Annotated in this window: 100 protein-coding genes, 1 tRNA gene and 2 pseudogenes (1 of these 103 cut by a window edge); 49 read left to right on the top strand and 54 right to left on the bottom strand. The window is 65.4% G+C overall.

Annotation, left to right across the window (positions count from 1 at the left end):
• Positions 1-301: 301 nt before the first annotated feature.
• Positions 302-1195, bottom strand: a complete 894-nt coding sequence (gene blaPEN-bcc / locus PL79_RS08635) for a PEN family class A beta-lactamase, Bcc-type (RefSeq protein ID WP_044847904.1) — start codon at positions 1193-1195, stop codon at positions 302-304.
• Between the two features lie 116 nt (positions 1196-1311).
• Between blaPEN-bcc and penR the strand changes: the two genes are divergently transcribed.
• Complete coding sequence (gene penR, locus PL79_RS08640; protein WP_044847903.1) at positions 1312-2202, top strand: beta-lactamase transcriptional regulator PenR; 891 nt, start codon at positions 1312-1314, stop codon at positions 2200-2202.
• A gap of 494 nt (positions 2203-2696) precedes the next feature.
• Here penR and PL79_RS08645 read toward each other — a convergent pair whose 3' ends face one another.
• The 3 genes from PL79_RS08645 to PL79_RS08655 all read right to left on the bottom strand — a co-directional run bounded on the left by PL79_RS08645 (position 2697) and on the right by PL79_RS08655 (position 12534).
• A complete protein-coding gene (locus tag PL79_RS08645) occupies positions 2697-2951 on the bottom strand; it encodes a hypothetical protein (protein WP_044847902.1) in 255 nt (84 codons plus the stop codon).
• Between the two features lie 100 nt (positions 2952-3051).
• Complete coding sequence (locus PL79_RS08650) at positions 3052-5277, bottom strand: amylo-alpha-1,6-glucosidase (protein WP_044847901.1); 2226 nt, start codon at positions 5275-5277, stop codon at positions 3052-3054.
• Between the two features lie 156 nt (positions 5278-5433).
• The gene (locus PL79_RS08655) at positions 5434-12534 is read right to left on the bottom strand and encodes an autotransporter-associated beta strand repeat-containing protein (protein ID WP_044847900.1); all 7101 of its coding nucleotides are present in this window, start codon (positions 12532-12534) and stop codon (positions 5434-5436) included.
• Between PL79_RS08655 and PL79_RS08660 the strand changes: the two genes are divergently transcribed.
• The gene (locus tag PL79_RS08660; RefSeq protein ID WP_135801009.1) at positions 12527-12745 is read left to right on the top strand and encodes a hypothetical protein; all 219 of its coding nucleotides are present in this window, start codon (positions 12527-12529) and stop codon (positions 12743-12745) included. The genes PL79_RS08655 and PL79_RS08660 overlap by 8 nt on opposite strands.
• Before the next feature lie 644 nt (positions 12746-13389).
• Here the strand turns inward: PL79_RS08660 and PL79_RS08665 are convergent.
• Positions 13390-14424: a rod shape-determining protein gene (locus tag PL79_RS08665; RefSeq protein ID WP_044847899.1), complete on the bottom strand. Its 1035-nt coding sequence runs from the start codon at positions 14422-14424 to the stop codon at positions 13390-13392.
• A gap of 271 nt (positions 14425-14695) precedes the next feature.
• Here PL79_RS08665 and PL79_RS08670 point away from each other — a divergent pair, with 271 nt between their 5' ends.
• On the top strand, positions 14696-17107 hold the full coding sequence (locus PL79_RS08670; RefSeq protein WP_135801010.1) for a patatin-like phospholipase family protein: 2412 nt from the start codon (positions 14696-14698) through the stop codon (positions 17105-17107).
• 71 nt (positions 17108-17178) lie between these two features.
• Here PL79_RS08670 and PL79_RS08675 read toward each other — a convergent pair whose 3' ends face one another.
• Positions 17179-18309 (bottom strand): ATP-binding protein, encoded by a 1131-nt coding sequence (locus PL79_RS08675; RefSeq protein ID WP_044846904.1) that lies wholly within the window; start codon positions 18307-18309, stop codon positions 17179-17181.
• A 64-nt stretch (positions 18310-18373) separates the two neighbouring features.
• The gene (locus PL79_RS08680; RefSeq protein WP_044846903.1) at positions 18374-19084 is read right to left on the bottom strand and encodes a response regulator; all 711 of its coding nucleotides are present in this window, start codon (positions 19082-19084) and stop codon (positions 18374-18376) included.
• A gap of 221 nt (positions 19085-19305) precedes the next feature.
• On the opposite strand from PL79_RS08680, the gene PL79_RS08685 reads away from it, so the two are divergent.
• Positions 19306-20220, top strand: a complete 915-nt coding sequence (locus tag PL79_RS08685) for a glutaminase (protein WP_044846902.1) — start codon at positions 19306-19308, stop codon at positions 20218-20220.
• Positions 20221-20448: 228 nt separating this feature from the next.
• Here PL79_RS08685 and PL79_RS08690 read toward each other — a convergent pair whose 3' ends face one another.
• Together PL79_RS08690 and PL79_RS08695 are read right to left on the bottom strand one after the other, a co-directional pair.
• On the bottom strand, positions 20449-21240 hold the full coding sequence (locus tag PL79_RS08690; protein ID WP_044846901.1) for an SDR family NAD(P)-dependent oxidoreductase: 792 nt from the start codon (positions 21238-21240) through the stop codon (positions 20449-20451).
• Positions 21241-21315: 75 nt separating this feature from the next.
• On the bottom strand, positions 21316-22080 hold the full coding sequence (locus PL79_RS08695; RefSeq protein ID WP_044846900.1) for an SDR family oxidoreductase: 765 nt from the start codon (positions 22078-22080) through the stop codon (positions 21316-21318).
• A gap of 138 nt (positions 22081-22218) precedes the next feature.
• On the opposite strand from PL79_RS08695, the gene PL79_RS08700 reads away from it, so the two are divergent.
• Positions 22219-23124, top strand: a complete 906-nt coding sequence (locus tag PL79_RS08700) for a LysR family transcriptional regulator (RefSeq protein WP_044846899.1) — start codon at positions 22219-22221, stop codon at positions 23122-23124.
• 224 nt (positions 23125-23348) lie between these two features.
• Here PL79_RS08700 and PL79_RS08705 read toward each other — a convergent pair whose 3' ends face one another.
• On the bottom strand, positions 23349-23909 hold the full coding sequence (locus tag PL79_RS08705; protein WP_044846898.1) for a hypothetical protein: 561 nt from the start codon (positions 23907-23909) through the stop codon (positions 23349-23351).
• A 376-nt stretch (positions 23910-24285) separates the two neighbouring features.
• Here PL79_RS08705 and PL79_RS08710 point away from each other — a divergent pair, with 376 nt between their 5' ends.
• On the top strand, positions 24286-25035 hold the full coding sequence (locus tag PL79_RS08710; RefSeq protein ID WP_044846897.1) for a PGN_0703 family putative restriction endonuclease: 750 nt from the start codon (positions 24286-24288) through the stop codon (positions 25033-25035).
• A 77-nt stretch (positions 25036-25112) separates the two neighbouring features.
• Here PL79_RS08710 and PL79_RS08715 read toward each other — a convergent pair whose 3' ends face one another.
• Together PL79_RS08715 and PL79_RS08720 are read right to left on the bottom strand one after the other, a co-directional pair.
• Complete coding sequence (locus PL79_RS08715; RefSeq protein WP_044846896.1) at positions 25113-25496, bottom strand: hypothetical protein; 384 nt, start codon at positions 25494-25496, stop codon at positions 25113-25115.
• Positions 25497-25766: 270 nt separating this feature from the next.
• Positions 25767-26393, bottom strand: coding sequence for a class I SAM-dependent methyltransferase (locus tag PL79_RS08720; protein WP_193759823.1), 627 nt, complete (start codon positions 26391-26393; stop codon positions 25767-25769).
• 260 nt (positions 26394-26653) lie between these two features.
• Between PL79_RS08720 and PL79_RS08725 the strand changes: the two genes are divergently transcribed.
• Positions 26654-27289, top strand: coding sequence for an isochorismatase family cysteine hydrolase (locus PL79_RS08725; protein WP_044846894.1), 636 nt, complete (start codon positions 26654-26656; stop codon positions 27287-27289).
• Between the two features lie 79 nt (positions 27290-27368).
• On the opposite strand, the gene PL79_RS08730 is transcribed toward PL79_RS08725, so the two are convergent.
• On the bottom strand, positions 27369-28100 hold the full coding sequence (locus PL79_RS08730) for a ribonuclease T2 (RefSeq protein ID WP_044846893.1): 732 nt from the start codon (positions 28098-28100) through the stop codon (positions 27369-27371).
• A gap of 409 nt (positions 28101-28509) precedes the next feature.
• A complete protein-coding gene (locus PL79_RS08735) occupies positions 28510-29913 on the bottom strand; it encodes an HdeD family acid-resistance protein (RefSeq protein WP_044846892.1) in 1404 nt (467 codons plus the stop codon).
• Positions 29914-30458: 545 nt separating this feature from the next.
• Between PL79_RS08735 and PL79_RS08740 the strand changes: the two genes are divergently transcribed.
• Complete coding sequence (locus PL79_RS08740; RefSeq protein ID WP_044846911.1) at positions 30459-31016, top strand: helix-turn-helix domain-containing protein; 558 nt, start codon at positions 30459-30461, stop codon at positions 31014-31016.
• 108 nt (positions 31017-31124) lie between these two features.
• Positions 31125-31706, top strand: a complete 582-nt coding sequence (locus PL79_RS08745) for an HD domain-containing protein (RefSeq protein ID WP_044846891.1) — start codon at positions 31125-31127, stop codon at positions 31704-31706.
• A gap of 176 nt (positions 31707-31882) precedes the next feature.
• Here PL79_RS08745 and PL79_RS08750 read toward each other — a convergent pair whose 3' ends face one another.
• Positions 31883-33421: an MFS transporter gene (locus tag PL79_RS08750; protein WP_044846890.1), complete on the bottom strand. Its 1539-nt coding sequence runs from the start codon at positions 33419-33421 to the stop codon at positions 31883-31885.
• Between the two features lie 189 nt (positions 33422-33610).
• Between PL79_RS08750 and PL79_RS08755 the strand changes: the two genes are divergently transcribed.
• Entirely contained in the window at positions 33611-34546 is a 936-nt protein-coding gene (locus tag PL79_RS08755; protein WP_044846889.1) for a LysR family transcriptional regulator, read from the top strand.
• A gap of 42 nt (positions 34547-34588) precedes the next feature.
• Here PL79_RS08755 and PL79_RS08760 read toward each other — a convergent pair whose 3' ends face one another.
• The 6 genes from PL79_RS08760 to PL79_RS08785 form a co-directional block, all read right to left on the bottom strand.
• A complete protein-coding gene (locus PL79_RS08760) occupies positions 34589-35728 on the bottom strand; it encodes an enoyl-CoA hydratase/isomerase family protein (RefSeq protein ID WP_044846888.1) in 1140 nt (379 codons plus the stop codon).
• Positions 35725-36516 carry an enoyl-CoA hydratase gene (locus tag PL79_RS08765; RefSeq protein ID WP_044846887.1) on the bottom strand — a complete coding sequence of 264 codons (792 nt, stop codon included), beginning with the start codon at positions 36514-36516 and terminating at the stop codon, positions 35725-35727. Before PL79_RS08765 ends, PL79_RS08760 begins: the two co-directional genes overlap by 4 nt.
• The gene (mmsB, locus tag PL79_RS08770; protein ID WP_044846886.1) at positions 36513-37415 is read right to left on the bottom strand and encodes a 3-hydroxyisobutyrate dehydrogenase; all 903 of its coding nucleotides are present in this window, start codon (positions 37413-37415) and stop codon (positions 36513-36515) included. The genes PL79_RS08765 and mmsB overlap by 4 nt, the downstream gene beginning before the upstream one ends.
• Positions 37416-37433: 18 nt before the next feature.
• Positions 37434-38963, bottom strand: coding sequence for a CoA-acylating methylmalonate-semialdehyde dehydrogenase (locus tag PL79_RS08775; protein WP_044846885.1), 1530 nt, complete (start codon positions 38961-38963; stop codon positions 37434-37436).
• 115 nt (positions 38964-39078) lie between these two features.
• Complete coding sequence (locus PL79_RS08780; protein ID WP_044846884.1) at positions 39079-40785, bottom strand: AMP-binding protein; 1707 nt, start codon at positions 40783-40785, stop codon at positions 39079-39081.
• A 300-nt stretch (positions 40786-41085) separates the two neighbouring features.
• Complete coding sequence (locus PL79_RS08785; protein WP_044846910.1) at positions 41086-42219, bottom strand: acyl-CoA dehydrogenase family protein; 1134 nt, start codon at positions 42217-42219, stop codon at positions 41086-41088.
• 137 nt (positions 42220-42356) lie between these two features.
• On the opposite strand from PL79_RS08785, the gene PL79_RS08790 reads away from it, so the two are divergent.
• From PL79_RS08790 to PL79_RS08800, 3 genes and pseudogenes are all read left to right on the top strand, one after another.
• Complete coding sequence (locus tag PL79_RS08790; RefSeq protein WP_044846883.1) at positions 42357-43391, top strand: AraC family transcriptional regulator; 1035 nt, start codon at positions 42357-42359, stop codon at positions 43389-43391.
• 127 nt (positions 43392-43518) lie between these two features.
• Positions 43519-45063: pseudogene (locus tag PL79_RS08795) on the top strand (NfeD family protein).
• Positions 45060-45833 (top strand): slipin family protein, encoded by a 774-nt coding sequence (locus PL79_RS08800; protein ID WP_044846881.1) that lies wholly within the window; start codon positions 45060-45062, stop codon positions 45831-45833. Before PL79_RS08795 ends, PL79_RS08800 begins: the two are co-directional and overlap by 4 nt.
• Positions 45834-46057: 224 nt before the next feature.
• On the opposite strand, the gene PL79_RS08805 is transcribed toward PL79_RS08800, so the two are convergent.
• Positions 46058-47335, bottom strand: a complete 1278-nt coding sequence (locus tag PL79_RS08805) for a haloacid dehalogenase-like hydrolase (protein ID WP_044846880.1) — start codon at positions 47333-47335, stop codon at positions 46058-46060.
• A 498-nt stretch (positions 47336-47833) separates the two neighbouring features.
• On the opposite strand from PL79_RS08805, the gene PL79_RS08810 reads away from it, so the two are divergent.
• From PL79_RS08810 to PL79_RS08830, 5 genes are all read left to right on the top strand, one after another.
• Positions 47834-48733 (top strand): M24 family metallopeptidase, encoded by a 900-nt coding sequence (locus PL79_RS08810; RefSeq protein ID WP_044846879.1) that lies wholly within the window; start codon positions 47834-47836, stop codon positions 48731-48733.
• 49 nt (positions 48734-48782) lie between these two features.
• Positions 48783-50570: an SDR family oxidoreductase gene (locus PL79_RS08815; RefSeq protein ID WP_044846878.1), complete on the top strand. Its 1788-nt coding sequence runs from the start codon at positions 48783-48785 to the stop codon at positions 50568-50570.
• A 34-nt stretch (positions 50571-50604) separates the two neighbouring features.
• Positions 50605-51510 carry a metal-dependent hydrolase gene (locus tag PL79_RS08820; protein ID WP_044846877.1) on the top strand — a complete coding sequence of 302 codons (906 nt, stop codon included), beginning with the start codon at positions 50605-50607 and terminating at the stop codon, positions 51508-51510.
• 90 nt (positions 51511-51600) lie between these two features.
• Positions 51601-51888 (top strand): hypothetical protein, encoded by a 288-nt coding sequence (locus tag PL79_RS08825; RefSeq protein ID WP_044846876.1) that lies wholly within the window; start codon positions 51601-51603, stop codon positions 51886-51888.
• A gap of 252 nt (positions 51889-52140) precedes the next feature.
• Positions 52141-52515 (top strand): DUF2917 domain-containing protein, encoded by a 375-nt coding sequence (locus PL79_RS08830; protein ID WP_044846909.1) that lies wholly within the window; start codon positions 52141-52143, stop codon positions 52513-52515.
• A gap of 173 nt (positions 52516-52688) precedes the next feature.
• Here PL79_RS08830 and PL79_RS08835 read toward each other — a convergent pair whose 3' ends face one another.
• On the bottom strand, positions 52689-52967 hold the full coding sequence (locus tag PL79_RS08835; RefSeq protein ID WP_044846875.1) for a hypothetical protein: 279 nt from the start codon (positions 52965-52967) through the stop codon (positions 52689-52691).
• Between the two features lie 778 nt (positions 52968-53745).
• Here PL79_RS08835 and PL79_RS08845 point away from each other — a divergent pair.
• On the top strand, positions 53746-55047 hold the full coding sequence (locus PL79_RS08845; protein WP_044846874.1) for an NCS2 family permease: 1302 nt from the start codon (positions 53746-53748) through the stop codon (positions 55045-55047).
• Positions 55048-55221: 174 nt separating this feature from the next.
• On the opposite strand, the gene PL79_RS08850 is transcribed toward PL79_RS08845, so the two are convergent.
• A complete protein-coding gene (locus PL79_RS08850; protein ID WP_044846873.1) occupies positions 55222-56073 on the bottom strand; it encodes a LysR substrate-binding domain-containing protein in 852 nt (283 codons plus the stop codon).
• Between the two features lie 202 nt (positions 56074-56275).
• On the opposite strand from PL79_RS08850, the gene PL79_RS08855 reads away from it, so the two are divergent.
• The 3 genes from PL79_RS08855 to PL79_RS08865 are packed head-to-tail and all read left to right on the top strand — an operon-like array spanning position 56276 to position 58023.
• Positions 56276-56815 carry a hypothetical protein gene (locus tag PL79_RS08855; protein WP_044846872.1) on the top strand — a complete coding sequence of 180 codons (540 nt, stop codon included), beginning with the start codon at positions 56276-56278 and terminating at the stop codon, positions 56813-56815.
• A 49-nt stretch (positions 56816-56864) separates the two neighbouring features.
• Positions 56865-57155, top strand: coding sequence for a hypothetical protein (locus PL79_RS08860; protein ID WP_235879235.1), 291 nt, complete (start codon positions 56865-56867; stop codon positions 57153-57155).
• Between the two features lie 4 nt (positions 57156-57159).
• Complete coding sequence (locus tag PL79_RS08865) at positions 57160-58023, top strand: MBL fold metallo-hydrolase (protein ID WP_044846870.1); 864 nt, start codon at positions 57160-57162, stop codon at positions 58021-58023.
• Positions 58024-58194: 171 nt separating this feature from the next.
• Here PL79_RS08865 and PL79_RS08870 read toward each other — a convergent pair whose 3' ends face one another.
• Together PL79_RS08870 and PL79_RS08875 are read right to left on the bottom strand one after the other, a co-directional pair.
• The gene (locus PL79_RS08870; protein ID WP_014898618.1) at positions 58195-58482 is read right to left on the bottom strand and encodes a DUF1488 domain-containing protein; all 288 of its coding nucleotides are present in this window, start codon (positions 58480-58482) and stop codon (positions 58195-58197) included.
• Positions 58483-58725: 243 nt separating this feature from the next.
• Positions 58726-59001, bottom strand: a complete 276-nt coding sequence (locus tag PL79_RS08875) for a DUF2964 family protein (RefSeq protein WP_235879236.1) — start codon at positions 58999-59001, stop codon at positions 58726-58728.
• A 244-nt stretch (positions 59002-59245) separates the two neighbouring features.
• Between PL79_RS08875 and PL79_RS08880 the strand changes: the two genes are divergently transcribed.
• The 8 genes from PL79_RS08880 to PL79_RS08910 all read left to right on the top strand — a co-directional run bounded on the left by PL79_RS08880 (position 59246) and on the right by PL79_RS08910 (position 64612).
• A complete protein-coding gene (locus PL79_RS08880) occupies positions 59246-61135 on the top strand; it encodes a sigma-54-dependent Fis family transcriptional regulator (protein ID WP_044846869.1) in 1890 nt (629 codons plus the stop codon).
• Between the two features lie 134 nt (positions 61136-61269).
• Positions 61270-61572, top strand: a complete 303-nt coding sequence (locus PL79_RS08885) for a 2Fe-2S iron-sulfur cluster-binding protein (protein WP_044846868.1) — start codon at positions 61270-61272, stop codon at positions 61570-61572.
• Between the two features lie 56 nt (positions 61573-61628).
• The gene (locus PL79_RS08890; protein WP_044846907.1) at positions 61629-62123 is read left to right on the top strand and encodes an SRPBCC family protein; all 495 of its coding nucleotides are present in this window, start codon (positions 61629-61631) and stop codon (positions 62121-62123) included.
• A 103-nt stretch (positions 62124-62226) separates the two neighbouring features.
• On the top strand, positions 62227-62604 hold the full coding sequence (locus tag PL79_RS08895; protein ID WP_044846867.1) for a DUF2946 domain-containing protein: 378 nt from the start codon (positions 62227-62229) through the stop codon (positions 62602-62604).
• 229 nt (positions 62605-62833) lie between these two features.
• Positions 62834-63199, top strand: coding sequence for a copper homeostasis periplasmic binding protein CopC (gene copC, locus PL79_RS08900; RefSeq protein WP_044846865.1), 366 nt, complete (start codon positions 62834-62836; stop codon positions 63197-63199).
• A gap of 43 nt (positions 63200-63242) precedes the next feature.
• Positions 63243-63689, top strand: a complete 447-nt coding sequence (locus tag PL79_RS08905) for a copper chaperone PCu(A)C (RefSeq protein WP_044846864.1) — start codon at positions 63243-63245, stop codon at positions 63687-63689.
• Positions 63690-63721: 32 nt separating this feature from the next.
• Complete coding sequence (locus tag PL79_RS36095; protein WP_185733800.1) at positions 63722-63898, top strand: hypothetical protein; 177 nt, start codon at positions 63722-63724, stop codon at positions 63896-63898.
• 84 nt (positions 63899-63982) lie between these two features.
• Entirely contained in the window at positions 63983-64612 is a 630-nt protein-coding gene (locus PL79_RS08910; RefSeq protein WP_044846862.1) for a LysE family translocator, read from the top strand.
• A gap of 44 nt (positions 64613-64656) precedes the next feature.
• Here the strand turns inward: PL79_RS08910 and PL79_RS08915 are convergent, their stop codons facing one another.
• The gene (locus PL79_RS08915) at positions 64657-65982 is read right to left on the bottom strand and encodes a leucine-rich repeat-containing protein kinase family protein (RefSeq protein WP_044846861.1); all 1326 of its coding nucleotides are present in this window, start codon (positions 65980-65982) and stop codon (positions 64657-64659) included.
• 149 nt (positions 65983-66131) lie between these two features.
• Between PL79_RS08915 and PL79_RS08920 the strand changes: the two genes are divergently transcribed.
• Positions 66132-66216: transfer RNA gene (locus PL79_RS08920), tRNA-Leu, on the top strand.
• A 249-nt stretch (positions 66217-66465) separates the two neighbouring features.
• On the opposite strand, the gene PL79_RS08925 is transcribed toward PL79_RS08920, so the two are convergent.
• Positions 66466-67812, bottom strand: a complete 1347-nt coding sequence (locus PL79_RS08925; RefSeq protein ID WP_235879237.1) for an MFS transporter — start codon at positions 67810-67812, stop codon at positions 66466-66468.
• Between the two features lie 178 nt (positions 67813-67990).
• On the opposite strand from PL79_RS08925, the gene PL79_RS08930 reads away from it, so the two are divergent.
• From PL79_RS08930 to PL79_RS08940, 3 genes are all read left to right on the top strand, one after another.
• Positions 67991-68743: an ArsR/SmtB family transcription factor gene (locus PL79_RS08930; protein ID WP_044846859.1), complete on the top strand. Its 753-nt coding sequence runs from the start codon at positions 67991-67993 to the stop codon at positions 68741-68743.
• A gap of 283 nt (positions 68744-69026) precedes the next feature.
• Entirely contained in the window at positions 69027-69410 is a 384-nt protein-coding gene (locus tag PL79_RS08935) for a c-type cytochrome (protein WP_082088637.1), read from the top strand.
• 301 nt (positions 69411-69711) lie between these two features.
• Entirely contained in the window at positions 69712-70350 is a 639-nt protein-coding gene (locus tag PL79_RS08940; RefSeq protein WP_235879238.1) for an SGNH/GDSL hydrolase family protein, read from the top strand.
• Between the two features lie 320 nt (positions 70351-70670).
• Here the strand turns inward: PL79_RS08940 and PL79_RS08945 are convergent, their stop codons facing one another.
• Both PL79_RS08945 and PL79_RS08950 read right to left on the bottom strand, forming a co-directional pair.
• Complete coding sequence (locus PL79_RS08945) at positions 70671-71003, bottom strand: putative quinol monooxygenase (protein WP_082088635.1); 333 nt, start codon at positions 71001-71003, stop codon at positions 70671-70673.
• Positions 71004-71472: 469 nt separating this feature from the next.
• Positions 71473-71802 carry a hypothetical protein gene (locus tag PL79_RS08950; protein WP_135800999.1) on the bottom strand — a complete coding sequence of 110 codons (330 nt, stop codon included), beginning with the start codon at positions 71800-71802 and terminating at the stop codon, positions 71473-71475.
• A gap of 376 nt (positions 71803-72178) precedes the next feature.
• Between PL79_RS08950 and PL79_RS08955 the strand changes: the two genes are divergently transcribed.
• Both PL79_RS08955 and PL79_RS08960 read left to right on the top strand, forming a co-directional pair.
• Positions 72179-72760 (top strand): hypothetical protein, encoded by a 582-nt coding sequence (locus tag PL79_RS08955; RefSeq protein ID WP_135801012.1) that lies wholly within the window; start codon positions 72179-72181, stop codon positions 72758-72760.
• 385 nt (positions 72761-73145) lie between these two features.
• Positions 73146-73430, top strand: a complete 285-nt coding sequence (locus tag PL79_RS08960; protein WP_124891863.1) for a hypothetical protein — start codon at positions 73146-73148, stop codon at positions 73428-73430.
• Between the two features lie 242 nt (positions 73431-73672).
• Here PL79_RS08960 and PL79_RS08965 read toward each other — a convergent pair whose 3' ends face one another.
• Positions 73673-74557: a LysR family transcriptional regulator gene (locus PL79_RS08965; protein ID WP_193759824.1), complete on the bottom strand. Its 885-nt coding sequence runs from the start codon at positions 74555-74557 to the stop codon at positions 73673-73675.
• 77 nt (positions 74558-74634) lie between these two features.
• Between PL79_RS08965 and PL79_RS08970 the strand changes: the two genes are divergently transcribed.
• From PL79_RS08970 to PL79_RS08980, 3 genes are all read left to right on the top strand, one after another.
• Positions 74635-75936: an aspartate aminotransferase family protein gene (locus PL79_RS08970; RefSeq protein ID WP_044846855.1), complete on the top strand. Its 1302-nt coding sequence runs from the start codon at positions 74635-74637 to the stop codon at positions 75934-75936.
• A gap of 86 nt (positions 75937-76022) precedes the next feature.
• Positions 76023-76892, top strand: a complete 870-nt coding sequence (locus PL79_RS08975) for an AraC family transcriptional regulator (protein WP_044846854.1) — start codon at positions 76023-76025, stop codon at positions 76890-76892.
• 44 nt (positions 76893-76936) lie between these two features.
• Entirely contained in the window at positions 76937-77344 is a 408-nt protein-coding gene (locus tag PL79_RS08980) for a DUF2000 domain-containing protein (RefSeq protein ID WP_082088634.1), read from the top strand.
• Between the two features lie 136 nt (positions 77345-77480).
• On the opposite strand, the pseudogene PL79_RS08985 reads toward PL79_RS08980, so the two are convergent.
• The 3 genes and pseudogenes from PL79_RS08985 to PL79_RS08995 form a co-directional block, all read right to left on the bottom strand.
• Positions 77481-78284: pseudogene (locus PL79_RS08985) on the bottom strand (DMT family transporter); the annotation flags it as partial.
• Positions 78285-78298: 14 nt separating this feature from the next.
• On the bottom strand, positions 78299-79285 hold the full coding sequence (locus tag PL79_RS08990) for a 2OG-Fe(II) oxygenase (protein ID WP_044846852.1): 987 nt from the start codon (positions 79283-79285) through the stop codon (positions 78299-78301).
• Between the two features lie 35 nt (positions 79286-79320).
• Entirely contained in the window at positions 79321-80301 is a 981-nt protein-coding gene (locus tag PL79_RS08995) for a hypothetical protein (RefSeq protein WP_044846851.1), read from the bottom strand.
• A gap of 133 nt (positions 80302-80434) precedes the next feature.
• Between PL79_RS08995 and PL79_RS09000 the strand changes: the two genes are divergently transcribed.
• Entirely contained in the window at positions 80435-81286 is an 852-nt protein-coding gene (locus PL79_RS09000; RefSeq protein WP_044846850.1) for a LysR substrate-binding domain-containing protein, read from the top strand.
• 95 nt (positions 81287-81381) lie between these two features.
• Here PL79_RS09000 and PL79_RS09005 read toward each other — a convergent pair whose 3' ends face one another.
• The 5 genes from PL79_RS09005 to PL79_RS09025 all read right to left on the bottom strand — a co-directional run bounded on the left by PL79_RS09005 (position 81382) and on the right by PL79_RS09025 (position 86366).
• Complete coding sequence (locus PL79_RS09005) at positions 81382-82083, bottom strand: ABC transporter ATP-binding protein (RefSeq protein WP_044846849.1); 702 nt, start codon at positions 82081-82083, stop codon at positions 81382-81384.
• Complete coding sequence (gene livG, locus PL79_RS09010) at positions 82083-82856, bottom strand: high-affinity branched-chain amino acid ABC transporter ATP-binding protein LivG (RefSeq protein ID WP_044846848.1); 774 nt, start codon at positions 82854-82856, stop codon at positions 82083-82085. Before livG ends, PL79_RS09005 begins: the two co-directional genes overlap by 1 nt.
• Complete coding sequence (locus PL79_RS09015) at positions 82853-84124, bottom strand: high-affinity branched-chain amino acid ABC transporter permease LivM (protein WP_044846847.1); 1272 nt, start codon at positions 84122-84124, stop codon at positions 82853-82855. The genes livG and PL79_RS09015 overlap by 4 nt, the downstream gene beginning before the upstream one ends.
• Positions 84125-84135: 11 nt before the next feature.
• On the bottom strand, positions 84136-85062 hold the full coding sequence (gene livH, locus PL79_RS09020) for a high-affinity branched-chain amino acid ABC transporter permease LivH (RefSeq protein WP_044846846.1): 927 nt from the start codon (positions 85060-85062) through the stop codon (positions 84136-84138).
• Positions 85063-85247: 185 nt separating this feature from the next.
• Positions 85248-86366, bottom strand: coding sequence for a branched-chain amino acid ABC transporter substrate-binding protein (locus PL79_RS09025; protein WP_044846845.1), 1119 nt, complete (start codon positions 86364-86366; stop codon positions 85248-85250).
• Between the two features lie 813 nt (positions 86367-87179).
• Between PL79_RS09025 and PL79_RS09030 the strand changes: the two genes are divergently transcribed.
• The gene (locus PL79_RS09030) at positions 87180-87797 is read left to right on the top strand and encodes a hypothetical protein (RefSeq protein ID WP_235879240.1); all 618 of its coding nucleotides are present in this window, start codon (positions 87180-87182) and stop codon (positions 87795-87797) included.
• 90 nt (positions 87798-87887) lie between these two features.
• Here PL79_RS09030 and PL79_RS09035 read toward each other — a convergent pair whose 3' ends face one another.
• Together PL79_RS09035 and PL79_RS09040 are read right to left on the bottom strand one after the other, a co-directional pair.
• Positions 87888-88106 (bottom strand): hypothetical protein, encoded by a 219-nt coding sequence (locus PL79_RS09035; protein ID WP_044846844.1) that lies wholly within the window; start codon positions 88104-88106, stop codon positions 87888-87890.
• A gap of 722 nt (positions 88107-88828) precedes the next feature.
• A complete protein-coding gene (locus tag PL79_RS09040; protein WP_135801013.1) occupies positions 88829-89326 on the bottom strand; it encodes a hypothetical protein in 498 nt (165 codons plus the stop codon).
• A 315-nt stretch (positions 89327-89641) separates the two neighbouring features.
• Between PL79_RS09040 and PL79_RS09045 the strand changes: the two genes are divergently transcribed.
• Positions 89642-91483: a hypothetical protein gene (locus PL79_RS09045; protein WP_135801014.1), complete on the top strand. Its 1842-nt coding sequence runs from the start codon at positions 89642-89644 to the stop codon at positions 91481-91483.
• Positions 91484-92179: 696 nt separating this feature from the next.
• Positions 92180-93244 carry a DNA double-strand break repair nuclease NurA gene (locus PL79_RS09050; protein ID WP_135801015.1) on the top strand — a complete coding sequence of 355 codons (1065 nt, stop codon included), beginning with the start codon at positions 92180-92182 and terminating at the stop codon, positions 93242-93244.
• Positions 93245-93659: 415 nt separating this feature from the next.
• On the opposite strand, the gene PL79_RS09055 is transcribed toward PL79_RS09050, so the two are convergent.
• The 6 genes from PL79_RS09055 to PL79_RS09080 all read right to left on the bottom strand — a co-directional run bounded on the left by PL79_RS09055 (position 93660) and on the right by PL79_RS09080 (position 101005).
• Positions 93660-94901 (bottom strand): hypothetical protein, encoded by a 1242-nt coding sequence (locus tag PL79_RS09055; protein WP_135801016.1) that lies wholly within the window; start codon positions 94899-94901, stop codon positions 93660-93662.
• 924 nt (positions 94902-95825) lie between these two features.
• Entirely contained in the window at positions 95826-96932 is a 1107-nt protein-coding gene (locus tag PL79_RS09060) for an HNH endonuclease (RefSeq protein ID WP_193759825.1), read from the bottom strand.
• A 309-nt stretch (positions 96933-97241) separates the two neighbouring features.
• Complete coding sequence (locus PL79_RS09065) at positions 97242-97868, bottom strand: tyrosine-type recombinase/integrase (RefSeq protein ID WP_044847806.1); 627 nt, start codon at positions 97866-97868, stop codon at positions 97242-97244.
• Positions 97869-98117: 249 nt separating this feature from the next.
• Positions 98118-99152, bottom strand: coding sequence for a hypothetical protein (locus PL79_RS09070; RefSeq protein WP_135801017.1), 1035 nt, complete (start codon positions 99150-99152; stop codon positions 98118-98120).
• Positions 99153-99242: 90 nt separating this feature from the next.
• On the bottom strand, positions 99243-100010 hold the full coding sequence (locus PL79_RS09075; RefSeq protein WP_153227284.1) for a hypothetical protein: 768 nt from the start codon (positions 100008-100010) through the stop codon (positions 99243-99245).
• Positions 100011-100357: 347 nt separating this feature from the next.
• Positions 100358-101005 carry a hypothetical protein gene (locus PL79_RS09080; protein ID WP_135801019.1) on the bottom strand — a complete coding sequence of 216 codons (648 nt, stop codon included), beginning with the start codon at positions 101003-101005 and terminating at the stop codon, positions 100358-100360.
• Between the two features lie 393 nt (positions 101006-101398).
• On the opposite strand from PL79_RS09080, the gene PL79_RS09085 reads away from it, so the two are divergent.
• Positions 101399-102490, top strand: a complete 1092-nt coding sequence (locus PL79_RS09085) for a helix-turn-helix transcriptional regulator (protein WP_044847805.1) — start codon at positions 101399-101401, stop codon at positions 102488-102490.
• A gap of 7 nt (positions 102491-102497) precedes the next feature.
• Here PL79_RS09085 and PL79_RS09090 read toward each other — a convergent pair whose 3' ends face one another.
• The 3 genes from PL79_RS09090 to PL79_RS09100 form a co-directional block, all read right to left on the bottom strand.
• A complete protein-coding gene (locus PL79_RS09090; protein WP_044847820.1) occupies positions 102498-103007 on the bottom strand; it encodes an OmpA family protein in 510 nt (169 codons plus the stop codon).
• A gap of 88 nt (positions 103008-103095) precedes the next feature.
• Positions 103096-104364 (bottom strand): diguanylate cyclase domain-containing protein, encoded by a 1269-nt coding sequence (locus tag PL79_RS09095; protein WP_044847804.1) that lies wholly within the window; start codon positions 104362-104364, stop codon positions 103096-103098.
• Complete coding sequence (locus PL79_RS09100; RefSeq protein ID WP_044847803.1) at positions 104361-105068, bottom strand: YfiR family protein; 708 nt, start codon at positions 105066-105068, stop codon at positions 104361-104363. The genes PL79_RS09095 and PL79_RS09100 overlap by 4 nt, the downstream gene beginning before the upstream one ends.
• A gap of 469 nt (positions 105069-105537) precedes the next feature.
• On the opposite strand from PL79_RS09100, the gene PL79_RS09105 reads away from it, so the two are divergent.
• The 5 genes from PL79_RS09105 to PL79_RS09125 all read left to right on the top strand — a co-directional run bounded on the left by PL79_RS09105 (position 105538) and on the right by PL79_RS09125 (position 112163).
• Positions 105538-106425, top strand: coding sequence for a LysR family transcriptional regulator (locus PL79_RS09105; protein WP_044847802.1), 888 nt, complete (start codon positions 105538-105540; stop codon positions 106423-106425).
• A 158-nt stretch (positions 106426-106583) separates the two neighbouring features.
• On the top strand, positions 106584-108020 hold the full coding sequence (locus PL79_RS09110; RefSeq protein ID WP_044847801.1) for an N-acyl-D-amino-acid deacylase family protein: 1437 nt from the start codon (positions 106584-106586) through the stop codon (positions 108018-108020).
• 90 nt (positions 108021-108110) lie between these two features.
• Positions 108111-109451 (top strand): MFS transporter, encoded by a 1341-nt coding sequence (locus PL79_RS09115; protein ID WP_044847800.1) that lies wholly within the window; start codon positions 108111-108113, stop codon positions 109449-109451.
• 14 nt (positions 109452-109465) lie between these two features.
• On the top strand, positions 109466-110806 hold the full coding sequence (locus PL79_RS09120) for an amidase family protein (RefSeq protein WP_044847819.1): 1341 nt from the start codon (positions 109466-109468) through the stop codon (positions 110804-110806).
• A gap of 115 nt (positions 110807-110921) precedes the next feature.
• A complete protein-coding gene (locus tag PL79_RS09125; protein WP_044847799.1) occupies positions 110922-112163 on the top strand; it encodes an NAD(P)/FAD-dependent oxidoreductase in 1242 nt (413 codons plus the stop codon).
• 16 nt (positions 112164-112179) lie between these two features.
• Here the strand turns inward: PL79_RS09125 and PL79_RS09130 are convergent, their stop codons facing one another.
• The 4 genes from PL79_RS09130 to PL79_RS09145 all read right to left on the bottom strand — a co-directional run.
• Positions 112180-112941, bottom strand: coding sequence for a FadR/GntR family transcriptional regulator (locus PL79_RS09130; RefSeq protein WP_044847798.1), 762 nt, complete (start codon positions 112939-112941; stop codon positions 112180-112182).
• 77 nt (positions 112942-113018) lie between these two features.
• Positions 113019-113909 (bottom strand): amidohydrolase family protein, encoded by an 891-nt coding sequence (locus PL79_RS09135; protein WP_044847797.1) that lies wholly within the window; start codon positions 113907-113909, stop codon positions 113019-113021.
• 43 nt (positions 113910-113952) lie between these two features.
• Complete coding sequence (locus PL79_RS09140; RefSeq protein ID WP_044847796.1) at positions 113953-114894, bottom strand: ABC transporter substrate-binding protein; 942 nt, start codon at positions 114892-114894, stop codon at positions 113953-113955.
• Positions 114895-114998: 104 nt separating this feature from the next.
• On the bottom strand, positions 114999-115343 hold the 3' portion of the coding sequence (locus PL79_RS09145; RefSeq protein ID WP_044847795.1) for an ABC transporter permease. Its footprint extends 693 nt past the window's final position; only the last 345 of its 1038 coding nucleotides appear in the window; its start codon lies beyond the right edge, outside the window; it ends in the stop codon at positions 114999-115001.

The raw sequence follows: 115343 nt of genomic DNA on the forward strand, positions 1-115343 counted from the left end.
AGCCTGCGCATACCACGCACAAGCACTTGATCCGAAAGGTTTTGTCCGTGCCGCTTCGAACCGGGCAGGCAAGCCTCACGCACGCCGGCGCCGCGCCCGCTGCGCGAGGAACGCGGCCGCGCGCGGGCTTGTCCACAATTTTTGTTGGCAAGGATGTGGATATCCTGAGCATGCGTGACCTAAGTCGTTGATCGCACAACGTTTCGACATGCCGGTCACGACTGCGGCACCGCGTGCATTCATCGACACATCGCTTCATCGATCCGTGCGTTCATCGATGAACGCGCGCCGCGCCGCCCGCTCACGCGAACATCGCGACCGCGATGCGCGCGGCGGCCGCGATCACGTCGTCCTTCGCCTTCGCATCGGCACGCGCCTGCGTGTAATACACGGCGAGCACGATCGGCGCACGCGACGGCGGCCAGATCACGCCCGCGTCGTTCGTCGTCCCGTAGTCGCCGGTGCCGGTCTTGTCGGCCACCTGCCACCCGGCCGGCACGCCCGCGCGAATCCGCTTGTCGCCGACCTTGTTGCCGCGCAGCCACGCGACGAGCTGCGCACGCTGCGCGGGCGGCAGCGCGTCGCCGAGCATGAGTACGCGCAGGCTCGCGGCCATCGCGGCCGGCGTCGTCGTGTCGCGCGGGTCGCCCGGCAACGCGGTGTTCAGTTCGGTCTCCCAGCGATCGAGCCGGAACGTGTCGTCGCCGATCGAACGTGCAAACGCGGTCACCGCCGACGGCCCGCCGATCAGCTTCATCGCCAGGTTCGCGGCCGAGTTGTCGCTGTACTGGATCGCCGCCTCGCACAACTCGGCGACGGTCATCCCGGTGCCGACATGCTTGCCCGACACCGGCGAGTAGTTCACGAGATCGGACTGCGCAACGTCCACGCGCTGCTGCAGCAGCCCCGGGCGCTCGACGCTCTGCGCGAGCACCGCCGCACCCAGCATTGCCTTGAACGTGCTGCAGAACGGGAAGCGCTCGTCCGCGCGATGCTGCACGCGCCGGCCGCCCGCGGTGTCGATCGCGCACACGCCGAGACGGCCGCCCGCCGCGCGCTCGAGCGCGGCAAACGACGTCGCGGACGAAACGTCCTGCCCGGCAGCCGGCGGCGACGCGCACGCGCTGACGGTCAGGACGAGCGGCGCCGTCGCGGCAGCCAGCAGCAGGGTTCGACGTTGCGATGAGTAGGTCATGGGGTGTCTCTCGTGGTGGAATGGATGCAGAACGGCCGGCCGGCGAGACAGCACTATCGTGACTTTACGGTTGCCTGACAAGCAACGATAATTGAGCGCTGACAAAAGAAATTCTTATGACGAAGCTCCGCCCTCATCTTCCGCTCAATGCGTTGCGCGCGTTCGAATCGTCGGCGCGCCACCTGAACTTCACGCGCGCCGGCCTCGAGCTGAGCGTGACCCAGGCGGCCGTGAGCCAGCAGGTGCGCTCGCTCGAGGAGCGGCTCGGCTGTGCGCTGTTCACCCGGTTGCCGCGCGGCCTCGGGCTCACCGACGAAGGGCGCGCGCTGTTGCCGGTGCTCAGCGACGCATTCAGCCGGATCGAAACCGTGCTCAAGCAGTTCGACGGCGGGCGCTTCCACGAAGTGCTGACGCTCGGCGCGGTCGGCACCTTTGCCATAGGCTGGCTAATGCCACGGCTGAAGCGCTTCGGCGACACGCACCCGTTCGTCGAGCTGCGGCTGCGGACCCACAACAACGTCGTCGACCTCGCGGCCGAGGGTCTCGATTTCGCGATCCGCTTCGGGGAAGGCAACTGGCCGGCGACGCGCAACGAGCGGCTGCTCGACGCCCCGCTCACCGCGCTGTGCGCGCCGGAGATCGCGCGGCGCCTCGCGCGGCCGGCCGATCTCGCGAACGAAACGCTGCTGCGCTCGTACCGCACCGACGAATGGCTCGGCTGGTTCGATGCCGCGCCGCTCGAACCGTGGGCGGTGAACGGGCCCGTGTTCGATTCGTCGCGGCTGATGGTCGAGGCCGCGATGCAGGGCGCCGGCATCGCGCTCGCGCCAGCCTGCATGTTCGCGCGCGAACTGCAGCTCGGCCTGCTCGCGCGGCCGTTCGACATCGACGTGCGCGCGGGCGGCTACTGGCTCACGTCGCTGAAGTCGAAGCCGCTCTCGCCGGCGATGACGCTGTTTCGCGACTGGATCGTCGCGGAGGCGGCCGACACTGCGCCGGTCGAATGATGCGGCCCGGCTTGTCCACAGATTGTGTTGGCAAGGATGTGGATATCCTGGGTACCCGAGGCCTAACCCGTTGATCGCGCACGAATTATCGCGCCGATGCACGCAGCGGGCAGCCCGTGCGCAAAGGCTTCGACGCACCGACCGCCGCGCGCCGGATCGTCAACCATCAGGAAGCAATCACGTCAGACTTATCCACAGATTTTGTTGGCAAGCCTGTGGATATTCCACCAATGTGACGCGTAACATCCTGATACAAAAGGGGATTCAGTAGATCGGGCCAGACAGGTCAATGACGCGTCATCGTGTGCGGCCTCGCGGCGCCGCTTGCGCGGCCGGTCGGGGGCCGGCCGGTTCTCCACAGATTGTGTTGGCAAGCTTGTGGATATCCTGCGCACCGGCCGGCTAACTCATTGAGCGCACGGGATTTTGTGCGCGCCGTGCAGGATTGGGCAGCGCCGGCGCGGGCCACGCGGTCGACGCCGGCTGCCGCTTCGTCAATGCCGGTCGAGCCCGCGGCGCAATTCGCTCGCCTTGTCGCGCAGCGCCTCGTACCCGGAGCGCGCATGTTCGGGCAGGTCGGGATCGCCGATCAGCGCGCCGAGCGTTTCGATCAGGCTGAACAGGATGCCCTTCGCCGCGCCAGCCGCGATGCTCTGCGACTCGATCGACTTGTGCAGGTGGTCGACCGCCGCTTCCAGGTTCTCGAGCTTCTTCTGCTCGCCGTCGTCGGGCCGGTTGTCGGTCGTCATCGTAGGTGCCTCCGCCATCGTTCAAGGGTCATGTCACGATTCTATGCCGCTGCGTGCGGACGTGGCACGACATCGCGCAACGTCCGTGCAGCCGCATGCGCTACAGCACCGCGACCACCTTCACCCGCCCCGGCTGCTCCGCCGACGCGATCACCTGGCCGTCGACGCGCCGGAACGTCAGCGATACCGTTTCGTCGCCGACGCGCAGTTCGTCGATGCGCAGCCAGTCGACACCTTCGGGCAGCGCCGGGCGCTCGACCCGCACCTCGTGGCGCGCCGCGTCGACGCTCACGCCGAGACACGCCTGCAGCATCATGAACGGCGCACCGGCCGCCCACGCCTGCGGCAGGCACGCGACCGGATAGGCGGTCGGCGGCTCGCCGCGCCGGCGCGGGAACCCGCAGAACAGCTCCGGCAGCCGCATCTCGAAGCTGACCGCGGCTTCGAACAGCGCGCGCAGCAGGTTCACCGCGGCCGTCTTGTCGCCGTAGCGCGCGAGCCCGCGCGCGATCAGCGCATTGTCGTGCGGCCACACCGAGCCGTTGTGATAGGCCATCGGGTTGAAGCGCGGCTGGCCGGCCGCGAGCGTGCGCACGCCCCAGCCCGTCTGGAACAGCGTCGAGCCGAGCACGCCGGCGACCGCCGCGCCGCGCTCGGCGTCGGGCAGGCCGAACGCGAGCAGATGGCCCGCGTTCGACGCCAGCACGCGGCACAGGTCGCCGTGACCGTCGAGCGCGATCCCGTAGAACTGGCCTTCCGGCATCCAGAACAGCGTCTCGACCTGGTCGCGCAGCGCCTTCGCGCGCAGCGCATAGCGTGTCGCGTCGGCCGCGTGGCCGCGCCGGTGCGAGCACATCGACATCGCATCGAGCGCCGCGCACGCATACGCCTGCACTTCGACGAGCGCGATCGGGCCGTCGGGAAAACGGCCGTCCGCGTGGAACACCGAATCGTGGCTGTCCTTCCAGCCCTGGTTCGCGAGACCGCGCTCCGACGTGCGCTGGTAGTCGAGCAGACCGTACGGATTGCGGTCGCACTTGTCGATCACCCACTGCGCGGCGCGCTCGAGCGCGGGCCACAGCTCGTCGATCAGCGCATCGTCGCCGGTGTGTTCGACGTACGCGCCCGCGAGCACGATGAACAGCGGGGTCGTGTCGACGCCGCCGTAATAGAGCGCGAACGGCACCTCCCCCGTCGCGGCCATTTCGCTGCGGCGGAATTCGTGCATGATCTTGCCGGGCTCCGCATCGCGAAACGCGGACGTCTCGCGCGCCTGGTGCTCCGCGAGAAAGCGCAGCACGCCGCGCGCGAGCGACGGCTGCAGCCACAGCATCTGCAGCGACGTGATCACCGCGTCGCGGCCGAACGGCGTCGAGAACCACGGAATGCCCGCATACGGATACGGCCCGGTATCGAGCTGCGTCGTGAGCAGCCCGAGATCCGCGAGCGAGCGGTCGAGCCATGCATCGAACAGCGGATTGCCGGTGTGCACGCGCGCCATCGACTCGCGGCGCGAGCGCATCTCGCGATGCACGCCGACGAGCGCGGTGCGCAGCGCGACGCGCCCGCATCCCGGGCCTTCACCGTCGTGCGCGCGGCCGAGCGTCGCGTCGACGGTCAGGTAGATCGACACGCACGCCTGCGCGGCGATCGTCAGCGTGTAATCGGCACGATCGACCGACAACGCGTCGGGCGCCGGCGAGAAATGCACGGTCACGTTGCGTTCGACCTTGTCGAGGCCATCGTAGCGAAGCCGCACCGCACCGCCGTCGACGCGCGGCGCAACCACCGTGCCGCGCTTCGGGCGCGGCGTGCCGCGCACTTCGAACATGTCCTTGAAATCCGCCGCGAACGACAGCGACAGCGGCACCTCGGCCTCGCTCGCGCCGTAGTTGGTCAGCGTCAGCGCTTCGTACAGCACGTCGCCCGCGAGCACGCGCATCCGTTCGATGTGGATCACGCCCTCGGGCGTCTCGCGACCGCCGAGCGGCGGCAGCGGGCGGTTCGTCAGGTGCGCGGTGAACGACGCGTTGTCCGCGCTCGTCGCGCCCGACAGCAGCGACGGCGCGCGGCCGCCGAACGTCAGGCGCCAGGTCGACAGCACGCGCATGTCGTCGACGAACAGGCCGTCGTCGTGGCCGCCGACGTCGCCGAGCGCGTCGCTGACGACGAACGCGTCGCCGGATTTCAGCACGTACTGGTTGTTGCGTGCGAGCGCCTGCGGATCGGCTTCGGGCGCGATGAATGCGGGGCCTGTCGCCTGGGTCGGGGGGACGGGCGCGACTTGCGGCGCCTGCGTCGTGGTGGCTTCGGCGTGATTCGGCATCGATGCTCCTGTGTCGAGGCGCAACGCGCGGCGCGCGTCGCGTGTTTCGCACAGGATAGGCCAGAACGGGGGACGCGCGCAGCGCCGAAAAAGACGCGACCCCGATGCGGGCATCGCCGTCGCATCGGGATCGCGCACAGGCACCTCAGGCGCCGGTCAGAACTTCCACAGGATGTTGCCGAGCACCGCGTTGTCGCGCACGCCGCTGCCGTACTGGCCGCTGAACGTGAGACCGAGCGTCAGGCGCTTCGTGATGGTCGCGTCGATGCCAGCTTCGAGCACCGCGCTGTCGCGCGCGATCGGCACGCCCGACACCTGGAACGACGTGCCGCCGTTCGCGAACGTGAACGCCGACGACGGCCGCACGTTGCCGAACGCATGCCGCCAGCCTACCGTCCCGCGCGCGGTGAACGTGCCGCTCGCGAGCATGCCGAGTTGAGAGGCCGCGCGCACGCCGAGCGTCGAGAAACCGACGTGGGTCGTCTGGCCGCCGGCCTGCAGCGCGGCCGCGCCGCCGGTTTCCGTATAGCCGTCGGTATGCAGGTTCACGTAGGCAAGACCCGCGAACGGTTCGAGCGCGACCGGCCCGACCGGCAGCGCATAGCCGACTTCGCCGAACACCTGCTCGGAATGCGCGTTGTAGCCGGCCGAATCGTGATCGGAGAAGCCCGCGAAGCCCGGATTGCGGTCGCTGTTGATGCGGTACCACGTGTACGACGCGCCGCCGCGCACGCCGAGCGCACCGTACTGCGCGCCGCCGTACAGCGACACGTAGTAGCTGTTGACCGACGCCGACGCGCTCTGGTCGTTGTCGAGCGAGCTGTGCGTGACGCCCGCGGCGAGACCGGCACGCCACTGGTCGTTGAGCGCCATGTCGGCACCGGCGATGAAGCCCGTCATGCTGCGGTTGATCGTCGACGCGTTGCCGTCGCCCGCGAGCCGGCTGCGGCCGCCGAACGCCTGCCCCCAGACCACCGGCTGATACGGCGTGCCGCCGTAGCAACCTGCGCGCGAACCGATCCGGCGTTCCGGCGGCAGCGTCGGATCGGTCGCGCCGGCCGTGTTGTCTCCGCACAGCGCGGCACCGCCCGACGACAGCGCGGCGAGCGGCCCCGCTCCGGGCGCGAGGCCCTGGCGCACGCGATCGGTCACGGCTTCGCGCACGTAGCGGCTGTCGAGCAGCAGCATGCTCTTCAGGCTCGCCTGCAGTTCCCCGTCGAGCATCCCGTAGGCGCGCCGCGCGGTGGCCGCATCGGTCGTCAGCACCGTGTCGTACAGCGGGTTGCCCGCGCCGAGCCCACCGATCGCGGTCGCGACCGCGCGCTGGTTCGGCGTCACCGCGACATCGGGCAGCGCCGTGCCGTTCGCGACGAGCTGCAGGTACACGTGGTCCGGATCGTAGCTGAGCGTCGGCATCAGGAACGCGTAGTTCGAATTCACCTGGCTGAACGTGCCCTGCACGCCCGACGATGCGCTGAGGATCGTGTACTTCGTGGTCGGCTGGTAGCTGGCCTGGTTCGCGAGCACCTGCACGGTGCCGCCGTTCAGCGTGGCCGTGCCGCCCGCCGCGATGCTGCCGGCCTGCTGCGGCGTCACCGCGACCTGCAGCGTCGAGCCCGGCTGGAACGTGACGTTGCCGGCCACGTTCAGCGCCGCGCCCGGCTGCGACGCGGCCGCGAACGCGCCGCCCTGCACGACGAGGCCACCAACCGTGCCGGTGCCCGTCAGCGTCGCGCCGTTCTGCACGGTCACGGTCGACTGGCCGAGCGAACCGTCGACCGCGAGCGTACCCGCCGCGACGGTGGTCGGGCCGCTCAGCGTACTGGTACCGGTCAGCGTCAGTTGCCCGCTGCCGGCCTGGGTCAGCGAACCGGTGCCGGACAGCACGCTCGCGAGCGTCACGTTCGCGGACTGATTGAAGATCAGCGCGCCGTTGTCGACGATATTGCCGACCACGCTGCCCGACGTGCCGCCGTTGCCGAGCTGCAGCGTGCCGCCCGATGCGATCGTCGTGCCGCCCGTATAGGTGTTGCTGCCGGTCAGCGTCTGAATGCCGGTGCCCGCGACCGTCAGGCCGCCGGTGCCGCCGATCGTCCCGCCGAACGTGCTGGCGCCGCTGCCGCTCAGCGCCAGCGCATTCGCGCCGAGGTTCACGGTGCTGCCGGCCGCGCCCGACAGCGCGCCGATCGTCTGCGCACCCGCTGCGCCGCTCACGTCGAACGTCGCGCCCGCGCCGGCGAGGTTCACCGCGCCCGTCGACGCGAGGCTGCCGCCCGCGCCGAGCGCGAGCGTGCTGCCGCCGTTGATCGTCGTGCCGCCGGTATAGGTGTTCGCGCCCGTCAGCGTCTGCGTGCCGCTGCCCGCGAGCGTCACGCCGCCGCTGCCGCCGATCGTCCCGCCGAACGTGCTGGCGCCGCTACCGCTCAGCGCGAGGGCGTTCGCGCCGAGGTTTACGGTGCTGCCCGCCGCGCCCGACAGCGCGCCGATCGTCTGCGCGCCCGTTGCGCCGCTGAGATCGAACGTCGCACCCGCGCCGGCCAGATTCACCGCGCCGCTCGCCGCGAGGCTGCCGCCCGAACCAAGCGCGAGCGTGCTGCCGCCGTTGATCGTCGTGCCGCCGGTGTACGTGTTCGCCCCCGTCAGCGTCTGCGTGCCGGTGCCCGCGAGCGTCACGCCGCCGCTGCCGCCGATCGCGCCGCCGAACGTGCTGGCGCCGCTGCCGTTCAGCGTCAGCGCATTCGCGCCGAGGTTCACGTTCGTGCCCGCCGTGCCGGTCAGCGTGCCGAGCGTCTGCGCGCCTGCGGCGCCGCTCAGGTCGAACGTCGCGCCCGTGCCGGCCAGGTTCACCGTGCTGCCCGCGGCGAGGCTGCCGCCCGCGCCGAGCGCGAGCGTGCTGCCGCCGTTGATCGTCGTGCCGCCGGTGTACGTGTTCGCCCCCGTCAGCGTCTGCGTGCCGACGCCCGCGACCGTCACGCCGCCGCTGCCGCCGATCGTCCCGCCGAATGTGCCGGCGGTGCTGCCGTTCAGCGTCAGCGCGTTGCCGCCGAGGTTCACGCTCGTACCCGCCGCGCCGGTCAGCGTGCCGATCGTCTGCGCGCCCGTTGCGCCGCTCAGGTCGAACGTCGCGCCCGTGCCGGCCAGGTTCACCGCGCCGCTCGACGCAAGGCTGCCGCCCGCGCCCAGCGCCAGCGTGCCGGCGTTGATCGTCGTGCCGCCGGTGTACGTGTTCGCGCCCGTCAGCGTCTGCGTACCGGTGCCGGCCAGCGTCAGGCTGCCGGTGCCGCCGATCGCGCCGCCGAAGGTATTGCTGCCGTTGCCGCTCAGCGTCAGCGCAGTCGCGCCGAGATTCACGTTCGTGCCGGCCGCGCCGGTCAGCGCACCGATCGTCTGCGCACCGGACGCGCCGCCCAGGTCGAACGTCGCGCCCGCGCCGGCCAGATTCACCGTGCCGCTCGCCGCGAGGCTGCCGCCCGCGCCCAGCGCCAGCGTGCTGCCGCCGTTGATCGTCGTGCCGCCCGTATACGTGTTCGCGCCGGACAGCGTCTGCGTGCCGGTACCCGTGAGCGTCAGCCCGCCGGTGCCGCCGATCACGCCGCTGAACGTGCCGCTGGCCGTCCCGCCCAGTGTCAGCGCGTTGCCGCCGAGGCTCACGTTCGTGCCGGCCACGCCCGACAGCGCACCGAGCGTCTGCGCACCCGACGCATTGCTCAGGTCGAGCGTCGCGCCCGCGTTCGCGAGATTCATCGCGCCGGTCGATGCGAGGCTGCCGCCCGCGCCGATCGCCAGCGTGCCCGCGTTGATCGTCGTCCCGCCGGTGTAGGTGTTTGCGCCCGTCAGCGTGGTCGTCGCCGCGCCGTTCTTCACGAGCGCGCCCGTACCGGTAATCGCGCCGCCCAATCCGAGCGCGTTGCTGCCACCGAGCGTGAGCGTCGAGCCCGCGCCGAGACCGATTGCATTCGCCACCGTCAGGTTCGTGTTCGTATCGAGCGTCGCCGAACCGCCGACATTCAGCGCGCCGGTGCCGAGTGCCGCGGCGTTGCCGAGCACCAGTCCGCCACTGTTGAGGTTCGTGCCGCCCGAATAGGTGCTCGCGCCGTTCAGCGTCTGCGTGCCGGTGCCGGCCAGCGTCAGGCTGCCGGTGCCGCCGATCGCGCCGCTGTACGTGCCGCTGGCGGTTCCGCCGAGCGTCAGCGCGTTCGCGCCGAGATTCACGTTCGTGCCGGCCAGGCCCGACAGCGCACCGAGCGTTTGCGCACCCGACGCATTGCTCAGGTCGAGCGTCGCGCCCGCGTTCGCGAGATTCATCGCGCCGGTCGCCGCCAGGCTGCCGCCCGCGCCGATCGCGAGCGTGCCCGCGTTGATCGTCGTGCCGCCGGTGTAGGTGTTCGTGCCCGTCAGCGTTACCGTCGCCGCGCCGTTCTTCACGAGGGCGCCCGTACCGGTAATCGCACCGGCCAATCCAAGCGCGTTGCTGCCGCCAAGCGTGAGCGCCGCACCCGTGCCGAGATCGATCGCGTTGGCGACCGACAGGCTCGTATTCGTATCGAGCGTCGCCGCACCGCCGACGGTCAGCGCGCCGGTGCCGAGTGCCGCGGCGTTGCCGAGCACCAGTCCGCCACTATTGAGGTTCGTGCCGCCCGAATAAGTGCTCGCGCCGTTCAGCGTCTGCGTGCCGGTGCCATCCAGCGTCAGGCTGCCGGTGCCGCCGATTACGCCGCTGAACGTGCCGCTGGCCGTTCCGCCCAGCGTCAGCGCGTTCGCGCCGAGATTCACGTTCGTGCCCGCGACGCCCGACAGCGCGCCGAGCGTTTGCGCACCCGACGCATTGCTCAGGTCGAGCGCCGCGCCCGCGTTCGCGAGATTCATCGTGCCGGTCGCCGCAAGGCTGCCGCCCGCGCCGATCGCCAGCGTGCCGGCATTGATCGTCGTGCCGCCCGTGTAGGTGTTCGCGCCCGTCAGTGTCACCGTCGCCGCGCCGTTCTTCACGAGCGCGCCGGCGCCGGAAATCACGCCGCCCAGCGCGAGCGCATTGCTGCCGCCGAGCGTGAGTGCCGTGGCCGTGCCGAGATCGATCGCGTTGGCGACCGACAGGCTCGTATTCGCATCGAGCGTCGCGGCACCGCCGACGGTCAGCGTGCCGGTGCCCAGCGCCGCGGCGTTGCCGAGCACGAGGGTACCGGCGTTCAGCGTCGTGCCGCCCGTGTAATTGTTCGCGCCGCTCAGCGTCAGCGCCGCCGCGCCGTTCTTCACGAGCCCGCCGCCGCCGGAGATCGTGCCGCCGAGCCCGAGATCGGTGCTGCCGCCCACCGTCAGCGTCGTGCCGGTGGCGACGTTGATGCCGTTCGCGAGCGACACGTTGGTGGTCGCATCGAGCGTCGACGAGCCGTTGACGTTCACCGCGCCGGAGCCCAGCGCCGTGTTGCTGCCGACGACGAGGTTGCCGCCGTTCAGGTTCGTGCCGCCGGAGTAGACGTTCGTGCCGGTCAGCGATTGCGTCCCGGGGCCCGACAGCGTCACGCTGCCCGAGCCGCCGATCGTGCCCGCATAGGTCGCGTTGATGGTGCCGTTGAGCGTCAGCGAATTGCCGCCGAGGTCCACGTTCGTGCCGGCCGCTCCCGCCAGCGCTCCGATCGTCCGCGCGCCCGACGCGCCGCTCAGGTCGAACGTCGCGCCCGCGCCGGTCAGGTTCACCGTGCCGGTCGCCGCGAGGCTGCCGGCGCCGCTCAGTGCGAGCGTGCCGCTGTTGATCGTCGTGTCGCCCGTGTAGGTGTTCGCGGCCGTCAGCGTGGCCGTCGCGGCGCCGTTCTTCACGAGGCCGCCGTTTCCGCTGATCGTGCCGGACAGCCCGAGGCTGTTGCTGCCACCGAGCGTCAGCGTCGCGCTGTTGTCGAGATTGATCGCATTGTCGAGCGTGACGTTCGCGCTCGTGTCGAGCAACGCCGACGCATTGACGTTCACCGCGCCGGTGCCGAGCGCCCCGTTGTTGCCGACCACGAGGTTGCCGCCGTTCAGGTTCGTGCCGCCCGTATAGGTATTGGCACCCGACAGCGCCAGCGTGCCGCCGTCGTTCTTCGTCAGCGCGCCGCTGCCCGACACCGTGCCCGACAGCGTGAGCCCGGTCGCGCCCTGCACCGTCAGGCCGGTGCCGAGCGTCACGTTGTTCGACACGTTGAGCCCGGCCGTGCCCGCCTGCAGCGCGCCGCCGTTGGCCGTGATCGTGCCGGTGCCGAGCGACGCGTTGTCGTTGATGATCGCGACGCCGCCGCTCGACAGCGTCGCGTCCTGCACGGTCGACGCGCCGTTGATCGTCCAGTTGCCGCTCGCGACGTCGAGGTGATTGAAGTTGACGTAGTTGTTGATCGCGATCGTGCCGTTCGCGGAGGTGCCCTGCTGCAGGTTCAGCGTGTTGTTGCCGCCCGCGCCGCCGTCGACGATCCCCGTCGCCGCCACGTTGAGCGTGTTCGGGCCGACCGTGATGTTGAACGCGCCGCCGGTGCCGCCCGCCGCGTTGACCGACGAGCCCGTCACCGCGTTGAACGTGTTGGTGCTGTTCGCGCCCATCGACACGCTGCCGTTGATCGTGCCCGAGTTGGTGAACGTGTTGCCGCCCCCGGGCGTGCCGTTCGTGGCGAGCGACACGCGGCCGTTGATCGTGCCGCTGTTCGTCATGTTGACCGTGCCGCCGCCGTATGCGGCGACCACCGGCGCATCCGCGCCGGACAGCGTCGCGCCGACCAGCGGGTTCGAACCGATCGTGCCGGTGTTGTTGATGGTCGACGTGCCGCCGGTGCCGTTCTGGACCGACAGCGCCATGCCGGTCACGCCGCTGATCGCGACCCCGGTCGAGCCGAGCATCGTGCCGTTGTTGGTGACGGTGGTATTGCTCGCCGACGCATTGCCGAGCACCGCGCCGCTCGACAGCACGCCGAGCCCCGAGCCGAGCGCGGACGGGTCGATCGTGCCGTTGTTGGTCAGCGTGTTGTTGTTGCCGGTCAGCGACATCGCGGTGCCGCCGACGCCCAGCAGCACGCCGACGCTCGCGCCAGGATTGACGGTGACGTTCAGGTTGTTGGCGCTGTTTGCATAGCTCGGCGCCAGCGGATTCGCGACGCCCGTGCAGGTCACCGTGGTGCCTGCCGTGCTGCAGGTCGCGTACGCGGGGACGATGCCCGCGCCGGACAAGGCCAGGAAGACGCCCGTCGGCAACAGGAATTTCGGAAACGGCTCTCCGCTCTTCTTCGAATGCGCAATGTTCATGCTTCCCCTCGTGCTCGGCATGGCCGGTGAATCGATCCGGCGGCGGCGGAAAATCCGGGACGCAAGCGTGCCCTCCGGCGGTCGCGGAACGACGTCGGTCTATTCGTGGATGAACTGCGGGTTAATCGATTCTCGTTTGCGAGTGCAAACTCAACCGGACGACATGATCGTGGCCCCTTGTTCTTATGCAGCGACTTTCTGGTTGATTTGATTACCGCCCTGCTTTTTGTCAGACAAGGCTATATCAAATAAACAGGGTTTTCCAGTCGATGTTTGGTTATCGGAGCGAGGTCGATGGAATACGTATTTTTTACTCGTTAGATTGCGTGAAACGACCGGATTAAAAGGGTCTTTCGGTCATTCCGTCATGCCAGGAAAAGTTACCTGTACCACGAGATCAGTAAAAACACTGATAATTCATACTAATCGCCGGCCGGATTTTCGCGACTCAATTTAAATGATGACGGCGGCAGTCGGCGCAAATAATCCGAACCCATTTTATTTAAAGATTTGAAAGCATGGATTCTCAACACACTTGCAGAGTGCCTTCGCATTCGGCGCACATGATTCCGCCGCCTTGAAATGAAAAATGAAAGCCGCAAGGTCAATCGCCCCCCGGCCACGCGGCCCCGCTTGAAACGCAGGTTCAAAAGTGTCGGACTTCAGGAGAAGCGTGCCGCCGGCTTGCACGGCACGCGGCCCGGCATGCTGCCACGGCCGGCTCGCGCATGGCCAGGCACTGCGGTCGACACGGCGTGTCGAGCGTGTCCGGAGCAGCCGGACGATGTTCGGCATGCCGGAGCTTCGGGGTTCGAAGGATGTTCAACGAACGTCGACGGGCTTGCCCGGCCGGCGTCAATCCACCGGACACATCGCGAGCCGCCCCATCGCCTCCCCGGCGCCGCGCACCGCGCAGGTGGCCGGCTCGTCGGCGATCCGCGCGCTCAGCCCGGTCTCGTCGCGCAGCAGGCGTTCGAGATCCGCGAGCAGCGCGCCGCCGCCCGTCAGCACCACGCCGCGATGCGCGATGTCGGTCACGAGTTCGGCCGGCGCGTTTTCCAGCACCGACTTCACCGCGCCGATCACCTGCTTGAGCGGCGCGGCCAGCGCGTCCGCCACATCGTGGTTGGACAGCTCGATCGAACGCGGCAGGCCGTCCTTGACGCTGCGCCCGATCGCGCGCGTCGACGCGCGCGGCACGGCGCTGGTGGCCGAGCCGATCGTCTCCTTCACGCGCTCGGCAGTCTGCTCGCCGAGCAGCACGCCGTACAGGTTGCGCACGTGATTGACGATCGCCGCGTCGAACTGGTTGCCGCCGACGCGGATCGCCTCGCGATAGACGACACCGCCGAGCGCGATCACCGCGACTTCGGTCGTCCCGGCGCCGATGTCGACGACCATCGAGCCGACCGGCTCGGTCACCGGCAGGCCCGCGCCGAGCGCGGCGGCGAGCGCTTCCTCGATCAGTTCGACGTCCGATACACCGGCCGCGAACGCCGCCTCGCGCATCGCGCGGCGCTCGACCGCCGTCGCATCCGACGGCACGCACAGCGTGACCTCGACGCGGCGGCTGAAGCGCGAGCGCGTGCGCGACATGTCGATGAAGCGGCGGAACATCTGCTCGGCGGCGTGCGCATCGGCGATCACGCCGTGCCGCATGGGCCGCACGGCCTCGAGATGCCCCGGCTCGCGGCCGAGCAGCGCCTTCGCGAGTTCGCCGACCGCCTCGAGCGTCGGTCGCGCGTCGGACGCGCCGCCCTTGCGAAAGCACACGACCGACGGCTGATCCAGCACCACGCCGCGCTCGTGCGTATAAATCCGCGTACTCGCCGTTCCAGGGTCGATCGCAACGGGTTGCGCAAACAACTTTCCGAACAGCGGTGTCGACATGGTTACCCTTTTCTTGAACAAACCGGCCGAAGCGGCCAGGCCGCATCCCCGCGGCGCACCTTCGCCGCCCCATTGAAGTCTTAGCGGCAAATCGTGCCGATACTTTAAGCAATTCCAATGATTATTTCGCGACGAAATTGCCGAAACCGCGTTTCGGCAGGCCCGCGGCTACGCATCGGCCGCTCGCGTTGCGCTTGTAAAACACGGTAATCTCTCGGTCTTGCCTGCTCCCGGCAGGCGCCCGACGCCCGATCACGCCAGGTATTCCACCATGACAGCGACCGCCTCTCTCCGCTGGCTCGGGGTGCGCCGGCTCGGCGCCACGCTCGTTGCGCTGTGGTGGCTGCACCGTTGCCGCGCAGCCTTGCCGGCCGCCGACACGCCGCGCGCACCGCGCCGGCGGCCACTGCCGCCGCACCGGGCCCCTGCCACGGCGGCCGCCCCGCCGCCACGCCGCCTCGACCTGCAACGCCGACGGCGGCCGGCCGGCCGGCCGCCGGTCGGCCTCGTGCTGTCCGGCGGCGGCGCGCGCGGTTACGCGCACCTGGGCGTGCTGAAGGTGCTCGAGGAGAACCGCATCCCGATCGACTGCATCGCCGGCACGAGCATGGGCGCCGTGGTCGGCGGGCTGTATGCGAGCGGGATGGCCGCCGACGAGATGCAGAAGCAGCTGTCGGAGGTGAACCTGGCCGACATCGCGTTCGACGTGACCGACCGCGCCGACCTGCCGCAAACCAGCCGCGAGGACGAGCGCCTGTACATCAACAGCCTGACGCTGGGCTTCGGCAAGAAAGGCGTGAAGGCGCCGGTCGGCCTCGTGCAGGGCAACCGGCTGCAGGCGCTGCTCGCGAACTGGACCGCCGCCGTGCCGACCAACCAGCCGTTCGACCAGTTGCCGATCCCGTATCGCGCGGTCGCGACCGACCTGCAGACCGGCCAGATGGTCGTGCTGGACCGCGGCTCGCTGCCGCTCGCGATCCGCGCGAGCATGGCGATGCCCGGCCTGTTCGCGCCGGCCGAGATCAACGGCCGCGCGCTCGTCGACGGCGGGCTCGTCAGCAACCTGCCGGTCGACACCGCGCGGCAGATGGGTGCGAAGGTCGTGATCGCCGTCGACATCGGCTCGCAGCTGCGTCCGCTCGACGCGCTCGCATCGCCGGCCGACGTGATGCAGCAGATGGTCGGCATCCTGATCCGCCAGAACGTGACGTCGCAGCGCAAGCAGCTCGCCGCGCAGGACGTGCTGCTCACGCCCGACCTCGGCGCGCTCGCGTTCACCGATTTCCAGAACGCGAAGCAGGCGATCGCCGCCGGCGCGGCCGCCGCGACCGCGGCGCTGCCGCGGCTCAGGCACCTCGCGCTCACGCCGGAACAGTACGCGGCCTACCGGTCCGCGCATGCGCAGCCGCTGCCGCCGCCGATCCGCATCACGCGGGTCGAGATCAAGACGACCGGCGGCGTGCCCAAGCGTGTCGTCGCCGACGCGCTGCACGTGAAACCGGGCGACACCTACGATCCGGCGACCGTCAGCCAGGACCTGCTCGGACTGACGACCGGCGGCAATTTCGAGAGCGTGACGCAGCAGATCGTGAGCCACGGCGACGAGAACGTGCTCGAGATCGATGCGCGGGAGAAATACTGGGGGCCGAATTTCCTGCTGTTCGGCGTCGGGATGTCGAGCAGCTCGACCGACGAAGGCGGCTTCCGCCTGCACGTCGGCTACCGGCGGCCGTGGCTCACCGAATCGGGCCTTGAGTTCCGCGCGGACACGACGATCGGCAGCGACCTGCAGTCGGCGCGCGTCGAATTGCGCCAGCCGTTGCCGGCCGCATACGGCTTGTACATTTCGCCCTATGCGGAATATCAGCGTCGCTACGTGAACCTGTACGACAACAGCGGCGAGGTGAAGCTGAACCAGTACTTGATGCAGACGGCGCGCACCGGGCTCGACTTCGGCCTGCCGATCGCGCGGCTCGGCGACTTCCGGATGGGTATCGGCTATGCGACCGGGCACGGCTCGCCGAACTACAACCTGCCGTTCCCGTTCGATGACGGCAGCTCGACGCTGATCTGGCCGAGCTTCACGTCGCAGGCGCTGACCGCGCGTGCGCGGCTCGTCATCGATCAGCTCGACGATCCGATGTTCCCGCGCCGCGGCTACTACGGCGAATTCCGTGTCGAACGGTCGCTGTGGTCGCACAACAGCCAGTCCGCGGAGGACCTCGCCGATACATCCAACACGCCTTACACCGAGCTCTACGCCAAGGCGATGATCGCGCAGCAGTTCGGCCGGCACAGCGTCAGTGCAACGATCGAGGGCGGCAAGAGCATCGGCGGCACCAACCTGATCAATGCGTTCAACTTCACGCTCGGCGGGTTCCAGCATCTGGCCGCGTATGCGGCCGACCAGCTGACGGGCAACGAACTCGCGTACGGCAACGTGACCTACATGAACCAGCTGATGACGTTCAACGCGTCCCCGATCAAGGCGCTGTCGGTCGGCGCCAGCGCGGAACTCGGCAACGTGTGGTCGAGCGGCGTGAAGGTCGGCGGCGGCACGCTCAAGCAGAGCTATACGTTCTTCACGAGCCTGTCGACCTCATTCGGTCCGCTGTACATGGGTATCGCGCTCGCGCCGGGCGGCCGGCGCAACATCTACCTGCAGCTCGGCCGCACATACTGATGGGGGCGCGCGGATGGCGGCGGCGGGCATCCGCCGCGTCACCGCCCGCGCCTTGCGCGGCCGGACGCCGGCTAGATCGGCCAGCTGATCTCGAAGCGCGCGCCGCCGAGTTCGGCCGGATCGACGACCGCGATCCGGCCGTTGTGCGCGTGGAGCACCTGCCGCGTGATCGCGAGGCCTAGCCCGTAGCCGCCGGTGCGGCGGTCGAGCCGCACGAACGCGTCGAAGATCCGCTCGCGTTCGCTCTCCGGCACGCCCGGCCCGTCGTCCTCGACATAGATCGCGATGTTGCCGTGTTCGATCGCGATCCCGACGACGATCCGCGACGCCGCATATTTGCTCGCATTGCGCAGCAGGTTGCGCATCGCGTACGACATCAGCCGCCGGTCCATCTTCACGCGCAGGTCCGACGCGATCGCGATGCGCGACTCGATCGCGCGCTCCGGATACAGCAGCTGCGCGTCGCTGACCTGGTGCTCGAACCACGCGACCGGCGCGGTCAGCTCGAGGTTCGACTGCAGCGAGCTGTATTCGAGCCGCGCGTACGTGAGGCTCATGTCGATCAGTTCCTCGAGTTCCGTCACGTCCTGCGCGATGCTCTCCAGCGCACCGTGGTATTCGGCGGCCGAGCCCGGCTCGCGCAGCATCTCGAGCGCGAAGCGCACGCGCGCGAGCGGCGTGCGCAGCTCGTGCGAGATCCCGTTCGTCAGGTCGCGCTGCGCGGCGATCAGCCGCTCCATGCGCATCGCGAGCGCATTCAGCGTGCGCGCGAGCGGGCCGATGATCACGCTGTGCGACTCGCGTGCGCGCGTGTTGAAGCGCCCGCCGGTGAAATCGATCGCGCGCTCGCGCACCATCACGAGATCCGACCAGACCGGCCGCATCCACCGATACGCGGCGAGTGCGGGCGCGGTGAACACGAACGCGAGCACGATCCAGATATCGCCCGGCAGCGCGTCGAACGCATGCCACACGACTTCCGGCGACAACACCACGCACAGCGCGAGCGCCGGCACCAGCGCGGTCAGCAGCACGAGGCCGAGCAGGTGCAGGTAGGTGCGCACGTACAGGCGCGACCAGCTCGGAATGCGGTCGGCGCGCGTGTCGGTCCACGCGCGGCGGAAATGCAGCCAGCGCCATTTGACATAGCGCAGCGCGGAAAGCGGCGCTGCGTCGGGGTGCGAACGGGTGCGTCGGATCATCGCGGCTTCCGGCTATCGTGCGATGCGGGGACGCGGCGGCCGACGGCGTCGCGCCAGGGTGGCGTCATTCCCACGCATGCTTGCTGAACTGGTAACCCTTGCTGCGGATCGTCTTGATCCGCTGCGGGTTGCCTGCATCGTCGTGCAGCTTGCGGCGCAGCTTCGAGATGCGCCCGTCGATCGTGCGGTCGAGGCCGTCGAATTCGACCCCGCGCAGCTGCAGCATCAGGTCGTCGCGGCTGACGACCTCCCCCGCACGGCACACCAGCACCCACAGCAGGTCGAACTCGGCCGACGTGAGGTCGGGCGAGCCGCCGCCGGGCAGCACGACCGAGCGGTCGGTGCGGTCGATCGAGAACTGGCCGAACGTGTAGCGCTCCGGCTGCGGCGCGGCGCCCTCGGCCGCGCGCGCGGGCACGCGGCGCAGCTGCGCCTTGATCCGCGCGAGCAGGATGCGCGGCTCGACCGGCTTGTGCACGTAGTCGTCGGCGCCGAATTCGAGGCCGAGCAGTTCGTCGAACGGCTCGTCGCGCGCCGTCACCATGATGATCACGCCGTCGTATTGCTTGCGTGCCTCGCGGCAGATCTCGAACCCGTCCTTGCCCGGCAGGTTCACGTCGAGAATGACGAGATCCGGGCGCGTGGACAGGATCGCCGGCACGGCGGCGTCACCATGCAGCACAGTGTCGACTTCATAGTCGTTCTTGCGCAGGTAGCCGGCGATCAGCGTGGACAGGCGGGTGTCGTCTTCGACGAGCAGGATGCGAAAGGGCATGGGCAACGGTCGGATCGTACGGGGAGACCGCGGCGGCGGCAGGCTTGCACCGGCTGCCGGCCATCGGTCGAAACGTACCGCATGATACTGCGCCCACCGCTCGCCTGTTTGCCCGATCCGATAAATAAGGGCGCGATTGCTGCCGCGCTTGACGAACCGGCGCCGAAACGGTTCCATACGGGCTCTTTGGAAACCGGGCCGCCCGCCCTGCCTCGCACGCGATGAACTATCAGCCGATCCTCGAACGCATCCATACCGAACTCGCCCCCTGGATCGGCCAGGGACGCGTCGCCGACTACATTCCCGAGCTCGCGAAAGTGCCCGCCGACAAGTTCGGGATGGCCGTCGTGACGCTGGACGGAAACGTTTACACGGTCGGCGACGCGCGGGAGCGCTTCTCGATCCAGAGCATCTCGAAGCTGTTCGCGTGCACGCTCGCGTTCCAGTTGCTGGGCGACGCGCTGTGGGAACGGGTCGGCCGCGAGCCGTCCGGCACCGCGTTCAATTCGCTCGTTCAGCTCGAAAGCGAGCGCGGCAAGCCGCGCAACCCGTTCATCAACGCCGGCGCGCTGGTCGTCACCGACGTGCTGTGCCGCCGCTTCGTCAGGGCCGAGACGGCGCTCGTCGAGTTCGTGCGGCGGCTGATCGGCGCGACCGACCTCGACTACGATTCGCGTGTCGCGCTGTCGGAGCTGCAGCACGCGGAACGCAACCGCGCGATGGCGCATTTCATGGCGAGCTTCGGCAACATGCAGATGCCGCCCGATACGGTGGTCGACGCGTATTGCCGCCAGTGCGCGATCACGATGAACTGCGTCGAGCTGGCGCAGGCCGCGCTGTTTCTTGCGAACGGGGGCGTCGCGCCCGTTACCGGCGAGCGGGTCGTCGATGCGAGTTCGGCAAAGCGGCTGTCGGCGCTGATGCTGACCTGCGGCACCTATGACGCGGCGGGCGACTTCGTATATCGCGTCGGCTTGCCTGCCAAGAGCGGTGTCGGCGGCGGGATCGTCGCGGTGCTGCCGGGGGAGATGGCCGTGTGCGTGTGGGCGCCGGGGCTCGATGCGAACGGGAACTCGCTGGCGGGGACGTTGGCGCTGGAATGGTTGACGACTTATACGGGAAGGTCGATTTTTTGACGCACCGAAATCACGCGCAACGCATTCTTTGAAATGTGACGATCGATTCGGCACGCACCTGCAGGTTGAATCGGGAATGCGTCCTCGGGTAGCGATCGACCCGGAGGACACACTCGCCGCTCCCGAAACCGGACGTTGCGCTCGTCACAATTGGCACGCGTCAACTCATCGCATCGGAACACTGAGCGAGCAAAATTCGGACAGGCCGGCGCAAGTCCGGCCACGCAGCTAGAAGGCGCTCTTTATCACGCCCCCGTCGGCTCGCAACGCAGCGCCGGTCGTCGCCGACGAAAGCGGGCTGGCGATATAAGCCACGAGGGACGCCACTTCCTGCGGCGAACCGAATCGCTTGATGAGCGATGTGGGACGGACCTTCTCGAAGAATTCCTTTTCGAACGCTTCGAACGATTTGCCGTCGGCCTTCGCGAGCGTCTCGACGAATTCGCCCACGCCGCGCGATTTCGTCGGCCCCGGCAGGATGCTGTTGACCGTGATACCCGTGCCGGCAACGGCTTCGGCCAGCCCGCGCGCAACCGCGATCTGCGCGGTCTTCGTCACCCCGTAGTGGATCATTTCGGCCGGAATCTGCACCCCGCTTTCGCTCGAAATGAAAATGATGCGCCCCCAGTCGGCCTGCTTCATCGCCGGCAGGAACAGCCGGGCGAGGCGTACGCCACTCAGGACGTTGACCTCGAAGAAACGCTTCCAGTCCGCGTCAGGAATCTCTTCGAATGGCTTGGGCTCGAAGATGCCGAGGTTATTGATCAGGATTTCCACGCCGGGATAGCGTTGCGCCAGTTCGTCGGCCGCTTCGGCCGTACTCAGGTCGCCCGCAAATCCAGCCACATCGCCGCCGGTATCCGCTTTCAGTTGCGCGACTACGTCATCGACAGATGACTGGGAGCGTCCGTTCACGATCACACGAGCGCCTTCCTGGGCCAGCGTGCTGGCGATAGCGAGGCCAATGCCGGCTGTGCTGCCGCTCACCAGTGCGAGTTTGCCTGTCAGATTCAGGTTCATGAGTGATTCCTTTTTCCGTGGACAAAGTAGACGTGACGACATCGAGTCTCGAACGACCGGATGTCGCCAACGGGATTACGTACGCGTAATCGATGCGCCGCCATCGACCAGCGAGGCAGTGCCGGTGACAAAGGACGAATCGTCCGATGCGAGATAAAGCACTGAACGCGCCAGTTCTTCCGGCTTTGCCACGCGCTTGAGCGCATGCAGCCCGGTCACGAACGCCTGCGATTCGTGGGTGTCGTTCATGCCGCGATACATCTCCGTGTCCACGGCACCGGGCAACACCGCGTTGACCCGCACGCCTTGCGCGCCGTACTCCGCGGCGAGTGCCTGCGTCAAGCCGATCAGCCCGGCCTTGCTCGCCGCGTAGGCCGCCGTGCCGGGAAACGCGAACGAGTAACCGACGAACGTCGACGTGAAGATGATCGATCCGCCGCCTTGCTTCAGCATTTCGGGAATCTGGTGCTTCGCGCCCAGGAAGGCACTGGTCAGGTTGGTCGCCAGCGCGGCGTTCCAGCCTGCTTCGGAAATACCGGTGGTCGGGCCCATCTCGCCGAGCGTACCTGCGTTGTTATAGGCGATGTCCAGACGGCCGAAGCGGCTCACTGCAAGCGCGACCAGCGCTTTCGCGAAGTCCTCCGACTGTACGTCGCCGGCCAGATACGCGGCTTCGCCGCCTTCGCTGGCGATCTCCGCCGCGAGCGCTTCGAGTTCCGCGGCGCGCCGCGCCGCAATGACCACCTTGGCGCCTTCCTTCGCGAACAGCTTTGCAGTGGCACGGCCAATACCTGCGCTGGCACCCGTCACGATGGCGACTTTTCCTGTCAAACGTTGCATTTCCAATCTCCTGATCCGCTGCGTCGGCCAGCGCCCGATGCGTTGGCCCGTGAGAGCAATATAGGCTTCAGTCTTGATTGCAGAAAGGCATAAAAAATGGTCCTATCATTAAGTTTTTGTGAATGATCGAGGATCGGTATGGATCGCCTTCGCGCCTTCGAGGTTTTCGTGACGGTGGTGAGCCGTGGCGGCTTCGCGCGCGCGGCGGAAGCGCTCGGCACGTCGCCGGCCAACGTCACGCGGTACGTGCATGAACTGGAAGCGCATCTCGGCACGCGCCTCCTGAATCGCACGTCACGCACGCTGTCCCTGACGGAGGGCGGCGAGACCCTCTACGCCCGCTGCAAGTCCATCCTCGACGAGGTTGCGGAGACGGAGGGGCTTGTGTCATCCGCGTCGGTCGAACCACGTGGACGACTGCGCATCAATGCGCCCGTGAGCTTCGGCATTCTGTATCTGGCGCCGCTATGGCCCGGGTTCATGCAGAAATATCCGCGAATCGAACTCGACATCGGGCTGATCGACCGCGTCGTCGATATCGTCGACGAGGGCTACGATCTCGCCATTCGCATCTCGCGCGCCGGCTCGACCAGCCACGCGGCACGCAAGCTGGCGACATCGCAAAACATTCTGTGTGCGTCGCCGGCCTATCTGGCCCGCTTCGGACATCCGACCGCGCTGACGGACCTGGTCGAGCATCGCTGCATCGGGTACACATATGCGGCCGCCGGCGACGAATGGGAACTGATCGATGGAAACGGCAAGACCCATCCTGTGAGGGTCGACTGCCATATGCATACCAATAACGGCGATACGGCGCGCTCGGCAGCGCTCGCCGGGCAAGGGCTGATCTGGCAACCCACGTTCCTGATCAACGACGATCTGCGTGCAGGCAAACTCGTTCACGTGTTGCCTGAGTATCGTCTACCCGAGATCGACATACTTGCTGTCTACCCGAGCCGCCGACACTTGAGCGCCAGAGTGCGCGTCATGATCGATTTCCTGGTCGATGCGTTCGGTGGAGTGCCGCCGTGGGATCGCTAGGACAAAAAGCGAGCAGTCGCCACGCCGGTGACAAGATGCAAGCACTTCCAGACCGTACGCGTGATCGTCCTGCGCGATGGCGGAAGCACATCAAAACCGGCGAGCCGGGGATCACGGCTGGCGACTCAATGGGCTGTTTGGCACGATCTACGCAGACAGCCCTGGCATTGTCGGTTTTACGCTTCGGGATGTGCAGAGGTACGCGATCCGGCTTCCAGTGAGGGCTACGATCCTGTCCGTCCAGGTAGCGTAGCAACCGAGACCTGACTGCCGGCGAGCATCCTGTTCGCTCGGCGCACGAACACCCAGTGCCAAACCCAGAGCAAAACCGCAACGCCGCCCGCGATGGAGCCAATGGTATTGGGTATTAGCGAAAGAACCTGGGCAAGACACCACCCGATGCCGCTGATCCGGCCGAACGAGCGCAAACCCGACAGAGCCGGATTGATACGAGACTCCGCTTCCAGGGACTTCGCGACGTTGGAAATAATGAAGAAGTCCTCGATGAAGTTGTATGGCAAGAGGAACATGAGCCAGACACTGTTGGGTTCGGCCGCACGCGATCCTCGGTTGACCGATTTCAGGGTGGTCCTGAGGTCGCTCGCGTAGGCATAGACCAGCGCCAGGAAAACCGCGATGACGACGATGCCACCGATCGGCCCAAGCATCTCCATTTCGCCGAGAACGCCTCCGCCTTCAGCGGGATAGATAAGGGGATAGGCGAGCCCAAAGGCAATGGGGATGCTCAGAATGGCTTTGAGAATGGTCCGCGCAGTTGTGCTCATGTGTATCGGATGGAATAGATGCGTTGTCACAGGCAGCATAGCGAACGATCATTCTCGCCGTGCGATTTTTTCCTGATATATGCCGCCTTTTCTCGCGACTCCAGCCGAGTTGGTGTCATTCGCGCCTCCACGGCTACGGCGACCACGTCCAGGATGCAATGGTCATTGCGATCGATTCGCTCCCTATGTAGCATCTTCCGACATGTCGACGACGTGGGCCGCGGGTTTCGGCATGGCAAACCGAGTTGACATCTTTCATCGTCCCGCTCAGTGACCGAGTGCGGGGCGTCGAACGGTACATCCGGCTGGACCGACTCGCGAGCGCCTTGCTGGCTCCGCCGGTCGGCATGTTCATTGATCCGATGCGGGGGGACGTGTGAGCGGCCAACCATTTCTATCCGGGATTCCCGTCGATCACGTGCTTGATCGCCTCGCGAAAGCCGGAGGCAAAGAGATTGAATCCGGCAAGTTTTCGAGCCCTGAAAGCTCGGCGGCACTCGCGGTCAATTGCTTTGGCTGGTTCATCGAACGCCCTTGCCAACTGCCGCCACTGAAAGGCCTCGAGGACGCAGGCGTTCCGGAACTGGTAGACATCGAATTCTGCGCGCGATTTCCATGGGCTGGCGGGCGGCATCCCTGGCTCGACGCCATCGTGCAGACGCCCAGGTGCCTCATCGGAATCGAGAGCAAGCGTTTCGAGCCTTTCCGGGACGTGAAATCGGTCAGCCTGTCAGCCGCCTATGACCGTCCGGTGTGGGGCGCCAATATGAAGGGTTACGAAAGGATGCGCGACCGATTGCGCTCAGGAGACGCGAGGTACGTTCATCTCGATGCCGCGCAACTGGTCAAGCACGCGTTCGGTTTGGTGACCGAAGGCGCCCGGCGCAACCGCGCACCCGCATTGTTTTATCTTTTCGCCGAACCGGCGGCGCGAGCCGGCCATGTCATCGCCCCGGACAACCTCGCCCGGCACCGGGACGAAATTGCCAGCTTTGCAGAAGCAGTTGCGGGCGACGCAGTGACGTTTCGTTCCGCGAGCTACAGGGAGTGGATCGGGACCTGGTCGGTGCTTGATGGACGAATCGCGGTGCATGGACAAGCCATCATCGAAGCGTTCGAACCGTGACGGGAACACGAAGAACGCATTGCATCACCTCCAGCCGGGCACCCAGTCCGACCTGCGCTCCCAACGGCAAGCAATGATCAGAGATCTCCGCGCACTTCACCGGTTCCCAGCGCGCTGCGCTGCCGGTTGACTTCCGCCCAAAGCTCATCGCTGTCGTCATTGCGCAGCACGACCATCCAGTCCAGTTGATCGTCGGTCACGCCGAAGTATTCCAGGATTTCCCGGCGAATCGCATCGACGAACTGCGCGTATTCCGGGGTTGCCTGGGCCTGCGCGTGCAGGGCGTCGTATGCGGCATCGTCCGCGCCGCCGCCGTGCTCGTCGATATAGCGCGAGATCCACTGGTCCAGTTCGCGGTCGTAATCGGCCTCGGCGCGCATCGCTTGCACAGCCGTGTAGAAATCCAATTGGGCGAACGCGGCGATTGCCGCCGTTGTCGCTTCGTCGAAGGTAGTCGTCATTCCATCTCTCATGTCGGTCATGGCACATCATCGCACGGGCCGCACCCGGGCCGGTGCCGCGAATCCGGACGGTGCAACACACCGCCTCGCGCCACCAGTCGACCGGGGCAAAGGCGCCGTGAACGGGGGGCACGCCTTCCAGTGCGCCACTCATCGGGGCCGCCCGGCAACAGGACACTCATTTTGCCGCATTGCGAGCACAGTGAAGAAAGCAACCGGGCGCGGCAAATCGCGGAACAAGTTTCGAGCGTATCGCCGCAAGCGACATATCTAACCCCGCGTGCCGCTTTTGACGAATGCCAATCGGCTCCACGTCACACCCGCACGCCGATTTCCACACTGCACGGATTCGGTCCGCACATTCAGCACATTGCGCAAGCCATGAGTTCGTGCAAGCTGGATGGTTTCTTCCGCTGAAACGTCGAACATCCGTCGTCCTTCCGGAACCGGTCCGTAACGCAGGGACACGACCAGCACCGCGCCGTCGCACAGGAGAGCGCTGACGTTCGGCATCGCCCGACGGCGCTCGTCTTCGTCAAGGTGCATCCAGACGGCCGACAGCATCACGAAGTCAAATGCTTTTCGCCTCGTACGCAAGATCGCGAGATCCGGCAGGCTATCGTCCAGCCATTCGATCCGCGGAGACGAATGCTGCCTGATTCCCGCAACGCGCAGCGCATCCACCGGTTCGACGGCTACGACCGAATGCCCCATCGCCGCGAATGCAGCCGCATCGGTTCCGATACCGGCTCCGACATCGAGAATGCAAGACGGGAGCACGGGAACGAGATGCAGGATGGGCTGATGATGTTTCTCGAACGAGATGTCTTGCCATCGCTCGATGAGCGAATGTGCATGCTCCGCGTAGCCTTCCGTGCCGCGTACATTGATGGACACCACCGTTCTCCAAATGTCGGTGTTTCGCGAAGTTTGCCAGATTGCCGGCATTTCAGTATCGCCGACCCGATGTCCAGAGCTGACCGAACCCGGTCGTCCAGGGCGGCACCGCACTCGCCGGCTCGGCCGGTCTGCACCTAGATGAAATGTCGGTTTATATTGCCGGAGTTCCAACACGCTCGCGCCGGAATGGTCGACGACGTATACGGAGCGGTCGATTTTCTGAAAACACCGAAGTGACTCATGGGAGAGCATCAGTCATGCAACCGGAACACGCTTCAGATCTCGCAACGACTCGCCATGCAGGTGCGGAAGGCGGCACGCACGCGCCGATACCCTCGATCGTTCCGGCACAAACCGCGCTCATCGTGATGCACTACCAGACCGACATCCTCGGCCTCTTTCCGTCAGTCGCCCCCACCCTGCTCGCCAACACGCGCAAGCTGTGCGATGCAGCCCGGGCGAGCGGTGTCCACGTCTGCTTCGCGAATCTCCGCTTCAGCCCCGGCTATCCGGAAGTCAGTCCGCGCAACAAGAACGGGCAAGGGATCAAGCAACTCGGGCTGTTCGTCGACGACGGCCCGTGCCCGGAGCTCGGCCGGCTAGACAGCGAGCCGCTGACTATCGCGCATCGCGCGAGCGTGTTCTTCCGCACCGACCTGCAGGCGCGGCTCATCGCGCGCGGTATCGATACGCTGATCCTGGTCGGGATCGCGTCGACCGGCGTCGTGCTGTCGTCGGTCGCACACGCCAGCGACGCGGATTTCCGGCTGTATACGGTGAAGGACTGCTGCTACGACCCGGATGAAGTCGTGCACGAGCATCTGTTCGCGACGGCGTTCGAGACGCGCACGACGGTGCTGTCGCTCGCGGACGCGCTGCGGCTGCTCGCTTAGGCGCACGATATCCACGCCACGCCGGCCGGAACGCTTCCGGCCGGCGCCTCGCGCATCACGCCGTGCGCAACTTCGCGCGTTACTTCGCGATATACACGCCCGACGTCGGGCACGTCCCCTGCGTATTCCCGTCTGTCACGAGCGACGCCGTGCTCGGAAACTGCGTGGTCGCGTTCGTCTTGACCGCGATCCACGCTTCCGTGAAATAGCTGACGCCATTGGTCTTCGTGCACTTCAGCGACACCGCGCTGCGCGTATTGCTGCCGAACGCGCCTTCGAACGCGGACAGCAGCTGGTTGCGCGTCACCGTCTTGCCTGCGTTCGCCTGCAGGAACGCGTTGAACGACGTGTTGCCGAGCCGGCTGATCATGCCCGCCGCCTGGTTCCAGTATGCATCCGGCGACGCCGAGTTCGAGCAGGTGCCGTGCTTGAACCATTCGTGCTTGTCGAGGCACGACGCCACGCCCGGCATGTAGGTCGACAGCGTATTGCGAGTCGCTGTGCTGACCGGATACGCATCCATGCTGCACCACTGGTGCGCGTTGTCGAGATCGACGTCGCTCTGCGGCACGCCGCAGTAGAACGGCTGGTTGCCGTCGTACCGGTTCGGCCAGAGACCATGCTGCGACAGGCTCGTCGCCGCATACGTGCCGGCGAGGCTCGTACACTCCGGCGTGTCGTGCGACGCGCAGAAGCCGGGTTCCCACGAAGCGGCGAGCAGCAGGTAGTCGTAGCTGGTCTGCGCGACGGCGTGCAGCGAGGCGGATGCAACCGCGATTGCGGCCGCGGCGCGAGCGAGCGTCTTGAGCATGGCGTTTCCTCGGAAAAGGCTTGCGGTCGCGAGATGCGCCGCAAGGTTGTCGAATGTCTGCCCGCGATTGTTGCTCGCGCAACGTGGCATCAATATGAAGGTGGACGAAGAAATTCGTAGTCGAACGCCACCCTTGTCAGCGCCGGCACCGGTACCAATACGCGCCCTTCTCCGCCGGAGACGCCGGCCCACCCTGCAACGGAGCATCCCCACGTTGACGGCCTGCCGGCCGGGCAGGCCCTATCGCGTCGCGATCGGAACGGGCAAAGCATCGAACTCGCGGACAGCATGCCCCTGCTCACGGCTCGCTGCCAAGCTGCATGCACGCACGGCCGAATCCGGGCCTTCGAGCGCGAGAATCTGCCACACGCCGATGCTCACGCGCAGGCCCTCGTCCGGCGCCACGCGATCATTTCACCGACGCGGCTTCCGATCCGCCGGACGACAGCGCCGCGCTGTCCTGCTCGCGCCACGCGCGGCGCGACGCGATGATCGCCTGCACGGCCGAGCGCGCGACCTTCCACCACGCGAACGGACGCGGATCGGCGAGCATGCTGAGCGCGCGCGCATAGTCGAGCGTGAGCCCGGGCGTCCAGGCCATCGTCACCGCGCGCTTGCGGATCTGCGCGGCGACCCACAGCTCGGGCGTGAGCAGCAGCCGCACGAACGCGCCCCACCCGGCCCGCGCGCCCTTGAGCCGCCACACCGCGCCGTCGAGCGCCGCTTCGAGCGCGTTCGACACGGTGCTCGAACAGTTGCGGTGCGTGAGGTTGTACGTGACCGTCTGCCGATACGACGACCAGAACGCGGCCAGCTTCGCCGGATCGTAATTGCGGATCCGCACGCGCACGGTCGACGGACACCACGCCTTCGACTCGGTCGCATAGTCGGGCTGGAACAGCCCGGGCACGTCGTTCTCGCGCGTCGCGCGCAGGATCCGCGTGAATTCATCGGGAGAACGATTGATCTCGACGGCCGGATACAGGCTGATGTAGATGCCCTCGGGCGACTCCAGCGCCGCATGGCCGGTGGAGATCACGCCGTTGACGTCCACCGCCGCGATGTAGCGGTCGATCACCGGATAGCGCTGCGCCTCGGCCTTCGACGTGCCGGTCGGCGTCCACACGTGCACGGTCAGCGCGTGCTCGTGGTCGGCCGGCGGACCGTCCCATTCGGACTGCGTGAAGCGCGGGAGGTCGGCAGCCGTGTCGATGTCGGGGACGATCGCCGGCGCCGGCGACGTGACGAACGCAGGGTTGCGCGTCAGCCGCCGCACGCGCGCGGCAAGGCTCAGCATGTGCATCCCGCCGAACATCAGCAGCAGGCCGAGGCAGTACGGCACGGTGCCCACATAATGAGTCGGATACGGCTGGTAGAAGAAGATCGCGAGCAGGATCTCGACGACGCCCCACGCGAATGCGACGTGCCAGCGCCGGTAACGCACCATCCACGCGGACGTGCACTGCAGCAGCCCGTCTACGAGAAACAGCGTGCCGAAGATCATCGACAGCAGGAAGTGTCCGTGATGATGGCCCGCGAACACGAGCGCGGCGGCCACCACGACCGCGATGCCCTTCACGTAGCGCAGGATGCGCTGCCCGCCGACGCCGCTGCCGGCCACCGCGAGCGTCGCGAGCCCCTCGATCAGGAACAGCCACGCGAACAGTTCGATCGGAAAATGCAGCGCGCCGTCGAGTGCATCGACGAAGATGCCGACGCCCGCGACGACCCACAGCCAGCCCAGCACGGTCAGTCCACGCCAGCGCGTTCGCAGATATTCGATGCCCAGCAGCAGCAACACCAGTCGTACCATGGCGCCCTCGTATTGATTTTTTCGGGATACGCGCAGATCACGCGCCTCCGGTCGTGCCGATCGTGCATCGTGCGATGCGGAAGTCGGACCGTGGCAATGCTGACCGGCGCGTCATGCATCGACATGTCCAATGACGGCCGGCGCGCTCCGCTTTCGCCGAATAATAAGATATGGCGGAGCCGGTTGAAAGCCTGGCGAAAACATTGCCGGCGGAGCCGGACGCCCGGCGTGTCGATAGAGACGGCGCGATTGGCGGAGTTGCGGCTGCTATTCCGCCGAGGGTTTCGACGTACCGTCCGGGATGGCCGCACCGTTGCTCGACCAGCCGTACACGATCTAAGCTCGGCATGTCACGATGGCGATCGCAGGTCTGGATCTCACGATGCAGCGCACACCGATCACCGCCGACGGCTCACCCACCCTTGGCGGACGACGCGCGTTCCGATCGGGTTCGTCGTAATCCAGGCATCCCGGAAATGACGGCCCCATTCATCCATTGCGCAACGCGGCGCCTGCGCGGCCCGCATCCCGAACGGAATACGAACATGCCCGCCTCACCGCTTCACACCCCGCCGCTCGGCCCGCAACTCAAGCGTTGGCGCACGCTGCATCGCGTGAAGCAGAGCCATGCTGCCGAATTGTTCGGCGTCGCCCAATCGACGATCTCGCGCTGGGAAGCCGGCATCCAGCAGATGTCGCCGGACGAGCGCGCGACGGCCGAGCGGCTGCTTGCCGCGCGGCTCGATTCGGCCGGCGACCACGCGCTCGCGCGGCTGATCGCGAGCAGCGCGGCGCGCATGCATCTCGTGTGCGACCTCACGCACCGTCTGCTCGCGTGCTCGCCGTCGCGCGCGGCCGAGTTCTCGCGGCCGCTGCCGACGCTGCTCGGCACGTCGCTGTGGCGCTATGCGTCGCCGGAGATTGTCCGCATGGAAGCCGCGCTCGACCCGCTCGGCTGGCACGATCATGCGGGGCCGCCGAGCGTCGAATTCGCGACCGGCGCCAATGCGTCGCGCGTCGTGCCGATCCGCGGCAGCACCTGCCGATGGACGCGGATGACGCTGTCGGACGGCTCCGCCGCGCGCCTCGTCGAAACGCTGTAGCACACGCGGCGGTCGCGGGGGCGAGCGCGGCGCGCATATTTCATGCGTGGACGCAGCGCGGCCGCACGGCGTACGCTTGACGGCACGATTCAAGCATTCCCACCGGCCATGAACCTCGACACGATCCACGCGCGGCTCGATTTCCTGCGCGAAGCCGAACGCCTGAAAGACGTGCTGCGCAGCGGCCACACGTCGAGCGGGCGCGCCGAAAGCACGGCCGAGCACAGCTGGCGGCTGTGCCTGATGGCGCTCGTGTTCGCCGACGCGCTGCCCGACGTCGACACGACGAAGCTGCTGAAACTGTGCGTCGTCCACGATCTCGGCGAAGCGCTGCACGGCGACATCCCCGCGATCGAGCAGGCCGCGCATCCGGACAAGAGCACGCACGAACGCGACGACCTGCTCACGCTGACGGCCGGGCTCGATCGCGCGCTGCGCGACGAGATCGTCGCACTGTGGGACGAATACGAGGCGGCGACATCACCGGAAGCGCGCGCCGCGAAGGCACTCGACAAGCTCGAGACGATCCTGCAGCACAACCAGGGCAGCAATCCGCCGGACTTCGACTACGCGTTCAATCTCGGCTACGGCCGGCGCTACACCGACGCGGCACCGCTGTTCAACGCGATCCGTGCGATCGTCGACGCGGACACGCAACGCAGGATCGACACACGCGGCGACGGCGCGTAAGCGCGCGGAACCAGCCGCGCACCACACCGCGTGCGGCAATCGCACAAGATGCGCACGCACCTGCACGGACGGGAATCGGCGCGATGCCCGCGCTCGGCGAGGAACGCGACCGGCCGATGATGGCGCTCGTTGCCGCGTCACGGCAACGACGCGTCACCCGACGCGCGGCGCTCGCGTCATTCACACACCGTCACCCCCCGCCGCGCCGGCGCGAACGCCACCGCGCTTGCCGTCGCGAGCACGGCCACGCCGGCCGCGCCGTACACCATCACCCAGCCGAAGCCGTGCACGAGCGCCGCGTGCAGCGCCGCACCGTTCGGGTCGGCCCTGGCGAGCGCCGGCGCGATCGCCTGCAGCCCGTCGGTGCGGCCCGACGCGATCTGCTGCGCCAGCGCGCGCAGCGCCTCCGCATCGACCGCTCCCGCGACGCCGGCCTTCAGGCTCGCGACGATCCCCGCGACCAGCACGAAGCCCATCGTCGCGATGTTCAGCGCGAGCGAGATCATCCGCGCGCTCATGTCGATGCCCGACGCCATCCCGGCCCGCGAACTCGGCACCGCGCCCGTCGTCGTGTTCGTGACCGGCGTGTTGGTGAGCCCGAGCCCGATGCCGGCGATCACGCAGCCGGGCAGCATCGTGAGCCAGCTCGCGTGCTCGACGCCGCTGCCGATCCGCATCAGCGCGAAGCCGGCCGCGATCGTGAACAGGCCGCCCGGAATCACGACGCCGGGCCCGTAGCGCAGCGCGAGCCGCTCGCCGAACGGCGGCGCGACCAGCGTCGGCAGCGTGTACGCGAGCAGCGCGAAGCCGGCCGTCACGCTGTCGTAGCCGAGCGCGACCTGGAACCAGATCGGCAGGAAGATCATGAACGGCCAGAAGCTGAAGTTCATCCCCATCGAGCCGAAGATCGCGCCGGTGAACGCGCGAATCCGGAACACGGAGAAGTCGAACATCGGCCGCGCGCTCGTGCGCTCCGCGACGAAGAAGCCGGCCAGCGCGAGCACGGTCGCGCCGAGCACGCCGAGGCCGGCCGCACTCGTGAGCCCCAATTCCGCGCTCTGGGTAATGTAGAACGCGAGACCGAGCACCCCGAGCGACAGCGTGACGATGCCCGCGACGTCGAGCGTGCCCGCATGCGGATCGCGCGACTCCTGCACCGCGCCGCCGATCAGCACGAGCGCGACGGCCGCGAGCGGCGCATGGACGAGAAACACCCACGGCCAGCTTGCCGCCGCGACGATCGCGCCGCCGACGATCGGCCCGAAGCCGAGGCCGATCCCGAACACGATGCCCCAGATCCCGAACGCGCGGCCGCGCTCGCGCCCCTCGCGGAACTGATGCGACAGCACCGCGATCTGGCAGATCAGCATCGCGCCGCCGCTCGCGCCCTGCAGCAGCCGGCCCGCGACCAGCACCGGCACGTTCGGTGCGAGCCCGCACAGCAGCGACGTCGCGCCGAACAGCACGGTGCCGATCACGTACACGCGCTTGCGGCCGAACCGGTCGGCAAGCGTGCCGGCCGCCATCAGCACCGTCGTGCATGCGATCGTGTACGCGTTCATGATCCACTGCATGCCGTTGAAGTCGCCGTGCAGCACGCGTTCGAGCGTCGGCAGGATCACCGGCACGCTCGAGATCTCGAGGCCGAACATCAGCGACGTGAGACAGACGGCCGCCAGCGCGACCGCATTCCTGCGGGAGTCGGATAGGGTCATGCGTATTGCGCGACGGCCCTCGACAGGCCGTGCGCCTCCAGGTGAGAAGGATGCGCCGCGTGCGGCCGGCAACGCACGCTGGGCGGGAATCGGTACTATAGTGAGAATTTCCCTCCCCATTGATGCGTCCATTTCCCCGGACTAGGGAATCGCAGGACGCAATCAGGGCAACCTCAGCACCCCCCCGCCATGACCGACAAACTCGACGGCGTAACGACCTTCGTCCAGGTCGTGGAATCCGGCAGCTTCGCGCTCGCCGCGGAACGGCTCGACATGACGCGCTCGGCGGTCGGCAAGGCGATCGCGCGGCTCGAGAAGCGGCTCGGCGCGCGACTGCTGCAGCGCACGACGCGCAGCCAGAGCCTGACCGACGACGGCCAGGCGTACTACGACCGCTGCGTGCGCGCGCTGGCGGAGCTGGAAGCGGCCGAAGCCGATCTCGATTGCGGCCGCAACGAAGCGCGCGGCAAGCTGCGGCTGAGCGTGCCGCTCGCGTTCGGGCATCACTGCGTGACGCCGATCGTGCTCGATCTCGCGCGCACCTATCCGCACCTGCGGATCGACGTGTCGATCACCGACCGCTTCGTCGACCTGGTCGAGGAAGGCATCGACCTCGCGGTGCGGATCGGTTCGCTCGCGGACAGCACGAGCCTCGCGGTGCGGCGGCTCGGCACGCAATACGGGAGCCTCGGCGCCGCGCCGTCGTATCTCGCGCGCTACGGGATGCCGCAATCGCTCGACGATCTGAGGAACCACCGGACGATCGCGTACTCACGCTCGGGCGTCGCGCAGCCGTGGGACCTGCGCGCGCCGGACGGCTCGACGGTGCGCATCGACATGCCGCACCAGCTCAGCTTCGACGACGTGCAGGCGATCGCGGCGGCCGGCGCATCGGGGTTCGGGATCGCGTGGCTGCCGAGCTGGCTGCTCGATCATTACGTGAAGCGCGGCGAGATGGTCGTCGTGCTCGATCGCTGCTTCGTATGCGAAGGCGACATTCACGCGATCTGGCCGAAAACGCGCTACCTGCCGCGCAAGACGCGCTGCGTGATCGACGCGCTCGTGCAGGCAGTGCCGCCGATGATCGAGCGGCCGGAGCCCGCGAGCCTCAAGAAAACCGGTTGAAACCGACGCGCCGCACGGGCGCGCCGGGCCGTCACGTGGCGCTCACGCCGCGCCGAGATCGGCGAGCGGATGGGCGAACAGTTTCCACGGCGACGTCAGGAAATGCCGCACGCGCTCGGCGCGCAGCTCGACGAGCGACGCCGGCGCCCAGCGCGGCTTGCGATCCTTGTCGACGAGATGCGCGCGCACGCCTTCGCAGAAGTCGCCCTCCTCGATCGCGCGCGCGACGATGCCGAGCTCCATCCGGAACGATTCGGCGAGCGTCATCTGGCGGCCGCGCAGCAGCGCTTCGCGCGTCACGCACAGCATCGTCGGCGAATGGCCGGCGAGTGCATCGAGCGTCGCCTGCAGCCATTGACGGTGCTCGCGCGACAGCTCGTCGCGCGCGAGCTCCTGCGTGAGCGTCGCGACGATCCGCTCGACGGTCGAGCGCTTGTCGAAGTGACGGACGATCCACGCCATCTGCGTATCGAGCGCCGCATGCGGCACGACGTTGCACGGCGGCTCGAACACCTTGCGCAGCGCCGGCAGCACGTCGCCGTCCCATTTGATGCTGTCGATGCGCGTCTCGAACGTATCGAGCCACGCCGACGGCACGCACAGATCCGCGAGCTTCGCGCTCAGCGCGTCGGCGCCCGACAGCATCGCGCCCGTCAGCCCCACGTACAGCTCGAGCTCGACCGGCATGCGCGACAGGAAATGCGTCGCGCCGACATCGGGCACGAGGCCGATGCGCGTCTCGGGCATCGCGATCTTGCTGCGCTCGGTCGCGACGCGCAGCGCCGCGCCTTGCGCGAGCCCCATTCCGCCGCCCATCGTCACGCCGTCCATCAGCGCGACCACCGGCTTCGGGAACGTGTGGATCGCGTAGTCGAGCCGGTATTCGTCGACGAAGAACGGCAGCCAGGTCTCGCGCTGCGCGACCATTCGGAAGAGCGCTCGCACGTCGCCGCCCGCGCAGAAGCCCTTCTCGCCCGCACCGCGCAGCACGACCGCGACGATCTGGTCGTCGGTGCGGCAACGTTCGAGCAGCGCGGCCAGCTCGCCGATCATCGAATAGGACAACGCATTGAGCGCGGCCGGCCGGTTCAGCGTAATGAGCGCCACGCGGTTCACCACGCGAAACAGCACCTCCGGCGCGGGTTGCGCGAAGCTGTCATGAGTCGTCACCGGCGTGCTCATCGTTGCGGCTCCCCGTCGGTGTGCCATTGCGGCGCGCGCTTGCCGAGAAACGCGGCCACGCCCTCGCGCGGATCGTTCGTGTCGAACAGGTCGACGAAGCGCTCGCGCTCGACCGCGAGCGCCGCGCCGCGCGGCACGCCGCGGCGCGCGAGGCCGATCAGCTCCTTGCTGTAGGCGACCGCATGCGGGCTCTGTCGCGCGACGTTGCGCGCGAGCGCCAGCGCCGCATCGCGGGCCGCGCCGCTTTCGACCACGTCCTCGACGAGGCCGATCCTGAGGGCCGTCGCCGCGTCGACGCGCGTGCCGGCCAGGATGATCTTCTTCGCCCAGCCTTCACCGACGAGCCAGGGCAGCGTCTGCGTGCCGAGCCCGCACGGCAGCAGGCCGACCGACGGCTCGGGCAGCGCCATCTGCGCGTGCGTCTCGGCGATCCGCAGGTCGCACGCGAGCGCGCATTCGAGGCCGCCGCCCATCGCATAGCCGTTGATCGCCGCGATCGTCACGACGCGCGCGTCGTGCAGCGCCTCGAATGCCGCGCCGAAACGTGCGGCCATCGCGCGCGCGACCGCGCGATCGCCGTCGGCGAACGTGTTCAGGTCCGCGCCCGCGCTGAAGAACTTCGGGCCGTCGCCGGTGATCACCAGCGCGCGCACGCGCGGGTTCGCATTCAATTCGGCGACGGTGGCCTGCAGCTGCTGCAGCCCGTCAGCGGTGAAGGCGTTCGCGGGCGGACGCTTGAGCGTCGCGCACGCGATCGCGCCGTCGTCGACGTAGTCCAGTTCGATCATGAGGCGTCCTTCTTGGTGGCCGGTTGGTACAGGCGGATCACCGCCGAGAAATCGAGCTGCCCGTCGCCGCGGCTGCTCATTGTCTGGTACAGCTGCTGCGCGAGCGCACCGAGATAGACGGGCTGGCGCGCCTGCTTCGCGGCGTCGTTCGCGAGGCCGAGATCCTTCAGCATCAGGTCGGTGCCGAAGCCGCCGCTGTAGCCGCGCGACGACGGCGCGGTGTCGATCACGCCCGGATACGGGTTGTAGGTGTCCGAGCTCCAGCAGCGGCCCGTCGACGTGTTGACGATGCCGGCCAGCACCTTCGGGTCGATGCCGAGCGCGACGCCGAGCGACATCGCCTCCGACACGGCCGCCATCGAGATGCCGAGCACGAGGTTGTTGCAGACCTTCGCGACCTGCCCCATCCCCGTCGGCCCGCAGTGGACGATGTTCTTGCCCATCCCGGCGAGCACCGGCTTCACGCGCTCGAAATCCGCATCGCTGCCGCCGACCATGAAGGTCAGCGTGCCGGCCGCGGCACCACCGGTGCCGCCCGACACCGGCGCGTCGACGAACGCGCCGCCGTGCTCGCGCACGAGCGCGCCGAACGCCTGTGCGCTCGCCGGGTCGATCGTGCTCGAATCGATCACGGTCGCGCCGGCGCCGAGGCCGGCCAGCACGCCGTTCTCGCCGGCGAGCACCGAGCGCACGTGCGGCGCGGCTGGTAGCATCGTGATCACGAAGGCCGCACCCGACGCCGCGTCGCGCGGCGATGCGGCGACCTGCGCGCCGGCGTCCTGCAGCGCGCGCAATGCGTCGGCGCTCAGGTCGAACGCATGCACTTCATGGCCGGCCTTCAACAGGTTCAGCGCCATCGGCGCACCCATATGACCCAGTCCGATAAAACCGATCTTCATGTTCGTATCCTCCGCGGCTCAATGCAGCCGGATCGTCGTGTTCACCGGGCCGGCCGTCGTGTCGTCGTCGAACCAGCGCGCGGTGACCGTCTTGGTCTGCGTGTAGAACTGCACGACCTGCTTGCCGTACGGGCCGAGATCGCCGAGCTTCGAGCCGCGCGAACCGGTGAAGCTGAAGAACGGCACCGGCACCGGGATCGGGATGTTGATGCCGACCTGGCCGACGTCGATCTCGCTCTGGAACTTGCGTGCCGCCGCGCCGCTCTGCGTGAAGATGCCCACGCCGTTGCCCATCGGGTTCGCGTTGACGAGCGCGATCGCTTCGTCGAGCGTGTCGGCTTCGAGCACGACCAGCACCGGACCGAAGATCTCGTGCGTGTAGATCGACATGTCGGTCTTTACGCCGGAGAAGATCGTCGGGCCGACGAAATTGCCGTCCTCGTAACCGGCCACCTTCACGTCGCGGCCGTCGAGCTCGAGCTTCGCGCCTTCCTTCACGCCCGCTTCGATCAGCGACAGGATGCGCGCCTTCGCTCCGCGCGACACGACCGGGCCGACGTCGGTGCCGGCTTCCGCGCCCGCGTTCACCTTCAGCAGCTTCGCCTTCGCGACGAGATCGGGCAGCCAGTCGCGCGCCTCGCCGACCAGCACCGCGACCGACGTCGCCATGCAGCGCTGCCCGGCCGCGCCGAAGCCCGCGCCGACCAGCGCGTTGAGGGTCTGCTCGCGATTCGCATCGGGCAGCACCACCGCGTGGTTCTTCGCGCCCATCATCGACTGCACGCGCTTGCCGTGCTGGCTGCCGAGGTTGTACACGTGCGTGCCGACGGCCGTCGAGCCGACGAACGAGATCGCCTTCACGAGCGGATGCGTGCAGATCGCGTCGACGACTTCCTTGCCGCCTTGCACGACGTTCAGCACGCCCTTCGGCACGCCGGCCTCGATCGCGAGTTCGACGAGCTGCATCGTCGACATCGGGTCTTGCTCGGACGGCTTCAGCACGAACGTGTTGCCGCATACGATCGCCATCGGGAACATCCACAGCGGAATCATCGCGGGGAAGTTGAACGGCGTGATGCCCGCGCACACGCCGAGCGGCTGGCGCAGCGTGTAGGTGTCGACGCCGCCCGCGACGTTCTCCGCGAATTCGCCGAGTTGCAGCGTGCCGATCGAGCACGCATGCTCGACCACTTCGAGGCCGCGGAAGATGTCGCCTTCGGCATCGGGCAGCGTCTTGCCCTGCTCGGCCGTCAGCGTCTTCGCGATGCGCTGCAGGTTCGCGCGCACCAGATCCTGGAACTTCAGCATGATGCGCATGCGCGCGGCGATCGGCGTGTTCTTCCACGTCGCAAACGCGGCGTGCGCGGCCTGCACGGCCGCGTCGACTTCGGCGACGGTCGCGAACGGCACGCGCGCGAGGACCTGCTGCGTCGCCGGGTTGACGATGTCGCGCCACTCGCTCGTGGTGGACTCGACGAAGGCGCCGTCGATCAGCAGCTTGACCGTCGGCACGTCTTGCCCCGTGCGGGGCGTCGGATTCGCGTTCATCAGTGCACTCTCCTTGCAGTGGGCCGCGTGGCGTGATGCCACGCGCGGCCGGTTCGGTTCAGTATGGTGGCCGGCGACGCACGGCAAAAGCGCGGCGCGCGCGGCCCGCGGCCGGTCATTTCAGTTCGGCGGCGAAATCTTCTTCCCAGTATTCGCCGGGCATCCGCGTGCTCGCATCGTCGCCGCGCTCGATCTCGCGGCGGCGCAGCTCGACGCGGCGGATCTTCCCCGAGATCGTCTTCGGCAGCTCCGCGAACTGCAGGCGGCGAATGCGCTTGTACGGCGCGAGCTTCTCGCGCGAGAAGCGGAAGATCTCCAGCGCGAGCGCGGGACTTTCCTCGTAGCCCTGGCGCAGCGTGATGAAAGTCTTCGGCACCGACAGCCGCAGCGGGTCCGGGCTCGGCACGACGGCCGCTTCCGCGATCGCCGGATGCTCGATCAGCACGCTTTCCAGTTCGAACGGGCTCAGCCGGTAGTCGGACGACTTGAACACGTCGTCCGCGCGGCCGATGTACACGTAGTAGCCGTCGTCGCCGCGCATCGCGATGTCCGACGTGCGGTAATGGCCGTCGCGCATCGCGTGGGCCGTCGCGTCGGGATTGTTCGCATAGCCGGTCATCAGGCCGACCGGGCGCGTCACGCCGGCGCCGATCGGCAGCGCGACCTCGCCTTCGGTCACCGGCGCGCCGTCCGGGTCGAGCAGCGCGATCCGGTAGCCGGGCAGCGGCCGCCCCATCGAGCCCGCGACGACCGGCTGGCCCGGCGTGTTGCCGATCAGGCAGGTGGTTTCGGTCTGGCCGTAGCCGTCGCGAATCGTGATGCCCCACGCCTTCTTCACGCGCTCGATGATCTCGGGATTCAGCGGCTCGCCCGCGCCGACGATCTCGCGCAGCTTCACGTCGAACGACGCGAGCGGCTGCTGCACGAGCATGCGCCACACGGTCGGCGGCGCGCACAGCGTGGTCACCTGGTATTTGACGAGCGCATCGAGCACGACCTTCGGCTCGAAGCGCGCGTAGTTGAACGCGAACACGCACGCCTGCGCATTCCACGGCGCGAAGAAGCAGCTCCATGCATGCTTCGCCCAGCCCGGCGAGCTGATGTTCCAGTGGATGTCGCCCGGCTGCAGGCCGACCCAGTACATCGTCGACAGGTGCCCGACCGGATAGGTGCGATGCGTATGCTCGACGAGCTTCGGCTTCGACGTCGTGCCCGACGTGAAGTACAGCAGCATCGGATCGCTCGCGTGCGTGACGGCGTCCGGCTCGAACGCGGCGCTCGCCGCATAGCCGTCGTTCATCGCGAGCCAGCCCGCGCGCGGCGCGCCGGCGACGATCTTCTGCTTAAGGCCGAGATCGGCCTGTTCGAACTTCGCGGTTTCGTTCTCGTCGACGATCGCGTATTTCGCGCCGCCGATCTGCACGCGATCGCGCACATCGTCGGACGACAGCTGCGTGGTCGCGGGCAGCACGATCGCGCCGAGCTTCATCGCGGCGAGCATCGCGTCCCACAGTTCGACACGGTTCGGCAGCATCAGCAGGATCCGGTCGCCGCGCACGACGCCGATGCCGTGCAGCCAGTTCGCGATCCGCGACGAGCGCTCGGACATCTGCGCGAACGAATACGGGTCGCCCGTACCGGTCGCCGCATCGACGATCCACAGCGCGGGCTTGTCGTTGCCGCGCGCCATCGGGTCGAAGTAGTCGAGCGCCCAGTTGAACGCATCGAGCACCGGCCATTCGAAATCGCGGTAAGCGGTTTCGTAGTCCGTGCGATGGCGCAGCAGAAAGTCGCGTGCGTCCAGGAATGCCTGTACCGTCATCGTGTCGTCTCCTGTCTCCTGTCGACGTGAGTTAGCGCTTTAGCGCTTACTCACGTCCCATGCCTCGCGCGGTCGACGTGAGTTAGCGCTTTAGCGCTTACTCACGTCCCATGCCTTGGCGAGTCTCCATGCCCAGCGGTCAACCGGGCACGCGCTGCAGCGAATGCCCGGTTCCGTATCACGCGGCGCACGGTCACGTCGTTGCGTGCCGCGTTTGCCGCGCTGCCCTCGTGCCCTGCCTGTTTGCCTGCCTGTATTTCTGGTTGTTTGCGTGGTTGCCGATGGCGCGCGCGTCGCGACTCAAAGCTGTCGCGCGATCACCATCCGCTGCACTTCGCTGGTGCCTTCGTAAATCTGCGTGATGCGCGCGTCGCGATAGTGACGCTCGACTTCGTAATCGACGAGGTAGCCATAGCCGCCGTGAATCTGGATCGCGTCCGAACACACGCGCTCGGCCATCTCGGACGCGAACAGCTTCGCCTGCGATGCTTCCGACAGGCACGGCAGCCCGGCCGTGCGCAGCTTCGCCGCGTGATGCACGAGCAGGCGCGCCGCATTGATCTGGGTGGCCATGTCGGCGAGCTTCTGCTGGATCGCCTGGTGCTCGGCGAGCGGCTTGCCGAACTGCACGCGCTCGCCCGCATAGCGGCGCGCCTTGTCGAATGCGGCGCGCGCGATGCCGAGCGCCTGCGCGGCGATGCCGATGCGCCCGCCTTCCAGGTTCGACAGCGCGATCTTCAGCCCTTCGCCGCGATTGCCGAGCAGGTTCTCTTCCGGAATCGCACAGTTCTCGAACGTGATCGGGCATGTGTCGGATGCGCGGATGCCCATCTTCTTCTCCGGCTTGCCGACGATGAAGCCCGGCGTGTCGGTCGGCACCAGGAACGCGGAAATGCCGCGCTTGCCGGCTTCCGGGTCGGTCATGGCAAAAACGATCGCGACGCCGGCGCGCTGGCCATTGGTCACGAACTGCTTCGCGCCGTTCAGCACCCACTTGCCGTCGCGCAGCTCCGCCCGCGTGCGCAGGTTGTGCGCCTCCGAGCCGGCCTGCGGCTCGGTCAGGCAGAACGCGCCGATGATGCGGCCCGCCGCCATCTCGGCCAGCCAGCGATCCTTCTGCGCGGGCGTGCCGAAGCCGAGGATCGGCCCGCAGCCGACCGAGTTGTGCACGCTCATCATCGTCGCGCAGGCGGCGTCGCCCGCCGCGATTTCTTCCATCGCCAGCGCATAGGCGACGTAATCCGTATACGCGCCGCCCAGCTCCTGCGGCACGATCATCCCGAGCAGGCCGAGTTCGCCGAGCTGCGCGACGACGGCGTCGGGCAAGTGCGCGTCGTGGTCCCACTGCGCGGCGTTCGGTGCCAGCACCTCGGTGGCAAAAGCGCGCGCGGCGTCGCGGATCATCCGCTGGTCTTCGGTGTAAAGCTCGTCCATGGCGCTGCTGTCTCCCGCGGCCGCGTGCCGCGACCGACCTTTCGTTTCGATGCAACAAGTGTAGGCAAGCGCGCGCGACTGTTCGATGCTCGCGCCGCTCATTTACACTGAGCGTTTTTGCCATACCGGCGGCTTCGATGAAGCAGGAAGAGAAGGGAACCGTCGCGATCAGCCTCGTCGCCTATAGCGTCGCGCTCGCCACCCGGCGCGGCGTCGCGGCCGAGCCGCTGCTCGCGCAGGCCGGCATCGCGCCCGCGCTGCTCGTGCAGCCGCGCGCGCGGGTGTCGGCGCAGCAATACGGCGCGCTGTGGAACGCGATTGCGCGCGCGCTCGACGACGAGTTTTTCGGGCAGGATCGCCACCCGATGCGTAGCGGCAGCTTCATCGCGATGAGCCAGGCCGCGCTGTCCGCGCAGGACGGACTGCACGCGATGGCGCGCGCGGTGAATTTCATGCACTGCGTGCTCGACGACCTGCACGCGGAGCTCGACGCGAACCCGCAGCGCGTGCGGCTGCGCTTCGTGCACCGCAACAGCGCCGCGGCGCCCGCGATGTTTACGTACGCGACCTATTTCATCATCGTGTACGGGCTCACCTGCTGGCTGATCGGGCGACGCATCCCGGTGCTGCACGCGAGCTTCCGCTGCGACACGCCGCCGGCCGACCACGAATACCCGTCGATGCTGTGCGACGACATGCGGTTCAACCAGCCCGATTCGTATGTCGATTTCGATCCCGAATTCGCGACGCTGCCGGTCGTGCAGAACGCGAAGACGCTGAAGACCTTCCTGCGCAACGCGCCGGCCAGCTTCATCGTCAAGTACCGCAACCCGAACGCGCTCGCGCAGCGCGTGCGCACGGTGCTGCGCGGGATGCCGCCCGCCGCGTGGCCCGGCGCCGGCGGGATGGCCGCGCGGCTGCATGTGGCCGAAGCGACGCTGCGCCGCAAGCTGCACCAGGAAGGCCACGCGTACCAGTCGATCAAGGACACGCTGCGGCGCGACCTCGCGTTCGAGGCGCTGGCCGATCCGGCGCGGACCATCGCCGACGTTGCCGCCGCCGCCGGTTTCGCGGAACCGAGCGCGTTCTACCGCGCGTTTCGCAAATGGAGCGGGCGCAGCCCGGCCGAGTACCGGGAAGAAGCGCTCGCGCGGGGCGGCGCCGCCGGCTGAGTGCGCGGTCGGCGGCACCGCCTTCGCGCTTTCCGCCGAAACCGCCTAATCTTCAAATATCGGGCCAACGCCCTTTCCGCGAGCCGGACGGCGTGCGGCCGCGCGCCGCCCGGACGCCCCGATGCACATTCACCGTCATGGGCCGCCGCCGGCGCCTGCATCGCCCGGCGGCCGCCCCCGTCACCCGCTGTCCGCGCGGGTCGCGCGCGCCGCGCTGTTCGCGGCGCTGCTCGTCGTGTGCGCGGCGGTTGCCGCGCCGCCTCCCGCCACCCAGCCCGCCACCGCACCCGCCACCGCGCCGCCGGTCGTCGTGATCCCGGTCAACGGCGCGATCGGGCCGGCCAGCGCCGACTTCATCGTCCGCTCGCTCGAGCGCGCGGCGCACGAGCACGCGCCGCTCGCGATCCTGCAGCTCGATACGCCCGGCGGGCTCGACACGTCGATGCGGCTGATCATCAAGGCGATCCTCGGCTCGCCGGTGCCGGTCGCCGCGTTCGTCGCGCCGGGTGGCGCACGGGCCGCGAGCGCCGGTACCTATATCGTCTACGCGAGCCACATTGCCGCGATGGCGCCCGGCACCAATCTCGGCGCGGCATCGCCGGTGCAGTTCGGCATCGGCGGCGGCGCGCCGGGAGCGCCTGGGGCGACGAAGCCGTCGCCGGCCGGCGCGTCCGGCGCATCCGCGACGCCAGCCGAGTTGCCGAACGACACGCAGTCGACCGAGATCCGCAAGGCGACCCAGGATGCCGCCGCGTACATCCGCGGCCTCGCGCAGTTGCGCGGACGCAATGCCGAGTGGGCCGAGCGCGCGGTGCGCGAGGCGTTGAGCCTGTCGGCAACGGAGGCGCGCGCGCAACATGTCGTCGACCTGGTCGCGCAGGACCCGGCCGACCTCGCGCGCCAGCTCGACGGCCGCACCGTGACGACGACCGCCGGCACGCTGCACCTCGCGACCGCGCACGCACCGCTCGTCGTGCTGGCGCCCGACTGGCGCAGCCGCTTCCTGTCGATCATCACCGATCCGAACGTCGCGCTGATCCTGCTGACGATCGGCATCTACGGGCTGTTCTTCGAGTTCGCGAATCCCGGCTTCGTGCTGCCGGGCGTCGCCGGCACCATCTGCCTGCTGATCGGGCTGTTCGCGATGCAGTTGCTGCCGGTCAGCTATGCGGGCCTCGGACTCGTGCTGCTCGGGCTCGGCTGCCTCGTCGCGGAGGCGTTCCTGCCGACCTTCGGCGTGCTCGGTTTCGGCGGGATCGTCGCCTTCACGATCGGCGCGCTGATGCTGATCGACACCGACGTGCCCGGCTACGGCATTCCGTGCCGGTGATCGTGGGCCTCGCGGCCGGCGCGGCTGCTCGTCGCGTCGTGTCGAGCGTCGCCGCTGCGCGCGCGCGGCGGCCGTGGTGACGGCGCCGAGGCGATGGTCGGCAGCATCGGCGAAGTGCTCGACGACGGCCTGCACGCCGACCAGCCGCGGGCGCGGCCGGCGCCGCACGTCGGCGGCGGGCTGGGCGCGCGTGCACGGCGAGCGCTGGCGCGTCGCGAGCAGCACGCCGCTGGCCGCCGTTGCCGCGTGCGCGTGACCGGCCGCCACGGGCTGACGCTCACCGTCGCGCCGCTATACGACGTGCCGGCACACGAACAACAACACCAGGGAGCACCGTCATGATGGGCTACACGTTTGGCTTCAGCAGCGTCCTGATCGTCTTCGTCGTGGTGCTCGTCGCATCGTCGATCCGCATCTTCCGCGAGTACGAGCGCGGCGTCGTCTTCATGCTCGGCCGGTTCTGGAAGGTGAAGGGGCCGGGGCTCGTGCTGATCATCCCGATCGTCCAGCAGGTCGTGCGGATCGACCTGCGCACCGTCGTGTTCGACGTGCCCGCGCAGGACGTGATCACGCGCGACAACGTGTCGGTGAAGGTCAATGCGGTCGTGTATTTCCGCGTCGTCGATCCGGAGAAGGCCGTGATCCAGGTCGCGCGCTTCTTCGAGGCGACGAGCCAGCTCGCGCAGACGACGCTGCGCGCGGTGCTCGGCAAGCACGAACTCGACGCGTTGCTCGCCGAACGCGAGCAGTTGAATGCCGACATCCAGAAAACGCTCGACGCGCAGACCGATGCGTGGGGCATCAAGGTGTCGACGGTCGAGATCAAGCACGTCGACCTGAACGAGACGATGATCCGCGCGATCGCGCGGCAGGCCGAGGCCGAACGCGAGCGGCGCGCGAAGGTGATCCATGCGGAAGGCGAACTGCAGGCGTCGGAGAAGCTGCTGCAGGCCGCGCAGCGGCTCGCGCTGCAGCCGCAGGCGATGCAGCTGCGCTACCTGCAGACGCTGACGACGATCGCGGCGGACAAGAATTCGACGATCGTGTTTCCGCTGCCGGTGGATCTGCTGGGGGCGTTGCTGGAGCGATTGAGGCCGCCGCGCGAGCAGTGAGACGGGCGGGCGCCGGCCCGAGCGACGCCGCGGCCGCGGCCGATGCCGACGGGCGACGCTCGGGCGCGGGGCCGCCGCGGCCGGAAGCCGGAAGCCGGATGCCGGATGCCGGAAGCCGGATGCCCGATGCCCGATGCCCGATGCCCGATGCCCGATGCCCGATGCCCGATGCCGGGTGCCGGGTGCCGGATGCCGGATGCCCGCCGCCCGTCGCCCGGCCCGCGTCAGGCCAGCAGCTTGCGGTCGGTCTTGCCGTACTTGATCGACTTCTCGTCCGGGATCATCAGCCCCGTGTGCTCGTCGCGGCCCTGCAGCAGGAAGCGCGCGTCCGGCTTGCCGATCTGCTCGGCCGCGAGCTTGCTGTCCGCGCCAATCTCGCCCTTCTTCATCCGGTTGACGATCACGCCGGCCGCGGTGTCCTTGAAGTCGCGCAGCATCCACGCGTCGCCGTCGCTGTCGCCGAACACCAGCAGCGGGCCGTAGCCCTTCTTCGACGCGAGGACGTTGCGGATGCCCACCGTCTTGCCGGGCCCCCAGTTGAAATGCCAGCCGGCCGGATAGGTGCTCGTGTACTTGCCGTCCTGCATGTCGAGACGCAGGCCGATCACGTTCTCGGGCGGCACGCCGTAGCCATAGTTCGGATTGCCGGCGAATACGCGCACGACATCGTCGAGCGACGCGGTACTCACGTACACGTCGATGCCGTTCGCACGCAGCGTATGCATCACCGCGCGGATTTCCTCGTGAATGCGGATGCCGTGGAAATGCGTGTCGGCCACCACGCCGGCCTTGCCCGGCAGCGCCTTCGGGCTTTCGTAGCGGACCTTGCGCAGCGCGTCGCCGATCCCGTAGTTGTTCGACGCTTCCGCCATCGCCTGCAGCTCGGCGGTCGTCATGTTCTTGTAGAAATAGATGATCCACTTGTAGCCGACTTCGAGCGGATGCGTATCGCAGATCGCGTCGTACATGAAGTACAGCTTCGCGCGAAAATCCTTGAACTGGTCGGTCTCGCGAATCTCGTCGAGGCTCTTGTCGCCGCCGAAACCCTTGTAGTTCGCGTAGAGCCAGCGGTAGTCGGACTCGACGTCGGCGGCGAGATCCTCCATCGTCACCGGCTTGCCGTCGACGGTCGTGTAGTCCTTCATGAACGCGCCCTTCGGCACGTCCTTCCACATCACGCCGACGAACTCGTCCGGCGTCAGCTTGTACTGCAGATGGTTGATCTGGTACATCAGCAACGCTTCTTCGCAGTCGTTCATGATGCACGTGTTGTCCCAGTCGAACACCGCATACGGGCGGCGCTTCCCGTCGTAGCGCGCGCTCGCGACGCCGTGCTGGTCGAGTACCGCCTGCAGGCGCGCGGCGTTGAACGGCGACCAGCGGCCCGGGTCCAGCGCGTCCGGCGCGGTCGCGCTCTTCGCGCCGGCCATGCCGGCCTTGAGCATCAGCGGCGTCGCAGCGGTCGCCGCGGCCAGGGTGTTCATGAACTTGCGGCGTTGCATGGTCTGTCTCCGTAGGAAGGTCGAATCGGCTTCGGTCGCTGCCCCCGCGCGACGCGCGGCACACCGGCCCCGCGAAGCCGCGAAGGCTTCGAATCGGGGGCGAATGATGTGACGAAATTATTTCGGCAATTTGACAGCGTCGCGCCGCGACACGACAGGGAGTTGATCCAGCGCGACATGCCAGGCCCGCGCCGCGGCCTCGCGTGGCGCTCCCCGGCCGGCTGCCCCGCTCGGGATGCGTGCGCCCGACGGCCGTCCGCCCCGACCGCCGCAAACCTAGAGCTTCCCCTCCATTTCGGCCTTCATTAGGAGAAATCCTCACCTCCGCGCCACGTCGAACCCGCTATGATCCTTACATCGACCAATGACACATTAAATGCTGACTGAATAACCCGCCTCCGGATCACCGGCGGATGCATTCCTGATCAGCGCCCCAGCCTTGCACCGGACCCGCGTCGCGCCGACGCGCGAACGCGGGCCGACACACGGAGACGCATCATGACCGCCCACCATCCGCTGCCGGAAGTCCACCTCGACGAGCTGCCGCAATTCCGCGCGGTCCAGCAGCTTGCGTACCGCTGCGTCGAGACCGTCGGCGCGATGCTCTACCCCGGCATCACCGAGAAGGAAGCCGCGCGCCTGCTGACCGAATGGCTGCAGGACAACGGCGTGCACGACTGGCTGCACAAGCCGTTCGCGTGGTTCGGCGACCGCACCGCGTTCCAGGGCTTCTCGGGCCTGAAGCACATGGGCGGCTTCAACCTCGCGTTCTTCCCCAGCAACCGCCAGCTCGAAACCGACATGCCGGTGATCCTCGACGTCGCGCCCGTGCTCGACGGGATCGTCGCGGACGTCGGCTACGCGCACTGCCTCGGCCACAACCCGATCCTCGAACAGCTGCAGGACGACCTGATGGACCATCGCGACCTGATCGTGCAGCTCGTGAAGGCGCGCCGTCCGATGGCCGAAGTCGCGCAGGCGGTCGACGCGCTGTGCCGTCGCCAGGGCGTCGAGCCGCGCCACAAGGCCTATCCGTTCAAGGTGCTCGCGCATCGCGTCGCGAAGATCCACAAGCTGTCGAAGCCGCGCTTCGTCGCACGCTTCGGGCTGAACGCGACACGCAACCTGCTGCTCGACCAGGGCCGCGCAGCGAAGCAGCAGGGTTGGTCGCCGCTGTGGTCGATCGACCGCCGTTCCGAGCACGCGCCCGTGCCGGGCCTGTGGGCCGTGGAGCCGCATCTCGGCTTCGCCGGCGTCGGCGCGAAATTCGAGGAGCTGCTGGTGATCACCGACGACGATGCGTACTGGCTCGACGACGACCTGCCGCACGTGCGCCGCTGGCAGCGCCGCCAGGCCGAACGCGCGCCGGCCGTCGCGACCGTGCAGGCCGCCGCCTGACACGCACGCGTTGCGCCTTCCTCCCGAATCCCTGAACGACGGACTCACGATGCAGCCTCTTTCCGACGAAGCGCCGCTGGCCCTGTTCGAATCGGTCCACAGCGAAACGGCCGTCGCCTCCGGCGACCTGACGCTCGCGGTGCGAACCTGGGGCGACCCGGCCCGCTCACCGGTCGTGCTCGTACACGGCTACCCCGACGACAGCAGCGTCTGGCAGCAGGTCGCGCCGCTGCTCGCGCGCAGGCACTACGTGATCGCCTACGACGTGCGCGGCGCGGGCCTGTCCGGCGTGCCGAAGCGCACGGCCGACTATCACCTCGCGAAGCTGACCGACGACTTCGTCGCGGTGATCGACTCGCTCTGCCCCGGCCGCGCGGTGCACCTGATCGCGCACGACTGGGGTTCGATCCAGGGCTGGGAGTTCGTCACCGATCCGCGGCTCGCCGGCCGCATCGCGTCGTACACGTCGTGCTCGGGGCCGTGCCTCGATCACGTCGGCTTCTGGCTGCGCGAACGCGTGCTGCACCCGACGCCCTCGTCGCTCGGCAAACTCGGCGGCCAGCTCGTGCGCTCGTGGTACGTGTACCTGTTCCACCTGCCGTTCGTCCCTGAACTCGGCTGGCGACTGTGGCTGGGCCGCGCATGGCCGGGCCTGCTGCGCCGGATCGAGAAGACGCCGGCCGCGCCGCGCCCGACGCAGGCCGACGACGGCGCGCGCGGCGTGCGCCTCTATCGCGCGAACTTCATCCGCTGCCTGTTCGCGCCGCGCGAGCGCTACGCGCACGCACCGGTGCAGACGATCGTGCCGCTCGGCGACAAGTACGTGAGCCCGGCGCTGTCCGAGAACCTGTCGCGCTGGGTGCCGCAGTACTACCGCCGTGAAGTCGCGGCCGGCCACTGGCTGCCGCTCGCCGATCCCGCGCGCTTCGCGGGCCTCGCCGAGCAACTGATCGACGCGGTCGAATCGGGCGAGGAACCGCCCGCGCTCGCGAACGCACGCCGCCGCGCGAGCAGCGGCCGGTTCAGCGGCAAGGTCGCGGTCGTCACCGGCGCGGGCAGCGGCATCGGCCGCAGCGCGGCGCTCGCGTTCGCCCGCGAAGGCGCGACCGTCGTCGCGTGCGATATCGATCTCGCGAGCGCCGAGCGCACCGCGCTGCTGCTCGGGCTGACCGGCGCGCAGGCACACGCGAAACGCGTGGACGTCGGCGCCGCCGACGAGATGGAAGCGCTCGCGGCATGGGTCGGCAGCGAGCTCGGCGGCGCGGACATCGTGATCAACAACGCGGGCATCGGCATGGCCGGCGGCATCCTCGACACGAGCGAGCGGCACTGGGAGCGCATCCTGCACGTGAACCTGTGGGGCGTGATCCACGGCTCGCGGCTGTTCGCGCAGCAGATGGCCGCGCGCGGCGCGGGCGGCCACATCGTCAACACCGCGTCGGCCGCCGCGTTCGGGCCGTCGCGCGACCTGCCCGCTTACGCGACGACGAAGGCCGCCGTGCTGATGCTCAGCGAATGCATGCGCGCGGAACTGGCGGAAAAAGGCATCGGCGTGACGGCCGTGTGCCCGGGCTTCGCGGAAACCGGAATCATGGCGTCGACGCAATACGCGGGCGCCAACGCACAGGACGAAGCGCGGCTGCGCAAGCGCGCGACGAAGCTGTACCAGATGCGCGGCCTGAAGCCGGAAACCGTCGCGCAGGCGATGGTCGACGGCGTGCTGCGCAACCGGCCGGTCGTGGCGGTGGGCACCGAGGCGCACGCGCTGCGCTTCGTCGGCCGCTTCATGCCGTGGCTCGGCCGGATGCTGGCCCGCATCAGCATGGCATCGCATTGACGGCGCAGACCGCCGCACAGGAACGGAGACACAGATGACCGCTACCGCCGACTATCACAAGATCAAGGCCCGACACGTGAAGTTCGACTTCAGCGACACGCCGATCACCTGGGTGCCGAACGACCCGGGCAGCACGCACATCATCAACACGCTGAACCTGCTGTTCCCGGAAGGCGAGCTGTGGTTCTGCCGCGTGTACAACAAGGCGCTGCCGCACATCACCGATGCGCGCCTGCGCGACGAAGCCGAAGGCTTCCTGCGCCAGGAAGCGGTGCATTCGCGCTCGCACGGCGGCGTGCTCAAGCATTATTACGACCGGCACGGGATCGACACGAAGCCGTTCACGCAGAAGCTGAACTGGCTATTCACGCGCGTGCTGGGCGAAGCGCCGTTCGGGCTGAAGATCGGCCATACGCGCTTCTGGCTGCGCCAGCAGCTCGCGGTCATCGCGTCGCTCGAGCATTTCTTCGGCTACCTCGGCAATTGGGTGCTCAACGCGCACGGGCTCGACGAAGGCCGCGCCGACCCGACGATGGTCGACCTGCTGCGCTGGCACGGCGCGGAGGAAGTCGAGCACCGGACCGTCGCGTTCGACATCTACAACCACATGGGCGGCAACTACCCGGAGCGCTGCCTGCACATGGCGTTCGTGATCGTGCTGCTGCTCTACTTCATCACGAGCGGCGCGAAGTTCATGTACCGGCGCGATCCGGCCGCCGGCCGCTATCCGGGTTTCGTGCTCGCGTGGTGGAAGGGTTCGCGGCGCGGGCACCTGCCGTCGTTCTGGAAAGTGATCGGCGCGGCGCTGCGCTATTTCAAGCCGGGCTATACGCCGCACCACGAAGGCTCGACCGAGCAGGCGCTCGCGTATCTGGCGCGCTCGCCGGCCGCGCAGGCGGCCGCGCACGGCGGCAACTGGGGCACGACGAAGGGCGCGTGAGCCGGTTCGTCGACGGCTTCGTCACGGCGTCGGCGGGCGGCGTCCGCCGAAATGCGTACAATCGCGGCTTCATTTCCCGGAGGTGCCGCGATGGCCATGAAGAAAACCGATCTAGAAAAGAACAAGGCGCTCAAGCTGACGCACGCGATGAAGCAGTCGAGCTCCGCCCGTTTCGGCAAGGGCGCCGAGGACGCGGCGAAGCTCGATCGTCGCGCGCAGCGCAAGCTCGACCAGGAACAGGGCCTCGTGCCGTTCGCGTGCAAGCTCAACGCCGAACTCGTCGAACAGCTGAAGGCACGCGCCGCCACGCATCCGAACGGCATGACGGGCCTGCTGTCCGAACTGCTCGTCAACGGCCTCGCCCAGCGCGACGCGTGACGCGCCACGTTTCTCGAAAATAGTCGTTGACAACGCCGTACGACATCGACAAACTCGTTCGCATGCCTACGTTCAAGCTCATCGCCATCGCGAATCATTGCCCGGTGAACATTCGAAAGAATGGATCACGGGAGGCGCTTGTGCGTTAGCATCCGAGCAGTACCGCATGTCACACGAGGCCTCACCGGAAACGGATGAGGCCTTTTTGTTCTGGTGCGCGTCATCCGTCCGGCTCAACGAATGGAGAAGACGATGGACCAGGCAAGCCCGTTGTTACACCGTCCCGACTCGCGCCGCGCCGGCGCGATCGCGTTACCGACCGTCGTGATCCGTTTCGCGGTTGCGCCGCGCACGACGCTGACCTGGCGCGCGCCGGGCGATGCGGAAATTCGTGCGCACGGTGCGCCGCTGTGGATCACGCGGCCGCCGAGCGTCGACGACTACTGGGTGCAACCCGGCGACGTGCTGCGCATCGCGCGCGGCGATCGCATCTGGCTCGGCACCGATGACGACCGGCCGGCCGAAGCGTCGATCACGACGGCGTACGTGCGGCGCGGCGAACGGCTGAGACGCGCGCTCGCGCGAATGCAACGTTTGCTCGCCGGACGATGGCGAAGACGGGGGTGACGATGCGCGATTCCGTCGCGCGACGTGACACCGGAACGCGCGGAATCAACGCATCCGGAAACGGACGCACCCGCGGCGCCATGCGTCGCGGGTGCGCATCGAATGACGCGGCACGCGCGTGCGTGCCGCGAGCGATCGCGCGCCGTGCGCAACCCTTGCATGCATCGCGTGCATCAGGTGCTGGCGGCGAGACGCGGGCCCGTGCTGCGGGGAATGGCATCGAGGTCGGGGCGTTGCGCCGCCTGCGAGGTCACCCACGGGTCGATGCCTTGCTTTTGCACCTCCTCGAGAAATGACACCCGCGTACGCCAGTAATCCGCCTGTAATTTCGCATCGATGACGCGCTGTTCGGCTGCGAACAGTTCCATGCGCGCCGTCACGAGCATCGACGCAGCGGTTTTTTCCGGCGTGGGGGCGTGCCGCATCGCCCAACGGCTGATCCAGTTCAACATGCTCACCTCCGGGATGACGGACGAACCCGCATCGGGCAATCGCAACCGGTCGCGCCTGCCCGAATGCGCAACGACCGTCACCGCACTTCACCGCCTGCCCTGCACGGACTGCGACTCCCCCGCGTCGGCAACGACTGGCCGGCGTGTGTGTGCGGTGTATCTATCCTAGAAAGACTTGCCGGTTAACGCGATGACGTCTTGCAATCTTTTACACAGAAACCACAGTCGGGCCCGCGTCGCGAAATGACAGTTGCGGACGGAACGGGTTCGGCGCAGGATACCCCGATATCTGCAACCGCCTGGACTGATGAATGGCCGCTGCACGCCGCTGCGCACCCGCGCCGGTCATGCCGCGCGCGTTCGCGCATGCATTGCGACCGTCCTGCGTTCGGCCAGCATGCGGGTGCGCCATTGCAGTCGCATGTCATCACATGTCATCGCGCGGCGGCCGCGCGCCGCATGCCGGTCATGTCGTTGCGCCCGCATCGGCCGGCCCGGCCCGCCGCCCGTCATCGAATCGTTTCCATCGTTTCTGCCTGGCCGCGTCGTCCGAACCGGTAAAATGCGCGCCTTCCTCGCGCGGCCGGCCTGTCCGACCGTTCGCGCGAACGCGGCCGATCGTGCCCCGCAACTATATCGTCCGAGCTATCCGCGCTATTACAATCCGCCGATAGCGCGGCAATAGTGGCTGGTTACAGTAGGCCGGCCTCGCGCTGCCTTACAACAATTCGGCACGAACAACAAGCAACACGACAACCCGACCGGAGAAAACGCCTTCATGGAATCCATCAAGCGGTATTTCGGCTTCGCTGAAGCCGGCACCGACTTCCGCACCGAAATACTCGCGGGCGTCACCACGTTCCTGACGATGGCCTACATCATCTTCGTCAACCCCGCGATCCTCGGCGATGCCGGCATGCCGAAGGAATCCGTGTTCGTCGCGACCTGCCTCGTCGCGGCGCTGGCATCGATCATCATGGGGCTGTACGCGAACTATCCGATCGCGTGCGCGCCCGGCATGGGCCTGAACGCGTATTTCGCGTATACGGTCGTCAAGGGGATGGGCTTCACGTGGCAGGCCGCGCTCGGCGCGGTGTTCATCTCCGGCTGCCTGTTCCTGCTCGTCACGCTGTTCCGCGTGCGCGAGGCGATCGTCAACGGCATTCCGAAATCGCTGCGCATCTCGATCACCGCCGGCATCGGCCTGTTCCTCGGCATCATCTCGCTGAAGACCTCGGGCGTGATCGTCGGCAGCCCGGCCACGCTCGTCACGCTCGGCGACCTGCACAAGCCCACGACGATCCTCGCGATCATCGGCTTCTTCACGATCGTCACGCTCGACCACCTGCGCGTGCGCGGCGCGATCCTGATCGGCATCATCGGTGTCACCGTCCTGTCGTTCTTCTTCGGCGGCAATCAGTTCCACGGCGTGTTCTCCGCGCCGCCGTCGATCGACGCGACGCTGTTCAAGCTCGACATCGGCGCCGCGCTGTCGACCGGCATCATCAACGTGATCCTCGTGTTCTTCCTCGTCGAGCTGTTCGATGCGACCGGCACGCTGATGGGCGTCGCGAACCGCGCGGGCCTGCTCGTCGAAGGCAAGATGAACCGCCTGAACAAGGCGCTGCTCGCCGACAGCACCGCGATCGTCGCGGGCTCGGTGCTCGGCACGTCGTCGACCACCGCGTATATCGAAAGCGCATCGGGCGTGCAGGCCGGCGGCCGCACCGGCGTGACGGCGATCACCGTCGCCGTGCTGTTCCTCGCGTGCCTGTTCATCGCGCCGCTCGCCGGCGTCGTGCCGGGCTACGCAACGGCACCGGCACTGCTGTACGTGTCGTGCCTGATGCTGCGCGAGATGGTCGACGTGCCGTGGGACGACGCGACCGAAGCCGTGCCGGCCGCGCTGACCGCGCTGCTGATGCCGTTCACGTACTCGATCGCGAACGGCGTCGCATTCGGCTTCATCGCGTACGGCGGCCTGAAGCTGCTGACGGGCCAGGCCCGCACGGTCAAGCCGATCGTGTGGATCATCGCGGCCGTGTTCCTGTTCCGCTTCTTCTATCTCGGCAGCGAGTGACGCACGCGCATCGGTGCGCTGCATGATGAAAAGACGCCACCTTCAGGTGTAGTGCCGCCCGGTTCCTGTCGCGGAACCGAACGGCATGGCGAGAAGGACGGCCCCTGACGACCCGGTCGCATTTGCGGCCGGGTCGTTTCACATGGGCGCCCGCATGGTGCGGGCGACGTCAGGTCACGCGTCCGCCTGCCGGAGCACCCAGCGCGCGAAGGTCTGCAACGGCCCCTCGCCCAGTTCCAGCGCCTCCGGCAACACGAGACAGAAGCGCTTGACCACGCCCCGCCCGTCCGGCCAGGGCGCCGCGAGCAGCCCCTGCGCGATTTCGGCGTCGACATAGAGGCGCGGCACCAGCGCGACGCCGAGCCCGGCCAGCGCCGCGGCGATCAGCATCGAGTAAAGATCGTAGCGGGCGCCGGCGGCCGGATTGTTCACCGGCAACCCCGTCTCCTGCACGTAAGCCGACCACGCATCGGGCGTCTGGCGCTTGTGCAGGCGCGGCAGCGTGCCCAGCAAGGTGTCCGGCTGCCCGCCCGCGAGCAGCGACGGATGGCAGACCGGCACCAGCACCTCCTCGCACAACCGGTACGTATGCATGCCGGCCCAGGCCGGATGCTCGAAGTGAATCGCCGCGTCGAAGCCGCTGCCGGCCAGCACGAACGGCTCGGCGCGATCGGCGAAATGCACCGTGATGTTCGGATGCTGCGTCTGGAATCCCTTGAGCCGCGGAATCAGCCAGCGCGTCGCAAACGTCGGCGTCACGGCGATATCGACGCTGCCGCCGTCGCCGGGCTGCCCCATCATGTACTGGCTGTCGCGCTCGAGCCGGTCCAGCACTTCGCGAACCTGCGCCGCGTAGCGCGCGCCGTTCGGCGCCACCCGCACGCGGTTGCCGACCCGTTCGAACAGCGCGACGCCCAGGAACGTCTCCAGCCGGCCGATCTGCCGGCTGATCGCGCCTTCCGTCAACGCCAGCTCATCGGCGGCGCGCGCGAAGCTCCCATGCCGCGCCGCGGCCTCGAATGCCATCAATGCCGAATTGCTCGGAATCCTGCGTCGCGTCACGATTGCTCCCGGTCCGACCGCCGTCGGTCATGGCTTGATCAAATGTCATTGAATGGTGACGAATCATCGCTTTCTGACCATTCTTCCGCTCATTATCATGACAAAAACTCAACCCGTCGAGCCGGCCGATCGCTCCCGAAGGCCGCTCGCCACCCGTGGAGATGTCATGATCTATGCCGTTGAATGCAGCATCGCCGAGCCCGCCGTCGAAGCCGGGTGGAACGACTTCTACAGCCGCGTCAAACTGCCGGCGCTGATCTCGGTATCCGGCTTCCGCACGTCGCAACGCTTTCGCGCCCTCGGCGGCGACGGCCCCGTCTACCTCGCGCTGCACACGATCGACGGCCCGGACGTGCTGACGTCGGCCGAGTATCGCGACAAGGGCGGCGGCAATTTCGCGCGCTGGCAGCCGCATATCGTCGAATGGCGCCGTAACGTGTACGACAGCGCGGCACCCGCGCCGGCCGTCTCCGGCCATCAATCGCTGGCCGTTTGCGACGACGCCGCCCCGTTCGCGCGAGCAGGTATCGCAGCCACCGCCATGCATGCGGTTGCGCTGGACCGCCAGCCGGCCGCTCGCTGGCTGGCGGTCCTCGATCACGATCAGGCGCGGCTCGCGTCCGATGCGTCGGGCGCCGCGATCCGGTGCTATGCGCCGATGGGCGACCGGCTCGTCAGCGCGACGGCAACGTCGGCCGCACGCTGACGGGAGCCCGGCCATGCCCAGCGTCACGATTTTCATCCCCGAAACGAACATGCCGTCCAACGCGGCACTCGACGCACTGTCGTCGGCCTGCGAGACGCTCTGCATCGATGCGTTGCGCGCCGCACCCGGCACGATCCACGTCGCGTACGTGCCGATCCGGCTCGGCCGAGGACATCCGGTCAGCGCGGAGATCTGCTTTCGCATCGCGTCATTTCGTACCACTGAATTGATGGACCGGTTCATGGCCGAACTGGATCGCGAGATTCTCCGCCACACCGGATTCGTCGCACGCATCCGCTGCTTCGGTTACGACACCACCCACCTTCACGCCCGACATTGACCCCATGAGCGCACCCGTTCCACGCCCTTCTTTCCCGCGCCGTCAGGTCGGCGATTTCACGGTGACCGCGATCAGCGACGGCACGCTGACGGCCGGCCTCGATCTGCTGTCGAACATCGACGTCGACGACGCGGCCCGCATCATGCACCGGGCCGGCATGCACACGCCGTCGGCGGTCAACATCAACTGCTACGTGATACGCGGCAACGGCCGCACCGTGCTCGTCGACACCGGTGCCGGCGGCATCCGGAACTGGGGCGGCCTGCTGCGTCCGTCGCTGTCGCAAGCCGGCATCGATGCACGCGAGATCGACACGGTCCTGCTGACGCACGCGCATCCGGACCACATCGGCGGCCTGCTCGACGCAGACGGGCGCCCGGCCTTTCCGCAAGCGGAGGTGCTCATCGACGAACGGGAACGCATGTTCTGGCTGGACGACGATATGTACGAAAGGGCCAGCGAGCGCGCGCGCGTCAATGTCCGAATCGCGCGGCGCGCGTTCGACGCCTGCGCGGCGCAACTGCGCACCATCGCGGCAGGCGACGTGCTGCCCGGTATCGCCGCCGTGCCGCTGCCGGGGCACACGCCCGGCCACACCGGCTATCGCGTCGAATCGCAGGGCGAGCGCCTGCTGATCTGGGGCGATCTCGTGCATTTCGCGCCGATCCAGGTTGCTCGCCCAGACGTGTCGATCGCGTTCGATCACGATCCGTCGCAGGCATCGGCGACCCGCGCGGCCACGCTCGCCGAAGTCGCTTCGGATCGCTTGCTGATTGCCGGCATGCACCTCGCCGACGCAGGCTTCGCACGCATCGCGCGCACGCACGACGCAACGAGCGGCGCGTATGCGCTGATCGGCGCAGATTGAGCGAAACGGGATCAAGCGAAACGGAACGCGGGCACGCCATCGCGCCGCACGATGCCCGGACCGTGCAGCGCATCGTCCCGCACAAGCGATCGGTCTACCGGACGAGCCAGCGCCGATATGACACGGGCGCCGGTATCCGGCGCCCGCTCCGTCGCTGCCCGGTCGTCCGGCTCAGCGCCAGTTCGCTTCGTAGAAGCGCACGTAGCCGCTGCGCAGCGTCACGCATTGCGCGCGCGTCTCGGACAGCAACCGCCGTGCGGCTGCCTCGATCCGCTCGCGGTGCTGATCGTACGCACCGACCATGTCCTCGAAGCGCGGCGATGCCGCACCGAAATGATCCTCCAGCGCCTCGGCGGTGATCTGACATTGGACGCGCTCGCCATTGACCAGCGCCGTGAAACCAAGCATCAGGTCGCGCCCCGAATATTCGGGCTTCTCATTCGTGAAATGGATCTGCATGGGAGCCGCCTCGACCGGTAGAAAGCAAATGACCGCGTCCGTCGTCCGCTACCGGCCGGACGAAAATTTACGCGGGCTCGCCGGCAGAGGCACGATCCACGGGGGTATGGCGCGGACTAATGCATGCCGGTTGCATTCCACTTTAGACGGTTTCGCGCAGGAGGCAAAATTTGCGATGTGCGTCGTTCCGACGCGCGTTTCCTCTGACCAGCGCGACATCCGGCACCGTTTTGCCGAACGGCGTCAGTGAGGATCGGTAGGCCAGACGTTCAGCGCGATCGCGGCGGTCGTGGCGCCCGCCGCAATCGCGGCCGCTCCGTATTGCACCGCGTCGCTCAGGTCGAACAGCAGACCGTGGATCGCCACGGCGATGCCGCCCAGCATGATGAAAGTGGCGATGGCCGCCAGCACGACTCTCAGTTCCGTCCGAACCATGATGCGTCTCCCGAACGGATGCATGTCGCGTCGCATGCATGTTGCGATGCGGAACACGGCGCGTGCGTGTTCCATTTCCATCATTGCAGGCGGGCGCTTAAAAGCAAGGGGTTTTTGTACGCAGTCGCACAACGTGCGCGGCGCTTGTATGATGAGGCGATATCGACGGCGGCGGCCCGGGTGGCGGATGGTGCGGTGCAGGGCGTCAAGGGGTTCGACTGCGAAGCGGGGGCCTCGGAACGCGCTGATGTGCGGATTCGGGTTGACCGCGAAGCATGGGACCAGAGTAAGCGCTAAAGCGCTAACTCTGGTCGACAGGAGACAAGACATGCCTCAATCTTTCGTGCTGCCCGCCACCGCGGGCCGCACCGACCTGCTCGCGCAGGCGCATGCCCGTTCGACCGCGGTCGGCCTGCGCGCGAACGAGCGCCCCGATTTCTCGCCGCTGTCGCGGCTCGCACTGCGCGAACTGCTCGACACGAACCACGCACTGTTCGCGCACGCGCGCCCGGTGATGGAAAACCTCCACGCGCAAATCGCCGACACGCAAAGCCTCGTGCTGCTCACCGATGCCGACGGCGTGATCCTGCACAGCATCGGCGACGCGGACTTCATCGAGAAGGCGAACCGCGTCGCGCTGTGCACCGGCGTGTCATGGGCCGAAGGCGCACGCGGCACCAACGCGATCGGCACCGCGCTCGCATCGGGCCAGGCGGTCGCCGTGCACGGCTCGGAACACTTCCTGCGCGCGAACCATATCCTCACCTGCTCGTGCGCGCCGATCATCGATCCGTTCGGCCGTACCCTCGGCACGCTCGACGTGAGCGGCGACCCGCGCGGCTTCAGCCCCCATACGCTCGCGCTGGTGCGGATGTCCGCGCAGCTGATCGAGAACCATCTGTTCGCGAACCAGTGCGCGGAAGCGCTGCGGCTGCGCTTCCACGCCCACGAGGATTGCGTCGACTCGCTGTTCGCCGGGCTCGTCGCGTTCGGCCCTGACGGCGGGCTGATCGCCGCGAACCGGAGCGCGCAATTCCAGCTCGGCGCGACGTTCGATGCATTGCAGCATCAAGGCTGCGACGCGCTGTTCGGCATGCACTTCGGCCAGCTCGCGCAGCACGCAGCACGCGCGGCCGGCGCACCGTTCCGCCTCACGCTGTCGACCGGCGTGCGCGTGCTCGCCCGCTGCGAATTCGCGGAAGCTCACAAGACGGCCGTCGCCGTCACGCCGCCCGCCCCCGCCGTGCGCACGCGGGCGCCGGACCCCGACGCGATCACGTTCGCGACGCTCGACACCGGCGATGCGCGGATGGCCGCCGTGCTCGAACGCGTCGCGAAGATCCGCGGACGCGACCTGCCGTTGCTGATCCTCGGCCAGACCGGCACCGGCAAGGAATGGCTCGCGCGTGCGCTGCACCAGGCATCGCCGCGCGCGGACGGCCCGTTCGTCGCGGTCAACTGCGCGGCGCTGCCGGATTCGCTGATCGAGGCCGAACTGTTCGGCTACGAGGACGGTGCGTTCACCGGCGCGCGCAAGCGCGGCAGCCCCGGCAAGATCGTGCAGGCCGACGGCGGCACGCTGTTTCTCGACGAAATCGGCGACATGCCGCTCGCGCAGCAGGTCAGGCTGATGCGCGTGCTGCAGGAGCGCGCGGTGATGCCGCTCGGCGGCGCACGCGCGGTGCCGGTCGACGTGCGCGTGGTCTGCGCGACCCACCGCGACCTGCGCGCGATGATCGCCGCAGGCACGTTCCGCGAAGACCTGTTCTACCGGATCAACGGGCTCGCGGTCACGCTGCCGCCGCTCGCCGCGCGCACCGACCTGCCCGCGCTGGTCGAGCGGATCCTCGCGCGGCTGGCGCGCAGCGAGCCGATGCCGGGCCGCCTCGCGGCCGACGTGCTCGACGCGTTCATGCGGCACCGCTGGCCCGGCAACCTGCGGCAAATGACCAACGTGCTGCGCACGGCCGGCATGCTCGCCGAAGACGAAGCCGAAATCACGCTCGCGCACCTGCCCGACGATTTCTGGCTCGACTGCGACGACGCACCCGCGGCGCAAGCCGCACCGGCCGACGTGCGCGAAGCGACGACGCTGCAGAGCCACCAGGCCGCGGTGATCGATGCCGTGCTCGCACGGCACGGCGGCAACGTATCGGCCGCCGCGCGGGAGCTCGGGCTCGCGCGCAATACCGTGTACCGCTACCTGCGCCGGCACTGACACGTTCCGGGCCGGTTGCCCGCCCGACGGGCGCCGGCCGCAGGCGGCTTCGGGTATGCTTGGCGCTTGCGTTGCCTTCCGGCATCGCGCTGCCTTGCCTCGCTTCGCTGCCGATTCGCCGCCCGCTTTCACCCATGACCGATCCCGACCACCCGCCTGTCGTGCGCATCGAGCCGCTTGGCGCGACGTTCGACGCGCCCGATTCGCTGACGCTGCTCGAGGCCGCCGCGTTCGCGCACGTCAGGCTGCCGCGCTCGTGCCGCAACGGTACGTGCCGAAGCTGCCTGTGCAGGATCGTCAGCGGCAGCGTACGCTATACGATCGAATGGCCCGGTCTGAGCCGCGAGGAGAAGGCCGACGGCTATACGCTGCCGTGCGTGGCCGTCGCGACTTCGGATGTCGTGCTCGACGTGCCCGACGCGGTCATGATCGACTGAACGCGGCGCGCTGCCGCGCGCCGTCCCGCAACGATGATGCCTGCCTGGAGAAGATGATGACCCAGTCCACCGATCGCATCGAGAAGCAAGCCTTGCTCGCCGCGCCGCTGGCGCGCGTCTGGGAAGCCGTCAGCAATGCCGGCGAATTCGGCATCTGGTTCGGCGTGTCGTTCGACGGGCCGTTCGTGCCCGACCAGCCGCTGTTCGGCCGCATCACGCCGACGCGCGTCGACGACGACATCGCCAAGGCACAGGAGCCGTATGCGGGCACTGTGTTCGAAATCGTCGTCGATCGCGTCGAGCCGAAACAACTGTTCTCCTTTCGCTGGCATCCGTTCGCGATCGACCCGAACTTCGATTACACGTCCGAGCCGATGACGCTCGTCACGTTCGCGCTCGCGGAAAAGGACGGCGGCACGCTGCTGACGGTCACCGAGACGGGTTTCGACCAGCTGATCGAAGCGCGCCGTGCGAAGGCGCGCGAGATGAACGATCACGGCTGGGCCGCGCAGATGATGCTGATCACGAAATATCTGGCGAAGCACGCGTGAGCGCGGCGCGCGTCATTCCCGGTATCCACGTGCCCGCATGCCCTAGCCGCGGGTGCATGGCATAATCCGCTCCATCGTTACCCTACGCCGCCCCGCGCATCGCATGCTGAGTCGTCGTTTCCGGAAGATCGTCAGTCTGATCGGGATGCTTGCCATCCTGATGACGGCGCTCGCGCCGACGATCTCGCAGGCGCTGACGACGCAAGGCCGCGTCGACGCACTGCTTGCCGGCCACTGCACGGCCGCGCCAGCTGACGGCGGCCACGCCGGCGATGCGTCGTCGAAAAGCCTGCAGGCGCATCTGCAGGCCTGCGGCTATTGCAGCCTGCTCGCCCATACGCCGGCCCTGCCCGCGCCCGAACTGACGTTCGCGGCCAACGTCCACCCGCTCCAGCACCGCGAAGCAACCCGCTTCGAAAGCCTGCGCCGCGCGCTGCCGCTCACGGCCGCGCAGCCGCGCGCCCCGCCGCTCGCGTCCTGATTCGTCGTCACCGCGCGTGATGCCGCAGCGCATCGCGCCGTCCGCACGCGTCCGCGCGTGCATGCCGTGTCACGTTTCGAAGGACGATCATGTTCGACCGTATTGCTCGCGGCGCCGTGCCGTGCGTGCGCTCGTCCGCTTCAGGCCGTTGCGCGCGCGCGAACGCGCGTCCGCGTGCCGAATTCGAATACATCGTTTTCCTTATCATTTCCAACCGGATCATCCCGTCATGAAAACCACTGCATTCCTCCGCGGCGCACTCGTCGCTCTCGGCTTCGTCGTCGCCCAGGCCGCACACGCGCACGCGCACCCGAAAACCCTGGAACCGGCCGCCGACGCCACGCTGTCGAGCGCGCCGCACGCGGTCACGATCGACTTCAGCGAAACGCTCGAACCCGCATTCAGTTCGATCGCCGTCACCGACAGCCACGGCCAGTCGGTCGCCGACGGGAAATCCGCGGTCGACGCCGGCAACCGGAAGCGGATGCATGTCGCACTGGCGAACCTGACGCCCGGCACGTACACGGTCGCCTGGGTTGCGGTGGCGAGCGACGGCCATCGCACGCAGGGCCGCTACGCGTTCACGCTGAAGTAACGCACACGCTGCCCGCTTCCGTACTCGATCAGGAACACCAACAATGAAACGCTCGATTCCGACCAGCCTGCTGTTCGCACTGCTGGCGCTGCAGGCGCCCGCCACGTTCGCCGCGTCGGCCGTCCAGGCCGATGCATGCTGGATCCGCACGATGCCGGCGACGGTGCCGTCATCCGGCTATTTCACGCTGAAGAACGACGGCGACAAGCCCGTCACGCTCACGGGCATCGATACGCCCGCGTTCGGGATGGCGATGATGCACGAAACGCAGACGGCCGGCAGCACCGCGAAGATGGTTCACGTCGAAGCGGTCGACGTGCCCGCGCACGGCACGGTGACGTTCAGGCCGAAGGGCTATCACGTGATGCTGGAGGAGCCGCGCCAGCCCGTCGCGCCCGGCGCGAAGGTGCCGTTGCGGCTGCATTTCGCCGACGGCGCGACGGCGTCCGTGACCTGCGACGCGAAGGCGCCGTCCTACACCGGCCAGTAACGCCGCCTGCGCAACGACCGAAGGAGATGCACATGAGCAAGGAACGCCTGCCGCTGGCCAACCTGATCGTCCGCTACCGGACGCCGTTGAATGTCGCCGTGCTGATCGTCTGCGGGTTATGGGCGGGGTGGATCGCCTGGATGACGCGGCCGTCCGCGATCGATTCGCCGTCGTCGATCGCCGCCTACTGCGTGCGCGACGCGCGTTGACGCCGTGTGTCGGGGTGAACCGCGCCGCCGTGGCATCATGCACGGATTCACCCCGACCGCAGAACCCGCCTTTCGGAGCGCCGCATGTCCATTCAGACCTGGCTGCTGTTTGCCGCAGCCTATCTCGCCACCACGCTGTCGCCGGGCCCCAACGTGCTGCTCGTCATCCGCAACACGGTGCGCTACGGCTCGCGCGGCACCGCCGCGACGATCGCGGGCAACCTCGTCGCGCAAGGCGCGGTGGTCATGCTCGTCGCGTTCGGCGTCGGCGCCGTGCTGGCCGAGATGCCGCCGCTGTTCATCGCGATGAAGGTCGTCGGCGCCGCGTATCTGATCTATCTGGGCATCCGGCAACTGCGCGGCGGGCTCACCCCCCGTTCGCCGGACGGCGAGGCCGCGATCGTCGAGCCCGACCGCAGGAAACTGTTCCGCGAAGCGCTGTTCGTGTCGGGCAGCAATCCGAAAACGATGATCTTCCTGTCGGCATTCATGCCGCAGTTCATCGCGCACGATCGCCCGCTCGCGATGCAGTTCGTCGCGATGTATGCGACGATCGCCTGCACCGTCGTCATCGTGCACAGCGTCTATTCGTTCGGCGTGCGCCGGCTCCATCGCGGCCTCGGCATCAGCCCGTGGGTACGCGCGGCCAAGCGCGCGAGCGGGCTGCTGTTCGTCGGGCTCGGGATCAAGCTGCTGACCGCGCGGCAGGCGTAAGCATCCGCACGGCGACGGCCCGCGCCGCGGCGCGGGCGGAATCGTCAGTCCTTCGATGCGGCCAGCGCTGCCGCAATCTCGCCGAACGACGGCCGCGCGTCGATATCCTCGTTCAGGCACGCGGCCGCCAGCGCGTCGAGTGCGTGCGAGTCTTCCCACGCACGCGGCTCGCAGCGCGCCAGCAACTCGCCGAGCAGATGACCGAACGCCCTGACCTCCAGCCGTTCGAGCCGCGCCGCGCGCTCGCGGTCGTTCACGTCGTAGACCGACGCCGCGCCGAAATCGCCGAGCAGCGCGCCGCCGTTGCCGTCGTGCAGGATGTTGTGCGCGTACAGGTCGCCGTGCATGATGCCGCGCGCGTGCAGATGCGCGGCGACCGACGCGATGCCGAGCGCGATCCGCGACGCGTCGGCCGGCGCGAATCGCGCGTCGGCCGCATACACGTCGCGCGTGCAGGACGCGAAGCTCGGCGGCCCGGCGAGGCTGGTCAGCGCCGGATCGACCAGTTCCATCACGAGGCCGTGCGTGCCGTCCGGATGACCGCGCACCTTGCCGATCACCGGAATCATGTTCGGATGGCGCCCGGCGTGCAGGCAGGCGGCCATTTCGCAATCGGGCAGGCCGTCGCTCGTCACCGCGCCCTTGAACAGCTTGACCGCGACCGCGCGCGGCGCGGCGCCGTCCACACGCCATTGCGCGCGGTAGATTACGCCCGACGCGCCTTCGCCGAGCTTCTCGTCGCAGGTCAGCGACGTCCAGTCGATATCCGCGACGCCCGGCTCGGCCGACGCCGCGGCTTCCGGCGCGGCGCCGAACGGATTGCCCGCCGACGCGAGCCACGCGAGGCGCGGCAGGCGCAACAGCCAGTCCGGCAGCGCGTCGAGCCGGTTCGCCGACAGCCGCACCAGCTCCAGCGCACGGCAGGCGGCCATTTCGGGCGGCAACGCACGCAACCGGTTGCCCGCGAGCATCAGCTTCTGCAGGCGCGCGCAGTTGCCGATCTCGGCGGGCAGCGCGTCGATTGCGTTGTCGGTCAGGATCAGCCAGCGCAGTGCGCGCGGCAGCGAATCGCGCGGCACCGTGCGGATCCGGTTCGCCTTGAAGCCGATCATGTCGAGCTGCGCGCACGTGCCGAGCACTTCAGGAAATTCGGTGAAGCGATTGCCGGACGCGAACAGGATGCGCAGGCGATGCAGCCGCGACAGGTCGTCCGGCAGCGCGGACAGCGCATTGCCGGACAGGTCGAGCACTTCGAGCGTGTCCGCCAGATCGAAGATCTCGCGCGGAAATTCGGTCAGCCCGCACGCGAGCTTCAGTTGCCGGGCGCCCGACAGCTGGCCGGCCTGCAGTTGTTCGAGGGTCGTCGTCACGGGGAGAAAACGGGTTGCGGTTGCGAGGATCGTCGGATCGATCCGGCGAATTTTACCGGGTTCCCCCTCGCCTGCCCCGCGATCGCGTCACACCCCCTTCACAAACGCGCAATGTGGCGCTAGAATTGCGCCCCTTGCAGTACTGAAGTGCCGACGTGGTGAAATTGGTAGACACGCTATCTTGAGGGGGTAGTGGCGAAAGCTGTGCGAGTTCGAGTCTCGCCGTCGGCACCAGAACACGGTTGCTCCGTGTTTCGGGAACGTTAAAAGAACCGCGACAGCGCAAGGCTTCGCGGTTTTTTTTATTGCATCGGCAAGCCGGGCCGATGCGTGGACCGGCGCGTCATCGAAGAACGAGACGCGGCTGCCGGCCGGCGTCGCGCCATCGATGCGCGAAGCGGCGGCCCGGACACGCAATGTGCGCCCGCCGACACGGTGTCGCGGACCGCGTCCAACGGCGATCCGGTTGAATGCTCGAGTGAATCAGATTGCGGTTTTCGGCTCGCGGACTGCTCGCACGAGCGTGATGCGCCAGCATCCAGCCGCCGCCAGCGACAACCCGATCGCAACGAAGATCGCGACGCGCACGCCTCCCCCCGGGGTCTGCGCGGTGCTCATCAGCGCGCCGAAGATCGCCACGCCGAATGCGGAGCCGCTTTGCCTGCTCGCATTGAGCACGCCAGCCGCGATGCCCGCACGGCTCTTCTCGACGGCGCCCATCATCGCGGCCGTGACGGCCGGCGTGATCACGCCCGAGCCGAATCCGACCGCGGGAAAACACAACGCCACGCGCCAGTACGGCGCATCGCTCGCCAACGCCAGCAACCCCGCGAAACCCGCTGCGTAGAGCAGGAATCCCGCGACCACGACCCGGCGCGCGCCGAACGACCGACACAACCGGCCTGCCGAGAAACTGCCGGCCGTCACCAGCACGGTGAGCGGCAGAAATGCGAGACCGGTCTGCAACGGCGGCCAGCCGCGGTTCTCCTGGAAATACAGGCTGAGCAGGAACAGCAATCCGTAGAAAATCAACGCCGACACCAGTGAGACGAATACCGATGCGGAAAACACCGGAAGACGAAACAGGCCGGGCGGAAGCATCGGTTGCGCGCGGCGGCGCTCGATCGTGACGAAACCGGTCCAGGCCGCGACGGCCAGCACGATGCCGCCGAGAATCGGCGTCGATCCCCATCCCAGTTTCGCGCCCTCGATCAGGATCGCAACCGAACTGCCGAGCGCGATGATCGCCGCCACCTGGCCGGCAAAATCCATATGCGCTCCACCCTGGCGATGCGATGCGCGAGGAATGTGCGTCGTCAGCCATGCACCACAAACGGCGAGCGGAACGTTCACGAAAAAGATGCTTCGCCATCCGAACCAGTGGATCAGGAGACCACCCGCGAGCGGGCCGGCCGCCATCGCGATGCCGCCGCAACCGGCCCACACGCTGATCGCCCCGGCCCGCTCCTGCTCGTCCGGGTACGCCGAGGTGATCAGCGTCAGCGAACACGGCACGAGCAGCGCGGCGCCGACACCTTGCAGCACGCGCGCAATGACCAGCGTCGCGAGATCAGGCGCGGCGCCGCATAACGCCGACGCGGCTGCAAACACCAGCAAGCCGGTCAGGTACACGTTCTTCGCGCCGAGACGATCGCCGAGCAAGCCTCCCGTCAGCAGCAGGCTCGCGAACGTCAGCGTGTAGGCATTGACGACCCACTGCAGCCCCGAAACATCCGAGCCGAGTGTCGCCGCGATCCGTGCGAGCGCAACGTTGACGATCGACGTGTCGAGTATGACGACGACATAGCTGAGGCTCGTCGCCAACAGCACGCTTTTCTTAAATGCGATTGTTTCATTCACGTGAATGAGGCCCCTTGCGGAATAGCGCGTTGACTATAAGCGCGGGGCCTTCGACAATGCTTCGGCGCGTATCGAAGTATGGAAGTGTGCCGGACCGAACATCGGTTCGCGATACGAAAAAGACAATAAATGGAACCGGAGAGAAACAGTGAGTCAGCACAATATTTCAACCGTGGCCCACCTGATCGCGGAGCCCGTGCGTGCCGTGATCCTGATCACACTGACGGACGGTTGTGCCCGCTCGGCGAGCGCGCTTGCGGAAGTCGCCGGCGTCACCGCTCAAACGGCGAGTTCGCACCTCGCAAAACTGCTTGACGGCGGCCTGCTGAAAGTGGAAAGCAAGGGCCGGCACCGCTACTACAGTCTGGCCGGCCCGCACGTTCCCCGCGTGCTCGAGAGCCTCGCGTCCGTTGGCCCCGTCTCGCAGGCATGGCGCACGACGCCGAATCGTTCCGCGCGGGAATTGCGCTTTGCGCGCTGCTGCTACGACCATCTCGCCGGACAGATCGGCGTTGCCGTCACACAGCGCATGCTCGAGCGCGGCTACCTCGTCGAGCACGGCGAATACGCGTATGAACTCACACCGAGCGGGCATTCGTGGCTGCAGCAACTGGGCCTCGACGTCGGCAGTCTCTTCGCCAATCAGGCAGGATACGCGCACCGGTGCCTCGACTGGACCGAGCGGCAATTTCATATTGCCGGCGCACTCGGCGCCCATTTGATGAATGCATTCTGTACGTGGGGATGGATGACCCGCGGTCATGAGACCCGCGTCGTCGCCGTGACGCCGGCCGGCTGGGATGCGCTGCGTGAACATTTCGGCATCGAGCGCGACGCCGAACTGGACGCGCAGGCGCAGCGCGGCGCGCCGCGCTTCGCCGAACAACGCGAGACGGCCTGACCGGCACGCCGCGGGGGCATCACGCAGGCGCGTCGATCGCCTGCAACGCCGGTTGGCGGCGGTAGCCGCCGGCGGCTGTCGGCTGCGGAGCAATTGCTGCTTTCGCTTGCGCGTGTCGGTGTCGATTTATCCAATCCGCAGTTCGAACAGGCAATCAACGATTGCGTAGCCAACCTCCAATCAGGCTGATCGGCCAATTTCCATGTACGGCCAAGAGCGACCATTCCACGATCACGCGTTTATACTCCCAGACACAGCAATCTGCGTGATACGACAAGGCCAAATGAAAACGAGAGAATTGTTGATCGCTTCGCTAGGAGCGTTGGTGTTGACTCAACCTTCACTATCCTTCTCGCAAAACATCAACGGGAAAAATCTCTATATACAAAGATGCGCGATGTGCCATGGCGTAGATATCAGGGGCACCGGGCCATTGGCCAAGAAAAGCAATCCTGCCACGCCTGACCTCACAACTGCTGCGTTCAAAAAGCGACTCCATGATTATCCAGGCGTCATTGTTTCATCGGTAATACTTCGTCCGAACGGGGACCTGATTCCGAGAACTTTGAGGGAGAACGGCGTAAAGCTTGCGCCGCACTCCTGGACCGTTCAGGATTTTCGCGATCTGAATAACTACATGAGTGACGTGATTTCCAAAAGCCGATGATTCCGTGTTGACCGTCTGACCGCGATGAGTCGGGTACTGTCGGATTCGGAAGCATCATCGGCAGAGCGCATTGCTGGCTCATCGTCGGGCCGGGTTCGGCCCAGACCGTGTCAAAACGTGCATCGGGCTACCGTTGTTCCTCTTCTGATCTGAACTGAAAATGTTGCCACTCTACAAGTTTGTCCTCGGCCCAATTCTGGTGATACAGGCACGCAGGCTAAGGAGAACGGCGCTACGCCTACCGGAAGCAGCGGGGCCTCGTTGCGGGAGGGAAGGCTCGCGAGAGGCCCTGCAACCGGCCTTGCGAATTCTGGTTGTCGGTGACTCGTCGGCGGCAGGAGTGGGGGTCGACGATCAGGTACAGGCATTAGCGCAACCGGTTGCCAAAATGCTGGCTATCAAACTGGGCAGGCCCGTTACATGGCAACTGGTGGCAAAGTCGGGTGTCAACACTGAAGAGTCTCTAGCGCTATTAAGGCAGAGCGAATTACAGCCGGCGGACTTTCTCGTAACCGCATTGGGTACTAACGATGTAACGTCGCAACGTTCGCCACGCCAGTTCCTGCAAGACTATCGGCGACTGGTTGAAGAAGTCCGCCGTCGCACCGGCGCATTCGGTCTGGTAGCAACAGGGCTACCGCCATTGCGAATTCTGCCAGCGGCGCAGCACCCGCTGCGCTGGTACCTGGGCCGATATGCCGCGTCTCTGGACCGCACGCTGCGGCGGTGGATTAGCAAGGACGCTGCCGCGCGCTATATATCGCTTGATTGGGCAGCAAAGCCGCTCGAGATGGCCCGTGATCGATTTCACCCCGGGGCTGGGCAATATCGCTGTTGGGCTGAGCTCGTCAGCGAGCAGATCGTGGATTTACTGGTTAAGGATTCCGGGCCAGTGGTTGATCTGGGCATGTGCAACGTAAAGCTTGAACGTCCGCTGTAGAGGAAAGCGATTGGCTGAATCCGCCGTCGGCTACGGCCGACCGCGTCGGGCGGCAGTCGGCCATAATGCGCCATTCATCTGCACGCTTCCACCGACGGTCGAATGTCGATGCCGCGCGGGACAGCGGACTTTCGCGACCGAGAGATATCGAATGAGTCGCAAGCCGATTCGGATGTTCGTCACCAAAGATGGCCACTTCGCTCGCGAGCGGCCTATCTACCTCTGACGACGGACGTTCGGCAGAAGTCCACCTGGCGACGGCCGGCCCATCACTACGCTATCTGGGCCGGCCCCGATCGCGGGCTGCGTTGGCAGCTCGACTACGCGAGGCTATCGGGAGCAAGTTGTAAAACCCGTGCCGGTGCCGCCCTGAAGGTCGGGCTATGTGCATCGGCCGCAATCATGTGAGGCGTTACGTCGTGTGCCGCCAATGCTTCAGTTGACGCCCAGCGTTCGATCAAGACAAATCTACTTTCGTCACCGACGACAGAATGGAGATCGTACTGGAGACAGCCTTGCTCCGCACGCACAAGCGGCGCTAACTTTTCATATGCCGCGATTTGCTCGTGGCCTTTTCCTGGAAGGGTTTGAATCGAGATAACAAGCATCAGCTCCCGTTCGCAATTCCGGCTGTGATGATCTACTTTGCTCATGACGACTCCGTGCTGGTGTGATACCGACGAAAGACGATCAGCCGTAAACGCGAAAGGCCCCGTCTTTTGCCGGCGGGGCCCCTGAAAATATGCAACGACGAAGATTACCGCGTGCGCATCAAGGACGACCCACCGTTGCCGATGGTCGTCGTTGTAATGACGGTCACGAAAGGAATCAGATTGCGTTGCATATTGCTACGCTAACTCACTCGCCGCAGGCGAGTCAACTCCACTGAGACCTACACACACTTCTCCTACGTTCCTCGAACGGCGATTGCACATTTGAAAGCCGCCGTCTAATCCGAGCGGATTCGAGAGGCTGATGTGGGTCGGTAACGGCCCATCGCTGAAACGTCTGGCGTAGGTCTCGGCGTAGGTTTGTGATCTGCGTCTTGTCAGATAAGGTGCAGGTATGATCACAGTGGACTCGGATATGAAGATGTATTCACAACTATTAACGCCCCCCTGTTTACGGCGCCGCCACAATGAATATTCGAATTATTGCCACCGTGCCGATGATGATCGTAATCGTTGTCAATAATGGAATTAATATTGTTTTTCTTCTCTCTCCTTTTGCGTTAAATGTAGCGAAGTTATATATGCTCGGATATGATTTTTTTACTCGAAATGGAATGACAAACATCGCGATAAGCGTCAAGACGAAGCATACGTCTCGCCAATGAGCCATTTGGGTTGATATTGGTGCTCGACCGTGACCGTAAAATGCGCGAACGTAGTAAAAAAACAAAACCGCCGAGACCAATGCGGCGTCCATCAAATGCAAGGCAATTTTCTTCATGATGCTACCCCGCCAAGCTTTGATTGTTGCGTTTGGTAGCAATTAGATGCAATGGCAGCGGAGTTTTCAAGGAATCGTTAACCCCATTGCATTTCACACACGTCAATCCGAAAGAGTTGTAAACTTTCGCGCGGCGTTTGGCCCATCTGAAGCGAATGGCTGCTTTGCAGAAGGGCGGCTGTCCGCTCCGGGTCGGAAGCGGGCCTCCACGTGAGTCTGCTACCGGCCAGGAGGAGACATTCGACAGTCGTGTCCAGATCGTCGACAATCGGCGCAAAGCCATGAACGCTGCGCTCGGCGCGTCAGCGCTTGAGGCAGTGTCCTTTCCGGATAAGCAGTCTGTCTTCAAGGTCGCTGGGATTGCTATGGGGGAAACATGCAGCCTGCGTCTAACCACGATTCACTCGATTGGCCCCTTGTTTGTGCCGCCGGATTAATCGCCGCGCTTAGCGCGCTGGCAATATCGCACGAGCTTCTGTTAGTGGCGTTGTTTCTACTTATTCCGACTGCCGGGGTCGCAGTTTGGCTTGTGGTTCGAATTGTATACGCTGCGAAATCAAGAAGCATCTTAGGCATAACATCCGCCGTCATTGCAGCAGTGTTCGCTTACCTTTCCGCACAGTGGATTTTGCCGGGTCGAGACATTCTGGAACATTCAGCTCAGGCGTTCCGATTCGAAGGCGAGAGGGCAACTTACGAGGCACTGGTCGCAAACTACAAACTGGCCGATCCGCATCGAAACTTCATCATTTTTGAGGCAAAGAATGAAAGACAGCCCGGCGAGGTCGATCAGCGTATTGCCTACGATGAGACCGAAGCGCTCAGCCGCGGAAAAGTGGAAGAAGTCAACGAATTGGTCATCCGTCAGTCGCCTCAGGACGCAGCTGAATTTGCTTCGTGCCGATGGAAGGCCGCTCATCTCGATGGATACTTTTACGTTGTAGATTTTTTTTGTTGATGAACGTCCGTTGCTGCGTAGACTGTGAGGTCGTTGTGGGTCGGCGACAGTCGACCGCGTGCGGCGGTAGCCGGCCAGAAGCGGTCAACCGACGGCTCGGAGAGATCGGTAACAATCAGTCCAGTTCTTACGGGGGGCAGGGAAACGTACATCGCCGGCAAACAACCGAGACGCAACTAGAACAAAGTGCTTGAGACAAGGGGGCACGAATATGCGATCCAGTCTTCACCCTTACATTTCGATTGCTACGACATTTGTTCTCTGCCTGTGTCTTGGGGCTTGCAAGCAGGAACAAGACAAGTGGCCTGCTCTATTGCAAAACGTGACGGCGAGTGGTGGTTACTGGGGCGCGTGCCCGCCTAAGGACAGGATCGGACAGGAAACGTTGAAAACCATGGGGCGGCTTGGAACATCGCCTGAACTTGACGCCCGATTGAATGCCGGTTTCCCTCCTGGATCGGATGCTCAGAAACTCGAAAGGATCCTTGCTGAACAAGGATTTCACCTTGACGGTGTCTGCCAGACAGACCGGTCGATTCATGCTGCCGACTTTTTCCGTAAAGGCGAGGACTTCCTATCTTACGGTGTGTCCGCAGAAGTCTATTGGAAAGTGGATCAAATCGGAAAAATCGAGTGGACGAAAGGATTTGTTATGTTTGTCGGCTTATAGAATCATCGGATTGTTGACAACAAAGACTGTGGTTGGTCGATTGAATGACCGTTTGCAAATCACTAAAGGACCGCTGAGGGTCGGCATCGGCCAGTCCTGAAAAGATCGAGCGTAGGTCGTGGCGTAGCTTCGTGTGCCGATCCCTATCAGACAAGGCGCAGGTACTGCTGCATCAGCATTCCCCCTCTCCATCAGAAAACGGCGCATCGCTCGACCGATCACCCACACGCCCTACCCCGCCCTCACAGCACCGGCAAGACCGCCCGAATATGCTCCGCGAACGCCGCCGTCAGATGCGACGGCCGCTTCCGGTCGAACCGCAGCGTAATGCCGACCGCCGGCAGCGGCGGCAGCCCGCGATCGCCGGCGAGGATGGCCAGATCCGCCGGCACCGCCGTCTGCGTCATCACCGCGAACGCCTGCCCCGAACGCACCAGCGCGGTCAGCCCCGCGAGGCTGCTGCTCGCATACGCGACGCGATAATCGCGGCCGGCGCGACGCAGCGCCTCACAGGCCGCAATATGATCGAGCGTATCGGGATCGGACAGCGCGAGCGGCAACGGATCGAACCGCGCCGCATCGAGCCCCGGATAACCGATCCAGACCAGTTGCTCGCGGCGGATGAAGTCGCCGTCCGAACCATCGTCCGGCACGGACACCATCGCCAGATCGACCGCCCGCTTGTCGAGCTGTTCGAGCAGCCGCGGCGTCGGCCCGCACACGACCTCGACGATCGCCTGCGGATGCTGGCTCGAGAACTGCCGCAGCAGCGACGGCAGGAACACGCCCGCGTAATCGTCCGGACAGCCGAACCGGATCGTGCCCGACAACCCGGTGCCGCACAGATCGGCCATCGCCTCGTCGTGCTGCCGCAGGATGCGCTGCGCATGCACGAGCAGCCGCTCGCCGGGATGCGTGAGCAGCACGCCGCGCCCGGTGCGCTGGAACAGCGGCTGGTCGACGCTTTCCTCCAGCCGCCGCATCTGCTGGCTGAGCGCGGATTGCGTACGGCCGACCCGCGCCGCCGCGCGGCTGAGCGAGCGCACTTCGGCGATGACGACGAACGAGCGCAGCAGGTCGATTTCGAGCGAACGTGCCAAGGTATTAGCTCCTTTTCTACCTTGCATAAGAACTATTCGTTTCCATAAAACCAGACCGGCGCCTAGACTGCAAGCGATCCTTGGCCCTTGTCCGGAGAAGCCCGATGTCCCTGAACGACGACGCAACCTTCTGGCACAACGCCAGGCAGCACCTGATCCGCTACGGCGGCACGTTCGAGCCGATGATCATCGAGCGCGCGCAAGGCAGCTTCGTCTACGACGCGGACGGCCGCGCGATCCTCGATTTCACGTCGGGACAGATGAGCGCGGTGCTCGGGCACAGCCATCCGGAGATCGTCTCCGTCATCAACGAATACGCGGGCAAGCTCGATCACCTGTTCAGCGGGATGCTGTCGCGCCCCGTCGTCGACCTCGCGACACGCCTCGCCGACCTCACGCCGCCTGGGCTCGATCGCGCGCTGCTGCTGAGCACCGGCGCGGAATCGAACGAAGCGGCGATCCGGATGGCGAAGCTCGTCACCGGCAAGTACGAGATCGTCGGCTTCGCGCAGTCGTGGCACGGGATGACGGGCGCGGCGGCGTCCGCCACGTACAGCGCCGGCCGCAAGGGCGTCGGCCCGGCCGCCGTCGGTTCGTTCGCGATTCCGGCACCGTTCGCGTACCGGCCGCGCTTCGAGCGCAACGGCACCTACGACTATCTCGCCGAACTCGACTACGCATTCGACCTGATCGATCGCCAGTCGAGCGGCAACCTCGCCGCGTTCATCGCGGAGCCGATCCTCAGTTCGGGCGGCATCATCGAATTGCCGGAAGGCTACATGGCGGCGCTCAAGCGCAAATGCGAGGAGCGCGGGATGCTGCTGATCCTCGACGAAGCGCAAACCGGCGTCGGGCGCACCGGCACGATGTTCGCGTGCCAGCGCGACGGCGTGACGCCCGACCTCCTCACGCTGTCGAAAACCCTCGGCGCGGGGCTGCCGCTCGCGGCGGTCGTCACGTCCGCGCGGATCGAGGAACGCGCGCACGAACTCGGCTACCTGTTCTACACGACGCACGTGTCGGACCCGCTGCCGGCCGCGGTCGGCCTGCGCGTGCTCGACGTGGTGCAGCGCGACGGCCTCGTCCAGCGGGCGAACGTGATGGGCGACCGGCTGCGGCGCGGGCTGCTCGACCTGATGGAGCGCTTCGACTGCATCGGCGACGTGCGCGGGCGCGGCCTGCTGCTCGGCGTCGAGATCGTCAAGGACCGGCAGACGAAGGAACCGGCGGATGGCCTTGGCGCGAAGATCACGCGCGAATGCATGAACCTCGGGCTCAGCATGAACATCGTGCAGTTGCCCGGCATGGGCGGCGTGTTCCGGATCGCGCCGCCGCTGACGGTCAGCGAAGCGGAAATCGATCTCGGGCTGTCGCTGCTGGAACAGGCGATCGCACGCGCGCTGTAACCCCGCCGCCCGTCGCTGCCGCACGAAGCGCGTACGATCTGCGTACACTATCAGGCAGGCAACGACGACGGGCAGCGAGGCGAGCGATGGCGAGCGCGGCAAACGACAACGGCACGAACGAACACTGGCTCGTCGCGCGCCGCGATCCGGAAACGGGAATCGAAAGCCTGCGCGCGCATTTCAGCGGGCATGCGTACGATCCGCACGATCACGACGACATGCTGATCGGCTTCACGGAACAAGGCGTGCAGCGTTTCCAGTGTCATCGGTCGCTGCACACGAGCGTGCCGGGCCGCGCGATCCTGATCGAGCCGGGCGCGCTGCACGACGGCCATGCGCCGGAAGCCGGCGGCTTCACCTACTCGATGCTGTACCTGCCGCAGACGTGGGTCGAACGTGCGGCACGCCGAATCGATCTTCCCGGCCTGAGCGGCGTCGAAGCCGCGTTCGGCCATACGCTCGTCGACGATCGCAGCCTCGTCGACGCGATCCGCCACGCGTTTCTCGCGATCCACGGCAACGAAGGCAAGCTCGCGCGCGACCAGACGCTCGACCGTCTCCTCACGCGCCTCGGTGGTCAGTTGCGCGATTCGGTCGCGGCAAGCGCCGACACGAGCACGGGCACCGTGCCGCCGGCGATCGTGCGCGTGCGCGACCTGCTGCACGCGCATCTGGACGGCAATCTCGGCCTCGACGAACTCGCCGAACTAGCCGGCATCGACCGCTTCCGGCTCACGCGGCTGTTCCAGCGCGCATACGGGACGTCGCCGCACGCGTACCTGGTTCGCCTGCGCCTGCGCGCGGCGCGCCGGCTGCTCGCGGCAGGCCGCACGCCGGCGCAGGCTGCCGCGGACGTCGGCTTCGCAGACCAGAGTCACCTCGGCCGCTGGTTCCGCCGCGCATACCGGATGACGCCGGCCGCCTATCGGCGCATGTGCACAAACGTTCCAGATTGATTGCTCCGGCTGTCCGATCATGAGCGCTTCAACGAGGAGCACTCATGTTCGATACGAAAGTGGCATTGATCGTGCGCGACGATCTCGCGGCGTGGCAGAAACTCAACGTGGTCGCATTTCTCGCGACGGGCGTCGCGGCCGGCGCGCCCGAAGCGCTCGGCGAGCCTTACGAGGATGCGGCCGGGAATCGCTACGGCCGCATGTTCGGCCAGCCGATGCTGGTGTTCGCGGCCGATCTCGACGGCCTGCAGGCCGCGCATCGGCACGCGCTGTCGCGCGAAGTCAGGATCGTGCCGTACGTGCGCGCGATGTTCTCGACCGGGCACGACGCGGCCAATCGCGAAGCGTTTCGCGCCGGGGACGCGACGAATCTCGATCTGGTCGGCCTTGCATTGCACGGGCCGAAGAAGGCCGTGGATAAAGCCGTGAAGGGTCTGGCGTTGCACGCGTGAACCCGGCGTCCGGCTCGCTGCCGCGGGCCGCTTCCATGCCTGCCCGCCGCGTCCGGCCGAACCGTTCGCCGTGCTTGCTGGCGAGCCACACGCCGAGCGCGACGACGACGATGCCGAGATAGGTCGTCACCGGAATCCGGTCGCCGAACATCCACGCGGCCCAGGTCAGCGTCACGGGCGGTTCGAGATAGACGAGCGTCGCCACGCGCGTCGCGGGCATGCGCTTGAGCAGCGCCCATAACGTCAGGTAAGCGATGAACGTCGAGAACACCGTCAGCCACACGACGGACAACCAGACGTTCGGCTGCGTCGGCACATGCAGATCGCCGGTGACGAGCCCGCATGCCGCGAACAGCACGAGGCTCACGCACCCCTGCACGAACAGCGGCAGAAACAACCCGTCCTCGTTGCTGCGCGCCGTCGTGAGCGCGCGCCGCCGCTGATAGATCGTCGCGATCGACAGCCCCAGCGCGGACACCAGCGGCAGCATGTACATGACGATGCCGACCGATTCGGTCGGCAGCGCGTATTGCCCGCCGATCACGATGCCGACGCCGATGAATCCGAGCACGAGCCCGGCCCACTGACGCGCGCCGCTGCGCTCGCTGCCTTCGAACGTCGTCATCGCCGCCGTGATGAGTGGCTGCAACGCCGCGACGATCGCCGCGATGCCCGGCGGCAGCCCATGCTGGATCGCGACGTAGACGCAGGCCAGGTAGAGAAACTGCGACAGAAAGCCGATCACCGCGTGATAGCGGATCTTCTCCAGCGTCAGGCGCCCGAGCCGCCTGTTGAGGACGATCGCCAGACAGAGCGTGACGAGCAGAAAACGCCAGAACAGCAGGTTGAACGCACCGGCCGTCTCCGCGCCGAGCTTGGCGCCGATGAAGCCGGAACTCCACGACAACACGAACACGAGCTGGATCAGGAAAAGCTGCATCGGAACGGCGCCCCTCAGAACGTGACCGTGGATGTGCGCGCGTCGCCCAGGTCTTCGAACCGGATCGGTTCGAGACCGAGGCGAAGGTACTGCATCGCGGCTTCGTCGCGGAGGCTGCGTTGCAGTGCCAGCCAGTTGACGACCGTGCGCGGGATGCCGTCGTCCGACGCGAGATGCCAGAAGCCGTTGTCGTCCTCGCGCGTGTACGGGCAATGAAACGACAGCACCAGCGACATGCGCCGCCCTGCCTCGACCGGTTCGACGCCATGAAACAGCTTGCTGCCGTAGATCAGCAGCGCGTCGCCCGCCTGGCTCAAATCCGCCGTCTTCACATGCGCGCGTTCGCGATCGTGCCGATCGAACGTCTCGGCAGTCGATTCGTAAAACAGAAAGTTTCCGCCCTCGTATTCGGATCGATCCGACAGCACGATGTTCAGCACGAAACTGGTGCCGTCGGTGTGCCACATGCCGACCTGTTCCTTGTCGTCGCGCTCGCGCGTCGGGTAGTAATAGTTGAACTGCGAGCGCGCATTGATCATCGGATACGGGATCAACGGCGCGCCGGCCAGACGCGACAGCCGCAGCAGGAACGCGCGGTCGTGCATCATCGCGTCGATGAAGCGCGAGCGGTTCGTCACCGCACGCACCCGCTTCGAGATGATCCAGTTGCTGTGCGACGCGCTGCGTTCCAGCGTGCGGCCGATCTCGCGCAGCGCGTGAACCGCTTCGTCGGAGAACAACCCGCGCAGGCTGCACACCGCGTTGAGCGCGTTCGACTGCGTGCCGCGCATCGGCACGTCGCGATAGCCGAGATCGTCGAGGTTGCGGCGATACCGCACCTGATAGCCGTCGCGCAGGCAGCCGCTCGTCCAGCGCATCCGTTCCGCAACGGTAACCGTGTCGTCCGCGACATTCGCGTCGCCGGCCAGCGAGGTCCGCAGCGCAAGCCTCACCCGATCGAACCCGCGCGCAAACACCGGCAGTGCATTTCCCTTGTTCATCGCGTGCCTCGCTCTCGTCGTTGCGGCCCGGGGCGCTAGCCCTTGAACTGCGCAATCTGGTACACGACGCTGCCGTCCCCGCTGCGCAGCTCGTCGATCACCCGGCAGTTGCCGTGACTGCTGCGCACGTGGCGGAATTGCTCGGGCGTGTATTTCAGGCAGACGTTGGTGATCAGATGCCCGTGGACGCCCGCCTTCGACACCGGCTGCAGCGTAACCGCAACGTGGAACTGATCGCCCAGCAGGTTCAGCCGGACGATCGACACGTCATGCTCGCCGTGCGGCTCGAAGCCCTGCTGCCGGCTGACGACTTCGGAGAACCGCACCATGTTCTCGTTGCGGTAGAAGTCGTAGATGTGCGCTTCGCGGCCTTCCACGAACAGCTGCATCTCGGACACCACGTAGGTCGACTTGCCGCCGAGATTGCGGATCAGCCGACCGATCGTCACAGGCAATTCGTTGCCTTCCTGGAACCCGAGCATCGTGATGAAGGTCATGTCCTGGCCCAGATCGATGTGGTTCCACTGCACGTTCCGGTAGTCGTCGGCGATGTAGTTGAAACAGCCGGGCGTCTTCAGGAACGGCATGATCGCGTCGCGCATCGCGTGTTCCGACGACTCGTTGATGTCGACCGCCGTGTAGCGCAGATGGTCCGGCCCGCCGCCGCTGACGCCCTTCATCAGTTCGGTCGTCTTGACCGGCTCGGGCCCGAGTTCGATGTAGTGAACATGGCGGCCGCGCGACAACGTGGCGAGACGCTCGCTCAACGCACCGATCGCTTCGCGCAACGACCCTTTTCCGTTGCGATCCGCACATAATGCAGGACTCCGAACCCCCAATTCGTTCAGGTTCCGCATCAAGGAGAAGACTTCACGCCCCGCCTCGCGTTGCCGCGCGGCATCGTCCGTGCGCTGCAACGTCGAATACTTCTCGTGATTCTCGACCGTCCATACCGACTCCGCCTTCAGCTTCCTGTCCCGCACCAATGCATCCACTACAAAATCATTGATAGACATGAATCGTTCCCCGGGATACGTGTCACGCTCGATCGAATGCCTGCCGTCGTCCGCCTGTTGACCCGAGGATAGGGAGGCGCAATAATTCCGTCAATCGACATTACCTGAATCACTGATTCGGAAAATCAAAATCATGCCGCGCACCCTGGACGTCGACCTGCTGCGTACCTTCCACGCCGTCGCGAAGCTCGGCCGCTTCAAGGATGCGGCCGCGTATGTGAATCGCAGCCCGTCGTCGGTCACGGCACAGATCCAGAAGCTCGAGGAGATGGTCGCGCAGCGGCTGTTCACGCGAAACAACCAGGCCGTCGAGCTCACGCAGTTCGGGCACAAGCTGCTCGGCGACACCACCGAGTTCCTGTCGAGCCACGACCGCCTGGTCGAATCGCTGTCGCCGCAGATCCTGACCGGCAAGTTGCGGCTCGGCATCCCCGATTCGTATGCCGCGCATTTCATGGCGGAATTCCTGCCGCGCTTCGCCGCCGACCGGCCGTTGCTCGAACTGACCGTCGAAGCGCGCTCCAGCGAGGAACTGCAGCAGCTGTTTTCCCGCGGTCAGCTCGACATCACGATTGCCGTCGTGCCGAAAGCGCTGCCGCACGCGGAACTGCTCAGCAAGACCCATCCGGTGTGGGTCGCCGCGCGCACGTTCAAGTTCAATCCCGACGCGCCGCTGCCGATCGCCGTGCAGCTGCAGGGATGTCCGTACCGCGACACCGCGCTGAACGCGCTGAAGAAGGCGAAGATCGCGCACCGGATGCTGCTCGAGAGCGCGAGCTCGCCGGCGGTCGAGGCGTGCATCGCGAATGGCCTCGCGGTCGGCATCATCGAGCACGACCGCGTGTCCGGCAACCTGACGAGCAACGTCGCGGGGATCGCGCTGCCGGATCTGCCGCCGCATCTGATCACGATCCTCACGGACGACAGCAATCGCGCCGCGCTGCATTTGCGCGACGTGCTGAAAAGTACGTTCAGGATCGGCTAGGGAAAGAAGACAAGGCCGTGACCGGCCTTGCATGTGAAGCGACAACGCATGCGGCAAGCGCCGCCAGCCCATTGCAGGCCGGCGGCTTTCTCTCGTCAACCGCCGAGATACGCCTGCTTGATCCGGTCGTTCGCGAGCAGGTTCGCGCCCGTATCGGCGAGCACCACACGCCCCGTTTCGAGCACGTAGCCGCGATCGGCCACACCCAGCGCCTTGTTCGCGTTCTGCTCGACCAGGAACACCGTGACACCCTCGTCGCGAATCGTCCGGATGATGTCGAAGATCTGCGCGATCACGAGCGGTGCGAGGCCGAGCGTCGGCTCGTCGAGCAGCAGCAGGCGCGGCTTGCTCATCAGCGCGCGGCCGATCGCCAGCATCTGCTGCTCGCCGCCCGACATCGTGCCGGCCCGCTGCGCCGCGCGTTCCTTCAGGCGCGGAAACAGCTTGAACACGTGCTCGATGCCGTCGTCGATTTCATGACGGCTCGCGAAGAACCCGCCCATCTTCAGGTTCTCGAGCACCGTCAGGCTCGGGAACACGCGCCGCCCTTCCGGCGAGATCGCCATCCCCTGCCGCATGATCTGGTGCGTCGACATCGCGGTGATGTCGTTGCCCTCGAACAGCACGCGGCCCGACGACGCGCGCGGCGTGCCGCACACGGTCATCATCAGCGTCGTCTTGCCGGCGCCGTTGCTGCCGATCAGCGTGACGATCTCGCCCTTCTTCACCTCGATCGACACGCCCGCGAGCGCCTCGACCGCGCCATAGTGCGTATGGACCTGTTCCAGCTTCAGCATCACTCTTCCCCCAGATACGCCTTGATCACGCGCGGGTCGTTGCGGACCGCTTCCGGCGTGCCGATCACGATCGGCCGGCCGTGCTCCATCACGAGGATGCGGTCCGACACGCCCATCACGAGGCTCATGTCGTGTTCGATCAGCAGCACCGACACGCCGAACTCGTGGCGCAGCTTGTCGATCAGGTGCTGCAGCTCGATCTTTTCCTGCGGGTTGAGACCAGCCGCCGGTTCGTCCAGCATCAACAGGCGCGGCTCGGTGATCATGCAGCGCGCGATCTCCAGGCGCCGCTGGTGCCCGTACGACAGCGTGCCCGCCTGCCGGTTGGCGACCGACTTCAGCCCCATCCGGTCGAGCCACACGGCCGCGCGTTCGAGCGCTTCCTTCTCGGCGCGACGATACGCGGGCGTCGAGAACAGGCCCGGCAACAGCCCCGACTTCACCTTGCGGTGCTGTGCGACCAGCAGGTTCTCGACCACCGTCAGCGACTTGAACAGGCGGATGTTCTGGAACGTGCGCACGAGGCCCTTCAACGCGATCTGGTGGCTCGGCAGCCCCGCGATCGCGTGGCCGTCGAGCACGACGTCGCCGCCGGTCGGCTTGTAGAAGCCGCCGACGCAGTTGAACACCGTGGTCTTGCCCGCGCCGTTCGGCCCGATGATCGCGAACACCTCGTTGCGGCGCACGTCGAAATCGATGCCGTCCACCGCGAGCAACCCGCCGAAGCGCATCTGCAGCCCGGCGACCTTCAACAGTTCCGTATTCGCGCTCATTGCGGCAGCTCCACGTGGGGACGGCTCGCGGGCAGCAGGCCCTGCGGACGCCACATCATCATCAACACCATCACCAGACCGAAGATCAGCATCCGGTACTCCGCGAAGCCGCGCGCGACTTCCGGCAGCACGGTCAGCAGGATCGCCGCGAGGATCACGCCGAGCTGCGAGCCCATCCCGCCGAGCACGACGATCGCGAGGATCAGCGCCGACTCGATGAAGGTGAACGATTCAGGATTCACGAGGCCCTGACGCGCCGCGAAGAACGCGCCGCCGATGCCCGCGAACGCCGCGCCGAGCGTGAACGCCGACAGCTTGATGCGCGTCGGGTTGAGACCCAGCGAGCGGCAGGCGATCTCGTCGTCGCGCAGCGCTTCCCACGCGCGGCCCATCGGCATGCGGATCAGGCGGCTCGTCACGAACAGCGTGAAGCCGACCAGCACCAGCGCGATCAGGTACAGGAAGATCACCATGTGCTCGCCGCTGTATTCCAGCCCGATCAGTTCATGGAAGGTCTTCGCGCCTTCGACGCTCGCCGAGCGCGCCATCTCGAAGCCGAACACCGTCGGCTTCGGAATGCTCGAGATGCCGTCCGGGCCGCCGGTGAGGCTCGTCAGGTTGTTCGCGAGCAGGCGGATGATTTCGCCGAAGCCGAGCGTGACAATCGCGAGATAGTCGCCGCGCAGACGCAGCACCGGGAAGCCGAGCAGGAAGCCGAACGTCGCCGCGGCGATCGCCGCGATCGGCAGGCACTCCCAGAACGACAGCCCGAAATACTGGTTCAGCATCGCGTACGTATAGCCGCCGACCGCGTAGAACCCGACATAGCCGAGATCCAGCAGCCCCGCGAAACCGACCACGATGTTCAGCCCGAGGCCGAGGATCACGTAGATCAGCGCGAGCGTCGCGACGTCTACCGCGCCGCGCGAACCGAAGAACGGCCACACGAGCCCGACCGCGAGCAGCACCCAGATGATCGCGCGCTGCTGCTGCGCGCCCATCGCGGGCATCGCCGGCAGCTTCACCGCCGATTTCGCGCGCACGAGCCACGGCTTGAACAGCTGGAACAGGAACACGGCCGCGACCGCGATCCACACCGGACGCCAGTGCGGCGTGAGCACCACCTGATAGCCGTCGAGCTTCAGCTGCAGGCCGAGCACCGGAATCGTGAGGATCGCCGTCAGCAGCGCGGCGGCCGCGGCATTCTTCAGCGCCTGGCCGACCGACGCGTCGGCGGCCGGGCGGCGAACGGAAATGACTTGACTCATCTGCGTCTCCCTCAGACCTTTTCGATGTCCGACTTGCCGAGCAGGCCGGTCGGGCGGAAGAGCAGGATCAGCACGAGCAGGCCGAACGCGACCACGTCCTTGTACTCGGCCGGCATGTAGCCTGCGGCGAAGGTTTCGGCGAGGCCCAGCAGCACGCCGCCGAGCATCGCGCCCGGGATGCTGCCGATCCCGCCCAGCACCGCGGCGGTGAACGCCTTGATGCCCGCGACGAAGCCGATGTACGGATTCAGCTTGCCGATCGTCAGCCCGATCAGCACGCCGCCGACGGCCGCGAGCATCGCGCCGAGCACGAACGTGAACGAGATCACGCGGTTCGTGTCGATGCCGAGCAGGTTCGCCATCTTCATGTCTTCGGCGCACGCGCGGCACGCGCGGCCCATCCGCGAATGCGAGATGAACAGCGTGAGCGCGATCATCAGCACGACCGTCACGCAGACGATCAGCAGACGCGCATACGGAATCGTCACGTCGTAGTCGCCGCCGAGATGGATGTCGAATGCGCCGGAGATCAGCACCGGCACGGACACGTCGCGCGCGCCCTGGCCGATCTGCACGTAGTTCTGCAGGAAGATCGACATGCCGATCGCGGAGATCAGCGGCACGAGGCGCGGGCCGCCGCGCAGCGGGCGATACGCGACGCGCTCGACCGCGAAGCCGTACAGGCCGGTGACGAGCACCGACACGATCAGCGCGGCGCCGAGCACGAGCGGCAGCGGATAGCCGGCGGAGATGCCGATGGCGGTGAGGGTCACGAGGCCCACGTATGCGCCGATCATGTAGATCTCGCCGTGGGCGAAGTTGATCATGCCGATGATGCCGTAGACCATCGAGTAGCCGATGGCGATCAACGCATAGATCGCACCCAGCGTCAGGCCGTTGACCAGCTGCTGGGCGAATTGAGGAAAGAAGTCAGTCATGTGCGGGAAGCTCCCGTTGGCGCTGGGTCGCGTGCCGTCGCCGGATCACGGCGGTCGGCCGCGCGCAACGCACGGTGTCGTCTCGGGCCGCCCGTCGGCCGCGCAATGCGGTCATGCGCGGCGCGAATGCACGCCCGCCCCGTCCGGGTCTCGGACAGGGCGGACGCGCGGGCGGGTACGCCGGATTACTTGGCGGCGGTCTTCGTCGCGTCCTTGTGCCATGTGTAGACGACGAACTTGAACGCCTTCAGGTCGCCCTGGGCGTCATACGCGACCTTGCCGATCGGCGTGTCGAACGTCGTCTTGTGCATGTACGCGGCGACCTTCGTCGGGTCGGTCGTCTTCGCGCCGGCGATCGCGTCGGCGATGATCTTCACCGCTGCGTACGACGGCATCTGGAACGGGCCGTTCGGGTCGCGCTTCTTGTCCGCGAACGCCTTCACGAGCGCCGCGTTGGCCGGGTCGGCCGAGAAGTCGGCCGGCAGCGTGACGAGCATGCCTTCCGAAGCCGGGCCGGCGATCGCCGTCACGTCCTTGTTGCCCACGCCTTCGGGGCCCATGAACGTCGCCTTCACGCCCTGCTCGCGCGCCTGGCGCATCAGCAGGCCCATTTCCGGGTGATAGCCGCCGAAGTAGACGAAGTCGACGCCTTGCGACTTCAGCTTCGTGATGATCGCCGAGTAGTCCGAATCGCCGGCGTTGATGCCTTCGAACAGCACGACCGGGATCTTCGCGCCTTCGAGGTCCTTCTTCACCGACGACGCGATGCCCTGGCCGTACGACTGCTTGTCGTGCAGAATCGCGACCTTCTTCGGCTTCACGTTGTTGATGATGTAGTGCGCGGCGGCCGGGCCTTGCTGGTCGTCACGGCCGATCGTGCGGAAGATGAAGTGGCGCTTCTTGCCTTCCGTCAGCTGCGGCGCGGTGGCCGACGGCGTGACCATCACGATGCCTTCGTTCTCGTAGATGTCGGAGGCGGGGATCGTCGAACCCGAGCACACGTGGCCGATCACGTACTTGATCTTCTGGCTGACGATCTTGTTGGCGACGGCGACGGCCTGCTTCGGTTCGCATGCGTCGTCCATCTGCACGACTTCGAACTTGTTGCCGCCCGCGCCGCCTGCCGCGTTGATCTGTTCGATCGCGGTCAGCGCGCCGGCCTTCACCATGTCGCCGTATTGGGCGACCGAGCCGCTCATCGGACCAGCGATGGCGATCTTCACGGTTTCCGCTTGCGCGGCGGCGGCGCCGGCGGCGAACAGCACGGCGGCGACGGAAATGGACGTAAGACGGGACAGCGTCATCTGGGAGCTCCTCGATGTTGTTTAGTCATACGGGCAAAGGCGGCATGACTTGCGCAATCGAACAGCACCCGGGGCGAGGACATGGGACACGCCCGAGACACATGAAGACGGACCTGCGGATGAATGTTGCGTAGCGGGGCCCGGCTCTTGCAGTCCCCCAAGGGGGACGTCTGGTTCGGAAAGACATCGTGATGCGTCTTGCATTGCGCAAGCGTTTCGCCTGCCCCGCTTGCCAACTGCTTGTTCGGAGGGATGGTCCGACAGCCGTTGGCAAGGCAGTCGAAATTATATGGGGGTTTTTAAATCGTCTGTCAAAAATGCCGCTTCTATGAGGGAAAACACGGAGAAACTGGGCTGGGGAGAGGTGGCGATTTGGGAGCAACTCGGGCGGGTGGAGAACGTTTGCGGTGGGTGCAATTGGGTTGCGATTTTGGGTCTGGTTGTGGGGTTGTGGCTTGATGGGTGGGGGTTTGCGGCGATTTGTGGTTGTGGATCGTGCGATTTTTTGTTTTTGGGGGTCGGTGCTTTTTAAATCAATCGACTGAGGATTGCGTTGGCGTGTACCGAGGTGGGGCGGTGTGTTGGATCGGCAAATCCTTCCATATGCTGACGTTTACGGCATATACGAAAGCTTTTTGTTATTTTTATGAAATAATGCGAACTCTCCTCTGCAATCCAGCCAGCCTTCCCGCGAACCGCGCCCGCCGCGCTTCGCCGTCGCTTCAGGGCCGCTTCAACGCCCGTCCGCCGTTCAGTCTCGCCAGCCAGTGATCTGCCGTTTTTTCAATGCACATCACCTGCTTCGGATCGCATATGAATCATCCCTTCCGTCTTTCTTCCGCCGCCGCGCTTGCTTGTGCGCTTTCTGTTTCTACCGTCGACGCCTCGGGCCGCGATTCGCTGGTCGATCGCTCGGGCGGTGCCAACGTGTTTCGTTCGGAACGTCAGGCCGTGGCTCGCGATGATGGGCGCTCGGCACGCGCAACCCGACGCGTAAAGTACGCTGCGCCGGCTGAACGCAGCCCGTTCGATACGCCTGATACGCGGCCGGTGCGGGTGTCAGGCGATACGCTCGAATCGCAAACTCCGTCGGTACACGAATCCGATTTTGTATTGCCCGCGAATCGCGTTGCGCTCGGCGCGGGTGGGAGCGACAGCCTCGGGCGCGCTTTGCCCGGATATGAACAGCGTGCGCAGAACTGGAACGAATACCTGCGGGCAAATGGATCGCGACGTGTCGGCAGCGGCGGCTCGTATGCGCCAACGCGGGCTTACGATGCCGCGCGCGGGCCGCACGGTACGCCGAATCCGTTTGATCCATCGGTACCGCAACCGGAGACCCGGACGTTCTACGACAACGGCGCCGGTACGCATTGCACGGCTACAGGTGGTGCGGGAACGTCGCGGTCGTCGTGCAATATTGCCTGGTGATGCATTGGGGCGGCTGATAGCGGCTACCCTGCCTTGCCCGGCGCGCTGCGCGACGTCGCGCAGCGCGGCCGCGTCTTGCGGCGTTGCCTTTTACAGTTTCGTGATGATCAGCCTGCCAGGCTCAATATCAATCCGTGCCTTCTGGCCGGGTACGAAACACGCATCTTCGATCAGCCACATTCCACCAATCTTCATGTACGGGTAGAACTTCTCCGGCTTGATGTCCGTTTTCGGGGTACCCCACATTTCCTGGATCGTGACGAAACGTTCCGTCTTCGGTGGTCGTGCTTTATGATTCGGCTTAGCCATGGGCAACTCCTGATAAGTTGGCTGTGGTTAGCGGGTCGTGAGTGTTGGTAGCACTTGCGGCCCGCGCTCGTTTACTGCGGCGTTTTTTGTGGTTGGGATTCCTCCTTTGTTTTTGCCCCGATGAAAGCAATGTTTCGATAGGGCCTACCGGTTACGTTGCGTCCATTCGCGCGCGCGATGCCCGCGCGATCATCATTGGACATTGCCTATTAGACCATCGTTAACGCTCAATATTTTCGGCTTGTGCGAACGTTAGCCGTTAGGCATAGGTACGAAATTTCGCCTGCGTGCGTAGCGCCATTGCATGCGAAGATGCGGAAGGAAAAGCTAATCGACGCGGACGCCGATCGGCCTCGGACGCGATCATTCGAAACAGTTGGAATGAATTGGCTTCACTCACGGTACGGGCACAGTTCGATACAGAAGCGACTGCTGCTCCGTCTCTTCCAACTGCCCCGACATGAAGAAGTTTCTCGCTGGAAACGTTCTTTTTCTACACCTTCTACAGGCTGCAATCGGCCCTGAGTCGTCATCCGCTTGCCGTCGCGAATGGCTCGCCAAAGCAACTCTTCCATATCATACGAGCACGCGATCCAACTAGGTACCGACAAACGCCACCTCAATCTCGTACTCGTTCCGGACATGTCTCTAGATACCAGCAAAACTGATATACACAACCAACTATTGAACAGTACGTCGCGACCCGGATGCGTGTAATTTCGCTACAAATAACTCGTCGTAAACGATGCGAAAATCGCCGAAACACCATCTTGAAAATCGCCGGGAGCTTTGGGAGAAAGAAGTACGAACACGTCGGTGCGCGAGAAAAGCAAGCTGGTGCGGTACTGTTCTATCCTCGCAACGACATCATATCTATGTGGTAGATTCCCCGGCTCGTTTGGTCCCGGCCGTGTTCCGACTGAAAATCCCGCGGCGCGAAGAATAACTTCGGCGTCGTCAAATGAGCTTCCGAGCGGAATGTAGCGAACTGCGAGCCAAGTAATGTCCCCGGCTTTATCTATCTCTTGGGTCGAGCCGCTTTGGGGAACCTTCTGATACGCCTTGTCGATTTCAATGCGAAATCTTTTTCCCAGTACTTCGAGATCTTGCCGAGGGGATGCGTGCGACGCCCAAGGTACGAGCGCAAGATAAAGCGGCACCCATAATCCCGCGCGTATCGCGGTACGTCGTTGGGAGGCCAGCTTCCGACTTTTTGCCATTGCCACCTCCGATTCGCGGGACCAGTTACATCGCAACGAGGATGGTTCTCACCGGAACATCGCGGGCGATTGGGTTGGAGCATGCGTCCGTGGAGCCCTATCTAGCCCCAACTATTGGAAGACCGCTTCTGGCCGAACCGGGCCAACCGCCCCCTCCGGACATCGCCCACCGCACGACCGGCGGCTGAACGCGACCCTGAGCCGCCGTTTGTAAGCGGTCGTCGCAACGACCGCTTACAAAATACATCCGTCCCTCGTCGTAACGATTCGACCCGGGATTAGTGAGCCATAATAGTCGCCCGACAGCGGCGCATAGTGCGCTTCAACCAACCGAACGACGAAAAAATGGCGCTCCCTGCTTGGACGAAACGAACCTCTGACACCGCCAAACCAGCTCGTACCGCACGTCCAGCGGCAGAATCGGCGGGATCCAGCACGCTCGCGGCCAAGCCGCAAAAATTCAATCACCCAAAGATTCTGCTTCTGGACGTTGATTCAGAGGTTGGGGATACGCTGCGTGAGAATTGGGCGAATGTCACGACCGCTTCCCTGGGCACCCCGTATCGCGTGGAGGTGAGCGCTGGGTTCCTTCCGGTCATACAACACGACGAACTCAATGGGCATGAAGAAGTCGACATCGTTGTTGCGGATCTATCCATGGACGACATGGACACTCATCCTAATGGCGAACCACATCGCCCTAAAGGTGAGCTCGATTTATGGGCGAAGTGCGACATGGGCTTTATCGATGCTCGGGTCCGTACAGTCTTGCAAGAATTCCCTGCGTTCGACCGCGTACTGGACAACGGTGGCATTTTTGTGGTGTTCGCGACCCGGCGCATCCCGCTGACCTTTGTGATGGCACGCTCGACGCCCTACGGATTTAACCAAGAACGTCAGGTTAATAGGGACGTGTGGGGCATCACGTCTGAACTTAACGACATGCGCGTCAAAGAGGACGCAGGCGAAGAAATCCGGGTCGTCGATACATCATCCGTTGGCGCAGTGCTCGCGAAGCACTTGGATATGGCTCGGTTCGACTGCACCTTGGTGGGAGGGTACAGGGAAGAAGACGAATGGCAACCGCTGGCCGTGAACAAATACGGTCATGCAGTTGGTTTGATGCGCCGGCGTGGAAAGGGATTAACGATTGTATTACCGCAGATAGCGCGGAAGGCCGCGTTTCTTCGAGAGTTGATGGCGACTGCGTTACCAGAACTATCGCCGCATCTCTTTCCTGAGATTGAGCGCGGGAGTTGGACTAATCGGATCGAATATGAACTACCGCGCATAGCTGAATTGCAGTCGGAGCAGGCCCGTATTGCTGCGGAAGCCAAGGCAGCGATCGCGCGGCTTGACAGCGATATCGAGGCGGAGCGTGCGACGAATGGCTGGTTACACGACTTGCTGACGGGAACGGGCGACTCGCTAGTGATGGCGATAAAGAGAGCGCTTGGCGAAATCGGCTTTGAGCGTGTGATAGACGTCGATGAAATCCGGGATCAGGAAGGCAAAAGCCGGCGCGAAGATCTGCGTATCGAGGATCGGAGCCCATTGCTGATCATCGACATCAAGGGCATTGGTGGGTACCCAACCGACGAAGACGCGACGCAGGCGAACAAGCACGCCTTCATTAACACGAAAGAACTGGGTAGGACGGATGTGCAGGGACTTGCAATTGTCAACCATCAGCGACACCTGCCGCCCCTCGATCGTGAGAACAAAATGCCATTTCGGCAGGAACTGCTGGACGTCGCGGGCGAAACGAGTCTCGGCTTGATGACGGCGTTCGATCTGTACCGTCTGGTCGTCAACATGCGCAAACACGGATGGTCCGCGGAGCAAGTGATGGCGGTTTTCTACAGCCAACAACGTATCGAGGCTGTGCCGGCACACTATCGGTATATTGGCACGGTCGCGAAAGCCATGACGGGGAAATTTGGCGTTGTCATTTCGGAGAACAGCATCGCGGTCGGCGATCGGATAGCGGTGGAGGGGCCAATCTATTTCGATGAAGCCGACGTAGAATCTATCCAAATCAAAGGGAGTGCCGTGGAGCGTGCGCAGGAGGGCGACCCGGCTGGTTTCCTGTGGCCAGAAGGTAACGCAAGAATCCGGGAGGGCATGCGCGTATTTGCGATACCGAAGTCAACTTGAAGCCACCTAGCGCGCAAGGTGCGCCAAACCCGATACCGGAGCAACTGCTTAGCGCGCAACGGGCGTACAAGACGGCGACTTAGATCACAAACGCCTGGCATAGCTAGACTGGGAGTGCCCGTGACCTCCGCAGTCTCGGTGATCGCTCAGGACCGAACTTGCCTGGCGTGGCGTACATGCTCACGAGGTCCGCTGTACGGCCACTGCCCCTAGTGGGGCGAATGCACAGGCATACGTCCGCTATCCGGGCGGAGCCGCCTTTCGAATGGCCGCCCGAAAGATGATCGAACGGCCGCAATTGGCCGAACTCGGCCGGCAGCCGGGCCACTGCCCTGTGACGCGCAACCGGCCGTGTTCCTTTTCAGTCATTCAGATCCGCGTAATCAATGTTCGTTGGTTGCTCTTCAGCGGACATTAGACGCGTTTTTACGAGCAATGTCTCATTAGCTTATCGTCAATTTCGCGAGAAATCACGTTGTCGATTCCTTGGCCAACACTCCTCGGCCAATCTATTAGATGCATGGATTAGGGTTCGTCATTTCTTCCCAAGTCGCCTAGTCATTGTCATAATGACAGCCGCACCGTTCTGCACCGCTCTGCGGCACAATAAAAGTTGCTGATCTATCGTTCATCAGGCCGTAGTGCGTCGTAGGTACGGCATCCAGCCTGCTCTAGACGACGACCTAACGGTACCTCATGCCATCCATAACCATTACGCTGAAAATACCGTTCGAATGCGACCCGCCTGGTGGCTTGGTGCCCGCGCTCACCTTCACTCATTGGCTTCCGTTGGGCCGCGATAAAGGTATCGCAGTTGATGACGGTGACGTGCGATTTATCTTGTGGTTTGACGAGAAGTGTACATGGTGGGCATCACAACCAACCGCTGACGAACTGAAGAACTATGTCAACGTATTGGCACATTACGTCAATGTCGAAGTCCAGGCCTTAGACCTATCCGACGAACTGGTGGCCTACGTGCAAACTGCGAAAAATTCGGAATCGTCCACCAAGATCAACGATAGTTTGCAGGTAGAGTACGGAATCCTCGCGCGAAAAATTTTGCTTTCCGTGCTTCAAAGGGTTAATCGACTTATCGCGTTTGCACGATCTCGGAAAGGACAGTACTGGCTAACTGAGCATAATATTGATCATGATCAGTTGCGCTCCTGTTTTCTAAAGTTCGATGCCCGAGGGCGCGTCGACGAAGGACCTTGGTTTACTTTTGTACCGCCGACTACTGACTCTATTACGATAAGGGCGGGAGGCACGAACAGCTACATAGAGGAGGATGATTGGCCGGCATTCCGCGACTTTGTCGTTGGTGCAAAGAAGCCAGACTTGGTAGGTGAACTATTGGCAGGTGCGGAGTACCTGCTTAGAGCCGGGCATCGTCGGAGCGCGCTTACAGAAGCCGTCACGGCGCTTGAGATAGTCGTATTTAGATTCTCGCAGAGCCCCAAGGCGGAAGCTGAATTCGGTGACCGTTTGGGTGGGCGATTAGGCCTTTCGACCCTTTATTCGCAAGTGAGCCACCTCGGGCTAAGTGCCACGGTAAAATATCTTTTGCCGACAATTCTTTCTGAGGATATATTGCCGGGCACTATTCTTTCGGAGTGTCAAGAGGCGCTGACCCAGCGACAGAACGTCGTGCACAACGGTCAACGGGATGTTGACGAACGCTTTACCCAGCGCGCAATCTCGGCGATCAGAAGATTTTGCGATATTCTCAACTCACTGACGCAAACCCGGTCTGACTAATTGAATACGGCGAGGGATCACTTGAGCACCGTAAAATAGCTGGCAGAATGAAACTGGCGGTGAGGATTGCGCAAAGAGCGACGGGTTGTACTCATCGTCGCTCTTTCGTATGCCCGTTAACAAATCTTGAGCAGACGTTAGCGTATGTGGTGCGAGTGCTCGTTCTTGGCCGTCTGGAGCCCAATGCACTTGGCAGTAGCCGACCCGAACCTGACTTTCGCTTTGGAGAAAACGTAGCGGCTGCCTCCGGAGAAAAACGGCCCTCCGCTTCGGACCTCGCACGACAAGTCACCCTCGCATCGGCGATCAGGGAGCGCCGTGATCTTGACGATCCGGCGCACCTTCGCCGAAGCGGTGAGCAGATGAATCGGCTTCACCGGTCGCATCGCTCGCCGCCTTGGCGAAGCAACCGCGGCTATGCTGTCTCTGACGGACGCAGTTCTCGCAACTTCCGCGCAAGGGATGGACGCCCGGCCTTCACCAATCCATCTGCGACCATGTCAAGAATGGAGATCCTTGATAGCAGATGGTCCACGGCTTCCCACGTAAGGGTCTCGCCCAACGTCGAGGTGGTGTTAGCCAGGAGCCCTTCGTGGTGTTCGCCTAACACTTGATCCCTTCCCAAATAGTAGAGCGTCTGTATTTCCGCGAATTCTTGTACTGTTAGCAGTGCGGAGATCGATTCAAAAAGCCGTTTGCGGCGTAACCCCTGTTCTTTGTATTTCTCGAAATCGCGATCAAAGTAATCCAATCCGAGGCCATCGCCTCCGTCGGTTTCCGGCTTGCTAGCCACCCAAAGCCGCATGGCCTCGATTGCTTTCTCATCACTGATATACTTAAGGCCTGTTTCCTTTCCGATCAAGGCCGCGAGGGGCCGCGATTGCCGGATCGAATCTATGGCATCGGAAAACTTACGGCCACTTAGACCGTATTGCTTCATGACCTGAACTTTCTTCTCGAGGAAGCTCTCATCATTCCACGCTGATTGATCTCCCATGAAAATCGCGATAGCTTCGAGATCTTTGCGTGAACAATGCGAAGTATGCGTCCCCGTCAGCCGCTCCTCTACAATGTCTTGAACACGGTGTTTAAGGCATTGAAGGATCTCGCTGAGGTTCCCGATACTGTTGCGCACATGTTGGAGATTAATAACAGCAACATCGGACAAGCTAATTTGACCGTCCCTATTAAGCGCGTAGCGAAGCTCTTGACCGTCATCGTCTACGGCCGCCAAGCTTCTAACAAATGGCTCAAGGTCGGAAACGGTTTTTCTCAACGATGCGTCTCCGAGGGCGGCATTGGGGCCGCCCCCTGCGGATTGCAGATGTTGCCAATGACCATCAATGTCGTGATTAACTGGAAAGCCTTGCGTAAGCATCCCTGACTTGTGCAGGCGGTCAATTGCATATTTCAGCGACAGTTCAAGACCGTGCCGGCAGTTATAAAGTATGGGCATAGCCAACGTATCGCGGCTGCCAATCAAGCGCTTGTCAATAACGGCGCTTGCGAGTTCAAGCGCTGCCTCAAGATAGCCGTCAACATAATTTTCAGCGTCACCTTGGATACCTACACAGGCATTCCATTCCCCATCGTAAATCGTCTCAAAAAAGGGATCCATCGCCTTTGAGGTGGCACCAACGTTGTCTTCTTTTTTCATATAGATTTTGCCGAGGCGATCAGTCGCCCGCCAGTATGCCAACACACCGCGGTAACGTCACCTGGTTCTCAAGCGACTCAGCCCCGATGACCTTGAAGGTCTGCCTCCAAAGGCGGAACCGACGCGGGATGTTCGGAGTCGCCCTACTGCCGAATGTTGCCTGTTTGCCGGTGCCGGAAGGATCGGATTCGAAGTAGCACTCCCGCCCGAACTGCGTCGTGCTCTAGCCACATTGCCCACATATCAACCGAACGATCGCCGACAACTCCGGAGTTGGTGCCTGTACCCGTGGTAAGCGCCGTTCGCTGCCTATGGATACAGGGACCGAAAAAGCAGCGTTCAGCTTCCAGGAGCGAATGGCCGATTGCCGGGTATAGTGTTGAAAAACTCTTCCGTCAGGTGCCCGGGCAAGTTTTCGGGAGTCGTCTTACCCCTAGCCGATGCTCACGGGCGGCTTGTAGAGCGATCTGAGAGGCTGATTTTTCTCGGCGCGGTGCGCCCGCGGGCAAAAGTGAATTTTTCAACACTATCCGGGTACAGCCGACGCTTGAACGTCAGGGAAACAAAATGCGCGAACGCCCCCTCATGGCCGCCTGCCGCCCGACGCGGTCGGCCGTAGCCGACCCGAAGCGGTCCTTCGGACTTGGTTGAAGCGGACGGTCACGTGGACGTTGAGTCGCGAGCGGCGGCCTGCCAAGGTGAGTCGGCTCAAGCGACCGGTCGCTCCCCCAACGATTGAACGCAGATAACTCTTCCGGCAGCTTGCAGCGTGTGGCGCTATCGTGCACAGATTCCATGTTGGCAGGGCCCACTGAAGATGCCGGATATACGACTGCAACTATTCCCTCTTGGTCAGACGTATCGATCAATTTCTTATTGAATTGGGGGAGTCCATATGTGCCATGTTAGAGAACGGGTTAGCAACTACATTGAGAGCCTGAACCTCTCGATGGCCTGACCAATTATCTTCTCTGGATTGCCCCCCGCCATTTTGGCCAGCAGCATTGCTTCCATATCTTCGTCATTTACGACCAAGATCATTTTATGGTTGGCCACCCACTGCTCTCTTATAGTTAGAAGAGCACCATTGTCCGCACCAATTCGCGTCACAATCATCGCGAACATTCCTGCGCCGTGGACCTTAAGATAGTTCGCCAACTGCAATACCTGGCTCTTTGAAATCGCTGCCCTATAATTCTTCGCATCAACAACAATGTAGTCAGCGCGGTACTTTTCTCTCACAAAATTCCAAAAACCTTGGTCAGCATAGTTCGGGATGATCCAGTCCCGTCTGTTAATGCCTTCACGATCTGCCAACTCGGAAATTGGCGTTTCCAAAGGAGGGCAAAATAAATGCTCAAGAATTTGTCCAATGAGCTTTTGGTATTCCGACCAATACTCTTTACCCTTCTTGCATGCCTTCAGGCTGGCTATGAATTCTTCTTCTAGTGTCTTGCTCGCCGATGGCCGGGAAGCGGAGAGGATCGCCTGAAATACCGGGTGTGGTATTGATGAAACTTCGGACTTGAATTTGTTTGCCAGTGTATTGACATCCCAAGACTCAATGCCATGGGCGCTTAATGCGCTTACTTGAGCTGCAGATAACAGCCCGGGAAACGCCAATACATACCTATCAAATTTCGTTAGCGCTTTATACGACTCGATCTGACTGATCGCCTGATCCATGCGCGCAGGGGTGAACGAAGAAGAATTTTTACACTCGATCAGCCAAGTCTTACCATCCTTAGATCGTGCGGTTATGTCGGCTCGAAACGGCTTTTCCCGTGAAAGGCGCTCTTCAAGCTTGATATCTTCAAATTCCGATGACCTTGTGAGGAGGCTCGCAAGATAGTGATTGAATTCAGCTTCGGTAAAATTTCGATTGGTGATTGACCGATTACAGTTGGCGCATATCAATATCAAATTGGCTTCGTCATCGGTGCCACCTGCTGAGCGAGGGAGAATGTGGTGAATTTCTAGCGGGACTCCAGTTGCACCACAAATGGGGCAGCGCTCACCATGTTTCTTCATCAGCCGGTCCTTCAGTTCGCGCCTCATTGTGTCTCTCAGGAAAATCGGATGTTACTAGTTCTCTAACTTTGAATAACCTGACCTCTTGGTCAGCGTAACAATTATTATCAGAGCGTAAAATTATGCCATCGTACCCCGCATGTAGCCTCGATTCTTGCAAAGCCGGGTCCGTATAACAACACGCCTAATCATTACGTGGAATTGAACACCTGTCCATGAACGAGTTGCCGCCCGAATGGCAGCTTTGCAGCCACCTTCGCGAACTTCTGCTTTTGGCCGGCAAGCGACCGCTCGCCGGCCGCGATGCCATCAAACCTCCGTCTGCTCCGCCATCTCAAGGGCATCGTCGACCTCGATGCCGAGATAGCGAACCGTGCTTTCCAGCTTCGTGTGTCCGAGCAGCAACTGCACCGCCCGAAGGTTCTTCGTTCGCCGGTAGATCAGCGAAGCTTTTGTGCGTTGCATCGTATGGGTTCCGTATGCAGTATCGTCAAGGCCAATCGATGCAATCCAACGATGTACCAGCCGGGCATATTGCCGCGTCGACAGATGCGGTGACGTGTGCGACCGGCTCGGGAATAGAAAATCTGCCGCCTTCAGTCCTCGCGCTTCGATCCAAGCTTCGAGGCTCTCACGGGTCTGTTCCGTGATCTCGAATTGCACCGGCCGCTGGGTCTTCTGCTGCATGATTGTCGCTCTGGACGCCACTTGGCTTCCGTGGCGGACATCTTGGACCAGCAACCGCGTAAGATCGCACGCTCGGAGCTTGCTATCAATTGCGAGATTAAACATCGCGAGCTCACGAAGGTTCGACGCTATTTGAAGTCGCGTCCGAATCGCCCAGATTTCTCGGAGCTTTAACGGCGGCTTCTGCCCGGTAAGCTTGCCCTTGTTCCATGGCACACGGTGACGAACGACGACATTCTCGGATTCCATGACAATCTCCTCTCAAGCGAAGGGGGATTGAGTGTGCGCCTTTTCCGGCGGGCGCTATCCGACCCGTTTCGGTCCTTCGGCGCATCACACCACAAATGGCAGTATCGGGTGCACAAGGGACATTCTCATTCCCAGCCATCGACAAGCCGAAGCCGATTTGCCACCGGACGATTTGGCCTGAGTCCCGCGCCGTGTGGTGCCGAGACCGAAACTCCTATGTGCTGTTGTTCGAATATCCAATTGACTTCGTCAAATAGTTAGTGGAATTTGATTCCAGTTGCCAATGAATTCATCCGCACGACCACAAACCAAATGGCCTTGATACGCAGCCGGTAGTTGCACCAGCGGTACATAAAACGACGTGACATCTGGGTCCCTAAGCCTTATCGTCATATGCTGACGAATCAACCCTGATAGCGGTCCATTGCTGTTGAGCAACGGGAATGGGCTATACCTCACGCAGAACATAACCACCGCTGCTGCAATCGCATGAAGGCAATTTTCAAGCGTTGCCAAATTAAAGTGCGTCGCTCGGTCATGCTTCGTCTTGTTGTATGCATCATACCAAGGTAGCGACGCGGTAGGGTTAGATGCGCGCCACCCGCGAAACGGTGTTACTACAGGCAGCGTCTGAAACAAAGAATAAGAAATTTCATAATCGGCGAGATGCAATGGTCTCAATAATCGCACGTATTGATTTGTAGTGGGCCGCACCGTAGCAGATCCAGCTAACCTTAAATATTGACTCCATGCATTCTCGATTTCGGTGCAAGCCAGAATGAGCAATTCTCGCGTTTTGTGCCCATAGGAACCCAAGCCTGTAGGTGACGGTTCGATGTACAACAAAATTTCGTCAAGTTTTTCGACGAGGATACGCAACGCCTGTTCGGCGGAGCGTTGTTCGAATTGGTTCGTCGATAACGCTTGATGAATATGCGATTCGGAATATAGGCCGGGGCGCCATACTCCGGCGACAACGGTTCCCGGGGGAGTTTGCAGCTCAACGATGTTCTGCGCCCCGAATGTGGCGGCAACCCAATCATCTAGGGACGCGGCACCGATCACTTGGGTGACGGTTAAGCCAGGCGACATGATAAAAAGGTGATCATTGTGTGCATAGACGTGAATATTGTAGCCGTCAGCTTGATACGCGTAACCTCGCGGTTGATCGTTGTGTATGGGAGCCCAGCCTGGAATGGTTGTAATCGTATTCTGATAGCTAATTGCGCGCATATATTCCTCAATTTTGAAGCAATCACTCAATTTTGGAGTGCACCCGGTCATCTGCGTGGCTCTCTAATCTCCGAATGAGTTTTCGTTGAGTTGGCCAATGGCGCGACCCCACCGACCAGCGAATGCGAGGCAGCAAAAAAGTTACAACTCGATTTCCTCTAGATCACGAGCGAGTCTGCCGAGGAGTGTCGGTGAAACCCATGTGGTTTTGTTGACTGGAATAGAAGCCACATTCTTGTTCGGTTCTAAAGGCACGCCCATGGGGGTCACCCAGCCTCCAAGACATTTAATGAACTCCCTCCAAATATGCTGCGGTTCATTTTTGTAAGGGATGATGACGTAGAACCAGTAACTTCTAAATGCGATCAACCTAATGCAAAATCTATTGCTAAATCTTCCATCGTAGGAGACAGTGGCGGATCTCAAGACTTCGGGTCTCAGCGCTCCGACTTCATGGCCAATCACAGTAGTGGCTCTTGATGTCGTTACGATCTGCAACCGCACCATCACCGACGGAAATGCTCCGCCTTGAAGGATCTGCTTCGCGAAGCGTGACAACAGTTTTCTTTGCTTTTCATTTGCTGTTGATCGCACTGAATTATACGAAATCTTCAGCAAGCCGCGAAGCAGCGTATTGTAATCATAGATGAGATCAGCAGGCTGCCCGGCCTCAATGCAGTTGGAAAAGTAACGATCGAACAAGTCCGCCAGATACATATCAACCTTGCTTAAGTGGCGATTGTTACATTCCCCGCAAACATCTTTGACAACGGGCTCACCTTGATGAAAATCCTCATTCTTAGGATTGTACGTCAGGAGAGATTCGCACTTCCGAAGTATGTTGGCGGGCCAGATATGCTCTCTCGTAAATTTTTCATTCGCAGTATTGCAATACGCGCATCTTTTCATAGCTCGGCTCCCGTATGTATTTTTATGGGTCTAGCCTAACGCAGACCTTCTCCAAAAATCCCCGCAGAAAACTAAAACTCGGCAACTAATTGTCGGCTGTCAGATTAGAACCTTGAGTGTCCCGTCGATACCTTTCTGGTACGTACGTCTGCAGTCGCGTGTAGAGCCGACGTTCGAACGTCCGCATGGTCGCGTTTGCGACAGTCCGATTGTGGCCGGAAGTCGCCAGTCGCCGCCCTGCGCGGCTCGACCAGCAACCTCCGCCCCCGGAGCGGCCTCGGGCCATCTCGGAAACTGCCGTTCGCAGTACGCAGAGCAGCGACAGGAGCAATCGTGACGCCCCTTTCTCACGAGCTACTCGCTCCTCCATCCAGCTGGCTCAAAAAACCCCAGATATAGAAGGTCGGGGTGCGCCGCCGAACCCCCAAACGATAGATGCCGATGCCGCTCGTGAGATGGCGCTCACCTAGGTGCGGGGCCTGCAATTGCCACGCGTTCCATAGAACTTCTGATTCGCTGAATGCATGGCCGTCTTGCGCATGGCATAACGTCGGCGGCTTGTGGCTGCCCTTTGGACCGAAAGGTGCGAGGTAAATGGCCGATGTCTTTAGCAGCGAAGCATTATCGCGCGGGTCTTGATGGCCTCGTGCTTGGACGATCTGTTGAGCCAGTTGCAACAAAGATTCGGGCCTTTGCTCATGCCAGTTCAACGATTCGAACTGACCGTAGGCCAAGGGAAGATCTGGCCTGTGAATGCTAGCCTCGAGCTCCGAGTATTCATCGGTCCGCAGATAATGCGCTCGCGACCAGAACACAGTACGTCGCACGCGGTAGTAGCTAAAGGTGCCGGACAAGTTCTCCATGCCCCAGGCTTGCTTCTGTGGCCACCAAGCGTCATACATGACCACATCTGCATCAAACGCGATCACGCGAATAGGATGTTCTGTCCAGTCAGTTTGGAAGACAGCACCAAGTTCAAGTGGAGGATGGTTCATGTATGACTAGGCACCTCATACGCTTTTTGTGACTGGCAGCGGCCAAAGACACGTACGCAATTGTCGACGATCTGGACGTTAACATCGACCGGTTGAATCCCGAAACGCGTACGGATAGTTAGCGATCACTCAAACCTTCCCGACAGGCGTTTGTGCGACGATACCTTGGAAATGAAAAGTTCAATGTTCGAATCGTCTGGCGATACCGCAACCTTTGTCCTATATGCAGAAAAGTCGCGCAAGAATATTGAAAATCGCCATTACATCTGACGATGAACACACCTGAATCAACATGTTTCCGGCCGAAATCGCCCACGCATATTGAACCCCGCGCAAGAATGAGTAAGATGCCCGAAAGGCTGTCAAAAACAACCCATCGCGCGGGGTAGCCAAATGCAACGGAACGAGTTGATTCCATCGGCATTGCTCGATGACATCTACGCTGCAGCACTGGGCGATCAGAGATGGGAAGTCGTGCTCGACGGCTTGCGATCGTCGGTAGGCGTGCGCATGGCCACGCTGCTGTCGTTCGACGATACGGCGGGAGTGCCGGTCATCGACCGGGCTGCGGGCGACGACGAGCCGTGGGTTGCCGATTGCCGCCGCGCATACAACACCGAGTTCTATCTGTATGACCCGGTCGTACCGATCGCCGGCAACTGGCCGACTGGTCGCTGGTTCGAGGACGTCAAGCAACTGTCCCGCCCGCAGCGCGAACACTGCGTGTTCTACCAGGAATTCCTGAGGCCATACGGAATCGGCAGCATCGCCGGCCTGTATATCCATCGCGGCGAGCACACCGGCGCATTCCTCAGCGTACAGAGCGGCCCCGAATCGCAGGGCCTGTCGGACGCACAGCGCGTCGCGATCGAAAGCATGGGCGCACACATCAGCCGCGCGTTGCGGATCGAGGCACGCATCGGCGAACTCGAAGCACGCGTGGCCGCCGCGGAATCGGCGCTCGATGCGCTTCCGGTGCCGGTGTTCTTACTCGGCGCGCAACGCGAACTCCGCTATACGAATCGCGCAGCCGATCAACTGATCGCGGCGGAACCTGCGCTGCGGATCGTGAATGGGCGCTTCGCACCGGAAGGCTGCGTCGAGGATGCGCAATGGCGGCACGCGTTCGCGCGCGGTGGGCTGTTGCTGCGCCGTGCGACGGGTGAACCGCTACCGCTTGCGCTGATACCGGTGCCCGAACAGTCACGCCTCGTGCGCGAGCGGCCCGGCGTCGTGGCATTGATGACGGCAGCCGACCTGCGTTCGCCGGCGGCACGCGCGCAGCGGCTGCGCGTGTTCTACGGACTGTCGTCGGCCGAAGCCGATCTCGCGGTGCTGCTGTGCTGCGACGGACACTCGCCGCAGGAATGCGCCGAGCTGCGCGGCGTGTCGATCGGCACGATCCGCTCGCAGATCAAGTCGATCTATGCGAAGACGGAAGTGACGCGGGCGGCGCAATTGACGTCGCTGGTCATGCAGACGTGACGCCCCCTCACCTCGGCGACACCACAATCGCCGCCCGCCGATTCTGCGCCCGCCCGGCCGGTGTCCGGTTATCCCCCACCGGATCGCTCTTCCCCTTCCCGACCACCGCGATCTGCTTGCCGTCCAGCCCCACATCCACCAGCTCGATCGCCACCACCTCCGCCCGCCGCCGGGACAACTCGAGATCGTAAGCCGTCTCCCCTTCCTCGTCCGAGTACCCATAAACCCGCACACCGTTGATCCCGGCCGACCTCAACGTCCTCCCGATCCGCTCGACGATCCGCCTGACGACCGGCTTGAGGTTATACCGATCAAAGTCAAACAAAATCGGCCCCGTCGACCCGAACTCGAACCCCTGCTCGGTCTCCTGAAACCCGGCCGACTTCAGCGCCGTGACCTGCGTCTGCGTGAGCCCACGATGAAGCGGCGGCGTCTTGCACCCGCCGAGCAGCAGGCACAGCAGCACCGCGCTCGCGACGCACATCCTCCCCATGCTCACAGATAACGCGTTTTTCATCACAGTCCCCTTCCTTCGCATGCGCGCGCATCGCGTGCGCTTCTTATCCCGCCGCCGCGGCCTCGCCCGCAGCGCGAAACGATCGACGTCAAACCGGCCCGGCTACGCCTTCCGACAACTGCCACGACCCCGGCCGCGCACGCTTGGCGCGGTACATCGCGGCATCCGCCGCGCGCAGCAAGCCGCTCGCGTCGGACGCATGGTCGGGATACAGCGCAACGCCGGCACTCATCATGGTGGCCACCATGCGTCCGTCGGGCAACTCGATCGACGACACCATGCCGGACAAAATCTGGTCGGCGATCAGGCACACGCTGTCCGTGTCGCGCACGCCCGTCAGCATCACCGCGAATTCATCGCCGCCCAGGCGAGCGACGAGATCGGTTTCGCGCACTTGCGCGCGCAACCGTGCCGCGACGCCGACCAGCACCGCATCGCCGGCATCGTGGCCAAGGCAGTCGTTGATTTCCTTGAAGCGGTCGCAGTCGAGATACAGGATGGCGACCCGCTGCCCCGTCAACACGGCGTCGCAGAGTGCAAGCGACAGACGCGACTCGAACTGCACGCGGTTGGGCAAACCCGTGAGCGCATCGTGCGTCGCCTTGTATTCGAGCGACGCGTTCTCGTCGCGCAGCGTGTTCTGCCACTCCTCGAGTTCATCGAGCAGCGCATTGAAGTCGTCGCCGAGCTGGTTCAGTTCGGCGATCGCCACGGGCTCGACGCGCCGCGCGAACGCACGCTCGCGCCGCACGGCGTGCGCGACGGCGGCGAGCGCGCGCAGCGGCGCGACGATGTTGCGCAGCAGACGCTTCGAGCTGATGTAAGCGCCGAACACGCTGACGACGAGACAGCCGAGAATGCCGCCGATGCCGCCGAGCAGGAATCCGAAGAACTGATGCCCGCGGCCACGCACGATCACCTGACCGACGACGATGCCGTCGTGCATCACCGGAACGGTCACGGCCCCCGGCAACGCGAGATCGGCGACGACGCGCTCGAGCCCGGCGATCCGGCCGCCGGCAGGCAGCTTCCAGGTCGCGAATAACTGCCCCTTGTTGTCCGTGACCACCACCTGCGCGACGTCCTCGTCGCTGGCGATCGTCGCGATCGCTTCGCTCGCCGCGGCACGGTCGCCGAACACGAGCGCCGCCTCGACCGTGTAACCGAGCGAGCGGGCCAGCAGGTTCAGGTTGTTGCCCGCATACGCACGCAACGCGATCACGGCGACGACGATCAGCGACACGGCGGCCATCGTCACCGCGACGAACGCCAGGCGCAGGTGCGCGCGTCGCAACACGCTTTGCAGCGTCGGGCGCGGCACGCGTGAGGACGCAATGGGGGGCGCGGAACGTGTCATGGCGTCAGCGTCCGCCGCGCGAGGTTGAGCACGTTCGGATGCACGCGCACGCCACTGCGCGCGACGGCGTCGAGATTGATGTCGAACGTCACGTGCTCGCCTTCGACCGTCAGACAGAACATGCTGCCCGCGGTGCACGACGGATCGTGTTCGGCGATGGTCAGCACCGGATGGCCGGCGAGCTCGGTTCTCACCCGCATTCGCTCGTCGTTGCCGAGCGCGCCGAGATACACGACGTCACAGGCGATGCCGAGCGAGGGATCGTCGAAGGGGACGCGCTGCACGTCGAGCACGGTCGAGCCGGCCTGCATCGTGTCGGTGAGGTCGCCCGCGTAGTCGGGCCTGCCCGTCACGCACAGACGCAGGCGCGCGGGCGTCGTCGGCCAGCGCGTGAAACTGACGATGCCGAGCACGACCTGGCGTACGTTGGAGTCGTGTGACGAAAAGGCGGGACCCGTCGGGCCGGCAGGCGTCGCGGTGGCTGCGACGGGCATCGTGTCGACCGGGTCGTCCCTGACGGCAGGCGATCCGGCGAGGACGGAAGGGACAACGCTCAGAACGCAAACGATTGCGATGAATGCGTGGCGCAACGACGCGACTCGGCCCGACCGGCCGGACGCCGTCCGCGCGGCGATTGCCGCCGCGCCCGCTGGCGTCGATGCGGCCGCATGCTTCGCGGCCGTCGCGCACACACTCGCATCCATGATGGAAACATCGGTTGCAGTCGTTCCCGGCCCTGCCTCCTGCCTGCCGTGTGCGCGCGCAGGTACCGTGTCACGCACATGATTGCTTCCATCTTAGGTAAAAATTCGCAACCCGAACCAGTGGGATACTCCCGCCAAATCGCAATCGGAAAATAGGGCGAATCGGTGCGATGCGCGACGATGCGAGCGAACGTGTTTGCCGACGACGATCGAGCCTCGACTTCGGAAAATTGATCAGTGGATTGAACGCACGCGCGCGTCAACCTTCATACATTCGTCCCGGCTTCGACGGATCTTCATCCACCGCCCGACGCGCATCTTCTGCCAGAAGCGGTCACGTCATTTCTCCCGTCGCGATCGCCCCGCGAGCGGCACCGCCGGCCACGAATCGATATCGACGAAAATACCGGTGCGTGAATCCTGCCGCCACACGCCGGCATGCGGGAACCGGCCTGCACATTGGAGCGCCATGAAAGTCGAAAACTCGGAACTCGAAGCCTTCGTCGCCGTTGCGGAACTCGGCACGTTCCATCGCGCGGCGGAAAAGCTGCACCTGACACAGCCGGGGCTGTCGCGCCGCATCCAGAAGCTCGAACAGACGCTCGGCGTCGAGTTGTTCCAGCGCACCACGCGCAGCGTGACGCTCACGGGCGTCGGCCGCCAGTTCCTGCCGATGGCGCGCGAGCAGATCGCGCAGCTCGGGATGATGCTGTCGTCGATCCAGGAGATCGCGCAAAAGCGCTACGGCAAGGTGCGGCTCGCGTCGATCCCGACGGTCGTCGCGCAGGCGCTGCCCGACGTGCTGCGCCACTATGCGGCCAGGTATCCGCAGGTCGCCGTGCAGATCCTCGACGGCAATCACGACTTCGTGCTGTCGCAGGTGCGCGCGGGCATCGCCGAGTTCGGCGTGAGCCTGCACCCCGGCGACGACGACGATCTGGTGTTCGAACCGCTCTTCACCGACCGCTACGTGCTCGCGACCCACGAGGACGATCCGCTGGCGCGCGCGGACGCCGTCACGCTCGGCGAACTGCGGCACGCGAAGCTGATCATCGGCGGCCGCGACAGCGGCAACCGTCTGCTGCTCGAAATGCTGATGGGCCAGGAGGCGGTGCGAACCCGCTGGTTCTACGAGGTCGAGCACATCTCGTGCGTCGCCGCGCTGGTGGCGGCCGGCGTCGGCAGCGCGATCCTGCCCGAAAGCGCGCTGCGTGCGTACGGCTCGCCGGCGGTGCGCGCGGTGCCGATCGCGAGCCCGACGATTGACCGCACGGTCGGCATCGTGCGGCATCGCACCATCTCGATGTCGAGCTTCGCGAGCGATCTCCTTGCGCTGGTGAAGGCAGCGTTCGCGTAATGCGGCGGGCGCGGCGGCGCTCGCATTGATGCCGGTTTCGCATGAATCGCGAGCCGAACGGCATTGGACGCCTGAAAAATGGCTGGTGACGATGGTGGCGAACATGAACGACGGACGCGGGCAGCACCCGGGTCCGGGCAGATTCCGGAGGAGCCACCATGCATTTCGACGTGATCCTGCGCCGCGGCGAGTTGATCGACGGTACGGGGGCCGCGCGCTTCGAGGCCGATCTCGGCGTGACGGGCGAGCGCATCGCCGCGATCGGCGATCTGGGCGACGCGACCGCGGCACACACGCTCGACGCAAGCGGCCTGGTCGTCGCGCCGGGCTTCATCGACAGCCATACGCACGACGACGCGTTCGTGCTGACCGATCCCGACGTCGAACCGAAGGTCGCGCAAGGCGTCACGACGGTGATCGCCGGCAACTGCGGGATCAGTCTCGCCCCCCTGCTCGCCGAACGCGACGTGCCGCAGCCGCTCGACCTGCTGGGCGCCTGGCAGTCGTTTCGCTTTCCGTCGTTTCGCGCATATCTCGACGCGCTCGACGCAACGCCCGCCGCCGTGAACACGGCGGCCCTGGTCGGCCATTCGACGCTGCGCGTGCGGCACATGGCCGATCTCGATCGAGCGGCCAGCGCGGCGGAGATCGCGGCGATGGCGGCCGACGTGCGCGAAGCGATGACGGCCGGCGCGTTCGGCGTCTCGTCGGGCACCTTCTATCCGCCCGCGGCGGCGGCGACGACCGACGAACTGATCGACGTGTGCGCGCCGCTGCGCAAGACGGGCGGCGTGTTCGCGACGCATCTGCGCGACGAAACCGACGCGATCATCGCGTCGCTCGACGAAGCGTTCTCGATCGGACGCGCGCTCGACGTGCGCGTCGTGCTGTCGCATCACAAGGTGGCCAGCAAGGCCAACCACGGCCGCTCGGTCGAAACGCTCGCGCATATCGACGCGCAGCGCACACGGCAACCGCTGTGCATCGACTGCCATCCATATCCCGCCACGTCGACGATGCTGCGCGCGGATCGCATCCGCCAGTCGTCGCGCGTGATCCTGGCCTGGTCGAAGCCGCATCCCGAGCTCGCGGGCCGCGACTTCCACGAACTGCTGCCGCTGTTCGGCGATTCCATCGACGCCGCGATCGACGCGCTGCGCCCCGCCGGCGCGATCTACTTCGTGATGGACGAGGCGGACGTGGAACGCATCATGCGCCACGAACTGACGATGATCGGCTCCGACGGCCTGCCCAACGACACGCGCCCGCACCCGCGGCTGTGGGGCACGTTCCCGCGCGTGCTCGGCGAATTCTCGCGCGAGCGCGGCCTGTTCCCGCTCGAAACCGCCGTGCGCAAGATGACGGGCCTCACGGCCGAGCAATTCGGCATCGCGGCGCGCGGGCGGCTCGCGGTCGGTCATTACGCGGATCTCGTCGTGTTCGATCCCGCCCGCGTGATCGACCGCGCAACGTTCGCGAGCCCGACGCTGCGGCCTGAAGGCATCGAGCACGTGTTCGTCAACGGGCGTGCCGTGCTCGAACACGGCCGGCACACCGGCGCGCACCCCGGCCGGGCGCTGCGCCGTGGACGCTAGCGTCGGCCGATCGATGGCACGCCTGTCCGTCGTCGCGAAGGCCGCCGCCCGCGCGGCCGTCGCCCCGGAATCAACCTGCACGGAGTCACCATGACGAATTCCAACGGCATCCCCACGCCGCGCGGCATGCAAACCGGCGCGGCCCCGCACGCGGACACCGCCGCGCCCGGCCTCGACGCGCTGTACGCGCGCCTGAGCCGGCGCATCATTCCGCTGATCCTGGTCTGCTATTTCTTCGGCTATCTCGACCGCGTCAACGTCGGCTTCGCGAAGCTGCAGATGGTGACGGACCTGCACCTCACGGACGCCGCCTACGGCGTTGGCGCCGGGTTGTTCTTCGTCGGCTACCTGCTGCTGCAGGTGCCGGCCGGCTGGCTCGTGCGGCGAATCGGCGTGAAGCGCTGTCTCGCCGGCTCGATGCTGACGTGGGGCGTCGTGTCGGTCGCCACGCTGGCGACCCGCGACACCGCGAGCTTCTATGCGCTGCGCTTCCTGCTCGGCGTGACCGAGGCCAGCTTCTTTCCGGCCGTGATCGCGTACTTCAGCGTGTGGTTTCCGTCGCACCGGCTCGCGAAGGTCATGGCGTTCCTGTTTCTCGCGATGCCGCTGGGCGTGATCGTCGGCGGCCCGCTGTCGGGCTGGATCATGGACGCGACGCATGGCGGCCTGGGGCTGCGCGGCTGGCAGTGGATGTTCCTGATCGAAGGGCTGCCGGCGATCGTGCTCGGCCTGTACCTGCTCGCACGCGTGACGGAGCGGATCGACGACGCGACCTGGCTGACCGACGCGGAGAAACGGATGATCCGCGCGGAGATGGCGCAGGAAGCGGCCGGCAAGCGCACGCAGCTCGGCGCCGCGCTGCGTGAACCGACGCTGTGGCTGCTGTTCGCGACGTCGTTCCTCTACAACGTCGGCAACTACGGGCTGGTGTTCTGGATGCCGACGATGATCAAGGCGCTCGGTTCGCTGAGCAATCTCGGTGTCGGCCTCGTCAGCGCGATCCCTTATCTGGTCGCATCGGTCTCGATGGTCGCGAACGCACAGCACTCGGTGCGCACCGGCGAGCGCCGCTGGCATACGGCGCTGCCCGTCGCGATCGGCGGCGTCGCGCTGCTCGCGAGCCTCGGCATGCGCGCACATCCGGTGCTCGCCGTCATGTGCCTGACCATCGGCGTGGCCGGCATCATGAGCACGCTCGCGATGTTCTGGAGTCTGCCGTCGCGGATTCTCGCCGGCGAGGCGGCCGCGGGCGGCGCGGGGCTCGTCAACATCGGCGCGGCCGTCGCCGGGTTCGTCGGCCCGACGCTGATGGGCTACGCGACCGGATTGACGGGCAGCACCGAACTCGGCGTCGCGCTGCTCGCCTTCACGCTGTTCGCCGCCGCCGCGCTGATCCTGTCGATTCCGCGCCGGCTGATGGTGCGCACGTGAACCCGGTGCCTTCGATGCGCAGCGCGCTCGCGCTGGCGGCCGGGATTCGTGCGGGACGCGTGAGTGCCGTGTCGCTCGTGCAAACCGTGCTCGCCGATATCGCCGCGCGCGACGGCGCGATCCATGCCTGCGCCCGCACCTTCGACGAGCGGGCGCTGCGCGACGCGCTGCGGATCGATCGCCTCGTGCGTGACGGACGCGATCCCGGGCCGCTGGCAGGCGTGCCGTTTCTCGTGAAGTGGAATATTGACGTGGCGGGCTACACGACGGTCGCCGGCTCGCCGGCGCGCGCCGCGTTGCCGCCCGCCGTCGCCGATGCCGCGATGGTCGAACGACTCTGCGCGGCCGGCGCGGTGCCGATCGGCGCGACGCACATGGACGAACTCGCGTGCGGTGCCACCGGCGTGAATCCGCACTATGGCGCCGTGCGCCTGCCAGCTGACCCGGCGCGCATGACGGGCGGTTCGTCGAGCGGCTCGGCCGCTGCCGTCGCGGCCGGCTACGTGCCGCTCGCGCTCGGCAGCGACACCAACGGCTCGATCCGCGCACCGGCGGCGCTATGCGGCGTATGGGGGTTTCGCCCGAGCGACGGGCGGCTGTCGGCGGTCGGTTGCCTCCCCTATGCCGAATCGCTCGACACCGTCGGCGGCTTCGCGAACGATATCGACGACCTGGCCGCGCTGTATGACACGCTGCGCGATACGCATGCAGCGCACTCGCAACCGGCTCGCGATCCGGCAGCGCCGCTTCGCGTCGCCGTGCTGACGGGTGATTTCGAACGACATGCCGATGCGGATGCGCAACGCGCGGTGCGGCGTGCGGCGGCGTGTCTGGATGCGGGGGAAGCGGTGCCGGTCGACAGCGACGAAGTCGCACGCGTGCGGGAAGCCGCGGTCACGATCTCGAACGTGGAGCTGGCCCGCAACCATCGCGGGTTGCTCGACGCGCCGGCGGCGCACGTCTCAGAACGCCTGCGGTCGCGCATCGCAACCGGCCTCGCCACGTCCGGCGCCGCCCATCGGGAAGCGCTTGCCTGCCGGGCCGCGTGGCGCGCGCACGTCAAAGCGCTGTTCGCGCGCTACGACGTGCTGCTCGCGGCCGCGACGCCCTATGCCGCGCCGCGCTTGACCGACGCGACCGTCGATGTCAACGGCGTCGCGCTCGAACCCGCGAAGACGCTCGGCCTGCTCACGCAGCCGATTTCGTTCGCGGGGCTGCCGGTCGTCAGCGCACCGTGCTTCGTGCGGGGTGAATTGCCAGTGGGCGTGCAGTTGATCGGCGCGCCGCAACGCGACGCGGTTTGCTTCGACGCCGCGCGGAAATTCGCGGCTGAGTGGCGCGGGCTGCACCATTAGCGCCCCCTCTTGGTGACCCGCGCCGCCGCGAGTATGCTTGTCGTTCGAGCCTCTCCAATCCGGGCGCGCGCACCGCACTGCGAGCAGGCGCCCCACTAACCGCCAATCACCACCGATGGACTTCGACGTAATCGTTCTGGGCGCAGGCATCGTCGGCGTCTCCGCCGCGCTTCACCTGCAGGATCGCGGCCGCAAGGTCGCCCTCGTCGACCGCGGCGCGCCCGGCGAAGGCACGAGCTTCGGCAACGCGGGGCTGATCGAACGCTCGTCGGTCGAGCCGTATCCGTTTCCGCGCAGCCCGTTCACGCTGATGCGCTACGCGCTGAACCGCTCCACCGATCTCTACTGGCACAGCACGTCGCTGCCCGCGTTCGCGCCGTGGCTCGCGCGGTTCTGGTGGGAATCGGCGCCGCTGCGTCACGCGGCGGCCTCGCGCGACATGCTGCCGCTGATCGAGCGCTGCATCGTCGAGCACGACGCGCTGATCGCGCGCGCCGGCGCCACCGAGCTGATCCGCGCGAGCGGCTGGATGGAAGCGTTCCGCACGCCGGCCGCGTTCGAACGCGCCGTCGCCGATGCGGGACTCACCGCGCGCCGCCACGGGCTCGGCATCACGCCGCTCGATGCCGCGACACTGCGCGCGCAGGAACCGAGCCTCGCGCCCGGCTTCTGCGGCGCGCTGCACTGGCTCGATCCGAAAAGCGTCGTCGATCCGTCCGCGCTCGTCAAAACCTACGCGCAACTCTTCGTGCAAGGCGGCGGCACGCTGCTCACCGGCGATGCGGCGAGCCTCGACGCGCTGTCGCCCGGCTGGCAGGTCACGACGGACGACGGCAAGATCGCCGCGCCGGCCGTGGTCGTCGCGCTCGGCCCGTGGTCCGACACGGTGTTCGGCAAGTTCGGCTACAAGATTCCGCTGCGCGAGAAGCGCGGCTATCACATGCACTACGCGCCGTCCGAACGCGGCGCGCCGTCGGCGCCGATCGTCGATCGCGAATACGGCTACGTGATCGCGCCGATGCGGCGCGGCTTGCGGCTGACCACCGGCGTCGAGATCGCCCGGCGCGGCCTGCCGCCGACCGGCGTGCAGCTCGAGCGCGCGGAACGCGTCGCGCGCCCGGTGTTCGGCTTCGGCGAACGGCTCGACCCGCAGCCGTGGCTCGGCTTCCGGCCGTGCACGCCCGACATGCGGCCGGTGATCGGCCCCGCGCCCGCGCATCGCGGGCTGTGGTTCTCGTTCGGGCACAACCATCACGGGCTCACGCTCGGCCCCGTCTCCGGCCGCCTGCTGGCCGAGATGATGACGGGCGAAGCGCCGTTCACCGACCCGACGCCCTACCGCGCCGACCGCTTCTGATTGCGCTCGCCCGCGCTCAGTCGAGCGCGCGGCCGAAGATCCGGATCACCTCGTCGAGATGCTCGGCCATCGCACGGCGCGCGGCCTCCGGGTCGCGCGCGCGGATCGCGTCGAGGATCGCGCGGTGTTCGAGCTCCGACCGGTGCGGCATGTCGTTCGGCATGTACAGCGACTGCAGCCGCTGGAACATCAGGTCGTACTTGTGCGCGAGCAGCTGCTTGATCATCAGCGCATAAGCCGGGTTGTCGCTCGCTTCCGCGATACGGATATGGAACAGCCGGTCGCCCGGATGCGTGAGCGAGCCGCTGCGGTTGTCTTCCTGGTTGCGCAGGAACGCCGCGTGAATCCCTTCTATCTGCGCATCCGAACCGTGCTTCGCGGCGAGCGACGCGGCTTCCGGCTCGATCAGCCGGCGCGCCTGCAGCAGCGCGAACGGCGGGATTTCGGTATCGAGGTCGAGCGCGATGCCCAGCTCGGGATCGATCTCGACGACCGGGAACGGCGCAACCTTCGTATCGGGCCGCGGCTCCGGCGCGGCCGCCGCCTCGGGTTGGCGCACCTTCACGCCGTCGCCGACACGCACGCTGACGAGCCCGCTGACTTCGAGCGCGATCAGCGCCTCGCGCACCGACGTGCGCGACACGCCGAACTGCTCGGCCAGTTCGCGCTCGGGCGGCAGGTAGCTGCCCGGCGGGAAGTCGCCGGACTCGATCATCGCGCTGAGCTTGTCGGCGATCTGCTGGTAGAGGCGGCGGTTCTGAATCGGCTGGATGGACATACGTTGATACAGGTAAGCGATTGCATTGCGGACGGTCTGACGAATGGCGCACGCGCGTCGGGCCGTTCGCGCCTATTTTATATGCCGGGCTTCGAATCGCCCGGCAGCGCATAGCAACGCGCGGCCGTGCCGCCCCACAGCGCGTTGCGCTCGGCCGCCGACAACCGCGCTTCGGCCCAGCGCTCGACCAGCGACGCCACTTCGTCATACGACGCCGCGAGCAGGCACACGGGCCAGTCCGACCCGAACATCAGCCGCTGCGGGCCGAACGCGTCGAGCGCCGCGTCGAGGCATTGCTCGATGTGCCGGATGTCCTGCCCGCGCAGGCCGCGCCGCCAGTCCGTCTCGGTCACGAGCCCCGACAGCTTGCACACGACGTGCGGCAGCGCGCCCAGCTCGCGCAACCCGGCACGCCAGCGGGCGAGCGCAGCGCCATCGCGGTGGAATTCGGCGAGCGGCGGCTTGCCGGCATGATCGAGCACGAGCCAGTGCGCATCGTGCCGCGCGCAGAACGCGCGCACGTCGGGCAACTGGCGCTCGAACACGAGCACGTCGTACACATAGCCGTTCGCCTGCAGCCACGCGACACCGCGATTGAACGCGGGATCCGCGACGAACGCGCCGACGTCGGCTTCGTCCTGAACCTGATGACGAAAGCCGCGCAGCTTCGGGCTGCGCCATTCGGCGATGCGCTCGGCGAGTTCCGGCGCACCGAGATCCTCCCAGCCGACCACCGCCGCGATGTGCGCGTCGTCGCGGGCGAGATCGAGCAGGAACGCCGTCTCGTCGCGCCCGGCGCGCGCCTGCACCGCGATCGACGCGCCGAGCGCCTGCGCGTGCATCTGCGGCCATAGCGCGTCGGGCAGGTAGTCGCGGGCGAGCACATCCATGCCGGGGCCGATCCACGGATAGTCGGCCGCGCGGTAACGCCAGAAGTGCTGGTGGGAATCGATACGCACTGCGCCCATGGTGTCCTCGTGATTCACCGTTGCCCGCCGCGTCACGTCGCGCTCAGTCGTACAGCACCGCCGTGATTTTCGGGTCGTCGATATTGGTCTTGTCGTACCAGTAGAAACCGGTATCGATGACCTTCGGCAGCTTCTCGCCCTTGGTCGCCTTCACGGCCGCCTCGACCGTCTTGTAGCCGATCCCGACCGGGTTCTGCGTGATCGCGCCGGCCATCAGCCCGCTGCGGATCGCGTCCTTCTGCTGCTTGCCGGAATCGTAGCCGATGATCACGACCTTGCGCTTCATCTCGCGCACGCCGTTCACCACGCCGATCGCCGAGCCTTCGTTGGTGCCGAACAGGCCCTTGAGCTTCGGATACGCCTGCAGGATCGACTTCGTCACTTCGGTCGACTTCAGCTGATCGCCCTCGCCATACTGCACGGTCACGACCTGCACCTTCGGGTGCGCGGACTTCATCCGTTCGAGAAAGCCGTCGCGGCGGTCGATGCCCGTGCGGCTCGTCTGGTCGTGCGCGACCACGGCCACCTCGCCTTCGTCGCCGATCAGCGCGGCGAGCTTGTCGGCGGCGAGCGCGGCGGCGGCCTTGTTGTTGGTCGCGGCGGTCGTCACCGGGATGTCGCTGTCGACACCCGAGTCGAACGCGATCACCGGAATCTTCTCGGCCTGCGCCTTCTTCAGGAGCGGCAGCGCGGCCTTGCTGTCGAGTGCCGCGAAGCCGAGCGCGGCCGGCTTCTTCGCGATCGCGGCGGACAGCATGTCGATCTGCTTGTCGACCATCGCCTCGGTTTCGGGGCCTTCGAACGTCACCTTCACCTTGTAGTCCTTCGCCGCCTGCATCGCGCCCGCCTTCACGGCCTGCCAGAACTGATGCTGGAAGCCCTTCGAGATCAGCGGGATGTAGGATTCCTGCGCCTGCGCACCGGCCGTCACGCCGACGGCGAACGTCAGCCCGACGATCGCGTTCAACACCTTGCTCCTGATCACTTCGCGTCTCCTTGGTTGGTATCGACTGAAATGCCGGCCCGGCCGGCGGTGAAGCGCCTGTGTGTTCGTGTTCGTGTTCGTGTTCGTGTTCGTGCGCGCACGCGTCAGCGGCGGCGCCGGCGCAGGATGTCCACGTAGACGGCGAGGATGATGATCACGCCCGTCACGACCGTCTGCCATTCCTGCGCGACCGACATGATGCGCAGGCCGTTGGTCAGCACGCTCATGATGAACGCGCCGATGATGGTGCCGACGATGCTGCCCGCGCCGCCCGACAGCGACGTGCCGCCGATCACGACGGCCGCGATCGCGTCGAGCTCGTAGCCCTGCCCGAGCGCGGGCTGCGCGGAATTCAGCCGCGACGCGATCAGGAGTCCTGCGATCCCGCACACCGCGCCGCTGAACGTGTAGACGGCGATCTTCCACGCATCGACATTCACGCCGGACAG

This window comes from Burkholderia sp. USMB20 (assembly GCF_000949135.2).
Classification (GTDB): domain Bacteria; phylum Pseudomonadota; class Gammaproteobacteria; order Burkholderiales; family Burkholderiaceae; genus Burkholderia.

Coding starts and splice junctions, on each gene's coding strand:
- PL79_RS08695 (WP_044846900.1), bottom strand. CDS start 22,080: ATGCAACGTTTGACAGGAAAAGTCGCCATCGTGACGGGTGCCAGCGCA.
- PL79_RS08805 (WP_044846880.1), bottom strand. CDS start 47,335: ATGCAACGCCGCAAGTTCATGAACACCCTGGCCGCGGCGACCGCTGCG.
- PL79_RS08690 (WP_044846901.1), bottom strand. CDS start 21,240: ATGAACCTGAATCTGACAGGCAAACTCGCACTGGTGAGCGGCAGCACA.
- PL79_RS08895 (WP_044846867.1), top strand. CDS start 62,227: ATGCTGAGTCGTCGTTTCCGGAAGATCGTCAGTCTGATCGGGATGCTT.
- PL79_RS09080 (WP_135801019.1), bottom strand. CDS start 101,005: ATGAACCATCCTCCACTTGAACTTGGTGCTGTCTTCCAAACTGACTGG.
- PL79_RS08645 (WP_044847902.1), bottom strand. CDS start 2,951: ATGACGACCGACAACCGGCCCGACGACGGCGAGCAGAAGAAGCTCGAG.
- PL79_RS08965 (WP_193759824.1), bottom strand. CDS start 74,557: ATGCAAGGTAGAAAAGGAGCTAATACCTTGGCACGTTCGCTCGAAATC.
- PL79_RS08910 (WP_044846862.1), top strand. CDS start 63,983: ATGTCCATTCAGACCTGGCTGCTGTTTGCCGCAGCCTATCTCGCCACC.
- PL79_RS09130 (WP_044847798.1), bottom strand. CDS start 112,941: ATGTCCATCCAGCCGATTCAGAACCGCCGCCTCTACCAGCAGATCGCC.
- PL79_RS08755 (WP_044846889.1), top strand. CDS start 33,611: ATGACCGACAAACTCGACGGCGTAACGACCTTCGTCCAGGTCGTGGAA.
- PL79_RS08765 (WP_044846887.1), bottom strand. CDS start 36,516: ATGATCGAACTGGACTACGTCGACGACGGCGCGATCGCGTGCGCGACG.
- PL79_RS08935 (WP_082088637.1), top strand. CDS start 69,027: ATGAAAACGAGAGAATTGTTGATCGCTTCGCTAGGAGCGTTGGTGTTG.
- PL79_RS08670 (WP_135801010.1), top strand. CDS start 14,696: ATGACAGCGACCGCCTCTCTCCGCTGGCTCGGGGTGCGCCGGCTCGGC.
- PL79_RS08905 (WP_044846864.1), top strand. CDS start 63,243: ATGAAACGCTCGATTCCGACCAGCCTGCTGTTCGCACTGCTGGCGCTG.
- PL79_RS09060 (WP_193759825.1), bottom strand. CDS start 96,932: ATGAAGAAACATGGTGAGCGCTGCCCCATTTGTGGTGCAACTGGAGTC.
- PL79_RS09095 (WP_044847804.1), bottom strand. CDS start 104,364: ATGACACGTTCCGCGCCCCCCATTGCGTCCTCACGCGTGCCGCGCCCG.
- livH (WP_044846846.1), bottom strand. CDS start 85,062: ATGACTGACTTCTTTCCTCAATTCGCCCAGCAGCTGGTCAACGGCCTG.
- PL79_RS08950 (WP_135800999.1), bottom strand. CDS start 71,802: ATGAAGAAAATTGCCTTGCATTTGATGGACGCCGCATTGGTCTCGGCG.
- PL79_RS08885 (WP_044846868.1), top strand. CDS start 61,270: ATGACCGATCCCGACCACCCGCCTGTCGTGCGCATCGAGCCGCTTGGC.
- PL79_RS09005 (WP_044846849.1), bottom strand. CDS start 82,083: ATGCTGAAGCTGGAACAGGTCCATACGCACTATGGCGCGGTCGAGGCG.
- PL79_RS08890 (WP_044846907.1), top strand. CDS start 61,629: ATGACCCAGTCCACCGATCGCATCGAGAAGCAAGCCTTGCTCGCCGCG.
- PL79_RS08955 (WP_135801012.1), top strand. CDS start 72,179: ATGCAGCCTGCGTCTAACCACGATTCACTCGATTGGCCCCTTGTTTGT.
- PL79_RS08700 (WP_044846899.1), top strand. CDS start 22,219: ATGGATCGCCTTCGCGCCTTCGAGGTTTTCGTGACGGTGGTGAGCCGT.
- PL79_RS09035 (WP_044846844.1), bottom strand. CDS start 88,106: ATGGCTAAGCCGAATCATAAAGCACGACCACCGAAGACGGAACGTTTC.
- PL79_RS08835 (WP_044846875.1), bottom strand. CDS start 52,967: ATGTTGAACTGGATCAGCCGTTGGGCGATGCGGCACGCCCCCACGCCG.
- PL79_RS09125 (WP_044847799.1), top strand. CDS start 110,922: ATGGACTTCGACGTAATCGTTCTGGGCGCAGGCATCGTCGGCGTCTCC.
- PL79_RS09040 (WP_135801013.1), bottom strand. CDS start 89,326: ATGGCAAAAAGTCGGAAGCTGGCCTCCCAACGACGTACCGCGATACGC.
- copC (WP_044846865.1), top strand. CDS start 62,834: ATGAAAACCACTGCATTCCTCCGCGGCGCACTCGTCGCTCTCGGCTTC.
- PL79_RS08780 (WP_044846884.1), bottom strand. CDS start 40,785: ATGACGGTACAGGCATTCCTGGACGCACGCGACTTTCTGCTGCGCCAT.
- PL79_RS08970 (WP_044846855.1), top strand. CDS start 74,635: ATGTCCCTGAACGACGACGCAACCTTCTGGCACAACGCCAGGCAGCAC.
- PL79_RS08995 (WP_044846851.1), bottom strand. CDS start 80,301: ATGTCTATCAATGATTTTGTAGTGGATGCATTGGTGCGGGACAGGAAG.
- PL79_RS08880 (WP_044846869.1), top strand. CDS start 59,246: ATGCCTCAATCTTTCGTGCTGCCCGCCACCGCGGGCCGCACCGACCTG.
- penR (WP_044847903.1), top strand. CDS start 1,312: ATGACGAAGCTCCGCCCTCATCTTCCGCTCAATGCGTTGCGCGCGTTC.
- PL79_RS08675 (WP_044846904.1), bottom strand. CDS start 18,309: ATGATCCGACGCACCCGTTCGCACCCCGACGCAGCGCCGCTTTCCGCG.
- PL79_RS08735 (WP_044846892.1), bottom strand. CDS start 29,913: ATGGTACGACTGGTGTTGCTGCTGCTGGGCATCGAATATCTGCGAACG.
- PL79_RS08975 (WP_044846854.1), top strand. CDS start 76,023: ATGGCGAGCGCGGCAAACGACAACGGCACGAACGAACACTGGCTCGTC.
- PL79_RS09075 (WP_153227284.1), bottom strand. CDS start 100,010: ATGAAAAGATGCGCGTATTGCAATACTGCGAATGAAAAATTTACGAGA.
- PL79_RS08855 (WP_044846872.1), top strand. CDS start 56,276: ATGATCTATGCCGTTGAATGCAGCATCGCCGAGCCCGCCGTCGAAGCC.
- PL79_RS08820 (WP_044846877.1), top strand. CDS start 50,605: ATGACCGCTACCGCCGACTATCACAAGATCAAGGCCCGACACGTGAAG.
- PL79_RS09135 (WP_044847797.1), bottom strand. CDS start 113,909: ATGGGCGCAGTGCGTATCGATTCCCACCAGCACTTCTGGCGTTACCGC.
- PL79_RS08785 (WP_044846910.1), bottom strand. CDS start 42,219: ATGGACGAGCTTTACACCGAAGACCAGCGGATGATCCGCGACGCCGCG.
- PL79_RS08990 (WP_044846852.1), bottom strand. CDS start 79,285: ATGAACAAGGGAAATGCACTGCCGGTGTTTGCGCGCGGGTTCGATCGG.
- PL79_RS08660 (WP_135801009.1), top strand. CDS start 12,527: ATGTTCATGCTTCCCCTCGTGCTCGGCATGGCCGGTGAATCGATCCGG.
- PL79_RS08850 (WP_044846873.1), bottom strand. CDS start 56,073: ATGGCATTCGAGGCCGCGGCGCGGCATGGGAGCTTCGCGCGCGCCGCC.
- PL79_RS08875 (WP_235879236.1), bottom strand. CDS start 59,001: ATGATGGAAATGGAACACGCACGCGCCGTGTTCCGCATCGCAACATGC.
- PL79_RS08745 (WP_044846891.1), top strand. CDS start 31,125: ATGAACCTCGACACGATCCACGCGCGGCTCGATTTCCTGCGCGAAGCC.
- PL79_RS08725 (WP_044846894.1), top strand. CDS start 26,654: ATGCAACCGGAACACGCTTCAGATCTCGCAACGACTCGCCATGCAGGT.
- mmsB (WP_044846886.1), bottom strand. CDS start 37,415: ATGAAGATCGGTTTTATCGGACTGGGTCATATGGGTGCGCCGATGGCG.
- PL79_RS09030 (WP_235879240.1), top strand. CDS start 87,180: ATGAATCATCCCTTCCGTCTTTCTTCCGCCGCCGCGCTTGCTTGTGCG.
- PL79_RS08775 (WP_044846885.1), bottom strand. CDS start 38,963: ATGAACGCGAATCCGACGCCCCGCACGGGGCAAGACGTGCCGACGGTC.
- PL79_RS09090 (WP_044847820.1), bottom strand. CDS start 103,007: ATGAAAAACGCGTTATCTGTGAGCATGGGGAGGATGTGCGTCGCGAGC.
- PL79_RS36095 (WP_185733800.1), top strand. CDS start 63,722: ATGAGCAAGGAACGCCTGCCGCTGGCCAACCTGATCGTCCGCTACCGG.
- PL79_RS09025 (WP_044846845.1), bottom strand. CDS start 86,366: ATGACGCTGTCCCGTCTTACGTCCATTTCCGTCGCCGCCGTGCTGTTC.
- PL79_RS08980 (WP_082088634.1), top strand. CDS start 76,937: ATGTTCGATACGAAAGTGGCATTGATCGTGCGCGACGATCTCGCGGCG.
- livG (WP_044846848.1), bottom strand. CDS start 82,856: ATGAGCGCGAATACGGAACTGTTGAAGGTCGCCGGGCTGCAGATGCGC.
- PL79_RS08825 (WP_044846876.1), top strand. CDS start 51,601: ATGGCCATGAAGAAAACCGATCTAGAAAAGAACAAGGCGCTCAAGCTG.
- PL79_RS08810 (WP_044846879.1), top strand. CDS start 47,834: ATGACCGCCCACCATCCGCTGCCGGAAGTCCACCTCGACGAGCTGCCG.
- PL79_RS08790 (WP_044846883.1), top strand. CDS start 42,357: ATGAAGCAGGAAGAGAAGGGAACCGTCGCGATCAGCCTCGTCGCCTAT.
- PL79_RS08740 (WP_044846911.1), top strand. CDS start 30,459: ATGCCCGCCTCACCGCTTCACACCCCGCCGCTCGGCCCGCAACTCAAG.
- PL79_RS08860 (WP_235879235.1), top strand. CDS start 56,865: ATGCCGTCCAACGCGGCACTCGACGCACTGTCGTCGGCCTGCGAGACG.
- PL79_RS08815 (WP_044846878.1), top strand. CDS start 48,783: ATGCAGCCTCTTTCCGACGAAGCGCCGCTGGCCCTGTTCGAATCGGTC.
- PL79_RS09050 (WP_135801015.1), top strand. CDS start 92,180: ATGCCATCCATAACCATTACGCTGAAAATACCGTTCGAATGCGACCCG.
- PL79_RS08665 (WP_044847899.1), bottom strand. CDS start 14,424: ATGTCGACACCGCTGTTCGGAAAGTTGTTTGCGCAACCCGTTGCGATC.
- PL79_RS09000 (WP_044846850.1), top strand. CDS start 80,435: ATGCCGCGCACCCTGGACGTCGACCTGCTGCGTACCTTCCACGCCGTC.
- blaPEN-bcc (WP_044847904.1), bottom strand. CDS start 1,195: ATGACCTACTCATCGCAACGTCGAACCCTGCTGCTGGCTGCCGCGACG.
- PL79_RS08650 (WP_044847901.1), bottom strand. CDS start 5,277: ATGCCGAATCACGCCGAAGCCACCACGACGCAGGCGCCGCAAGTCGCG.
- PL79_RS08705 (WP_044846898.1), bottom strand. CDS start 23,909: ATGAGCACAACTGCGCGGACCATTCTCAAAGCCATTCTGAGCATCCCC.
- PL79_RS08730 (WP_044846893.1), bottom strand. CDS start 28,100: ATGCTCAAGACGCTCGCTCGCGCCGCGGCCGCAATCGCGGTTGCATCC.
- PL79_RS09065 (WP_044847806.1), bottom strand. CDS start 97,868: ATGGAATCCGAGAATGTCGTCGTTCGTCACCGTGTGCCATGGAACAAG.
- PL79_RS08945 (WP_082088635.1), bottom strand. CDS start 71,003: ATGAGCAAAGTAGATCATCACAGCCGGAATTGCGAACGGGAGCTGATG.
- PL79_RS08750 (WP_044846890.1), bottom strand. CDS start 33,421: ATGACCCTATCCGACTCCCGCAGGAATGCGGTCGCGCTGGCGGCCGTC.
- PL79_RS09110 (WP_044847801.1), top strand. CDS start 106,584: ATGCATTTCGACGTGATCCTGCGCCGCGGCGAGTTGATCGACGGTACG.
- PL79_RS08865 (WP_044846870.1), top strand. CDS start 57,160: ATGAGCGCACCCGTTCCACGCCCTTCTTTCCCGCGCCGTCAGGTCGGC.
- PL79_RS09085 (WP_044847805.1), top strand. CDS start 101,399: ATGCAACGGAACGAGTTGATTCCATCGGCATTGCTCGATGACATCTAC.
- PL79_RS09105 (WP_044847802.1), top strand. CDS start 105,538: ATGAAAGTCGAAAACTCGGAACTCGAAGCCTTCGTCGCCGTTGCGGAA.
- PL79_RS08760 (WP_044846888.1), bottom strand. CDS start 35,728: ATGAGCACGCCGGTGACGACTCATGACAGCTTCGCGCAACCCGCGCCG.
- PL79_RS08655 (WP_044847900.1), bottom strand. CDS start 12,534: ATGAACATTGCGCATTCGAAGAAGAGCGGAGAGCCGTTTCCGAAATTC.
- PL79_RS08870 (WP_014898618.1), bottom strand. CDS start 58,482: ATGCAGATCCATTTCACGAATGAGAAGCCCGAATATTCGGGGCGCGAC.
- PL79_RS08680 (WP_044846903.1), bottom strand. CDS start 19,084: ATGCCCTTTCGCATCCTGCTCGTCGAAGACGACACCCGCCTGTCCACG.
- PL79_RS08845 (WP_044846874.1), top strand. CDS start 53,746: ATGGAATCCATCAAGCGGTATTTCGGCTTCGCTGAAGCCGGCACCGAC.
- PL79_RS08800 (WP_044846881.1), top strand. CDS start 45,060: ATGATGGGCTACACGTTTGGCTTCAGCAGCGTCCTGATCGTCTTCGTC.
- PL79_RS09115 (WP_044847800.1), top strand. CDS start 108,111: ATGACGAATTCCAACGGCATCCCCACGCCGCGCGGCATGCAAACCGGC.
- PL79_RS08685 (WP_044846902.1), top strand. CDS start 19,306: ATGAACTATCAGCCGATCCTCGAACGCATCCATACCGAACTCGCCCCC.
- PL79_RS08715 (WP_044846896.1), bottom strand. CDS start 25,496: ATGACGACTACCTTCGACGAAGCGACAACGGCGGCAATCGCCGCGTTC.
- PL79_RS09120 (WP_044847819.1), top strand. CDS start 109,466: ATGCGCAGCGCGCTCGCGCTGGCGGCCGGGATTCGTGCGGGACGCGTG.
- PL79_RS09055 (WP_135801016.1), bottom strand. CDS start 94,901: ATGAAAAAAGAAGACAACGTTGGTGCCACCTCAAAGGCGATGGATCCC.
- PL79_RS09070 (WP_135801017.1), bottom strand. CDS start 99,152: ATGACCGGGTGCACTCCAAAATTGAGTGATTGCTTCAAAATTGAGGAA.
- PL79_RS08830 (WP_044846909.1), top strand. CDS start 52,141: ATGGACCAGGCAAGCCCGTTGTTACACCGTCCCGACTCGCGCCGCGCC.
- PL79_RS09100 (WP_044847803.1), bottom strand. CDS start 105,068: ATGGATGCGAGTGTGTGCGCGACGGCCGCGAAGCATGCGGCCGCATCG.
- PL79_RS09015 (WP_044846847.1), bottom strand. CDS start 84,124: ATGAGTCAAGTCATTTCCGTTCGCCGCCCGGCCGCCGACGCGTCGGTC.